Here is a 115343-nt window from a genome sequence, read left to right as displayed (position 1 = left end):
CGCCCGCCATGCCTTCGTGCCCGCTGGCCCGCGCGAGGACGGAGACGAGCTCGCTGCGCACGAACGGATCGGAACTGACGTCGCTCTGCGTCAGGATGTCGAAAGCCAGCGCGTGCAGCGCGTCGCCCGCCAGCACCGCGGTTGCCTCGTCGAAGGCGCGATGGACGGTCGGCTTGCCGTGCCGCAATTCGTCATCGTCCATGCAGGGCAGATCGTCATGGATCAACGAATAGGAATGGATCGCCTCGACCGCGCAGCCCGCCGCGACCGCCGCCGAGCGATCGACGCGGTAGAGGTCGGCCACGGCGACCACCAGCAGCGGACGCACGCGCTTGCCGCCGCCGATCGTCGCGTGGCGCATCGCCTCGACCAGGCGGGCGCGGCTGTCGGACGGCACGGGAAGATAGGCGTCGAATGCGCGATCCACCTCGTCCTGCACCCGCGCCAGCGCGGATTTGAGCAGGTCGTCGCTGTCCGAAACGGCCATCGTCGTCATGATGCGGCGTCGAACGGAGCGGTGCCGGTCGCACGGCCCTGCCCGTCGGTCACGATCTTCTCGATCCGCGCCTGCGCCGCGTCGAGCCGCGCCTGACAATGGGTGCGCAGCGCCTCGCCCCGTTCATAGAGGTCGATGCTGCGATCGAGCGTGACCTCCCCGCTTTCCAGCTTGCGCACGATCTCTTCGAGCGCACGCAGCGCGTCCTCGAAACTCATATCCGAAATGGCGCGCGTCGCATCGCCCCGAGCATCCTGATCCATGGCGCCGAGCATTGACCGCACGTCGCGCCACGGTCAAGTAATGCGGCGGGGATTAGCAACGGGGCAGCGGGACATGGTGCACGGATGGAAGCTTGAAGCCGATCGGGACGCTCCATGTTCATAGGCCATTTCGCGCCCGCCTTCGCCGCCGGGGCGATCTCGCCGGAAAGCCCGCGGCTCGGCACGCTGTTCGTGGCCGCGCAACTGGTCGATTGGGCGTTCTTCCTGTTCGTCCTGGTGGGCATAGAGGAGATGCGGATCGTGCCGGGAATCACGGCGATGAACCCGCTCGACCTCCATTACATGCCTTACACCCACAGCCTTGCCGGGACGGCCGTGTTCGCACTGGTCTTCGGCGTGATCGTCTGGAGGATGTCCCGCAACGCGGTCGCGGGCGTTTGGGCGGGCTTGGTCACCCTCAGCCACTGGCTGACCGATCTCCTCGTCCACCGGCCCGATCTCACGCTGGCGGGCGGGCCGGACAGGTTCGGCCTGGGATTGTGGGACCGACCGCTGATCGCGATCCCGCTGGAACTGGCGATGACGCTGCTGGCCTTCGTCTGGTATATCCGCGCGACCAAGGGTCCGGTCGGCCCGCCTCTCGTCCTGATCGGCGCCATGCTGCTGTTGCAGACGATCTCTTGGTTCGCGCCCGAACCCACGGTGATGAGCGTGTGGCTCCCCATCACCGCGCTGGTCGCCTTCGCGATTCTCACCATGCTCGCCACCTGGGTAGGGCGGACACGGTGGCATAAGCGGCAAACCGGGCTGGCAGTGGCGAGCGCGCGCGGCTAAGGCGCGGCGCATGAGCGCAATCACTCCCGATGTCGTCGCCCAGCACGGGCTGTCCGAAGACGAATACCAGCGTGTGCTGAACGCCCTGGGGCGCGAGCCGAATCTGGTCGAGTTGGGCATTTTCTCAGTCATGTGGAGCGAGCATTGCTCCTATAAATCGAGCCGCCTGCACCTGAAGAAGCTGCCCACCGAAGCGCCCTGGGTGATCTGCGGACCGGGCGAGAATGCGGGCGTCATCGATATCGGCGATGGCCAAGCTGCCATCTTCAAGATGGAGTCGCACAACCACCCGAGCTATATCGAACCCTATCAGGGCGCGGCGACCGGCGTGGGCGGTATCCTGCGCGATGTCTTCACCATGGGTGCGCGCCCCGTCGCCAATGCGAACGCGTTACGCTTCGGGCGGCCGGAGCATCCCAAGATGCAGCATCTGGTCAAGGGCGTGGTCGCGGGCATCGGCGGATACGGCAATTGCGTCGGCGTGCCGACCGTGGCGGGCGAGACCAATTTCCACCCCGCCTATGACGGTAACATCCTCGTCAACGCGATGACCGTGGGCGTCGCCGATGCGGACAAGATCTTCTACAGCGCCGCCACCGGCGTCGGCAATCCGATCGTCTATGTCGGCTCCAAGACCGGGCGCGACGGCATTCACGGCGCGACCATGGCGAGCGCCGATTTCGAGGAAGACGCCGAGGCCAAGCGGCCCACCGTCCAGGTCGGCGATCCCTTTACCGAAAAGCTGCTGATCGAAGCCTGCCTCGAACTGATGGCGACCGACGCCATCGTCGCCATTCAGGACATGGGCGCGGCGGGGCTCACCAGCTCCAGCGTCGAAATGGCGACCAATGGCAAGGCGGGCATCCGGCTCGACATGAACAAGGTGCCCTGCCGCGAAGAGGGGATGACGCCTTATGAAATGATGCTGAGCGAGAGCCAGGAGCGGATGCTCATGGTGCTGAAGCCTGGCAAGGAAGAGATGGCGCAGGCCATCTTCGAGAAGTGGGAACTCGATTTCGCCGTCATCGGCGAAGTCACCGATACGCGCCACATGGTGCTGGAATTCGATGGCGAGGTCGTATGCGACATCCCGCTCGGCCCGCTTGCCGCGGACGCCCCCGAATACGATCGCCCCTATCTCAGCCGCGAGGATTATGCCGCCTGGGCCAAAATCGCGCCGATGAGCGAGCGGCCCGACACGCAGGATGTGGGCGAGGATCTGCTGAAGCTGCTCGCCAGCCCCAATCTCGCGTCGAAGGGCTGGATTTCGCAGCAATATGACAGCCAGGTGGGCGCCGACACATTGCAGACCGGCGGCGATGCCGGTGTGGTCCGCGTGCATGGCACCAAGAAGGCGCTTGCCATCAGCACGGATTGTACGCCGCGCTATGTTCATGCCGACCCCTATGAAGGCGGCAAGCAGGCCGTGGCCGAAGCCTATCGCAATCTGTGTGCGGTCGGCGCGCGGCCGCTCGCCATCACCAATTGCCTCAATTTCGCCAATCCGCAGCGGCCCGAGATCATGGCGCAGCTGGTCCATGCGCTCGACGGGATGGGCGCGGCCTGTCGCCTGCTCGACTTCCCGATCGTGAGCGGCAATGTCTCGCTCTACAACGAATCGAAGGCGACCGGCGGCGGCTCCGCGATCCTGCCCACCCCCGCGATCGGCGGCGTGGGCCTGATCGATGATTACGATCGGATGATGACCATGCCGTTCAAACAGGACGGCGAGGCGATCTACCTGATCCGCGCGGAAAGCTGGGCCACGCCCGATCCCGAACGCTCGCATCTCGGCAAGTCGTTGTGGCTCGACGTGGTGCATGGCCGCGACGAAGGCCGCACCCCGCCGACCGATCTGACGGTCGAAAAGAATGCGGGCCAGATCGTGCTGCAACTGATCGCGGACGGGCTGGTCAGCGCTGTGCATGACGTGTCGGACGGCGGCCTCGCCGTGGCGCTCGCTGAAATGGCGATGGCGGGCGGGATCGGCGCCGAGGTCGAATGGCACCGCGACTACACCCAGGCGCAGTGGTGGTTCGGCGAGGATCAGGGCCGCTATATCGTCACCGTGCCCGATACCGAAGCGCTCAACAAAGCGCTCGCCAAGGGGACCGAGAACGCGGAAACCGCCTCGATCGGCTTCCGCCGCATCGGGCGCACGGGCGGCGACACGCTGTTCGGCAAGACGATCGCGGAATTGCGCGCTGCGCACACGCGGTTCTTCCGCGAATGGATGGAAAGCTGAGCGGCACGACGCCCTTCCCGGCAGGGCCAGACCTGTCGGACGAGGAGCGGATCGCCCGCGCGCAGGCCGCTTACGAGCGGCTCTCCACCCGCCGCTCCTGCCGTGCCTTCGCCGACACGCCGGTGCCGCGCGCGGTGATCGAATACGCCATCCGCGCCGCCGGCACCGCGCCCAGCGGCGCCAACCATCAGCCCTGGCATTTCGCGGCGATCGGCTCGCCCGACAAGAAGCGCGCCATCCGCGAGGCGGCGGAAGCGGAGGAGCGGCGCTTCTATGGAGCGGAGGGCGATTCGCCCAAGGCAAGCGAGGAATGGCTCGCCGCGCTCGATCCGCTCGGCACCGATGCGTCGAAGCCGTTTCTCGAAACCGCGCCCTGGCTGATCGTCTGCTTCGCGCAGCGCAAGGGCGGGATCGAAGAGGACGGCGCGGCGCAGAATTATTACGTCACCGAAAGCGTCGGGCTCGCCTGCGGGATGCTGATTGCGAGTTTGCACGAGGCGGGCCTGGCGACGCTGACGCACACGCCCTCGCCCATGGGATTCCTGCGCGACATTTGCGGGCGACCCGAATGGGAAAAGCCGCTGATGATCGTGGTGGCGGGGCATCCGGCTCAGGATGCGAGCGTGCCCGATCACGCGCTGCGCAAGAAGCCGCTCGATACGATTTCCAGCTGGCTTTGAGCCCACCCCGCTGCGACTAGCGAGCAAGCTCGCAAGTCTCTTAACCCCTCCCGCTTGCGAGAGGGGGCGGTGCAGTTTGGTGAGCCGCAGGCGAACCTAGCGAACCGGGGTGGGTGCCCTCCCCTACGCAGCCTTGGCGAGCCCCGAATCTTTCCCCAGCAGATCGTAGGGGTCCAGCCCCTCTTCGCGCCAGATACGATGGCATTCGCGATACCAGTGCGGTTCGGGAATGTGCAGCAATTCGCGCGCGTCGCTCAATTGAGTCGCCAGCAATTCCTGGATCGGCAGATCGACCAGCGGCGGGCAGGCATTCCCCGTGCGATGCGCCTGACGCACCGCGCGCAGAACCGGCGCCTTGCTGCCCTTCGTCATGCTGCGGATGTTCAGCGCCCCGGCGTAGCCGATCAGGAGATGCCCGTGGCTCGGCTGTTGGCCGTAGGTGAACAGCAGCACGCATTGTTCGCCCAGCGCATCGCGGCCGTATCCGGTCAGGATATGCATGAGGTCGTGCACGTCGCGCGAGCGGAACGCATACCAGTCGGTGAGATCGCCGTATTTCGGACGGCCCAATTTATCCGCTTCGGCAACCAATCCCGCAGCGGAAAGCCCCTCGCTCTCCATGAAATCGCAATAGGCCTGGGCGACAGAGCCCTGCGGCATCTGGCGCAGGGTTTCGTGATCGTCGAGGATGGGCGGCAGGAAAGGTTCCGCCTTGCGCAGCCGTTCCCCCTCCGCGCTCAGCGTCAGACGGCGGACCCGCTCGGGAAAGTGCTTCGACGGCAGCGAATCGAAAATCTTGAAGACGTGGCTGGTCTCTTCCTTGTCCTCCAGCAGGTCGCGGAAATGGCCATAGGCCTTGGGCAGCGAATAACGCGGCTGGGGCCGGCGCGGATCGCGCAGCAACGTCCCGTCGCTGGCGGCTTCGAGGTCGGACTGGATCGGCGCTTGCTGGGTCATGGGAAGGGAAACCTCGCTGGGATACAAAGCTTACTTACACAAGTGTAAGCACGAGGTAAACGCGCTTCAAGTCACCCCTCGACCCATTCGTTTTGCGGGATGTTGAGCAGCTTGAGGATCGCGGTCAGGTTCCGGCTTTCGATCCGCCCGTTGGCCGCAGCGCGCGCCTTGGGTTTGGCGCGATAGGCGAAACCGTAATCGGCCGCTTCCAGCATCGGAATGTCGTTCGCCCCATCCCCGCTGGCGAGCACGCGCGCGCCTTCGCCCAGACGCTCCAGCTCTTCTTCCAGCACGCGGCGCTTCGTCGCCGAATCGCTGATGGCTCCGTCGAGCGCGCCGGTCAGCCTGCCGCCGGCGACGGCCAGGCGGTTGCCGACGACGCGCTCGAAACCGAGCATCTGAGCCACCGGATCGGCGAAATGGTGGAATCCGCCCGTGACCAGCACGGGGTGGCATCCCTTGGCCTTCAAGGTCGAAACGAGGACGCGCGCGCCCTCGACCGGCTCGATCCGTTCATCGAGACAGCGCTCGATCGCGCTTTCCTCCAGCCCTTCGAGCAGCGCGACCCGCTCGGCCAGCGCGCTGGGGAAATCCAGTTCCCCGCGCATGGCGCGTTCGGTGATGGCGGAGACCTGTTCCTTCAACCCCGCGAAATCGGCCAGCTCGTCGATGCATTCCTGACCGATCATGGTCGAATCCATGTCGGACACGAACAGGCGCGGGATCTCGATCTCGTGATCCGCCACCAGCAGGTCGCAGGCGCCGAAATGCTGTTCGAGGACATCGGCGACCGCAACCGGTTCGCCCTCCGCGAGCGATATCTGAAGGACGTCGCCGCAGAAATCGAGCATTCCGGCAAATGCGACCGGCGTTCCAGCCTGTGCGAGCGCGTTGCGAGCCCGTTCCAACCGCGTTTCGAGCGCGTTACCGATACTTGCCTGATCTGCTATCAGCCGGGCGATGATCACGCACGAATTCCTTGAAAACGCCGTTTCCGGCAAACCCGTCGCGCTCATCGCAGGGCCGACCGCCAGCGGCAAGAGCGATCTGGCGGTGCGGCTGGCGCGCAAACTCGAAAGCACGGGCCGCCGCGCGGTCGTCATCAACGCCGACAGCGCGCAGGTCTACAGCGATCTGCGCATCCTCAGCGCCCGGCCGAGCGAAGACGAAATGGGCGGTATCGAGCACCGCCTGTTCGGCAGCTGGGACGGCGCGATGGCCTGCTCTGCCCCGGATTGGGCAGAGGCGGCGAAGCGCGAGATCGACGATCTTCACGCCGAAAATGCCGTGCCGATCCTGTGCGGGGGTACGGGCCTCTATATGCGTGTGCTCCTCGAAGGGATCGCGGCGATCCCGCCGATCGATCCCGCGATCCGCGAAAGCGTGCGCGCCATGCCGACCGATATGGCGTTTGCCTTTCTCCAGGACGAAGACCCGCAACGCGCCGCACAGCTCGCGCCTGCCGACAGCCAGAGGATCGCCCGCGCGCTCGAGGTCGTTCGCTCGACCGGGCGCAGTATGCTGGACTGGCAGGCTGACACGCAGGGCGGGATCGCGCATCGCATCGATCTCCACCCGCTCATTCTCCTGCCCGATCGCGAATGGGTGTTCGACCGCTGCGATCGCCGCTTCGCCATGATGCTCGCGGAAGGCGGGGTCGAGGAGGTGCGCACCTTGCTCGACCGCGATCTCGATCCGGCGCTTCCGGTCATGCGGGCGATCGGCGTGCCCGAAGTGGCGGCCATGCTGCGCGGGGAGCTCACCCGTGAGGAAGCGATCGAGCGCGGGAGGCTGTCGACGAGACAATATGCGAAGCGGCAATTCACCTGGTTTCGCAATCAATCGCCAAGCCAATGGCCGCGTTCGCGCAATGAAACAATCTCTTTACGCGATATTTTTGTATCTTTGTTTCAAAAAAGCGTTGACATCCGGGCTTGAAGAAGAGATATGTCTCCCAGATCGGCCCGGCGCGCTAACCCCCGCCCCGGGCCGATTTCCATGATGGGCATGGAGCGAATCCCACCGACGAAGGAGAATAAAGTGTCGGAGCAGCGCAGTGGCGCGCGAGTCCTGATCGATACGCTGGTGCAGCAGGGCGTCGAATTCGTGTTCGGCTATCCCGGCGGCGCGGTGCTGCCGATCTATGACGAGCTGTTCGGCGAAGATCAGCGCGAAGGCGGCCTGCGTCACATCCTCGTTCGCCACGAAGCGGGCGCGGCCCATGCGGCGGAAGGCTATGCCCGCTCCACCGGCAAGCCCGGCGTCGTCCTCGTCACCAGCGGCCCCGGCGCGACCAATGCCGTGACGGGAATCGCCGATGCGTGGATGGATTCGATCCCGATGGTCGTCATCACCGGACAGGTGCCCACGGGCCTGATCGGGACCGACGCGTTTCAGGAAGCCGATACGGTCGGCATCACCCGCCATTGCACCAAGCACAATTATCTCGTGAACGACCCGAGCAAGCTCGCCGCCACGATCGAGGAGGCGTTTCGCATCGCCACCACCGGTCGCCCCGGCCCGGTCCTGGTCGACATCCCGAAAGACATCCAGATCGCGCTGGTGGACGAGGAAGAGACCGCCCCCCTCGCCTCGCACCGCTACCGGCCTCGCACCTCCGCCGCGGCTGACGAGATCGCCAGCGCCGTCGACATGCTCGCGGCGGCGGAACGGCCCGTCTTCTATACCGGCGGCGGCGTCATCAACGCAGGTCCCCGCGCCAGCGAATTGCTGCGCGAATTGCAGCGCCTGACCGGCGCGCCCGTTACCAGCACGCTGATGGGCCTCGGCGCGTTTCCCGCCGACCACCCGGACTGGCTCGGGATGCTGGGGATGCACGGGACCTACGAAGCGAACATGGCGATGAACCGGTCCGACCTGATCGTCGCGATCGGATCGCGGTTCGACGATCGGGTGACCGGACGGCTCGACGCCTTCGCCCCGCAGGCCAAGAAGATCCACATCGATATCGACCGGGCGAGCATCAACAAGGTGGTCCCCGTCGATCTCGGCATCGTGGGCGATTGCGCCGAAGTGCTCGAACAGCTGGTCTCGGCATGGGATAAGCGCGAGGCGCGCGACCTTACCGAGTGGCAGGCCCGCATCGCCGGGTGGCGCGCGCGGCACTGCCTCGCCTATCCGCAGAGCAGCGATGCGATCATGCCGCAAAAGAGCATCGAGCGGCTGTTCGCGCTGACGCGGGATCGCGATCCGATCATCACCACCGAAGTCGGTCAGCACCAGATGTGGGCGGCACAATATTTCGGCTTCATGGGGCCGAACAAATGGCTCACCAGCGGAGGCCTCGGCACGATGGGCTATGGCCTGCCCGCCGCCATCGGCGCTCAGCTCGGCAATCCCGACGCGCTCGTCATAGACATCGCGGGCGAGGCGAGCATTCAGATGAACATCCAGGAACTCGGAACGGCGAGCCAGTATCGCCTGCCGGTCAAGGTCTTCATCCTCAACAACGAATATATGGGCATGGTCCGCCAGTGGCAGGAACTGATCTATGAGAGCCGCTATTCCAACAGCTACTCCGACAGCCTGCCCGATTTCGTGGCGCTGGCCGAGGCCTATGGCTGGAAGGGAATCAGGATCGAGGACGAGAGCCAGCTCGATGCCGGGATCGAAGCGATGATCGCGCATGACGGGCCGGTCATCGTCGATTGCCACGTGTCGAAGAATGCGAACTGCCTGCCGATGATCCCCAGCGGCGCGGCGCATACCGAAATGCTGATGTATGGCGACAGCGTGGCGGGATCGATCGACGACAAGGCAAAGGCGCTGGTGTGATGATGGGACCGGACGACGAACGCCACGTCCTCAACGTGGTGGTGGACAATGAAGCGGGCATCCTCGCCAAGATCGCCGGGCTCTTCACCGCGCGTGGCTACAATATCGACAGCCTGACGGTGGCCGATATCAGCGAGGATCACGCCGTCAGCCGGATAACCATTGTCACCGGCGGTCCCCCGCAGGTGATCGACCAGATCCGCGCGCAGCTGGAACGGCTGATCCCGGTCCACAAGGTGATCGACCTCACCGAGGAAGGCCCGCATGTCGAGCGCGAGCTGGCGCTGGTGAAGGTCGCCGGCAAGGGCGAAATACGCGTCGAGGCGCTCCGCATCGCCGAACTGTTCCGCGCGAATGTCGTCGATACGACCACGTCGAGCTTCGTCTTCGAATTGACCGGATCGCCGGACAAGGTCGCTAGCTTCATCAGCCTCATGCGCGAACTCGGCCTGGTCGAGGTCGGGCGGTCGGGCATCGTCGGCATGATGCGCGGCGCGGACAAAATCTGAGAAAAGGGATACCATGCACATCTATTACGATTCCGATTGCGACCAGCAGCTGATCAAGGACCGCAAAGTCGCGATCGTCGGCTATGGCAGCCAGGGCCACGCCCATGCCCAGAACCTGCGCGACAGCGGGGTCGGCGAAGTCGTGATCGCGCTTCGCGAAGGATCGGCGTCGGCGAAGAAGGCCGAAGGTGCGGGCTTCACGGTCAAGACCGTGTCGGAAGCCGCAAAATGGGCGGATGTGCTGATGATCCTGGCGCCCGACGAGCATCAGGCCGCGATCTACGCGAGCGAGGTCGCGGGCAGGATGCGTCCCGGCACCGCGCTCGCTTTCGCGCACGGGCTCAACATCCATTTCGGCCTGATCGATCCGCCCGCCGATGTCGACGTCATCATGATCGCGCCCAAAGGCCCCGGCCACACTGTGCGCGGGGAATATCTCAAGGGCGGCGGCGTGCCGTGCCTGATCGCCGTCCACCAGGAAAGCAGCGCTTCCGATGGCGGCAACGGCTTCGCCAAACAGCTGGCGCTCTCCTATGCCAGCGCGGTCGGCGGCGGGCGTTCCGGCATCATCGAGACCGATTTCAAGGAAGAGTGCGAAACCGACCTGTTCGGGGAACAGGCGGTGCTGTGCGGCGGGGTCACGCATCTGATCCAGGCTGGATTCGAAACGCTGGTCGAGGCCGGATACGCGCCCGAAATGGCCTATTTCGAATGCCTCCACGAAACCAAGCTGATCGTCGACCTGCTCTATGAAGGCGGCATCGCGAACATGCGCTATTCGATCTCGAACACCGCCGAATACGGCGACATCAAGACCGGTCCGCGCATCATCACCGACGAGACGAAGGCCGAGATGAAGCGCGTGCTGAAGGACATCCAGTCGGGCCGATTCGTGAAGGACTTCGTGCTCGACAACCAGGCGGGCCAGCCCGAGCTTAAGGCAAGCCGCAAGGCCGCCGCCGCCCACCCGATCGAAAAGACCGGCGCTCAACTGCGCGCCATGATGCCCTGGATCGGCGCCAACAAGCTGGTGGACAAGGACAGGAACTGACCGGACGATTTGAGGACGGGATCGGTTCGCGCTAGGTCCCGTCAGCACCGGACCGTCCGACTTCAGGAGACTGTTATGAAGCCCATCGCCCTCGCCCTATCCGCTCTCGTCCTTGGCGTAGGTGGCGTCGCCGCGCTGGAGGCGCAGTCCGCTCCGCCGAGCAAGCCCGGCCTCGTCGACGTATCGCGCGTCACCGCCGGAACCTATACGACCGATGGGAGCCACAGCCTCGTCGCGTGGAGCGTCGATCATTTCGGCTTCAACGATTATTTCGGCCTGTTCGGCGATGTCGACGGGACGTTGACGATCGATCCCGCCGACCCGAGCGCTGCTACGGTCGATGTGACGATCCCGATCACCAGTCTTGCGGTCGTCAGCGAGGGCTTGCGCGATCATATGCTGCGCCCCGGCAAGGATGGCGAGGAACCCGATTTCTTCGGCCCCGAACCCGAGCCTGCCCGGTTCGTTTCGCGCGCGGTCCGTATCGGCGCGAGCGGCGTCACGGCCGAGGTCGACGGCGATCTGACGCTCAACGGAGTGACGCGCCCAGTCGAACTCTATGTCAGCTTCACCGGCGCCGGGACCAATCCGATGAACAAGCGCGAGACGATCGGCTTCGAAGGGCGCACGACCATCCAGCGGTCCGACTTCGGGATCGACTACGCGCTGCCGATGGTGGGTGACGCGGTAGAACTGGAGATCACCGCGGCCTTCGAAAAGGAATGAAGGCGCGTCCGAAAGGGTAATTTTCGAACGACAGGCTTGCATCGCACGATCGGATCGGCGATGCAGGGCCTATGAACGCGCTCGATCTGTCCGGCCTACGACTTATCCGCCCTTGGGCGTGACCCGGCGTGCCCGTCTGGCGCGCTGAGCGCCCAAGGGTTTCCGAACGTCGCAACCTTTAGACAGACCGAGTACTCCCGATGCCAATGCTCCGCGATCCCAGCGCGAAATACGCCCCTTTTCCGCAGATCGACCTGCCCGACCGGCAATGGCCGACGCGCACGATTACCGCTCCGCCCCGCTGGCTTTCCACCGACCTTCGCGATGGCAACCAGGCCATCGTCGATCCGATGGATGCGCATAAGAAGACCCGCTTCTTCGACCTGCTCGTCGAAATCGGCGTCAAGGAGATCGAGGTCGGCTTCCCCAGCGCGGGCGCGACCGAGTTCGACTTCATCAGCGGGCTGGTGCGGAGCGGCCGCATCCCCGACGACGTGATCGTTCAGGTGCTGACCCAGAGCCGCGAGGACCTGATCCGCACCAGCTTCGCCAGCCTCGACGGCGCGCGCGCGGCGATCGTCCATCTCTACAACGCGGTCAGCCCGGCCTGGCGCGAGATCGTGTTCGGCATGAGCCGCGACCAGGTGCGCGAGATCGCTGTGGCGGGCGCGAAGGTCATGCGCGACGAAGCGGGCGCGCGACCCGATACGGACTGGCATTTCCAGTACAGCCCGGAAACATTCTCGACCGCCGAACTCGATTTCAGCCTGGAAGTCTGCGAGGCCGTGATGGACGTGCTCGCGCCGACGCCCGACCATCCGATCATCCTGAACCTGCCCGCCACGGTCGAGGCGGCCACACCCAATATCTACGCCGATCAGGTCGAATATTTCATCCGTAACCTGCCCAATCGCGACAGCGCGGTTATCAGCTTGCACACGCATAACGATCGCGGAACCGGCGTGGCGGCGGCGGAATTGGCGCTGATGGCGGGCGCGGACCGGGTCGAAGGGTGCCTGTTCGGCAATGGCGAGCGGACGGGCAATTGCTGCCTCGTGACCATGGCGCTCAACATGTACACGCAAGGTGTCGATCCCGCGCTCGACTTCTCGGATATCGACCGGGTGATCCGCACGGTCGAATATTGCAACGAATTGCCCGTCCCCGCCCGCCATCCCTATGGTGGCGAGCTGGTCTATACCGCCTTTTCCGGCAGCCATCAGGATGCGATCAAGAAAGGCTTCGGCGCCCGTTCGACGCAGAATGACGAGCGCTGGCGCGTGCCCTACCTCCCGATCGATCCCGCCGATCTGGGCCGCAGCTACGAAGCGGTGATCCGCGTCAATTCGCAGTCCGGCAAGGGCGGATTTGCCTGGGTGCTGGAGCAGGACCAGGGCCTCAAGCTGCCCAAGAAGATGCAGGCCGATTTCAGCCCCCATGTCCAGCGCATGGCCGACGAATTGGGTCGCGAACTGAATGCCGCCGATATCTGGGAGGCCTTCCGCCAAACCTATCACGTCCAGACAAGGGACAAGCATTTCCAGTTGATCGATTACGAAGAGCGGCGTGCTTCGGATGGCAGCCGCCTGTTCAGCGGGAGGATCGAGGTCGATGGCGAGCGCCAGAGCGTGAGCGGGCGCGGCAACGGCCTGATTTCGAGTGTTCTAAGCACGCTGGAGGAGGCGTTCGGCTTGCAGCTGGAAATCGTCGATTACGTCGAACATGCTCTCACCACGGGGCGTGACAGCAGGGCGGCCGCTTATCTCGAATGTCGCACACCGTCCGGCCAGACGATCTGGGCTTGCGGTATCGACGAGGATGTCGCGACGGCAGGCGTGCGCGCAGTGCTGAGCGCCGCGAACAGCGCCATCGCCCGGACCTAGCGCCCGGTCAGCCCGCGTCGCCCATGACATGGCGGGGCACCACCCGCATCGGTGAGCCCCAGCTGCCCTCGCACTGAGCCACTCTTATGGCATTGCGACCGGCAGCCTTGGCGGCATAGAGAGGCGCGTCCGCGCAGTTCATCGCCACCGACGCGCTGCATGTTTCGACGATGCGCGCGATGCCGATACTGGCTGTGATGTTGAAGGTGCGACCGTCCTGGTCGGCCATGCGCTTGCCGGCGATCGCCTCGCGCAGATGCTCGCAGATCGCCAGCGCATCGTCGACTGCATCGCGTGTCACGATCATTCCGAACTCTTCGCCACCAAGACGGGCAAAAATACATTTGCGCGTCGTGTGTTCGCGCATGAGGCCGGCGATCCTTTTCAGGACCATGTCCCCGGTATCATGGCCGTAGGTGTCGTTGACGCGCTTGAAATGGTCGAGATCGATCAGCGCGAGAGCGAAGGGCGCTTCCTTTGCATCAACGAGTTGTTCCTCCAGCATGTCGAGGAAGGCGCGGCGGTTCGGCAGGCCTGTCAGCGCATCGGTGCGCGCCTCGCGCGTGGCTTGCAATTCATCGAGCTTGCGCGCGGTGACGTCACGGATCGTGACGACGAAAGAGCGCACCGCCCCCGCGGCGTAGACCGCGCGGATCTTCGCCTCCAGCCAAAGAGTCGCATGGCCGCGTGTCACTGAACGTTCGATGATCCGCGTGGCCCCCGGAGATGCGCGCGCCCCTGACAGGGCTTCCTCGATGATCTGATGGTCGAACGCCCCGAAAAAGGTGCTGAGCGGCTTGCCATCGAGATTCTCGAGGCCGCTCAGCGCCCGTGATGCCGGAGACGCGAACTGGATCAATCCCTCACGGTCGAGATGCAGCAGCGCGTCGTCCGAATGATCGGAGATCAAGCGCTGAAGCGCCTCGCGCTGGATGATGTCGGCGACCAGTCGCTCGCGCTGATTGAGCGCGATCGCAAGCGGCAGGGCAATCAGCAATTGCACCGCCAGATAGAATTGCAGGAACAGGGCTTTGCCGGCCATGGACAGATCGAGAGCGGCGAAATGTCCCGTATCCTGCGCGAGCGACGCCGCCGCGACCACTGTGACGACCAGGACACCCACCGTGGCGCCCAATCGTCCGAACCGATAACTTGCCAGCACCACGGGCACCATCGGAAGGAACAGCAGAGGAAATCCGGTCTGGAAAATCGTCGCAGTCGAAATGCCAGCGATCAGCGCCAGGACGAAGATGAATTCCACCGTCCTTCGCGGAGAAAGCCGCAGCGACATATCCGGCGCTCCGTCGCTCCTCGCATAGCCTGAGATAAGCAGGACAAGCGGCATCACCAGCATCGCGCCGAGCCCGTGGCCGACGATCCAGGCCATCGTATGCAGCCACCATTCACCGCCCACCGCCCGCCAGGCGATGAAGCTTCCGAAGAGCGACAGAGTGATGGGAACCGCGAAACCCGCTATCCCGATCAGGGCGAGGATGCCCGGCCCACTGGTGACGTAATCGCCTTGGGGCCGGAACTTTCGCAAAAGATGGGCGGTCAACAGTGCTTCGCTGACATTCACGAAGGCGAGCGGAAGCGCAGGCCCCGGACCGAAACCGAAGAAAGCGGTGGCGATAGTGCTGAGAACGAGCAGAATGCCAGCAGGCACCGCCCATTTGCGATAGGGCAAGGTCAGGAACAGCGCCGCCGCGATCGCCGTGCCCGGCCAGAACAGGGCCAGGCCGCCGCTATACCGGGTCCAGAAGATCGTAGCTGTCGTCGCCGCGAAGAACGCAGCGGCATAGCCGACGATGCTCTGAACTTCCCGTCTCATGACTTAACCCTTGCCCCTACCCATGCCCCTAACGCAGAACATTAAAAGAAGCCACCTTCGGCGCATTACGTAGAGCCACGCATCAAATGCTAGCCAGAGAGCGTTCCGAAATGGTTACGGGGAGATGAAATTATGGCCGAAACTATACTCGAACCCGATCTTCCGATCGTCGATCCCCATCACCACCTTTGGGATCTGCGCCCCCTGCTGCCCGCTTTCCCGACCCCGCGCCATCCCTTTCTCGAGGCAATCGCGGGTGCGGCCTATTACGATTTCGACGCGTTGCGAGAGGATGTGAGCGGATCGGGTCAGACACCCTCCCACCGCATTCTCGCGACGGTCTTCATGGAATGCGGGGCCTATTATGCGGCCGATCGCGAAGATGCGATGAAGCCGGTCGGCGAAGTCGAATACGCGAACGGCGTGGCGGCGCAGGGTGCAAGCGGCCTTTACGGCGATTATCGCCCATGTGCGGGAATCGTGGGACATGCGGACCTTACGCTCGGCGATGCGATCGCTCCGGTGATCGAGGCGCTGATCGCTGCCGGGAATGGCCGCTTCAAGGGTATCCGTCATGCAGGCGCGTGGGATGCTGATCCCGAGGTGCTCGGTCCTCCCTTCCACGCGCCGGAAGGTCTTTATCGCTCGGACGCCTTTCGCGCCGGCTTTGCCGCCTATTCGCGTTTCGCGCTGAACTTCGATGCCTGGGTGCTCGAACCGCAGCTTGGCGACGTGCTCGATCTCGCCCGCGCCTTTCCCGATCAGGCGATCGTGCTCGACCATTGCGGCACCCCGCTTGGGATGGGGTCGTATGCGGGCACATTGCCGGAGAATTTCGATCGCTGGCGATCCAGCATCCGCGCGATCGCCGAATGCCTGAACGTGTCGGTCAAGCTCGGCGGGCTCGCAATGTCGTTCTGCGGTATGCCCGACGAAGGTCCCGCCAAGGGATGCGGTTCGGAAGAGCTCGCGACGATGTGGCGGCCCTATATCGAAACCTGCATCGAGGCGTTCGGAACCGGGCGTGCGATGTTCGAAAGCAATTACCCGGTCGATCGCTGGGGCGCGAGCTACCCGGTGTTGTGGAACGCGTTCAAGCGGCTCGCCTCCGGCGCGTCGGCGCAGGAAAAGCGCGACCTGTTCTGCATGAACGCCGCGCGCACCTACGATATCGCGCACGTCCTGCCTAGCCTGCAGGACCTTCCGTAACGGCAATCTCGACAAGCGGGGCGGACCGCCATAACCCGGTTGGCATAACCAGCGAGAGGACACCCGACCATGCCCCTGCCCGCCCCCTTCGACCGCCTTCGCCTCCCGGTGATCGGATCGCCGCTCTTCATCGTATCCGGGCCCGAGCTGGTGATCGCGCAGTGCAAGGCGGGGATCGTCGGCAGCTTCCCGGCCCTGAATGCCCGGCCCCAGTCGCAGCTCGACGAATGGCTCCACCAGATTACCGAAGAATTGTCCGCGCATAATCGCGACAATCCCGACCGCCCCGCCGCACCGTTCGCGGTCAACCAAATCGTCCATCGCTCCAACGACCGGATCGAGGCCGACATGGCGACCTGCGGCAAATGGCAGGTCCCGCTCGTCATCACGTCTCTGGGCGCGCGCGAAGAAATCTTCGATGCTGTGCGCGGCTGGGGCGGGATCACCATGCATGACGTCATCACCGACCGCTTCGCGCGCAAGGCGATCGAAAAGGGTGCGGACGGGCTGATCCCCGTCGCCGCCGGGGCTGGCGGCCATGCGGGTACGTTGAGCCCCTTCGCGCTGATGCAGGAAATCCGCGCATGGTTCGATGGGCTCGTCGCGCTCTCCGGCTCGATCGCACATGGCCGCTCGATCCTCGCCGCGCAGGCATTGGGCGCGGATTTCGCCTATATCGGATCGCCCTGGATCGCGACGGACGAGGCCAATGCGGATGCGCGCTACAAACAAGGCATCGTCGAGGGCGATGCGGCGGGCATCGTCTACACCAACCTCTTTACCGGCGTGCACGGCAATTACCTGCGCTCCAGCATCGAGGCGGCGGGCATGGACCCCGACGATCTGCCGGTCAGCGATCCGAGCAAGATGAATTTCGGCAGCGGCGGCAACACGAAAGCCAAGGCGTGGAAGGATATCTGGGGTTCGGGTCAGGGCATCGGCACGGTCAAATCGGTCGGCCCGGTTTCGCAGATGGTCGAACGGCTGGCGCGCGAATACGAAGATGCGAAGGCCGCGCTGGGAAAAGCTACCGGGTAGAAACCCGGCGGGTCAGAAAATGCCCGCCTGAAGCCCCTCAACAAGACCCGCGCCGATTTCGCGGCAATGGTCGAGCGTGTCGTCCGGCACGCTTTTGTCAGCCAGAATCCGATCGGGCGTCTGCGCCGCGAAATTGACGATCAGAGGTTCGGCGACCCGCTTCAACCGCCAGCCCTTCGCGATCCGGTCGATCTGGCGCTGGGCGCCCTCCCCGTCCGATCCCGCCGCGATGATGGTGGCGTAGACGCGGCCCTCTATCCGGCCGAGGACGGGGTAATAGCAGCGATCGAACATGTCCTTCATCATCCCGCTCATCGTGGCGAGGTTTTCGGGACAACAAAACAGATAGCCGCGCGCAGCGAGAAAATGCTCGGGCTCGACGTCTTCGGCGGGCAGGCATAGAGCCACATCCCCTGCCCCCTCGAATGCCGCTTCGGCCATGGCGTGGCTGGCACCGGTGCGGCTGTGCCAGGCGATCAGGAGGGGGGCTTGCGACATCGCCTTCCACCATCGCAAGCCACTGTCGATTGTCAATCCGCGCTCCCTTGCGGTTCAGGAACAGGCGCCTAAAACCGGGACCATGCCCACAGATACCGCCCCTTCCGTGCTCGGGATCGAGCGATCGCTGTCTGGCAGGACATGGCGCTGGCGCGGTGGCAACATGGATTTGTCGCGTGGCGGCGCGGCGACTGTCAGTCACGACATCGTAACCCAACTCCTGCTCGCGCGCGGCGTGGCCGAGGACGATCTCGCTCGCAATCGCGCGCCGACCCTGCGCGATTTCCTCCCCGATCCGTCCGAGTTCAACGATATGGACAGCGCCGCCGATCGTCTCGCTCAGGCGGTGCTGAGTGGGGAGCGGATCACCGTCTACGGCGATTACGACGTCGATGGGGCGACCAGCGCAGCGCTATTGATCCGCCTGCTGCGCGATCTCGGAATCGACGCGGACTATTACATTCCCGACCGCCTGCTCGAAGGCTACGGCCCCTCGGGCAAGGCGCTGGTGAAGCTTGGCGAGCAGGGCAGTAGCCTCGTCGTCACCGTCGATTGCGGCGCGATGGCGTTCGATGCGCTGCAACAGGCGCATGACGCTGGCGTGGACGTGATCGTGGTGGATCACCACAAATGCGCCGCCGAACTCCCGCGCGCCCTCGCCCTCGTCAATCCGAACCGGCTCGACGAAAACGACCTCGCGGCGGGGCACGGCCATCTCGCTGCCGTGGGGGTCGCCTTTCTGCTCGCGATAGCTCTGGTGCGAACCTTGCGCGAACGTGGTTATTTCGAATCGCGTCGCGAGCCCGATTTGATGGGATTGCTCGATCTGGTCGCGCTCGGCACCGTGGCGGATGTCGCGGCGCTTCACGGGTTGAACCGCGCCTTCGTGGCGCAAGGCCTCAAGATCATGGCGCGCCGCGCGAATATCGGCATGGCGGCGCTGATCGATGCGAGCCGGTTGAAGCGCGCGCCCGCCTGTAGCGATCTCGGCTTCGCGCTCGGCCCGCGCATCAATGCCGGCGGACGTGTCGGCGAATCGACTCTGGGCGTGCGCCTGCTGACGACGCAGGACCCGGAAGAGGCGGCAGCCATCGCCGCCCAGCTTTCCCAGCTCAACGACGAGCGCCGCGCGATCGAGGCCGCGGTCCAAGAGGCGGCGGAAGAACAGCTGGCGGGCCAGCACAATCGCGCTGTCACGCTCGTCGCGGCGCGGGGCTGGCATCCGGGCGTGATCGGCATCGTCGCCGGTCGGATCAAGGAAAAGACCGGCAAGCCCGCGCTTGTCATCGCGATCGACGAGGAGACCGGTCAGGGCAAGGGATCGGGCCGCTCCATCGCGGGCGTCGATCTGGGCGCCGCGATCATCGCTGCCCGCGAGAGCGGGTTGCTAGTGGCAGGCGGCGGCCACGCGATGGCAGCGGGGCTGACGATCGACGCCGACCGGCTTGATGCCTTTGCCGACTGGCTGGACGAGCGTCTGGCGAAGGACGTTGCGCGGGCGAGCGCGGGGCAATCGACCGTGCTCGATCTCGCCGTCTCGCCCGGAGGGCTGGTGCCCGATCTGGTCGAGACGCTGGAAGGGGCTGGCCCGTTCGGCATGGGCTGGCCCGGCCCCCGCCTCGCTGTCGGCCCGGTGCGGCTCGTAAAATGCGACGTGGTGGGCACCGGCCATGTCCGCATCGTCGCATCGGGCGACGACGGACGTAGCTTCAAGGCGATCGGTTTCCGCATGGCGGAAAGCGAGCTTGGCCAGACTTTGCTGCATGGCGCGCGCGGGCGCAGGCTCTGGCTGGCGGGGCGCGCGAAGATCGACGATTGGGGCCAGCGGCCTGCTGCGGAGCTGCATTTGGAAGACGCGGCCTGGGCAGATTGAGCGTTTGGTGGACGGATTGAAAATTTGCCGCAATCCGAGGCTTGACGATATCCGAACAGCCCATTAGACGCCCGGCCACGCCACCGACCCGGCAACGGGACTGGCCCCTTCGTCTAGCGGTTAGGACGCGGCCCTTTCACGGCTGAAACACGGGTTCGATTCCCGTAGGGGTCACCATCGGTGGCGTTTTTGCGTTCAGAGCCCGCGCCATGCGCCGGAGCCGAACGGACCGTCTCCCAGTTGTCCGAGCTAACGCGCTATTACATGGCTGAAACGCCTGTTCACTTCGCGTGGGCGTCGGCAGACAGGTTTGAGCGTTAGATTGCCGAAATCCTCAGTCCGCCGACATCGAGCGCATATCAGCGCCATCCATCCCACCCTGGTGCATTCGCTCGCCAAGGTCGGCCATGACATACCAGGTGCCGCCCGCCATGATCGCAAGCAGGCAGACGGAGAAAAGCACCAGCAGCAGGTCCTCACGCGATTGCTCGCCCGAAAAGCTGAGATGCAGGAAATTGCGCAGGTGGACGACGATCTGAACGAGGGCGGCCGCGCAGATCAACGCGATCTTCCACGGCGCCGACAGTCCCGATAGGTGCGCGGCAAAGGCACCGCTCGTCAGCAGCAGGCTCGCGACGAAACCGATCGCATAGCTGCGGATTTCCGCGCGCGCAGTGTCCTTCGGATCCAGCTCTCCAGTGTTCGGTCTGCTCATGCGAGGGGCACCAGAAATACGAAGGAAAAGATGCCGACCCAGACGAGGTCGAGGAAATGCCAGAATACGCCCAGCATCGAGAGGCGCACCTTCACCGTATCGTCCATCCCGCGCTTGAGGATCTGCGCGGCCATGGCGAGGATCCAGATGATGCCGGACAGGACGTGGATACCGTGGAGGCCGACCAGCGCCCAGTAGGAACTGAGCCAACCGCTCGCCTGCGGCACGCCGCCCTCGCCTGCCTGCGTAATGAAATCCCTGACCTCGAAGACCAGGAAGCCAGCGCCAAGCGCGGCGGAGATCAAGAGCCACAGGATGACCTTCGCTCGCCCGGTTTCGTATTTGACCGCCAGCGACACGCCGCCATAGGCCACGCCGCCGACCAGCAGGAAGGCAGTCTGAATGGCAACGCTCCTGACGTCGAACAGGTCGCGCGGCCCCGGCCCACCGGCAAGCCCGATGGGATCAAGGTAAGAAGCATAGGATGCGAACAGGATTCCGAAAATGATGAGATCGCTCATCAGGAACACCCAGAACCCGAACACGGTGTTCTCGGCCTGATCGTGCGCATCGCCGTGCCCGCCACCAAGATTCAGGCCGGGATAGAGATTGGTGTCGCTCATCCGGCAAACTCCGAAACATCGGGCACGCCGCGATTGCGCTCCGTTTCCTCGTCCGCTCGCGTGACCGGCGCAAGATTCGCCACCTGCTGCCGGAAGCGCCGATCGGCATCCTCCACTTCCGCCGCGCGGATGATTCTGGGCTCGATCACAACCATTCCGCGCAGGATGAGCAGACCGGGTATCGCGAGCAAGCTGAGGATGGCCAGCCACCAGATATGCCAGACCATCGCGAAGGCGAGGCCGAAGGCGGCGCCCGCGATCAGGAGGCCGTGCGCGGTGTTCGCAGGCATTTCGATGTCGTCATAGCGCTCGGGCGCCTTCCAGGGGTCTTCCCCACGCTTCGCCTCTCCCCAATCGTCGCGCGCGACGACATGCGGGATGCGCGGGAACGTCCATTCGGGCACCGGGGCGGGCGTGGACCATTCCAGCGTCGCCCCGTTCCACGGGTCGCCACCCGGCACGGCCAGGGCAAGGCGATTGCGATAGCTGGTCCAGAACGTCCAGCACAGCGCGGCCAGCGCGCACAGCATCAGCACCGCACCGAATGCGGCGATATACATCCATGGGAGGAAATCGGGGTTCTGAAAGGTTGGCGAGCGGCGTGGCATTCCCATCAGACCCAGCACGTAGAGCGGCAGGAAGGTAAAGATGAAGCCGCCGACGAACAGAAAGGCCGTGCGCCGTCCCCATGTCTCGTCGAGGCGATAGCCGAAGGCCTTGGGGAACCAGTAATGGATACCCGCCAGCATTCCGTACAGCACGCCGGGGATGATCACATTGTGGAAATGCGCCACCAGAAAGGTGGAATTGTGCACCTGATAATCGATCGACGGGTTGGCGAGGATGATGCCGGACAGCCCGCCGATGACGAAGAGCAGAAAGAACCCGGTCAGATAGACGATCGGCGTCGTGATCCGCACGCGGCCGCGCCACATGGTCGCCATCCAGTCGTAGATCTTCACCCCCGTCGGCACACCGATGATCATCGTCGCGATGCCGAAGGCGATGTTGACCCCAGCGCTCTGCCCCATGGTGAAGAAATGATGCAGCCAGACGGTGAAGCTGATCACGGCGATGCTCATGCTGGCGATCACCAGCGAGGTGTAGCCATAGAGCCGCTTGCCCGAGAAGGTGGAACTGATTTCTGAAAAGACGCCGAAAGCCGGCAGGATCAGGATGTAGACTTCCGGGTGGCCGAACATCCAGAAGATGTTGGCATAATTCATCATGTTGCCACCGGCATCATTGGTGAAGAAATGGAAATCGAGATATCTGTCCAGCACCAGCATCCCGCTCGATACGGTCAGGGCCGGCATGGCATAGATCAGCATGATGGCGACGCACAGGCTGGTCCAGCAGAACAGCGGCATCCGCATGAAATGCATCCCCGGCGCGCGTTCCTTGAAGATCGTGACGGCGAAATTCATGCCCGTCAGAGTTGAGCCGACGCCGGAAATCAGGATCGCCCAGAGCCAGTAATCGACCCCCTCGCCCGGACTGAAGTCGATGCCCGTATAGGGTGGGTACATGGTCCACCCGCCGGTCCCGAACTTGCCGATCAGGAGCGAGACCATCACCAGCGCCGCGCCGACTGCCGTCAGCCCAAGGCTGACCTGGTTGAGCACCGGAAACGCCATGTCGCGCGCGCCCAATTGCTGGGGCAGAACGAAATTTATCAGCCCGATCAATAACGGCATCGCGACGAAGAAGATCATGATCGTCCCGTGCGTGCTGAACAGCTGGGCGAAATGATCCGGCGCCACGAGGCCGCTTTCCTGCTGCGCCAGGGTGCCCAGCGCAGTAGCCTGGTGCGCGCGCATGACGAAGCCTTCGATGATCCCTCGCGCCAGCATCACCAGCGCCAGCGCGATATACATGATCCCGATTTTCTTCGCGTCCGCCGAGGTCAGCCATTCGCGGTAGAGCGGCCCCCACCAGCGCTTCCAGGTGAGCAGCGCCACCCCCGCGATCGCGCCCAGAACCAGCACGCTCGCCGCTCCGGCCCCGACGATGGTGCTGCTGTTCACCTCGCGCAGCAGGTCGGTATAGGGCGTGACCGTCCAGTCGAGCCTGCCGAAGATCGGACTGGTCTCCCCGCTCACGCGCCGCCCTCCTTCGCCGTATCGGAAGGCAGACCGGTTCCGCCGAGGACGCTATCGCGATCGCCGGTTCCGCGGTGGTGATATTTGGCAATGATTTTGTCGAACAGATCGTCCACGCCAAGCCCCATGACGATCGGCTCGGCGCCCTTCTCCAACCCGAGCTCGCTGCGCGCTTCGGCCAGGACCGACTGGCGGCGCAGAATGGCATAGGTCGGTTCGTCGAGAACCAGTTCTTGGGACGCCGCGCTCGCCCAGTTCGCATAATCCGCCGGATCGAGCGCGCGCACGATGAATTTCTGACGCCCGAACCCCGTGCCATTGAATTGCGTGTTCTCGCCTTCGGCCTCCCCCGTTCGCGAGGCGGCGAAATTCAGCTTCGTCGTCATGCCCGGCATCGCATAGATCTGGCCGGTGAGGGACGAGATCAGAAGGCTCTGCATCACCGTGTCGGTGGTCAATGTCAGTTCCACCGGCCTGCCCACCGGCACGGCCAGTTCATTGACTGTCGCAATGCCTTCGTCGGGATAGATGAAGACCCATTTCCAATCGAGACCGATCGCCTGAACCTGCAAGGGTTCGGGCCCCAGAGGATCGTATGGGTCGAGCTTGGCCGTCGAATGCCACAGCCAGCCCGCCAGCACGAGGACCACCACGACCGGCACGCCCCAAAGCGCCCATTCGAGCCGTTTGGAAAATTCCCACTCCGGCCGATATTCGCCGCGTGGCCTGGCATAGCGATAGCGCCAGAGGATGTAGGGCACGCCGATCAGCACCGGCAGGATCACGATCATCGTGATGCCGATCACTCGCAGCAGGTGCGTGAACTGTTCTTCGGCGACGGGCCCCATCGGTTGAAGGAAGCTCTGGTCGAGGCCCGAGGATGCGTGCGCCACGCACGGCGCGAGCATCGTCAGCAAGGCCCCAGCCGTCAGGAAGACGAACCTCATGCTGCCCAACCGATGTCAGCCGATATCACCGGAACCGGCTACCCCCCTGGCTCACCGGCATCAGCTCGCCGTGGTAGCCGCGTCGGACCCGGACAGCGTGGCCTGGATGGATGCCGCCGCTTCCTGCAAGGCTTCGCTGTCTTCCGATTCCATCGCCATGCGCGCGGATTGAATATCTTCCGTCAGCGAAGGGCGCATGTCCTCGGGGAAATCGACGGGATTGTCGTTCACCAGACGGTCTAGGTCTTCCAGCGCAACCGACAATTCACCTTGCTCCAGATCGCCCGAAGCGATCCGCTCCGCCAGCGCCGCCGCTTCCGACCGCGCTTCGCCCGCAGTGACGGCCCCGCCGTCCACGCCCGGTTCGTCGGTCATCGCCGTTTCGGCTTGCCCCACTTGTTCCGCCTCCTGCGTGCCGCAGCCCGCAAGCGCCAGAGACATGATCAGAGGAAGAGCCAGAGCACGGCCGAAACCCGCGAAGGTAGTGGTAGGCATAAAAGGGAATCTCCTTATCGCGACAGAGGCCGCATATCCGTCTAACAGGGTATCGCGGCGCGCCGTCATCGCAAGAAATTATTGCGCAACAGGTCGACGACTTCCTTCGTGCGGCCATCGAGCACGGCCTTCACGCCGAACAATGCGGTCCCCGCGACCTGCGAGGCTTCGATCTTGGGCGGCATGACCAGCTCCATCTGGTTCACCTTCACATCGAGCAGCGCCGGCCCGTCATGGCGCAACCAGGCATCCATCGCAGGCTCCAGCGCATCGGCATTCTCGACGTGCCAGCCCGCGATACCGCAGGCTTCGGCCAGCTTGGCGAAGTCGGGATTGTGCAGGCCGGTATAATGGTCGACAAGGCCTTCGACGCGCTGCTCCATCTCGACGAAGCCGAACGTGTCGTTGTGGAAGACCACGAGCTTGAGTGGGATCTTTTCCTGCACCAATGTCAGCAATTCGCCCATCAGCATGGTCAGGCTGCCATCACCGCACATGGCGATGACCTGCCTCTCGGGATAAGCCAGCTTGATTCCCATCGCCTGCGGCATCCCGCTCGCCATGGTGCCGTGAAGCAGCGTGTTGAGGAAGCGGCGCCCTCCGGTGGCCTTGATATGGCGCAGCATCCACACCATCGACGTTCCCGCATCAGACACGAAGATCGCATCCTGCGCCGCCTTGCCGTCCAGCATATTGGCAACGAATTGCGAATGGATCAGCGCAGGATCGCTTTCCTCGCCCTGCTTGTCGTAGCCCGCAAGGTCGTCCTGCCATTGCCGTTGCTGGCGCTCCAGATGGCTCGCATCGGATTTTGCCGCGACGAGCGGTAGCAGGGCGGCCATCGTCGCCTTCGCATCGCCAACCAGGCCGAGATGGATCGCCGATCGCCTGCCGAGATGCGTGGGATCGATGTCGATCTGCACGATCTTCTTCGCTTCGGGATAATATTGGGTGTAGGCGAAATCGCAGCCCAGGCTGATGACCAGATCGGCATCCTCCAGCGCCTCGACCCCCGCCCTGTTGCCGAGGATACCGTTGACCCCGACATTATAGGGGTTGTCCGGTTCCAGAAATTCCTTCGCCCGCGTGGTGTGCACCATCGGGGCCTTCACTCGGTCGCAAAAAGCGATGATTTCCGGCCGAGCGTCACGCGCGCCGATCCCGGCATAGACGGACACCTTGCCCGCAGCATCGACAAGGGCGGTAAGCTCCGCGAGCTCGGCATCGTTCGGGCGGCAGACCGGTTCGGGGCGATAGACCTGCCAATCGATCGCGTCCGCATCCGTCTCGGTGAACATGTCCCCATTCACGATGACGACCGCGACGCCCTTTTTGGTCAGCGCCGCCTGCGCGGCCTTGGTCACGATGCGCCGCGCCTGCGAAGGGTGCGAGATATATTCGCAGAAATGGGAATGCTGCTCGTAGATCTTCTTCTGTTCGACCTCCTGCGGGAAATCGAACCCCTTTTCCGTGCGGGCGACATCTGATGCGATCAGAAGCACGGGCGCGCCGTTGCGATGGCTTTCATAGATGCCGTTGACGAAATGGAGCGACCCCGGCCCGCAGGTTCCAGCGCAGACCGACAATTCGCCGGTCATGTAGGATTCGCCCCCGGCGGCGAAGGCCCCGGCTTCCTCGTGCCGCACACCCACCCAGCGCAGGTCGCTCTTGGCGATTGCATCGGTGAGGTGATTGATGGTGTCACCAGGAATACCGTAAACCCGCTTCGCACCGGCCTTTTCGAGGGCATCCACCACGATCTCTGCAACTGTCTTCGGCATACGGTCTCTCTTGATTGGATGAACGCCCCATACCATCCGGGCAGCGGCCGATACATCCCCCTTCCCGACGCGCCACGAATTGTCCGTGTTTCGATGGCGATGCCGGGCGGCGCGTCGGGGAAACGTCGTGGTGCTCGGCTGGGGCTGGTCAGGTGGAGACCGGCTCGCTAGAGGCGCGCCTGTATGGGCGATCGCAGCAATTTCCCCTGGCCGGCAGCCGCTCTCGCCCTCGCAGCCGGCATCGTCATGTTGGTCAGCGGCGCCGGGATCGCGCTGGCCTTCGCCGTCACCCTTCTGTGGATCGCGACGCTCTGGATGGTCGGCGGACCGAAACCACCGCCGAGCGCCGACGTCGAACGCCAGTCGATGTCTGCGGAGCGGATGGGCGAATTGTTCGAATTCTCCGATACGCCCATCATCGTAACGCGGCGCAATCGCGTCGCCGTGGCGAACCGCGCGGCACGCAAGCTGCTCGGCCCGCATATCGTCGAACAGGATGTGCGGATGGCCCTCCGCCAGCCCGAAGCGGTCGCTTTGATCGATCGCGATACCGACGGATTCGCCGTGATCCGAGGACTAGCGCGGCGGCAGGATATCTGGCGGATCAATCGTAAGACCCTCGACGATGGGATGGCGGTCATCGAATTCGTCAATCGCACCGCCGAAGCGGACACCGCGCGCGCCCATACCGATTTCGTCGCCAATGCCAGCCACGAACTGCGCACGCCGCTCGCCTCGATCCTGGGCTATGTCGAAACGCTCCAGGACGATGCCGACAATCTCGATTCCGCCATGGCGAAGCGCTTTCTCGGCACGATCGAGCGCGAGGGGCGCCGCTTGCAGGACCTCGTCAGCGACCTCATGTCCCTGTCGCGGATCGAGGCGGAGAAGGATGATCTTCCGTCCAACACGATCAGCCTCGCCCCGCTGGTGCGACGCGCGGCGAGCGATGCCGCGGGGCAGGATCGCGCGACGCGGCTCGATATCGAGGCGGACGGGGAATTCCTCGTCAGCGGCGACACCCAGCAGCTCGAACAGCTCGTCCGCAACCTCGTCGACAATGCGCTGAAATACGGTGGCGAGGAGAGTTCGGTTTCGGTCAGCCTCCAGCCCCAGGGGACCAAGCGCGTCCGCCTGACGGTGGCCGATCGCGGCGAAGGGATCGCGCCGGAACATATTCCGCACCTCACGCGCCGGTTCTATCGCACCGATCCGGGCCGCAGCCGCGCCTCGGGAGGGACCGGGCTGGGGCTGGCGATCGTCAAGCATATTGTGGAACGCCACCGCGGCAGGCTCGACATCGAAAGTACGCTCGGCGAAGGAACCCGCGTCGCCGTGCTCCTGCCGATTCAGGACGATTCTAGGGACGATGCCGGGGAAGCCGATTGACGCGTGCTTCCGAATTAACGGCGCCAACAAACGCCGCAATCGGGGCAAGCTGTTCAAAACCGGGCGATGGGGGTCACGCAGTTGTCGCAATGCTGTAACACAAACTCGCTTTTGGACCGGCACCATACTCCCGAAGGAAAGCGAATCATGATCAAGCGCAGCCATATGGCCTTTGCCGCCCTCTCCCTCCTCGCCCTGTCCGCGTGCGGCGACACCGCAGGCGGCGGCGGTTCGCGCGAATCGATCCGCGCGGTCGGCTCGTCCACCGTCTTCCCCTTCGCCAAGCTGGTTTCGGAAAGCTTCGTGCGCTCCAACCCGGAATTCCCCTCGCCCATCATCGAAGCGACCGGCTCTGGCGGCGGCATCCAGCTGTTCTGCAGCGGCGTCGGCGCGGACAAGCCTGACATGGCCAACGCCTCGCGCCGTATGAAGGCGAGCGAGTTCGAGACCTGCCAGCAGAACGGCGTGACCGAGATCACCGAATTGCAGGTCGGCCTCGACGGGATCGCCTTCGCCTCGGCCAAGGGCGGGATCACGATGAACCTGACGCCCAAGATCGTCTACGAAGCGCTGGCGGCAAACCCCTATGGCGGCGAACAGACGAACCGCACCTGGTCGGACGTCGACCCCTCGCTCCCCAACGAGCCGATCCTGGTCTACGGCCCGCCCTCGACTTCCGGCACGCGCGATGCGCTCGCCGAATTGGTGCTTGAAGCGGGTTGCGATACCAATCCCGAGATGGAAGCGCTCAAGGAGAGCGACAAGGACCGCCATTCGCGCATCTGCACCGAGGTCCGTTCCGATGGCGCCTATGTCGACCAGGGCGAGCAGGACAATCTGATCGTCCAGAAGATCGAGAACAATCCGCGCGCCGTGGGCGTATTCGGCTACAGCTATCTCGAAGAGAACGCCGACAAGGTACAGGGTCTGTCGATGAACGGCGTCGAACCGACCTACGACAACATTTCCAGCTTCGCCTATCCGGGTGCGCGTCCGCTGTTCATCTACGTCAAGAATGCCCATCTCGACGCCATTCCGGGCCTGCGTGCCTATCTGGCGGAATGGGGCAAGATGTGGTCGCGCGGCGGACCGCTCGCCGATATCGGCCTGGTCGCTTCGCCCGACGATGTGATGGCGCGCAACACCCAGGCGCTGACGCAGTTCCCCACCCTCACCGCCGCCGACTTCCAGTAAGCGACAGCTAAAGCGAAACGCTCGTGTCTCCTGCCATCCTGCTTCTCCTCGCCCTGGCTCTGGGGCTTGCCGGCTGGCTGGCGGCACGGGCGCGCGCCTGGACCTTCAAGCGCGCCCAGCCCGGCGTAAGGCTCGCCGCCCTGCCCAGCTATCATGGCTGGTACGTGGCGCTCTGGATCGTCATTCCGGCGGTCCTGTTCGCCATGGTATGGGCGGCGCTGTCGCCCAATCTCGTGCTGCAATCGGTGCTTGCTAGCCCCGCCGCCGCCGATCTTCCCAGCTTCGGCCTGCAACGCCAGACCATGCTGGCTGAGGCCCGCAATGTGGCGCTCGGCAATTCGCCGGCGGTCTTCAATCCCGCCGCCGCGGGCCTCGTCGAACCGTTCCGCACCGCCATTTCGTTCTACAACTGGATCGGCCTCGCCGCGACGCTGGTGATCGCGTTTCTCGGCGGCGCATGGTCGTTCCTACGGCTGAGGCCCGATTTCACCGCTCGCACGCGGGTGGAAAAGATGGTGATGACCATCCTGCTGCTCGCCTCGCTCGTGGCGATCCTGACGACCATCGGCATCGTCGCCAGCCTTGTGTTCGAGACTATCCGTTTCTTCGGCATGGTCTCGCCGATCGATTTCCTGTTCGGGACCCAATGGAACCCCGATCCGATGAGCAATCCCCTGAACCCGCAGGGCGATCGCTACGGCGCGATCCCGCTGTTCTGGGGGACGATCTTCATCGGCGCGATCATCGCCATGATCGTGGCGATTCCCCTGGGGCTGATGAGCGCGATCTATCTGACGCAATATGCCGATCCGCGCGTGCGCGCCTGGGTCAAGCCCGCGCTCGAAATCCTCGCGGGCGTTCCCACCGTGGTCTATGGCTATTTCGCCGCGCTGACCATCGCGCCGGGCATTCGTGACATCGCGGTCTCGCTGGGGATCAGCAACGCATCGAGCGAGAGCGCGCTTGCCGCCGGCCTCGTCATGGGCGTGATGATCATCCCCTTCGTGTCCTCGATGGCGGATGACAGCATCGCCGCCGTCCCCGGCGCGATGCGCGACGGCAGCCTCGCCATGGGTGCCACCAGCAGCGAGACGATCCGCAAGGTCATGATCCCCGCCGCCCTGCCCGGCATCGTCGCGGGCGTGATGCTCGCAGTCAGCCGCGCGATCGGCGAGACGATGATCGTGGTCATGGCCGCCTCAACCGCCGCCAATCTCAGCGCCAATCCGCTCGAGTCCATGACCACGGTCACGGTACAGATCGTCGCCATGCTGACGGGTGAAGGCAGTTTCGACCATCCCGCGACCGTGAGCGCATTCGCCCTGGGCTTCGTCCTCTTCCTCGTGACGCTGGGGCTGAATTTCATCGCCCTGCGCGTCGTCAAGCGGTTCCGCGAAGCGTATGAGTGATACGGTGATCTCCGACACCCCCGCCCAGAGCGCTGCCTTGCGCGCGCCGACCCGCACGCCTGCCTTCGAAAAGCGGCTGAAGAAGCGCTACGCCGCCGAACAGCGCTTCAAGCTGCTCGGTCTGTCGGCGATCGTGTTCTCGGTCGTGGTGCTGATCTTCCTGCTCGCGACGATGACCATCAACGGGATCGGCGGTTTCCAGCGTGCGGAAATGCCGGTGACGATCGACTTCACCGAAGCCGGGATCGCGGGCGATGCGAACACGCTGGCGGGCCACGAAGGCATTCGCACATTGGAGGCGCAGGGGCTTCCGGCCACCGTCCAGTATTTCGCCGCCGAAACGCTCGGCGACGAAGGCGCGGCTCAGATCGGGACCTTCGCCTGGCGCGATGTGGCCGAGGCGATCCAGGCCGATCCCTCGATCCTGCGCACTACCGCGACCTTCGATCTCGCCGCCAGCCCCGATCTTGCCGCCGGCTTCGAAGGCGAAGGGTCGCCCGAAATGCAGGCGCTGGCGCGCTCGCTGGCCGAACGCGGCCTGCTGGAAAAGAATTTCGATGTCGGCTTCTTCAGCCGGTCGGACGCGACCAATCCGCAGGAAGTCGGCATCTGGGGCGCGCTCAAGGGCTCGCTCCTGACGATGGCGGTGACCTTGGTACTGGCCTTCCCGATCGGCGTGCTGGCCGCGCTCTATCTCGAGGAATATGCGCCCAAGAACCGCTGGACCGACGTGATCGAGGTCTCGATCAACAATCTCGCGGCGGTCCCCTCGATCATCTTCGGCCTGTTGGGCTTGGCGGTGTTCCTGTGGATCTTCCCGAATTTCCGCTCCGCTCCTTTGATCGGCGGCATGACGCTGGCGCTCATGACCATGCCAGTGATCGTCATCGCCGGGCGCAACGCAATCAAATCCGTGCCGCCCTCGATCCGCGACGGCGCGCTGGCGGTCGGTGCCTCGCCCGTGCAGGTCGTGTTCCACCACGTCCTCCCCCTCGCTCTGCCCGGTATCCTGACCGGCACCATCATCGGCATGGCCCGTGCGCTGGGTGAAACCGCGCCGCTGCTGATGATCGGGATGCGCGCCTTCGTCGCCACGCCGCCCGACGGGCTGACCTCGCCCGCCACCGTCCTGCCGGTCCAGATTTTCCTCTGGTCGGACGAAATCGATCGCGGTTTCGTGGAACGGACCAGCGCGGCGATCATCGTTCTATTGCTGTTCCTCCTGGTGATGAACGGCCTCGCCATTTATCTGCGCAACAAGTTCGAGAAACGCTGGTGACCGTAGTTCACGACAACCTTGAAGACACCGAAGCCAAGATGCGCGCGCATGACGTGAACGTGTTCTATGGGTCGAAGCAGGCGATCGATTCCGTTTCGATCGACATCCCGCAGAAATACGTGACGGCCTTCATCGGCCCGTCGGGTTGCGGCAAATCGACCTTCCTGCGCTGCCTCAACCGGATGAACGACACCATCCCCGCCGCGCGCGTGGAAGGCGAGATCACGCTGGATGGCGAGAACATCTACGACCCCAAGCTCGACGTGGTGCAATTGCGCGCGCGGGTCGGGATGGTGTTCCAGAAGCCCAACCCCTTCCCCAAATCGATCTACGAGAACATCGCCTACGGTCCGAAGATCCACGGCTTTGCCGAAGGCAAGGACGAGCTCGACGCGATCGTCGAGAAATCCCTGCGGCGCGCGGGCCTCTGGGAAGAGGTCAAGGATCGCCTCACCGATAGCGGAACCGCGCTGTCGGGCGGCCAGCAGCAGCGCCTGTGCATCGCGCGCGCCATCGCGGTCGATCCCGAAGTCATCCTGATGGACGAACCCTGTTCGGCACTCGACCCGATCGCCACCGCCAAGATCGAGGAGCTGATCGCGGACCTCTCGGGCCGCTATGCGATCGTGATCGTCACCCACTCCATGCAGCAGGCCGCCCGCGTCAGCCAGCGCACCGCCTTCTTCCATTTGGGAAAGATGGTGGAGTATGGTCGTACATCTGACATATTCACCAATCCGCTCGAACAGCGGACCCAGGATTACATAACCGGCCGCTACGGCTGAGGACAGGACGATGCAGGAACATACCGTCAAGGCCTTCGACGAGGACATCACGCGGTTGCGTGGGCTCATCGCGGAAATGGGCGGCCTCGCCGAGGTCGCGATCCAGCGCTCGCTCGAAGCTCTGGTCAAGGGTGACGATGCGCTCGCGAAGCAGGTTATCAAGGGCGACAAGCGGATCGACGCGCTCGAGAGCGAGATCGACAAGCTGGCGATCCGCGTGATCGCGCTGCGTGCGCCCATGGCGGACGATCTGCGCGAAGTGATCGCGGCGCTCAAGATCGCGGGCGTGGTCGAGCGGATCGGCGATTATTCCAAAAACATCGCCAAGGCGAGCCGCCAGATCGAGGCGGAAAACCGCAAGAAGTTCGAACCGCTGACGTTGCTTCCCGCCATGGCGGAAGTCGCCGCTGAAATGGTTCACGACGTCCTCACCGCCTATGCCGCGCGCGATGCGGAACTGGCGAAGGAAGTGATCGAGACCGATGCGAAGGTCGATGCCTTCTACAATTCGATCTTCCGCAATCTCGTCAGCCACATGGTCGAAAATCCGGCCACGATCAGCAACGCTGCGCAATTGCTGTTCGTGGCGCGCAATCTGGAACGGATCGGCGACCATGCGACCAATGTCGCGGAAATGGTGCATTTCGCGGCGACCGGGTCCTATTACCACGATGACGACGCGTCGGATGACGACAATCGCGGCACCGATAATGTGGATGGCGGCGACCGTTGACACATTCCTGTAGTGTGAGCGTCATATCAGGATGACGAACACAGGAACTACGGGACGATCCAGCGCCATGAACAGGGCGAAACTGCTGCTTGTAGAAGACGATCCGGCGCTGCTGGAACTGCTCGAATATCGGTTCAGCAACGAAGGCTACAATGTCCGCGCGACCGCCGATGGTGACGAGGCGCTGATCCTCGCGGCGGAAGACACGCCTGATCTCGTCATCCTCGACTGGATGATCGAAGGAACCAGCGGGATCGAGGTCTGCCGCCGCCTGCGCCGCGACAAATCGACCGCGCATGTTCCGATCATCATGCTGACCGCGCGCGAGGCCGAGGACGATCGCATTCGCGGGCTCGATACCGGGGCGGACGATTATCTCACAAAACCGTTCAGCCCGCGCGAACTGCTCGCCCGCGTCGGTGCGGTGATGCGGCGCATACGCCCCGCGCTGGCGGGCGAGAGTATCGAGGTCGGCGATATCGTGCTCGACCCCGTGGCCCACAAGGTCGTGCGGCGCGGCGAGACCCTGAAGCTTGGTCCGACCGAATACCGGCTTCTCAAATTCTTCATGGAAAGCCCCGGTCGCGTCTTCAATCGCGGCCAATTGCTTGACGGCGTCTGGGGCACTGGGAGCGACATCGAATTGCGGACGGTCGACGTCCACATCCGCCGCCTGCGCAAGGCGATCGAGATGCCGGGCGCCAAGGACCCGATCCGCACCGTGCGCTCGGCGGGCTATTCGCTCGAGGGATAAGGCGGCTCGCGCGTTGGCACCATGCATCGGGGGCGATAGTGTTTGCGGATGATGCGGCGCCCCTCCCTTCGCACCATCGTCACTCTGATCGCGCTCGTCATCGCGTTTGGCGCGGGCATGATGGTAACATCGCTCGGGGAGCCGGGCGAAAGCGTATCGTCGCAATCGGATAACTACGCTGGCGCTTCCACCACCGCAGACCGGCGCGAAGTCTATTCACCGGCGGTGCGGTCCGACCCCCATTTCCTCGCCCGACAGCGCCGCAATGTCGAATTGCTCGAGCGGCATTGCGAGACCAGCGGCGAGATGTGCGCCGAAGCCCGCGCCGCGCGGGCGGTGTTCGAAGAACTGCGCGAGGGTGACTAGCGACACACGCCCGACCAGCGCGGGCTCATGTCGAGATGGAAATGGTCGGCATGGGCCGCGTTGTAGTCCGGGCTCAAGGTCGTCGCGAAAGCGTCGCAGGCCCCGTCACGCGCGCGGCTCAGGAAGCGGGCCTTGTCGTCTTCGCCCTCCCAATCGCCAAGCACGCTGATGCGCGTCCCGTCTTCCAGGACGAAACCGGCGATGTCGATCGCATTGCCGGTCGCATGTTCGCTCCACGCCCCACTATCGCGACCGTAGAGACGGCGGCAGGAATAAGCGCCAAGATGCTCTATTCGTGCGATATCGCCGCCGAATATCTCCTGCGCGGCAGGTTCCAGGCTATCGGTCCGCCAGAGTTCCAGCGCGATCCCGACCGGGCAGGTCGTGGGCGGGCTCGAAGGTGATAGCGGATAGGTATCGAGCCGGGTCCGGTCGGGCCGCGCGCACGCCCCCTCCCCCTGCGGATCGAGCGCCGTGAACGCCACTTCCGAGCGCTCGAGCACCGCACGACATTGCGGCACATCGTCACGCAGGGCATGCAGTTTCGTCATTGTCGCCCAGCCCGGCGGATCGCGCAGATCGAGCGGCGCCCAGGGATCGTGCTCGGGATGCTCCGCCAGCCAGGTGCGCCCGGCAACGAGGAGCGCCGCCAGCACGAGCAGTGCGATGACACGACGATCCCCGACGAAACGCCCGATACGAGTGGAGATGCGTTGAGGGTTGTCGGCCATCGTCAATGAAAGTCGCGAGATTTGGGAATGATCCTGACATCGCGCGGATGCCCGCCCGACTGTGGCCCGTGGAACCCGCATTCACGATTACCCGCAGGCGGTTCCTCCCAGGGTTCGACGGGCTTGTAGGGATCGTCCGCCCCTTCGCGAAGGTCGTCGCGCGGATTGAATTTTGCCGAAAACGAGGACGGCAGGGGATTGCTGACATGGTCGGCGCGGGCGACCGGCGCGTTGAGCATATCGTCCGACAATTTGTGCAATTCCTCGGTCGCATCGGTCATGTGATGGGCGATGACGTGGATCACCTCGTCGTCATATTCCACGCGGCCGCGCACCTCCATCAGCCGCGCGCCCATGACCACGCGGCGCTGCTTCTCCTTGAGGTCGGGCCATACGACGAGGTTGATGACCCCCGTCTCATCCTCCAGCGTGATGAAGCACACCCCCTTGGCCGATCCCGGCCGCTGGCGGATCAAGACCACGCCCGCGACATGGACCATGGAACGGAACTTGCGCGCGCGCAGATCGCAGGCGCGCACGAAGCCGCGCTCGGCGAGGCTGGCGCGCAGGAAGGCCATCGGATGCGCCTTCAGGCTCAGCCGCGTCGTCTGGTAATCAGCCACGACCTCCTCGCTCAGCGGCATATGTGGCAAGGCGGTGCGGCCCTTTTCCGCCCCTTCGTCGCGCGCGGCGGCATGGGCGAATAGCGGCAGGTCGGGCGCACCGATCAGGCTGCGCGCATCCCACAGCGCCTGACGCCGCGACAGGCCCATCGATCCGAAACAGTCTGCGGATGCGAGCCGCTCGATATGCGCGGGCCCGATCTTCGCCCGGTCGCGCAATTCGGCGACGTCGCGATACGGCCCGTTCTCGACCCGCTCCGCCACGATCCGCGCCGCGACCGCTTCGGGCAGGCCGTCGATCTGCCTGAGGCCCAGGCGCAGCGCGATATGCCGGTCGAGCCGGCCTTGGTCCGCAAGAGGATCACGCGGAGACGCGGACGCGCGGAGAGAAGAAGAAGGATTTTCGCTCACAGAGGCACGGGGGCACGGAGAAGAAAGATCTGCGGCGGAGCCGCAATCGGTTTCATCACGGACGGATGAGGCCGCTTCGCGGTAAGACCCCTCTGTGCCTCCGTGCCTCTGTGAGCGCCCCAAACCTCTCCGCGTCTCCGCGTCTCGGTGTAAATCCAACTCCTCCTCCGAACTCTCCAGCGTGCAATCCCAGTCCGACAGGTTCACATCCGCCGCCAAGACCCGCACCCCGTGCTCCGACGCATCGCGCACGATCTGTGCCGGGGCATAGAAGCCCATCGGCTGGGAATTGAGCAGCGCGCAGCCGAACGCCGCCGGGAAATGGCATTTCAGCCAGCTCGACACATAGACGAGATGCGCGAAGCTGGCCGCATGGCTTTCGGGAAATCCGTATTCGCCGAAGCCTCGGATCTGGTTGAAGCAGCGCTGGGCGAAATCGCGATCGTAGCCGCGCCCGACCATGCGTTCGACCATCATGTCCTGCAATTCGTCGACCATCCCACGGCTGCGAAAAGTTGCCATCGCCTTCCTCAACCGATTGGCCTCGCGGCTGGAGAATTTCGCCGCGTCGAGCGCGATCTTCATCGCCTGTTCCTGGAAGATCGGAACGCCCAGCGTTCGTTCGAGAATGCTGGACAGCTCGTCGGGCGGGCCATGTTCGGGGCCGGGTGCGGGGATGACCACCTGTTCCGCCCCGCGGCGCCGTTTCAGATAGGGATGCACCATGTCGCCCTGGATCGGGCCGGGCCGTACGATCGCGACCTGGATCACGAGATCGTAGAATTCGCGCGGGCGCAGGCGGGGCAGCATGTTCATCTGCGCCCGGCTCTCGACCTGGAACACGCCGAGCGAATCCCCCTTGCGCAGCATGGCGTAGGTTTCCGGGTCCTCGCGCGGGACATTCGCCAAGGACAGGCTCTTTTCGTGATGGTTTTCAAGAAGATCGAGGCATTTCCTGATGCAGGTCAGCATCCCCAGTGCGAGCACGTCCACCTTCAATATGCCCAGCGCCTCGATATCGTCCTTGTCCCATTCGATGAAGCTGCGGTCAGGCATGGCGCCATTGCTGATCGGCACCGTCTCGATCAGCGCGCCTTCGGTCAGGATAAATCCGCCGACATGCTGTGATAAATGCCTTGGCATCCCAATCATTTGTTCGGTCAGCTTGAGAACGCGCTTCAGGTGCGGATCGGTCACGTCCATGCCGGTTTCCTGGGCGTGGCGTTCGCTGATCTCCTTGCCCCATCCGCCCCAGACGGTCTTGGCGAGCGCGGCGGTGACATCCTCGGTCAGACCCATCGCTTTGCCGACCTCGCGGATCGCCATGCGCGGGCGATAATGGATGACCGTGGCGCACAGCCCGGCGCGGTGGCGGCCGTATTTCCTGTAGAGGTACTGGATCACCTCCTCGCGCCGTTCGTGCTCGAAATCGACGTCGATATCGGGCGGCTCTTTGCGCTCTTCGGAAATGAAGCGGTCGAACAGCAGCTGGTGTTTGGCGGGATCGACATTGGTGATGCCGAGGCAATAGCAGACCGCCGAATTGGCCGCGCTGCCCCGCCCCTGGCACAGGATCGGCGGATCGACGCCGTAGCGGGCGAAATCGACGATATCCTTGATGGTGAGGAAATAGCGCGCGAGGTCGAGCTTCGCGATCAGCGCCAATTCGCGCTCCAGCGTGTCGACGATATGGTCGGGCACACCCGATGGGTAGCGATCCTCCGCACCCCACCAGGTCTCGCTTTCGAGGAATTCCTGTGGCGTCATGCCGTCAGGATAGATTTCTTCAGGATATTCGTAGCTTAGATCGTCCAGCGAGAAATCGCATGAATCCGCCACCCCGCGCGCCGCCGCGATCGCATGGGGCCAGCGCTCGAACAGACGGACCATGGTTTCGGGCGATTTGAGATAGCGTTCGGCATTGCCGTGCAGCAGATGGCCTGCGGCGGAGACGGTGGTCTTGTGCCGGATCGCCGTCATCACGTCCTGCAACGGGCGCCGGTCGGGCGTGGCGTAATGGACGTCGTTGGTGGCGAGAATCGAGAGCCCGTTGGCCTTTGCCAGCGCGTCGAGCCGCTCGATCCGCACCACATCGTCACCGATATGAAGATAGCTGGCGGCGATGTGGCTCAATGTCGGGAGCCGGTCTGCGATATGGGGTATAAGCTGTTTGAATGGCTTAATTATCGTGCGCAGAGGCGCATCGACCGGCGGCTCTCGCGAGGTGAGGGAAACGACATTGCTGGGCACCGCGATAGCGTATCGCTCCTCCAGATCGCGCGGTGGCACGAGGATGAGCTGCACATCCTCGCTGTGAGCGGCCAGCATGGCGAGGGCGATGTCGCAGGCGCCCTTCGCCTGCCATTCGCCGTCCAGTGTCGCCATCCGGCCCGCACTGATCAGTCTGCATAGCCGCCCATAGGCCGCGCGATTGCGGGGATAGGCGAGGAAGGCCAGACCCTCGACCGTTTCTATCCTGCACCCGATAAGCGGTTTCAGCTTAAGCGTTTTCGCTTCGGTGTGAATGCGCACGACACCCGCCATCGTATTGGCATCGGCGATCCCGATCGCATCGTAGCCGAGCCGCCGGGCGGCGAGCACCAGATCGACGGCATCGGATGCACCGCGCAGGAAGCTGAAGCAGCTGACAAGACCCAGCTCGACGAACGGCGCACGCGGCGGCGCATCGACGGAATCGGGATCGAGCTCGATCCGGCGCTTGGGAATCTGGAGGTCGTTTTCGGGCACGCGGGTGCTCGGCCGTCATTCCCGCGCGGACGGGATTCCAGCTGCAAGCTCGGCGGCCCTGCTCTGGCCCCCCGCCTTCATGGGGATGATGAAGACAGTCATATCGATCACCCGACCAGCTCCTCCAACCGCTCCTTCACCGCGGCGAGGTCGGCGTCGAACAGGCGCGCCTGTTCCTCGCGCGCCGGGCCATCGAGACGAAGCAGATAGGAGGGGTGCGCGGTGATCCACAGCTCGCTGCCATCCTCGAGCGCGATCGGGCTTCCGCGCGCCTTGGAGATGCTGACCGTCTTGCCCAGCATACCGCGCGCCGCGCTGGCGCCCATGGCGAGCACGAGTTTCGGCTGCACGATCGCGCGCTCGCTCTCGATCCACCAGCGGCAGGTATCGATCTCCTTCGCACCCGGAGACTGATGAAGCCGCCGCTTGCCGCGCTGGACGTATTTGAAATGCTTGACGGTATTGGTGACGTAAGCTGCCTGGCGATCGATCCCCGCCTTTTCGAGATGGACGTCGAGCAATTGCCCCGCCGGTCCCACGAAGGGTCGCCCCGACTGATCTTCCTGATCGCCCGGCTGTTCGCCCACGATCATGAGAGCGGCGTCCTGCGGGCCCTCACCCATGACCGCCTGATTATCGAGTTCGCCGATCGGGCATTTGCGACAGGCATGGATCGCCTTGTCGATGGCCGCCAGCGTCTCCGGCCGTTCCTCGAATTCGAGCGTTCCCGCTTCGACCATGGTGCTCTCCCGCTTCTGCGCGCCCGCCACCAGCTCGGGGATGAGCGCGGCTTCGGGCATGTTTTTCCAATATTTGCGGGGCATTTCCTTGAGCATGGCCCCGATCTTCAAACGCGCGGGGTTGAAGATGGATGCGTAATAGGTGCGCCAGAGATCCTCCATCGGATCCCCGCCGGGCGCATCGGCGCGTTCGGCGGGCGGGCCTTCGCGCATGGTCTCCGTGTCCCAGTGCAGACTGCCCTGCGGCGTCAGGATCGACCAGCGCATATTGGCGAAACGGCGCATGAAGAAGCCCGCATTGGCGCGCAGGATGTGATGCTCGGGCTCGAACCAGGCGACGTAGTGCTCGCCATCGGTTTCCTCGTCCTCCACCAGACGGAAGCGGACGAAGGCGTGCATCTTGTGGCTGTCCCGCCGGACATTCTTGTCGAGCTCCTCGATCCGGCGCACATCGGGATCGGCCTTGTCCTCCATCATGCGCGGGTTCGCCTGGAGGCGCCACAACAGGCGATAGAGCAGCGCAAAGCGTTCGGGGTCGGAATGAAGCGCGGCGTTCTTCGCCAAGCTTACGAAGCGTTTGTTCGCCCGAACCGGCTTGGCATCCGGCTCCGGCATGGGACTACGCCGTTCTCCATGCGCGAACAGGTCACCGCTGCCGCCCGGTTCCACCCAGGCGATCCGGTCGGGCGGCACCTCGCACTGCACCAGCGCCCGCGCCCGTTCGCGCCAGAACTCGAAATCGTCAGGCTCGGGCAGTTCGACCACGTAACGGGCCGCGAGTTTGGCTTGCTGGAGCGCGGTCATGCAGCGCGCCGGAGTAGTGATTCACGCGGAGGTGCGGAGGCGCGGAAGCTTTTTAGGCGCTCACAGAGGCACGGAGGCACAGGGGGGCTTTGCCGCGTAGCGGCAGCCTTGAAACAAAACATAACGATAGAGTGCGGCTGCGCCGCAGACACTTCGCCTCCGTGCCTCCGTGCCTCTGTGAGCGCAAAACCTGTTCTCCGCGCCTCCGCGCCTCCGCGTGAAAAATCGCTGTTCATGCCGCGAACAGCTCAAGCTGCTCGGTCTTGGGCGCAAGCATGGTCCTGAGGTCCGCGCGATCGGTCAGCATCACGGGGCGCCAATCCACCGTGCAGATGAACGGGCGCACCTTGGTGATCGACAGCGTCAGCCGTGCCACATCGTCCAAGCGCAGCGTGCGATGGCGACGGCTGGCGAGGATCTTGTGCACCGCCTTCACGCCCAGCCCAGGTACGCGCAGCAGCTGTTCCTTGCTGGCGCGATTGACGTCGACCGGGAAGCTGTCGCGAAATTTCAGCGCCCACGCGAGCTTGGGATCGATATCGAGCGGCAAATTCCCGTCCGCCTCGGTCGCCTGCATCACCTCGGCGGGTTTGTAGCCATAGAAGCGCATCAGCCAGTCGGACTGGTAGAGCCGGTGCTCGCGGATCAGCGGCGGGCGCTTCAGGGGCAGCACCGCGCTCGCGTCGGGGATCGGGCTGAACGCGCTGTAATAGACCCGGCGGAGGCGGAAATTGTCGTAGAGCCTGCTCGCCTTGCCGACGATGTCCGCATCGGTCGCGGCATCGGCGCCGACGATCATCTGCGTCGACTGTCCCGCCGGGGCGAAGCGCGGGGCGTGACGAAACCGCTTCCTCGCATCCTTCGCCTCGACGAGATCGGCCTTCACCTTGCCCATCGCGCCTTCGATCTGGCGTGCGTCCTTGTCGGGCGCCAGGCGCGTGAGGCCGCTATCGGTCGGCAGTTCGACATTGATCGACACGCGATCGGCATAGAGACCCGCCTGATGGACGATCTCGGCATCCGCCTCGGGGATGGTCTTCAAATGGATGTAGCCGCGAAAGTCGTGTTCTTCCCGCAGGATGCGCGCGACTTCTACGATCTGTTCCATCGTGTGATTGGAATTCTTGACGATGCCGGAGGAAAGGAACAGCCCCTCGATATAATTGCGGCGATAGAAAGCCAGCGTCAGGTCCACGACCTCCTGCGGCGTGAAGCGCGCTCGCGCCACGTTCGAGCTCTTGCGATTGACGCAATAATGGCAGTCGAACACGCAGTGATTGGTCAGCAGGATCTTGAGCAGCGAGATGCAGCGACCATCCGGCGCATAGGCGTGGCAGATGCCCATCCCCTCGGTCGATCCGATCCCCTTGGCCGAGCCCAGCGAGTTCTTCTTCGCCGTGCCGGACGACGCGCAGGACGCATCGTATTTCGCCGCATCGGCGAGAATCGCAAGCTTTTCGAGGACGGTCTGCGAAGCCATTCGTTCTTTATATGTTCTGCATCACGCTCTGCCTAGTCCCCACAGGAAAAATTGGTAATTCCGTCCCTTATGGAACGCGCAGCCTCTCAGGACGGTTGGTTGGACATACCCCCAGTCAAGGAGACGACGAATGCCCAACCTCACAACCCGCGACGGAACGCGCCTGCGTTACAAAGAACTCGGCGAAGGCCGCCCGGTGGTCCTGATCCATGGCTGGCCGCTTTCGGCCGATAGCTGGGATCCGATCATGATGAAGCTGGCCGAGAACGGCTATCGCGCGATCGCCTATGACCGGCGCGGTTTCGGCCATTCGGATCATGCGCCCAAGGGCTACGATTACGACACTTTCTCCGACGATCTTGCCGACGTCATGAAGGAGACCGGCGCGAATGACGATGTCGCTCTGGTCGGCTTCTCGATGGGTGGCGGCGAGATCGCGCGCTATATGTCGCGCCATCAGGGCAAGGGCGTGAGTGCGGCGGTGCTGGTCAGTTCGGTCGTCCCCTATATGCTCAAGACCGATGACAATCCCGATGGCGTGCCGCAATCCACTCTCGACGAGATGACCAAGGGGATGAAGACGGACTTCCGCCATTTCTTCACCGGTTTCTTCAAGGATTTCTACGGTGACGGCGTGCTGTCCACCAAGGTCAGCGACGAGGAGAAGCACTGGGCCTGGATGACCACGATGATGGCAAGCCAGTATGCGACGCTGCAATCGGCGGGCGCGTTCGCCAACACCGATTTCCGGCCCGACCTTGCCAGCTTCGACGTGCCCACGCTGGTTATCCACGGCACCAAGGACCAGACCGTGCCGATCGATGCCACCGGGCGCCAGGTCGCGGAGAAAGTGCCGAGCGCGACGCTGATCGAATATGACGGTGAACCGCACGCCGTGTTCGCGACCCAGACCGAGCGATTGGGCGACGATCTGCTCGAATTTCTCGGCGGAGCGGGCAGCAGGAAGGCCATGGCCGAAGGCGGAACGATCGCGTCCGCCTGATTGCGACAAAGATCGTGATAGAGAACGAGGCGCGTCCTGCGGGGCGCGCTTTTTCTTTTTAGATCAGTACCTTTTGATGACGTCATGAATGTATGGCGGCGTGACGTCACCCGCACAGACCTTGCAAATACCAATCCGGCATCCCCCCGCGCCCATCCCCGATCAGACCCTGGCGGTAGATCCAGTAGCGGCATCCGGCCCCGTCCTCGATCCGGTAGTAATCGCGCAGGCGCGCGCTGCCGCGTTCGCGCCACCATTCGGGTGCGATCCGTTCCGGCCCCTCCACCCGCGCCACCTCGCGCACCGCGCCGCGCCAGCGAAAGCGCTTGGGATAGCCATCCGGGGTGGCGTAGAGCACGGCGATCTTCTCGGCCTTGTCCAGCAATTTCAGAGGCCTGTGATGGAATTCCAAGAGACCTTGCGAACTCGGTTCGGGCTCCAGTGGCGGATGCCAGCGCTGGGCGCGTTCGGGAATATGACTGGCGAAGGGCACCGGGCGCGCAACCGCCTCCGCCCCCAGCCTGACGGTCAGCCGGTCGATACAGGCCGATAGCGAGGTGCCGTGCGCTTCGGCGGCGGCCTCGATATCGCCCTGCGCCAGAGCCAGCGGCTCGGCCCAGCTGGCGCGCAGGCGCAGCATCTCGATCCCGAACCCCGCATCCACATCGTCGAGCCGGGCGGCGAACAGGCGGCAGATATGCGCGGGATCGCGCGTCGCCGCAGCCATTTCGAGGCGGCGGACGATGACCTCGCCATCGACGCGCCAGAGGCCCAGTTCGAGCCGCCTTGCGCCCAGCGCCTTGCCCTCCAGCTCGCGTGCCATATCGAGCGCCAGATCGTCGAGCACGGTGTCGAGCAGAGTGCGGTGGCGGATCGGCTCCATCAGCCTGCGCTGCACCAGCGGGGCCTGCTGGGGGACGACCGGCAGCAACGGTTCGGGTATCCGGCCGAGCAATTGGTCGAGCCGGATCAGCGGATTGGCGGCGGGCGATCTGCGGTTGCGGAATCGCCGCTGGATCGCATCGCGCCCGGCCCCCTCCTCCTCGATCGCGTCGAGTTGCCCGATGCGCTTGATGCCGAGGCGGCGCAGCACGGTGAGCACATCCTCGTCGAGCCGCAAGGCGGCGACGGGAAGGTCGGACAGAGCGCGCCTGATCGCGTCATCGCTCCGGGAGCCGTCCACGATCGTCCGCGCCCGTCCGTAATGCGCGCAGGCCCAGGCGGAGCCGGCGGTCGGCGCGATGGCGCTGCGCAGGGCGAGCTTGCGGCGGGCGAAACCGGCATGGACGTCGTCCAGCAGCCCGCCCTCCCCCCCGAACAGATGCGGCACGGCGGTGACGTCGACCAGCAACCCGTCGGGCGGATCCATCGCCGACCACGGCCCCCAGCGCATCGCCCAGACCGCGAGCTGTTCGAGGAAGGCGAGATTGCCCGCGGGATCGGCGGGAGCGGTCAGCAGTGCGGGGCACAAGGTCCGCGCATCGGCCAGCATCATGCCCCTGCGCGCGCCCGCCATGGCGCCAGCGCGGTTCGCCGCCTCGATCCGGGGGCCATGCGCGGTGTCCGAAATCAGGACCCGCGGCTGGGTATCGTCTTCGCCCCCAAGTTCATCGACATGCGCGAGGCGCCAGCGATCCATCGCCAGCGCCGGAAGCCAGAGGGACAGGATACGGCGCGTCATTCGCATCCATCATGCCGAGACGACCGAAGATTGTTCGGACTCTTGCGCAGCTGACGGCAGGGATTTGGCCAGCAGCTGCCGCCCGCCATCGCCCAATATCCATTCGCCCGGACGGTGCCCGCGCGCGCGGAACAGTTCGGCGTGCCAGGCGGGCGTGCCGGGAGCCTGGGGGTTCCAGCGCGCTTCGGGAGACGGGGCGGAGGCGACATTCCAGCGCATCCTCGCCGAGGACAGGTCGGGCCGCGCATCGAGCCGAACGAGGTAGAGCGGCACTCCGTGACGCTCCGCCGCCAGCGTCAGGCGGCGCGATGCGGTGAAGTCGAGCGCGCGCGGATTGCCCAGCATCTCGCCGATGACGAAGGCGATTTCCCGGCAGCGCACCCCTTCCTCGAGCGCGAACAGCGCGTCTTCGGGGGTGTCGGCGAGGACGTGGATCACGCGGCGGCGCACATCTTCGGGCAGGCCGGGGCGGTAGGGTCGGCCCACGAGCCCCGCCGCCTCGCGCATCTGCACCCACAGGACCGCGCGGCGATCTTCCGCCTCGCACCCTTCGGGCCGGGACGTGTGGCGCCAGTCGTCGAGCGCGAGCGCCAGCGCGGCGGCCGCTCCGCTCCCGTCACCCGAGGGCGCGAAAATCTCGCTGTGGCAGGGGGCCGCCTGCCCTTCCCCCGCCAATCCGGGGCGCCAGCGCGACGACCGCTCGCGCCCTAGGGCCCCCGCGCCCACCATGCAGCCGATATCCGCGACATCGAGCGGTGCGGTCTGACGGGTTGCGGTATCGGAAGAGGGTTCGGTCGGCATACGGCACCAGAGAGGCAGGAGGGATGAGAGAACGACTCGTTCGTTCTCTTTATGTTCCATGCCGCACGGATTCGCAATCCGCCCCCGATACCTCTCCACAACCAACCGGGCACCATCCCGCGGCTCGACCGTTCCCCAGACAATCGCCCGCCTTCGCGAAGGCGCGGCCATACCTCTCACGCGACAAGGAGCGCATCGATATGAAGCACGCAGAAGGCAATCCCGACGAGCTCAAGACCAAATTCTGGAAGGCCCTGGCCGATTCCTCCTTCCTGTTCCTGCAGAACCGCGACGACAGCAGCAGCGCGGTCCCGATGAGCCCCCAGCTCGACAAGGATGCCAACAGCTCGATCTGGTTCTTCACGCACGACAAGAGCAGTTTCAAGGATGGCGGCCCGGCTGTGGCGACCTTCCAAAGCAAGGGCCACGACATGTTCGCCCGCTTCGACGGGCATCTGGTGCGTGAGACCAGCCAGGAACGCTTCGACCAGTTCTGGAACAATTTCGTCGAAGCCTGGTACGAAGGCGGCAAGGACGATCCCCACATCGTGTTCCTGCGCATGGATCTCGGCAGGGCGGAAATCTGGGACGGCGACATGAGCCTGCTCAATGTCGCGAAGATGGCGCTGGGCATGTATGTCCATGACGAGGCCGAGGAAAAGCACGTCAAGCAGACGTCGCTCTAAACGTCTTTCATTCGATCGATACGATAAGGGCCGCCCCATCGGGCGGCCCTTTTTCGTTGGCGGTATTCGTAGGCGATGGAATCGCCTGCCGATCACCCGGTCGGCGGATCGATCGGCACCATTTTCTCCTCGCCTCCGATCTCGTCCACCACTTCGACCACGCCGCGGCCCAGCTGGCTGCGGCTGCGGCTGTAGCCGAAATAGACCACCAGCCCGATCGCGCCCCATACGGGCAGGACGAGGATCGCGATCAGCGGGAGGTTGAGATAGAGGAACAGGCAACCCGCAACCGTCAGCGGCGCCACCACCCATACCATCGGCATACGGAAGCTGCGATGGCGATGCGGGTCCTTCACGCGCAGCACCATCGCGGCGACGGCCACCATGAAGAAGGCATAAAGCGTGCCCGCATTGGCGTAATCCGCAAGCAGCCCCACCGGCATGAACGCCGCGCCCAGCGCCACTATCAACCCAGTGATCATGGTGACCACATGGGGCGTCTTCCATTTCGGATGCACCCTGCTCAACCGCTCGGGAAGCAGCCCGTCGCGGCTCATCACGAAGAAGATGCGGGTCTGCGCGAAGATCAGCACCAGGATCACCGACGGCAGCGCGAGGAAGGCCGCGATCCCCAGCATGTTGCCGATGCCCGAGAAACCGATCTGGCGCAGGACATGGGCCAAGGCCTCGTCCGAACACACCAGCGCACCCGAATAGGCCGGCAGGGCGCATTGCCGCGCCAGTTCTTCGGACCCCGCCGGGAAGGGAATGCCACCCGGTCCCATGATCGGCTGCCCACCGATCGTGCCGATCGCGCCCGCCGCGACGAGGATATAGAACACGGTGCAGAACAGCAGCGATCCAATCAGGCCGATCGGTACGTTGCGCTGCGGATTCTTGGTTTCTTCCGCCGCGGTCGAGACCGCATCGAAGCCCACGTAAGCGAAGAAGATCGTAGCCGCCGCGCCCACCGCGCCGAGCCCCGAACCGAAGCCGCCAAATACGCCTGCGGGCAGGAAGGGGTTGAACCGCGCCATGTCGAAATCCGCGCTGGTCAGTGTCAGCACGATGAAGGCGGTCAGCGCCGTCACCTTGATGAGGACGAGCACGGCATTGACCTTGGCGCTTTCGCTGGTGCCGATCATCAGCAGCCAGGTGACCAGCATGGCGATCACGAGAGCCGGCAGGTTGATGAAGCCGCCCGGCGCGCCGCCCAGTGCCAGCGGACCCGCCGCGAGCCATGGCGGCAGGGTTATGCCGAGAAATTCATTGAGGATCGTGCCCGAGAAATAGCCCGACCAGCCGACCGAAACCGCGCTGGCCGCGACGGCGTATTCAAGGATCAGCGCCCAGCCCACCGTCCAGGCGAGAAATTCGCCGACCGAGGCGTAGCTATAAGTGTAGGCCGATCCCGCCACCGGGATCATCGAGGCAACCTCGGCATAGCACAGCGCCGCCACGATGCAGACCGCGCCCGCAATGGCGAAGGCGAGCATCAGCCCCGGCCCCGCCTTCTGCGCGCCCGCCGCAGTCAGGACGAAGATACCCGTCCCGATGATGCAGCCGATGCCGAACAGCATCAATTGGAAGCCGCCCAGTGTCCGGTGCAGCGCCTTTTTCTCCGCCGTCGCCAGAATGGCGTCGAGCGGTTTCACTCTGTCGAAAATCATACGGACCGCAAAGCCCCCCAGGCCCGCAGCGGGACAGCCCCGCTCAGCCAGCCGGAAGCATCGCGTTTATTACCGAATTTCGGCGCGCAAAAGCGAAATCGTGCGCGGGGCCGATCAGACCCCCAGTATGCTGGGGAAAAGTCCGGTCACGAGAATCGCCGCGACCGCGATCGGGCACAGCCAGGCGATCAGCACGCGCCACAGCGCGAACATCGGCGGGCTCACCCCGGTGGTCGCGCGGACCAGATTGCGGTCCGCGATCCAGCCGACGAAGATCGATGTCAGCAAGGCGCCGATCGGCAGCATGACCTTGCCGGTAAACCCGTCCACCGTGTCGAGGATGTCGGTATCCGCGAACAGCGGCCAGAAGCCCAGCGGGCGCACATCCGACAGGACGTTGTAGCCGAGCAGGCAGAAGATCCCGATCACGAAGGCACCGACGCCGAAGATCAGCGCGGATTTCGCGCGGCTCCAGCCCATTTCTCCGATGCCCCATGCGGTCGGCACCTCCAGCAGCGAAATCGAGCTGGTGACCGCCGCGACGAGGATCAGGGTGAAGAACAGAAATCCGATCAGAGCCCCGCCCGGCATGGTCTGGAAAGCGAAGGGCAGCGTCTGGAAGACGAGCGTCGGCCCCGCCGCCGGATCGAGGCCGACCGCGAACACGATCGGGAAGATCATCAGACCCGCCAGCAACGCCACTCCGGTATCGGCAAGCGCGATCATCGCCGACGTACCGCCGAGCCCGCTGCCTTCCTTGATATAGGAGCCGTAGGTGATCAGACCCGCCACACCCAGAGAGAGCGAGAACAGCGCCTGGCCGAGCGCCGAATTGATCACTGCCGGGGTCAGCTTTGACCAGTCGGGCGTGAACAGAAACGCGAAAGCTTCGCCGATATCGCCTTCGATCGCGCCATAGATCACGAGGCCGACGAGCAGGACGAAGAAGATCGGCATCAGGTAGGTCGCGGCCTTCTCGATCCCCGAATGGACGCCGCGCGCGATGATGAAGACGGTCAGGCCCATGAAGGCGAGATGCATGACGAGGAGCAGCGGCACGCTCGCGAACATGTCGCTCAACCGGCCCTGGATCATCGCCTGGCTTTCGCCCTGCAAAGCGCCGCGGAACGGATCGCCTTGGCCGATCGCCTGGAGGAAATCGGCGCCGAGCACGCCTGCGTAATACAGCACCCAGCCGGCGACGACCGAATAAAAGGACAGGATCAGGAAGGCCGCGATCGCGCCGATCGCGCCGAAGATCGCCCAGCCCGGACCGGCTTTCGATTGCGCCGCCACCTTGCGGATCGATCCGACCGCATCGGTCTGCCCGGCGCGCCCGATGAAGATTTCCGCGAGAACCAGAGGCAGGCCGAGCAAAAATACGCAGGCGATATAGACGATGACGAAGGCCCCGCCCCCGCTTTCGCCCGCGAGCGTCGGGAAGCGCCAGATATTCCCCAATCCGACCGCGGCGCCCACCGCCGCCAGAATAAAGGCCGTACGCGAGGACCAACCCTCACCCGTCGTCGTGCTGGCGACCATGCAATCTTTCTCCCGACCGTAATTTGCCCAAATGTAATTTCATTGCGCTTTGGCATCAAATGGCGGGAATGTCCAAATCGGGGAGCCCGGAGCGTTCCGTCACATACGCGCCTTTGCCATCCTGCCGCGCCGCAGCTAGGGAGACGGCCATGTCCACCACGTTCCAGATCGACACCTCGACCAGCCGCGCCAATCCCACGCCCGCGCCGATGAAGCGGCTGACCGTGCCGAAGATCCGCGCGCGCAAGACCGATGGCGAGACGGGCGAGCCGCTGGTGATGCTGACCGCCTATACCGCACGGCAGGCGCAACTGCTCGACAGCCATTGCGACCTGTTGCTCGTCGGGGATTCGCTCGGCCAGGTTATCTACGGCCTGCCTTCTACCGTCCCCGTCACGCTCGACATGATGGCGAACCACGCCGCCGCCGTGGTGCGGGGAAGCTATCATGCGGTCGTCGTCGTCGACATGCCGTTCGGGTCCTACGAAGCCTCCAAGGAACAGGCCTTCGAAAGCGCGGCGCGGCTGATGAAGGAAAGCGGCGCGGCGGCGGTGAAGCTGGAAGGGGGCGAACAGATGGCCGAAACGGTCGCCTTCCTGACCCAGCGCGGCATTCCCGTGATGGGCCATGTCGGGCTGACGCCGCAGGCGGTCAACGTCCTTGGCGGCTATGCCGCGCGCGGGCGCAGCGATGCCGAAGCCGACAAGATCGTCGGCGATGCCGAGGCGCTGGACCGCGCGGGCGCTTTCGCCATCGTCATCGAAGGCGTGGTCGAACCGATCGCCATCGCCGCGACCGAGGCGGTATCTTGCCCCACGATTGGGATCGGCGCATCGGCCCGTTGCGACGGGCAGGTGCTGGTCGCCGAAGACATGCTCGGCATGTTCGAACGTGTGCCGCGCTTCGTGAAGAAATACGAAGACCTCGCCGGCATTATAGAGAAGACGGCCGCGAAGTACGCCGAGGAAGTGCGCGCACGGCGCTTTCCCGGCGAAGACCAGACCTATCAGCCCAAGGCCTGAACCGCCTTTCCCCTTCAGGAAACAAGCCCCGATGCAAACGCTTCTGCAACATTACCGCGGATCGCTGATCTTCACCGCCATCTGCCTGGGCCTCGGCGTCTGGCTCGGTTTCGAGCAGGGTCAGGGTTGGGTCGGGATGCTGGAGCTGATGTGGATCGTCGTGGTCCTCTCGATCCTCGAAATCTCGCTCTCGTTCGACAATGCCGTGGTCAACGCAACCGTGCTGCGCGACATGAGCGAGAAGTGGCAATGGCGCTTCCTCACCTGGGGGATTGCCATCGCGGTGTTCGGGATGCGGATCGTCTTCCCGCTGGCCATCGTGGCGATCGCCGCCAATCTCGGACCGATCGACGCGCTGAACCTCTCGCTGAACGATCCCGAACGCTACGAGGCGATCGTCAGCAGCGCACATATCGGAATCGCAGGCTTTGGCGGCGCCTTCCTGACCATGGTCGGCCTCAACTACTTCTTCGATGCCGATAAGGAAGTCCACTGGATCGCGGTGGTGGAGCGGTTCCTCGTCAAGGTCTCTGTCGTCAAGGCGGCGGAGATCGGCCTGCTTCTGCTGGCGCTCTATTTCATCTCGCTCATGCTGAACGATGCGGACGCGCTGACCTTCCTCGTTGCGGGCATTCTCGGGCTGGTCACTTATCTGGTGGTCGATGCGATCGGGACCCTGCTCGACCTCGCCGACAAGAAGAAGATGGCCGAAGGCGCGGTGCGTTCGGGCCTCGGCGGGTTTCTCTACCTCGAAGTACTCGATGCGAGCTTTTCCTTCGATGGCGTCATCGGTGCCTTCGCGCTGACCAACAATATGCTCGTCATCGCCCTCGGCCTCTCGATCGGAGCGATGTTCGTCCGTTCGATGACGATCCATCTGGTCCGCGCGGGCACGCTGGCGCAGTATCGCTATCTCGAAAACGGAGCGTTCTGGGCGATCATCGTCCTCGGCGCGATCATGCTGTTGTCCGCCGTGTTCCACATTCCCGAGACGATCACCGGATTGCTGGGCGCGACTCTGATCGGGATCTCGCTGTACTGGTCGATCCGGCACAATCGCAAATATGGCGACAGCGAGAACGAGCCGGTCACTTCGCCCCCATCCGCCTGAGCCGATCCGCAACGGGCGCCGCCACCACCAGCTGGAACAGGTGGTAGAGCAGCAGCGGCACGACGATGAAGCCTGCCACGTCGGGCGCGAACAGGATCGTGGCGAGCGGCACGCCGACCGCCGCGCTCTTCTGCGCGCCCGCGAACAGGAACGAGACCCGGTCCTTGTGCGGCAGGTGCAGCGCCCCACCGAGGAACCACGCACCGAGATTGGCGACGAGCAGAAACGCGGCGACAAGTCCTGCAAGGACGAGCCAGCCCAGCGGATGCACCCGGCTCCAGATGTTCTGTTCGACCGCGCCCGAAAAGGCGACATAGACCGCCAGCGCGATCACGAACCGGTCGATCCAGACGATCTTGGGCTGGTGGCGCGCGATGAAGGGCTTGGTCCAGCCCTGGATCACCTGGCCGATCGCGAACGGTAACAGGAGGATCAGCGCGATACGTTCCGCTGTTTCCCACCCGATCGCCCCTTCGCCCGAACCGCCCATGAGGAGGAATACCGGCACGGTCAGGAACACGCCGAGGATATTCAGCAGGGCCGCCGAAATCACCGACATACCGACATTGCCCTGCGCTATCGAGGTATAGGACGTCGCCGATTGCACCGTCGACGGCAGCGCGCCGAGATAAAGGAACCCGACTGCGATCATCGGCGGCAACAGCCCCGCACCGACTTTTTCGAGCGCCCAACCGGCAAGCGCCATGGCGCCGAATACCCACAGGATCAACGGAACGAGGAAGCGCCAATTGCGCAAGCCCCGCGCGATTTCGCCACGCGCGATCCGCATCCCGTTGAGCAGGAACAGCACGAAGACCGCCGCATTGGCGACGCCGTCGGCGATCGGACGCCCGGCATCACCCACGGGGAGAAAGGCGGCGAGCGCCACGGCCCCGGCCAGCATCTTGAGCATCGGGTCGGAAATAACGGAGCGCAAAGCCATGGCGGCGGCCCTGCCCGGCACCGCCTCGCTTGTCGAGCCGTCGCGTTATCGCAGGCGCGCGAGCTTCGCCTGAAGGCGCTGGCGCACGGCATCGTCTTGCGTGGTCGCGATCACCGCGCGGATTGCGGGCGCATACATCGGCTGGAGGCTGTAGGCGCGCCAGGCAAATTCGCTCGCCGCCTCGTCATCGCCAGCGCGCGCCGCGATCTCGCTACGCAGGGTCAGCACCGACGGATCGCGGCCCGATCCGTGCGCCAGCGCACTGTCGAGCATTGCCACTGCCTGTTGAAATTCGCCATCGCGCGCCAGCCATTCGCCATAAAGCGCCGCCGCCATCGGCTCGCGCGCGCCGCCTTCGAGATAGGCCCGCAGGCTGGCCCGCGCCGCCTTCTGGGCTCCGCCCCGCTGATAGGCGGCGATCAGACGCTTCATCAGCGGCCAGTCCGTGCGCACCAGCGCAGCTTCGCGATAGGCGGCGATGGCCGACCCGGTCTCGCCATGCGCCAGCAGCGCATCGCCAAGCAGGTTCTGCGCATCGCTCGATCCGGGAAACCGTCTGGCGAAGAGTCTCGCCTGGCCTGCGCCCTCCGCGAGCCTGCCGGTGGCGACCATCGCGCGCAGATAATCGCGCAGCGCCAGCCCGCTGCTCAGGTCGCCATATCGCGCCGCCTCGACAGGGCGATTGCTCGCGAGCGGCGCGATAGCCAGCCTACCGGGCCGCGCGGCGGCGTCGAGATAGGTCGCGGCTTCCGCGCGCCGATCGAGCGTTTCGAGCGCGCGGGCGATCAATGTCCCGGTATAGGGCGAAGATCGCCCATCGCGCGCTGCGAAGCGGGCGATCAATTCGCGCTCGCCCCCGCTCAACGACAGGGCCTTGGCGAAAAGGCGCGCGACCTGGCGGTTATCGGGCTGGGCCGCGGCAAGGCGCGCAAAGGTCTGTGCCGCGCTCGCATGGTGCCCGAGTTCGAGATCGAGGATGCCGCCGAGCATCTGACCCGCAGGCGTCTCGCGATCCTGGACCGGCGCACGAAGATAGAGATCGCGCGCGAGCGGCAAATTACCGCCCCGCGCCGCGATCACCGCCTGGAGGTAGAGCAGGCGCGGCGCCTTGGGCGCTTGGTCCGCCACTTCGCGCAAGACGGCCAGCGCATCGCTCGCCCGGCCTACCTCGCCCAGATTGGCCGCGTAATCGGTCTTGAGGTCCAGATCGTCGGGCGCGACCTCCAGTGCACGTTCAAGCCACGGAAGCGCGGCGAGCGGACCATAGGCATCACGAACCAGCTGGGCGCGAAACTGGAGGGCCGCCGCGCTGTCGGGATCAATTGCGAGCGCGCGATCCGCCGCCGCGATGGCCTGAACCTGTTCGCCGCCGCGATACCGCAGATGGCCGATATCGATCCACAAATCCGCCCGATCCGCATCGATCGAAAGCGCCTGATCGAAAGCGGCACCGGCGACCGATAGGTTTCCCTCGCGCATTTCGAGCCTGCCGAGCATACGATAGCCATGCCACGCCGTCGCAGCCGAGAAATTGTCCGGTTGCAGCCAGTGTCGCGCGGTGACGAGATCGTCCTGAAGCAGGGCCGCCTCGCCCAGATAGGCCGCCACATCCTTGGGCGCGCCCGCTTCGCGCAGGCTGGCCCGCAACTGTTCCTCGGCTGCGATGCCGTCTCCACGGGCAAGCGCCTGCCGCGCCTTGTCGAGCGCGGATTGCGGCGGAGCGGCTTCCTCGCACGCGCCCAGCGCAGCGAGAATGCCGACCGCGCACATTCCGGCCAGAACCCGGCGGAGGATATCAGGGCTGGAGATCATACTGCTTCAGCAGGTCGTAGAGTGTCGGTCGGCTGATCCCCAGAAGCTTGGCGCTGTTCGAGATATTGCCTTCGCTGCGGGCCAGCGCGCGCCGGATGACCTTGCGATCGGCCCGCTCGCGCGCTGCTTTCAGATTGAGGGGCAGATCGGTTTCGCTGTCCTGACCTGCGTTGAGGTCGAGATCCTCCGCGCCGACCAGTTTGCCATCCGCCATGATCACCGCCCGCTTCACGCGGTTTTCCAGCTCGCGGACATTGCCCGGCCAGGCCCAATCGTCGATCGCGCTCAACGCATCGGACGCGAAACCCTTCACGGCCGGATTCATCTCGGCGGCGAAGCGGCTCAGGAACGCCTTGGCCAGCAGGACCGCGTCTCCGGTCCGCTCTGCCAAGGAGGGAATTTTGACCACGATTTCCGCCAACCGATAATACAGGTCCTCGCGAAATCTTCCTTCCGCGATCATGGCTTCGAGATCCTGATGCGTGGCGCATACGATCCGCGTATCGACCGCGATCGGTTTGCGCCCCCCGATCCGCTCGATCGTGCGTTCCTGGAGAAAGCGCAGCAATTTGACCTGTAGCGCCAGCGGAATGTCGCCCACCTCGTCGAGGAACAGAGTGCCGCCATCGGCCTGTTCGACCTTGCCTTCGACCGTGCGGATCGCGCCGGTGAACGCGCCCTTTTCGTGGCCGAACAATTCGCTTTCGAGCAGGTTCTCAGGGATGGCCGCGCAATTGATGGCGATGAAGGGCGCGGCGGCGCGGGTGCTGCGCTGGTGCAGGCCCTTGGCCAGCAATTCCTTGCCCGTTCCGCTCGCTCCCAACAGCATGACCGACGCGCTGGTGGTTGCCACGCGCTCGATCATGCGGGCGACTTTCAGCATCTCGGGCGCTGCCGTGATCAAGCTGCCGAGGACGGTGCGATCCGCGCCGATCCCTGCGGCGAGACGGCGGTTCTCCGCCTCGATGCGATGCAGCTCGAAGGCGCGACGCACGATCAGTCCAAGCTCGTCGATGTCGACCGGCTTGGCGTAGAAATCATACGCCCCGCGCTCGATCGCGTGCAGGGCACTTTCGCGTGCATCGTGGCCGCTGGCGACGATGACCTTGGCGTCGGGCTTCAGCGCCATGATCGCGTCGAGCACCGCGAAACCCTCGCTGGTCCCGTCGGGATCAGGCGGAAGGCCTAGGTCGAGCGTGACCACCGCCGGTGCTTCCGCCCGCAGGGCCGCCAGCGCCGCCTCGCGGTCGGTCGCCTGGATCACCTCGAATGCCTCATAGGCCCATTTCAATTGGGCCTGGAGACCGGCATCATCCTCGACGATGAGCAGTTTCGGTTTCGCAGGCTCTGTCACGCCGCATCCTCACGCAGGCGTTCGGATTTGGTCAGCAGGGTATCGAGACCCGCGATCGGGAAATCCATCGTGAAGCGCGTTCCGAGACCCTCTCGGCTCTCGACCTCCAGCCGCCCTCCCATCGCCCGGACGGCGGCCTTGGCCTCGTGCGCGCCGATCCCGAAACCGCCAGCCTTGGTCGAGACGAACGGGCGAAACAGGTCATTGCGGACGAAATGGGCGCTCATGCCTTCGCCCGCATCGGCAATCGAAACCGTGCAGCGCACGCCGTCATTGCGCGCTTCGATCCTGACCGGCGCGCCCGGCCCGCTGGCATCCACGGCGTTCTGCGCCAAATGGGCGATCGCCTGATCGAGCGCATCGGCATCACCGATCACCGGACAGGGCCCGTTATCGGCGAAATGGATGTCGTGCTGCGGGCGGAGGCGCTGCGCGACAGCGTGCGCGATCTTCGCCAGGTCGACCCGCTCGCTTCCGCTGGCGCCGACAGCCCCATATCGCCCCAGGCGCGCCACGAGGGCGCCGAGCTTGTCCGTGCTATTGCGCAGGGTCGTCAGCATGTCCTTGCGGAATTCCGGGTTGTCGGCATGGCGCTCGGCATTGCGGACGAGCAGGGCCATCTGGCTCGACAGATTCTTCACGTCATGCATCACGAAGGCGATCCGGCGATTGAATTCGTCGAAGCGCCCGGCTTCTTCCAGGGCCTCCTGCCCGGCCTGCTCCGCGAGATAGCTCGCGACCTGACGGGCAGCGATGCCGAGGAGATCGAAGTCCTCCCAATCGAGCCGCCGGTCGAGCGCCGGGCGCGCCAATACCACAAGCCCCACCAGTCGACCGCGCAAGACCAACGGGATTCCCGCCCATGCGCGCAGGTCGGCCATCAGCCAGTCCGGCACGTGCTCGGCCTCCCCGCCATGAGAGATGCCACGCCGCGCCTCGTCGAAATCGAGAATGAAGCCGGTCTTCTCCATGATCCGCGAAAGCGCACGCGGCGCGGCGGCATTCGTGACCGCGATGTCCGGCCAATTCCACTCCGCCTCCAGCCCGAGCGTCCCGTCTTCGTCGGGCGTGAGCAGGAGACCTGCGGGACTGTCCGTAATATCCGCGAGCGCCTGGATGGCGCGCTGTTTCAAGGCCAGTCCAGCGCCCTGTTCGCGCCCGATGGTCTCGGTGAAACGAATCCATTCGCCCCGATAATCGTAGCGGTGCCGGAAAAGATGCTTGAGTACGAGGACACGAGCGCGTCGCCGTAAGCTGTGCGATGGAAGCCACCACATCGCCCCTACGGTGGCCGCGATGAGAAGGACCATTTGCGCCAAGCTGACGAGGTCGTCGGGCACCGCAAGCAAACGGCGCGACACGAAGAGAGCCACGAAAAGGCAGGCTCCCGACGCGGCGAGAGCGACGGTTTTCATCATCACGGTGCGCGATGGCCTCAGCCGCAGATTCGCGGCATTCCTGGCGAACCCAATCGCGACCGCCAGCGCCAGAGCGAGAATGGCGAGCGGTCGCATCGCTGCGAGCGCGCCGGCCGCGTTTGCAGCCAGCAGAAGCGCGACGTGATAATTGAGCGCCAGGCCCCACCAGATGACCAGCCCCCCGGCGCTCCAGGCGATAGTCCGGCGGGTCATGGGCTCCGCCTTCGCCACGAGATCGTGAACGAGGAACAGAGCGCCCGTCGCCAGCAGCACGCGCAGCAAAGCCGCCGTCCTTGCCGCCGACCCTTCGACCAGATCGTCGAACCGCAGGACGAGCAGCGGGAACTGGAGCAACTCGACGAAGGCCAGCGCGAATATCACGATGCGCACCGAAGCCGAGGCGCGGTCCCGCCCGTCGATCGCGAACAGGCGGTAGAGGGCAGCGATCCAGGCCAGATTGCGGAGAGATTCCAGGCCCTGGGACGCGCTATGGTGCGTCCCCAGCTCGGCGGCGCTCCCGCACCAGAGTGCCGTCAGGGCCAGCGCGATGACGCTTGCCGTGCGATCGGGGCGGCGATGCGATCCCGTCCGGCTGATGGCAATGGCGGCGAGGCCGCAGACCACGCCAGCAAACGCATAAAGCGAAAAGGCAAGCGCCCCGCCCATCATTCCTGCCCCATCGCTTAGCGGGCCCCGTCAGGCCACAGCACGACGCGCGCGGTCTGAAGCAGGATCAACAGGTCGAGGAAGGGAGAGTAATTCTTGGCGTAATACAGATCGTATTCGAGCTTCTGCCGCGCATCCTCGGTCGAGGCGCCATAGGGGTAGTTGATCTGCGCCCAGCCGGTGATGCCGGGCTTCACCATGTGCCGTTCGGCATAATAGGGCAGCATCTCTTCCAGTTGGGCGACGAATTGCGGGCGCTCGGGCCGTGGACCGACAAAGCTCATCTCGCCCTTCAGCACGCTCCATGCCTGCGGAATCTCGTCGATCCGCACGGTACGGATGATACGCCCGATCCGCGTCACGCGCGGATCGTTCTCGGCCGCCCATTTCGGCCCGTCCTTCTCCGCATCCTGCCGCATCGAGCGCAGCTTCACGACCTCGAAATTCTGGCCGTAGAGCCCGACCCGCGTCTGGCGATAGAAAATCGGACCGGGGCTTTCGAGCTTGATGAGGATCGCGAACAGCACCAGCACGGGAAAGGTCAGCCCGAGCAGCAACAGGCTCACGACGATATCGAAGACGCGCTTGGAGATGGACGAGGCGAGCCGGGTCGACGAGAACCCGTCCGAAAAGATCAGCCAGCTGGGATTGAGCGTGTCGAGATCGACCCGCCCGGTCTCGCGTTCGATGAAGCCGCTGAAATCGATGACGTGAAGCCCGCGGGTCTTGATCCGCAGGAGGTCCTTCACCGGCAGCGAATTGCGCCTTTCCTCCAGCGCGAGAACGACCTCGCTCGCTCCGATATCCTCGACGAAGCGGCCGAAATCGGGGATGGTCTGGCGGTCGCGCGCGTCAGGGACGACCCGTTCCGCGTCGCTCATCGCGATGAAGGCCGCGACGCGGAAGCTGCCTCCCTTGCGGCGAGCCAGCTTCCTGATCCGGTCCGCACGCGACCCGGCGCCGAGGACGAGGACGCAGCGCTGGAACGTCGACGTGCCCAGCAGGGGCCCCAAAATCAGCCGGTTCAGAGCGAGGAACAGGATCGCCAGCGCCATCGCGTAAAGCAGGACCGAGCGCCAGAAGGTCTCGGTCTGGACGATGAAGTCCAGCAGCGACATTCCGATCACGCCGAGGCTGACTGCCACCAGCAACCGCGCAATGGCGTAGCGCATCGAACGCAGTGCCTCTGCACCGTAGCTGCCGACACCGATCATCGCGGTCATCACGATCAGCGCGAAGGTCAGGATCGCGCCGAACCTCTCGCCGAACGGCTCGCCTCCCGCACCGATCTGGTAGATGCGCAGGTCCCAGGCCAGTTCACCCGCAAGCAGCAGCAGTGCGAGATCGACGAAACCCAGCACGATCACGGCGTGGGATACGTAGTGTTTGAAAACTCTGATCATCGCTGGATCGCCAAACTCGCTGCGGCTCCGGTTCCGTGCCGTGAGCGCCGTCTATATCGCCAGGCGATGAACTGTCGGTAAATTTTACACCCGATTGTCTTACCCGACCTCGCGCCGCAAAACCCGCGCCACAACGCAAAACGGGGCCGCCGACCCGGTCGACGGCCCCGCGAGCCTGCGAAAGAACTGCAGGTGATTACTGGCCGTTGACGGCATCCTGGGCCGCGTCGCCCACCTGATTGGCAGCCTCGCCGACCGAGTTGGCGGCATCGGCCACGGCATTGTCCTTCGCTATTTCCGCGCCGCTCTGCTGCGTGAAGAACCACACGCCGACTGCGACCAACAGGACGAGGACGAGAAGGATGGCGATCTTCCCACCGCCTCCGCCGCCGCTGCGCGTATCGTGGGTCACGGTGGTATGGGTGTTGCCCTGCGGATCGGTGGTACGGGTTTCGGTAATGCGATCGTCGGCCATGTCTCACTCCCTTTAAAAGATCGGCGCCTGATTATTCAGCCCCAAACGCCGTTTTCTTAACCGGGTTCCCCGCTGCGCGCGAATTGGAACGGCGTCGCGCCGTGTTGGAGCGGGTCGAAAGACAGCGCGCGGCCACGCGGGGGGAAGGAGCGCTGATGACAATCGGGCACGAAGCAATTGCGACAGCCCGGTCCGATCCAGTCCGCCTCCTCTTCACGCAGCGAGTGGCCGCGTGCCTGGGCCAGATCGCTCGCCAGCGCGGCATCGAGGCCGAGAACCACGGAGAAACGCGCCGCATCCTGCATTCCGTTCGCGGCCACGATGCGTGCCAGCGTGAACCAGTGCGAGGCCCCCGTCCCGCCCGAGCCACCGGGTTGCAGGCGGACCGTCTGGCAGAGCAGGTCGGCAGGCCGCTCGAAGCTCTTCGTCGCGATCCAGAGCGGGCAGGAATGCTCGCCCTCCATGAACGCCGCGCCGCTCGCTCCGGCGAACCGCTTCGATATCTGGCCCGCCCGATCGATCCGCACCATGAAGAAGGGAAGCCCCCTCTGGCCGACGCGCTGCAAGGTGGTGAGCCGGTGGGCAAGCTGTTCGAAGCTCACCCCGAAACGGCGCTGCAGGACCGGCAGGTCGTAACCGGTGGCGTCGCAGGCGCGCAGGAACCGACCATAGGGCATGATCAGCGCGGCCGCGACATAGGCTTCGAGATGGCGCGAGAAAAAGCGACGTGCCGTCTCGTCCTCGAAGGATGCGCCCTTGGCGACCGCGTCGATCTGCGCGCGCGTCTCGAGGCGCGCGAGTTGCAGTGCGAGCTGGAACACGCGCGATTCCGGGCCGAGCATCTCCGACAGCTGGATCTGGCGCGCGTGAAGGTCGAGCCTGCGCCGCGCATCGGGCAGAACATCGCGCGGAAGGATGCGGACCGAGAGCTGGTGGCGTTCGCGCAGGCGCTCGGTCAAGGCGGTGCCGATATCGCCGCGGCTGAGACGCATTTCGTCCGCCAGACGTTCGGCGTCGCTGTCGAGATCGGCGAAATGGTTGCGCCAGCGCTCGATCTCGCGGCGCGAGGCGACGAGCGGGTCGTCCGCCTGCGCCTGCACTCCCGGCGCCCGATCATAGAGCCGCGCCAGCGCCGCCGCGGCGTGGGGCGCGGCGGAGAGCAGTTCGTCCACTTCCTCGCGATCGATCCCCAGATCCGAGAACCGCTCGTCGGCGAGCCGGCGCATCAGCCCGTCGACACCGCCGATACTGTCGTCCTCTCGCAGCGAGCGTGGGTCGAAGGCGAATACCTCGACCAAACGCACCATCACCCGCGCGCTGACGGGCCGCCGATTGCGCTCGAGCAGATTGAGGTAGCTGGGCGAGATGCCGAGGCGGGTCGCCATGGTCCCCTGTGTCAGCCCCTCCCGCTTGCGCAAACGCCGGAGGGCAGGTCCGGCAAAGAGGGATTGCTCAGCCATTTGTAAATATCCTTACATCTTTACAGGCCTTTCTGGCCTGCTCCTATGCATATCACAAGATAGTTTGTAATTTTTTCTCGTCTCCGCTGCGCCGTCATGTCACATCCATCCTCACAGACACCGGAGCATACCAATGACCTACCAGACCTCGATCCAGTCCATCGGCAAGACCATCCAGCAGAACGGCGCCCCCTGGAACGCCATCGACGGCGAGAGCGTCGCGCGGATGCGGCAGCAGAACCGTTTCCCCACCGGCCTCGATATCGCGCGCTACACCGCCAAGATCATGCGGCAAGACATGGAAGCCTACGACGCCGATCCTGCCGCCTACACCCAATCGCTGGGCTGCTGGCACGGCTTCATCGCGCAGCAGAAGATGATTTCGATCAAGAAGCATTTCGGCAGCACGAAACAGCGCTACCTCTATCTGTCGGGCTGGATGGTCGCGGCCCTGCGCAGCGAATTCGGGCCACTGCCCGACCAGTCGATGCATGAGAAGACTAGCGTGCCTGCGCTGATCGAGGAACTCTACACCTTCCTCAAGCAGGCCGACGCGCGCGAACTCGGCGGCATGTTCCGCGATCTCGACAAGGCCCGCGAAAAGGGTGACGAGGTCGAGGCGCAGCGCATCCAGCACGCGATCGACAATTACGAAACCCATGTCGTGCCGATCATTGCCGATATCGATGCCGGCTTCGGCAATGCCGAGGCGACCTATCTCCTCGCCAAGAAGATGATCGAGGCGGGCGCTTGCGCCCTGCAGATCGAGAACCAGGTTTCGGACGAAAAGCAGTGTGGCCACCAGGACGGCAAGGTCACCGTGCCGCATGAGGACTTCCTGCAGAAGATCCGCGCGATCCGCTACGCCTTTATGGAAATGGGCGTCGAGGACGGGATCATCGTGGCGCGCACCGACTCGCTCGGCGCGGGGCTGACGAAGCAGATCGCCTACAGCACCGAACCGGGCGATCTGGGCGACCAGTACAACGCCTTCCTCGATTGCGACGAAGTCGATGCGGCCAATGTCACGAACGGCCAGGTCTTCATTAGCCGCGACGGCAAGCTGATGGCGCCCAAGCGCCTGCCCAGCAATCTCTACCAGTTCCGCGCCGGAACGGGCGAGGACCGCTGCGTGCTCGACTGCATCACCGCGCTTCAGAACGGGGCCGACCTGTTGTGGATCGAGACCGAGAAGCCGCATATCGGCCAGATCGGCGGCATGGTGAACCGTATCCGCGAAGTGATCCCGAACGCCAAGCTGGTCTACAACAACTCGCCCAGCTTCAACTGGACGCTGAACTTCCGCCAGCAGGTGTACGATGCCTGGAAGGAAGCCGGAAAGGATCTGGGCGCCTATGATCGCGACCGGTTGATGAGCGTGGATTACGATGGCACCGATCTCGCCATCGAGGCCGACGAGCGCATCCGTACCTTCCAGAAGGACGCGGCGCGCGAGGCGGGGATCTTCCACCACCTCATCACGCTGCCGACCTATCACACGGCGGCGCTGAGCACGGACAATCTCGCCAAGCGCTATTTCGGCGAGGAAGGGATGCTCGGCTACGTCAAGCAGGTCCAGCGCGAGGAAATCCGCCAGGGTATCGCCTGCGTGAAGCACCAGAACATGGCCGGCTCCGACATCGGGGACGACCACAAGGAATACTTTGCCGGTGAAGCGGCCCTCAAGGCCGGCGGCAAGGACAACACGATGAACCAGTTCGAGGCTGCCTGATCGGCAGCCTCGGCGGAACCAATTCGAATCTGCCTAAGCCGGGAGAAAAAGGATGACCACGATGACTCAAGAAGCACCGAAGACGGAACCGGGCCGCGCCCGCGCCCTGTTCTCGACCGCAGATTTCCGCCTGTTGCGGGCCGCGCTGACCAGCCATGCGCGCCAGACGGAAGATCGCGAGGAACTGGCGAAGATCAACGCCCTGCATCATCGCCTGGGCACCTACGTTCCCAACGCGGAATAACCCGCACGCGCCAGCAGCGCAGCGGTAACGCAGAAAGCAAAGTTCTCCTGGGGAGGAGAAACGGCCGTCGGAACGCCCCGAGCGCTCCGGCGGCCGTCATTTTATCTCTTCCCCTTGTTGAGGGGACTTAGCTCTTCGGCATCAGGTCCATCGCCGCACCGGCCATGGCTTCCGCGCCGGTCGCGATCACCGCTTCGGCATCGGGCGCCCAGAACGGCGAATGAAGCGAAGGCAGCGGCGTGCCGTTCTCCTGCAAGGCCTGGAGCATGGGCGCGGGCGTGCCGCTGATCCAGAAGATCATCGATTCCACATCGTCGGGCGCAGCGCGGCGGAACTGGCTGAAATCCTCGCCCCCCATCACGGCGGGCCATTCCATCACCCGTGCCTCGCCGAACCGGTCGCGGAAGGCAGCGGCGCGGGCTTGCGTGAAGTCGGGATCGTTGAAGGTCGACGGGGTGTAGGGATCCTCCACCGTCACCACCGGCATCAGCTCTTCCGGCAGGCCCGCCGTCATCGCCGCCCCGCGCGCGACGCGCCTGATCCCGTCGAGCAGCAGCTTGCGACTCTCGTCCGAATAGCTGCGCACCGTCAGCTGCAATTTCGCCTCGTCGGAGATGATGTTGTGCTTGGCGCCCGAATGGAAGCTGCCGACCGTGATGACCGCGGGATCGAGCGGCGAGCTGTTGCGGCTGACGATGGTCTGGAACTGCATGACCATGTTCGACGCCAGCACGATCGGATCGACCGTCGTATGCGGATAGGCACCGTGCCCGCCCACGCCCTTCACCGTGATGTCGACGCTTTCCACATTGGCGAGCGCATAGCCCGGCGTGAAACCGATCGTCCCGGCCGGTGCGGGAGCGGCAGCGTCATGGAAAGCGAGTGCGTAATCGGGCTTGGGAAAGCGGGTGTAGAGCCCGTCTTCCAGCATGGCGAGCGCGCCCAGCCCCAACTCCTCGGCGGGTTGCAGCACCATGACGAGCGTACCCTGCCACTGGTCCTTGTGATCCACCAATTGCTGCGCGGCCCCGATGAAACCGGCCATATGCGTGTCGTGCCCGCAGGCGTGCATCACGCCGGTGGTGACGCCGCTGGCGGGCGTCGCCACGACCTTTGACGCGAAGGGAAGACCGGTCTGCTCGACCACCGGCAGCCCGTCCATATCGGCGCGCAGCAGCACGGTCGGCCCGTCGCCGTTCCTCATCACCGACACGACTCCGGTCCGGCCGACGCCTTCCGTCACCTCGAAACCGAGATCGCGCATCCGCTTGGCGAGCTTGGCGGCGGTCTTGTGCTCTTCGAAGCTGAGTTCGGGATTGGCATGAAGATCGCGATAGAGCTCCATCAATCCGGGCATGTCCTCGGCCACGCCCGCGCGAAGGTCCTGCGCGGAAACGGCTGCGGGCGCAGCCATGGCCAGCGCCGCGATCCCGGCGAAGAATGTCGTCTTCAGCTTCATACCCCTGTTCCTCTTCCTTCGAAGGCCCGCATCCGCCGGTCCTTTTACAATCCGTAGACCACCTGCAAGCCGACCGACAGCGCCGTCACCATGATAAGCACCAGCGGCACGCCCGTCTTGACGTAATCGCCGAAAGCGTAACCGCCCTCCGCCATGATCAGCATATTGGTCTGATACGCGATCGGCGTGGCGTAGCACAAATTGCAGCCGAACAGCACGGCCAGCACCAGCGGTTCGGCAGGCAGGCCCAGCTGGCTTGCGATTGCGAAAGCGATCGGCGTGCCGACCGTCGCCGCCGTGGCATTGCTCGCGAAATTGGTCAGCACCGTCACGAACAGCATGATCGCGGCGAGCGTCATGGCCGGCGAGAGATATTGCAGGCCGTGGGCCAGCACCTGCCCAAGCCACAGCGCCGCCCCGCTATCGTCGATCAGGCGGCCCAGCGCGATGCTCGCGGCAATGAGGACGATGACCTGCGCCGAGAGGGCCCGCCCCACCCGGTCGAACTTGACGCATCCGGTGAGGAACATGGCGATCGCCCCGGCAAGCGCGGAAATCGCGATCGGCAGCAATCCGATCGAGGCGGCACCCACCGACACCCCCATGATCCCCGCCGCCAGGATGGATTTGGACCGGCGCGGCAGCTCGCGCTTGCCTTCCAGCGTCAACAGGCTGTCCCCGCCAGCAAAGGCCTGCAATTCCTCGGCCATGCCCATCACCAGCAGGACATCGCCTTCCACGATGCGCAGATCGCCCGCATCGGTGAAGCGATCCTTTTCGCCCAGCAGGCGATCGGGCCGGTGAATGCCGATCACCGCAACGCCGTAGAGATCGGCGATCCCGGAACTCGGCAAGGTACGATTGATGAGGCGCGAATCCGCCGTGACGGTCATTTCTACGACCGAAATGTCCTCGCGCGTCTCGCTCGCCTTGCGGCGGATGCGGTCGATCACCCAGCTGGGCGCCGCGTCGCCGCGAAGGACACGCATGGCCTCCTCGATGGCGGCGTGGGTTCCCGTCATGCGCAGGCGCGATTGCGGGCGGAGCAGGCCGCGCGGCACGTCGTGGAACTCGATATCGGCGGGCAGGCGCGACGCGATTTCGGCGAGCGGGCGCCCGTTAAGCGGCGACCCCTCGGATACGCGAAGCCGCGTCTCGAACCGCCGCAGGGAAGCGGCCTCAATCACGCGGTTATCGCCCAGCATCCGGGGCATGACCAGCCAGACGTAAGGAAGCGCAACCAGCGATGCGGCGACGACGATGGGCGTGAAATGGAAGACACCCATCTGCGGCATACCCAGATCGACGGCGATCGACACGACGAGGATGTTGGTCGATGTGCCGATCGTGGTCGCCAGCCCGCCCATCAGCGATGCGGCGTTGAGCGGGATCAGCGTCTTGGAGGCCGGCAAGGCCCCGCGCTGCGCCAGCGCAACGAAGATCGGGAGCAGCAGGACCAGGACGGGCGTGTTGTTGACGCCCATCGACAGGACGAAGGTGACCACCAGCGAGAACAGCAGGCCGAGCTGGAGATTGATCTTGAACAGGCGTTCTAGGAACCGCGCCGCCGGTTCCAGCGCGCCGGTGACGACAAGGCCCCGTCCCATGATCATCAGCGCACAGATCGTGATCAGCGCGTAATGGCCGAACCCTCCGAAGGCGAGCGCCAACCCGTCCGTCGGGCTGGTCCCTTCGAGCGGGAAGAAATACAGCCCCACGGCGATCGCCGCGATGGTCAGCAACGAGACGATCTCCACCGAGAGGCGCCCGCGCGCGAAGCCGACGAACATCGCGATGGTGACCGCCATGGCGGCTATTGCGTGGAAGGAAGGGATACCCGGCATCTCTCGGGATGACCGATCACAGGCACGCGCTAGGAAAGCAAGAAATTAAGAGCGCGAGGCGCGAGGTCCTGCATTCGCGAACCCCAGCGTGCAGCGCAAAAACTCTGGTACCCCCGGCCGGACTCGAACCGGCACTTCGTTAGAAACTCGATTTTGAGTCGAGCGCGTCTACCAATTCCGCCACGGAGGCACGGAAGCGGCGCGGATAGCGGAGCGGATCGCCAAAGACAATCCTCCCCTTGCCGCGCCGAATGTTACTTCTTCAAAGCGCCGACCAGCAGCTTGTGAAGCTTGGAATGCAGCGCGTCGTTCGCGGCCAGGACCTGGTTGGAATGGATCGGCATCGAACGGCCCCGGAAATCGCTGACGAACCCCCCCGCTTCGCGCACGATCAGGCAGCCTGCCGCCGTATCCCAATCGTTGAGCCCGCTTTCCCAGAACCCGTCATACCGCCCGGCGGCGAGCCAGGCGAGATCGAGCGAGGCGGCGCCGAAGCGGCGAATGCCCGCGACCTGCGGCCCGATCGCCGAGAAGATCTTCGTCCATTCCGAAAAATCGCCATGGCCCTGAAAGGGCACGCCGGTGGCGATGAGCGCTTCGCTCAGATTGCGGCGGCCCGAGACGCGCAGGCGCCCATCATGCAACCAGGCGCCCCGGCTCTTTTCCGCCCAGAATGTCTCGTCGGTGATCGGCTGGTAGACGACCCCCGCGGTCACCTCGTTCCAGCCCCCGCCGCCCAATTTGGGCTCCTGCACCGCGATCGAGATCGCGAAATGGGGGATGCCGTGAAGGAAGTTGCTGGTCCCGTCGAGCGGATCGACGATCCAGCGCGGCTTGTCCGGGTCCCCTTCGATGATTCCGGCTTCTTCCATCACGAAGCCCCAATCGGGCCGCGCGGCGAGCAGTTCGTCATAGATCGCCCGCTCGGCCCGCATATCGGCCTTGCTGACGAAATCAGCCGGACCCTTGCGGCTGACCTGCAAGTGCTCGACCTCGCCGAAATCGCGGCGCATCCGCGCGCCCGCCTTGCGCGCGGCCTTTTCCATCACGCGGATGAGACCGGAAATAGCTGCCATGATCGATCAGCCAGCCTTGCCGACGTAGCTCTGTTCGTAGACGTCGACCACGATCCGCGTGCCGCTTTCGATGTGCGGCGGGACCATGATGCGCACGCCATTGTCGAGCACGGCGGGCTTGTAGCTGGACGAAGCGGTCTGGCCCTTCACCACCGCATCGGCTTCGACGATGGTGGCTTCGACCTGGGCGGGTAGCTCCACGCTGATGGGCTTTTCTTCCCACAATTCCAGCTTGGCCTGCATCCCGTCCTGAAGGAACGGGCGCGCATCGCCGAGGAGATCGCTGGGCAGGTTGATCTGCTCGTAGGTTTCCTGATCCATGAAGACGAGCATATCGCCGTCTTCATAGAGGAACTGATAGTCCTTGGTGTCGAGCCGCACCTTTTCGACCGTGTCGGCGCTGCGGAAGCGGACATTCGTCTTGCGGCCGTCCTGCAGGTTCTTCATCTCGACCTGCATATAGGCCCCGCCCTTGCCCGGCTGGGTATGCTGGATTTTGGCGACCTTCCAGATGCCGCCTTCATATTCGAGGATGTTGCCGGGACGGATGTCCACGCCGCTGATCTTCATAGGGGATGTGCCTTCGTCTGTGCCGGGCCTGTCGGACGCCCGCGCAAGTGTGCCGGGCGCTTAGCCGAGCGCGCGCCGAACGACAAGGCTGGCGAAGGAGCGGCTGGCGTTTGGGCACCGCGCGGCTGGCGGGCGGGTGGCGGGACGCGTGGCGATGCTCTATATCGCGGGCATGACGGTTCGAGCCTTCGCCTCCATTCTGGCCCTTTGCGCGAGTTTCCTCCCCTCCGCCAGCCCGGTCGCGGCCCACGATATCGGGGTGGTGCCGCAGGGTCGCTATCAATGCGCGCTCCCCGGCGATGCCGAAGGGCGCGCCTATGTCGCGATGCCCGACCTCTCGTTCCGCATCTCCAGCGCCTCGCGCTACAGCCATGTGTCCGGCAAGGGCATCTACCTGTTCGAAGGCGATACGCTGGTCTTCACGCGCGGTCCGCTCAAGGATATGCGGCTGCGCCGGATCCCCGGCGGACTGTTCCAGCAGGTAAAATCGGACGGAACGTTGGGCCGCGTGCGCTGCAACCGCATCGCACGCTGAAGCTCAGCGCTCGGCCTGCGATCCCGAACCCGACAGCAGGGGATACGGGTTCACCGCATTCGCGGGCTCCCACCATTCGGCGTCGGGCGTGGTCTGGAGGATCGCGAAATGGAGATGCGGCGCATCGGGCGATGCGTTGCCCGTGCTCCCAACTGTGCCCAATCGCTGCCCCCGCCGCACCCTTTGCCCCTCGCGCAGACCCTCGGCATATTCGTCCATATGGGCGTAATAATGGATGGTCTCGCCGTCTGCCGAGCGGACATAGATCGTGTTGCCGCCCGCATCCGAGCGGAAGAGGCGCTCGATTTCACCGGGCGCCGCGGCGACCACGCTGGTCCCGCGTGGCGCCATGATGTCGATCGCTTCGTGCAGGCGGCTGCCACCCCCACGCGAATCGGTGAAAGTATCGCTGAGATCGGCAGGCCGCACGTTCAGCACCGGGATCAGCAGGTCGGCGATCTGGCCCGCGTCAGGCGTGCGCACGACGCGGGTGTTGAGCGCCGCCGCGTTGCGCGCCTGATCGCTGATCGGCGTCTCCAATCCGGCCTGGGACGGTGACGCGGACACCGTCGGGCTCGGCGCGGCAGCGGCGGGGCTGGTCTTTCCGATCTGGCTGTCGCTGCCCGCATTCTCGATCAGGCTGCCGCCCGCCACGATCCACACCATGCTGGTGACGGTGGCCGTGACGATGATGGTGAGGATGCGATCGGCGAATTTCATGGGGTGACGATAGCCTGCGGTCGCGAAGGCGTCACGCTTCGAATATCACGCGCGTCGATTGCGATACCATCCCGGCAAGCCGCGCGGCGTCCCAGTTGGTGAGGCGCACGCAGCCGCTGGACTGGGCCCGGCCGATCGTTTCGGGATCGGGCGTCCCGTGGATGCCGTAATGCTCCTTGCTGAGATCGATCCACACCACGCCGACCGGGCTGTTAGGCCCTGCGGGCAGACTGTAGGTCTCGCCATCTCCCTGGCCCAGCACTTCGGGATCGTAGCTGTAAGTCGGATTATAGGCCTCGCCCTCGATGTCCCACTCGCCCAGCGGCAAGGGAAACTGGCTCGAGCCGGAGCTGACGGTGAACAGCGCGACCAGTTTGTCGCCCTGATAGGCCTTCAGCGTCTTGCCCGCCTTGCTGACGACGATGCGATCGACCTCCAGCTGGTCCGATCCGACACCCAGCGATGCGAGCGTGCGCTGCCAGTTGCGATCGCCGATCGCACCCGGTTCGATCCGGTCGCCGCCAATATTCGGAACGCGGATGCGCTGCCCCGGACGGAAGACGCTCTGCGCCGTGGCCGTGCCCGTCGCGGTCGCAGTCGCAGTCGCAGTCGGGGTGGGAGAAGGCGCCGCAGAGGATGTCGACGCAGGCGACGCCGTTCCCTGCCCGCTCATTCCCGCAGGCTGGCCATTGGGGTTGAGCTGTTTCAGGACATCGATCGTCGTATGGAAACGCTCCGCCAATCGCTCGTCGAGCGAAGTGTAACCGAGCCGCTCCATCTTCGCCTTGGCGGCGGTATCTTCCGGGATCGCCTCGTAATCGGCCTCGCCCCAATTGTCCGGGATGGTTACGATACGAGTCGCGGGAATGCGATCCCATTCGGCGAGTGCCTGCTTGGTCGCCTCGTCGAGTTCGCCCGACGTTTCGAGGTCGTTGGCTTCCTGAAAGCCTCGGAGCGCGTTTTCGGTGCTCATGCCCATCTTCCCGTCGATCACGCCGGGGCCGAAGCCGATGCGGTCGAGCACGACCTGCGCCTGCATGATCGGGCGCTCCTCGCTGTCGGGGATCGCGTCTCCGGCGCTCTCTTGCCCCATATTGCTGGCATTTCTGCCCGCCTGCGCGCTGTCGCGCATGGCCGCACTGTCGTCGGAGGCCATCGTGTCGGCGAGATTATTCTCACCGTAGGTGTCGTAGCCGTAGTCGGAACCGGTATCTGCGGTTGCTGTGGTTTCCTCTCCGGTATCGTTATCCTGCCCGCTCATGCTGCACGCGGCGAGTGCGAGCGAGGAAACGGCGGCAAAAACGAGGTGGCGCATGTAATTCTCCCGAACGGATAAGCGAGTTTCGACCTCGCTTCGGGAGGATGAACTCACGGAAGCGAAATTTGCTCCGCGAAGGCTTTCACGGCCGCGGCCTCGTCCCCGTTCCAGACCGCGCCCGACACGGCGAGGAAATCCGCGCCTGCCTCGATCAGCGGGCGGCAATTGTCCGGCGTGATGCCACCGATGGCGACGCAGGGGATCTCGAACAGGCCGGACCACCATTCGACCAGGTCCGGTTCGGGCCGGTGCTCGCTCTGTTTGGTGGTGCTGGGGTAAAACGCTCCGAAGGCGACGTAATCCGCCCCCGCTTCCCCCGCTTCCATCGCGAGATGGCGGCTGGCGTGACAGGTGACGCCGACCTGCGCATCGCGCCCCAATTGCTCGCGCGCATCTTCCACCGTCCCGTCCTTCTGGCCGAGATGAACCCCGTCGGCACCCAGACGCTTGGCGAGCGGGATCGAATCGTTGACGATGAAAGCGACATCCCGCGCCGCGCAGATTGCCTGAAGCGGTTCGGCGAGCCGCGCGGCTTCGTGCTGGTCGATATCCTTCACGCGGAACTGGAACGCGGTCACCACACCCGGCGCCACATCGAGCGCGCGTTCGAGCCGGTGCGGGAAATTGCCCGTCACATTGAGCGGGGAGATGAGATAGAGCTGGGTCTGGACAGGATCGGTCATCGACACGCCCCTAGCCTCGGTAAAGCGTCGCGTCGATATTCAGCCTCGCGAAAGCGACAGGGGCGCCAGACAGGCGAATGACCCGCACCCTCGCTCTCTCCGCGCTCCTCGTCTCAATCGCCGCATCGGGCTGTGCCATCGTGCCGGACACGCCGATGGTTCGCGGGGAAGCCAAGGCGCAGGGGCGCGCCGTGGCTCTAGGCGAATCGGTGTGGCAGGGCGACACGATCCTGACGCCGCTGAGCGTGATCGAGGACAGCCGTTGTCCGCAGAACGTCCAATGCGTCCGGGCCGGAGAGCTGGTCGTCTCGACACGGATCACGGCGACGCACTGGCAGCAGACCGTGCCTTTGACTCTGGGGGAACCCTATACGGTGATGAACCGCAGCTATGTGCTGAGCGGCGCCACGCCGGGACAGGTCGCCGGGCAGGCCATCCAGCCCGGCGCCTATCGCTTCACCTACGCCGCGCCATAGGGCGGCGCTGCAACTCTTACGCTACCTCGCCCGTGCTGGCGCAGGCGATTTCGTCGATCGCATTGCCGAGCGCCTGGTCGAATTGCTGGTCGTCCATCTTGGCCTGCAAGACTTCGAGCAGAGCGCGGCTGAAGCTCGCGATCATGCCATCGTTCTTGCCGAGTTCGCGGCAGGCATCCTCGCGGCTGTAACCGCCCGAAAGCGCCACCACGCGCAGCACCTTGGGATGATCGATCAGCGGCTTGTAGAGGTTCGGTTCGCTCGGAATGGTGAGCTTCCACATCACCTGCTTTCCTTCGGGCACGCGTTCCATCTGTTCGAGCGCGTTGGACAGCACCAGCGCTTCGGCCTGGGCGCGGCTTTCGCTCTTCAGGCTGACTTCGGGTTCCAGGATCGGAACGAGGCCCTGATCGAGGATTTCGAGGCCGTAATCCATCTGCTGGCGGATATTGTCGGCCACGCCCTTCTGATCGGCTTCGTGGATGACCGAGCGCATCTTGGTGCCGAAGACGCCCAGTTCCTTCGCCCGCGCGCAATCCTTTGCCAGGGTCGGAATTTCCTTCATCAGCTGCACGCCGTTTTCCGTGTCGTGCATCCCCTTGTCGACCTTGAGGAAGGGCACGATGCCGCGTCGCGACAGCAGGGCCGGAATGGGCGAGCCGTCCTTGGAGCAACCCTCCATCGTCTTTTCGAACAGGATGGCCCCGATCACCTTCCCGTTCGAGAAGCTGGGCGAATCGACGATGCGGCAGCGCATTTCGTGGATCTTGGCGAACATTTCCTCATCGCCGTCCCACTCGCTATCCTCGACCCCGTAGGATTGGAGCGCCTTGGGGGTCGAGCCGCCCGACTGGTCCAGCGCCGCGATGAAGCCCTGCCCGTCGCGCACCCGCGCGGTCATCTCGTCGAAATTCATAAATCCGTCCTTACGATCCGTGGTGCACCCGTAATGCATTCGTATGCACGGGGTCCTTAGCCATGTGTCCGGGCAGCGGCAAGCGCGGCGAAGTTCGCCTCCGGGATCGCGCTGTTGGTCAGCGTGGCGATCGTCCTGCTTCGGCGTCGCCTGCGCACAAGCGATGCGTCCCAGGCGCGCGTTTCAGGTGCGGAGGGCGGCCACACCCGGAAGGCCTTTACCCTCCATCCACTCGAGAAACGCGCCCCCGGCCGTCGAAACGAAGGTGAAATCGTCCTTCGCGCCCGCATGGGCCAGTGCCGCGACCGTGTCGCCACCGCCCGCGACCGAGATCAGCGAGCCGCTTTCGGTCAGCGCCGCCGCGGTCCGGGCGAGCGCCACGGTCGCCGCATCGAAGGGTTCGGTCTCGAACGCGCCCAGCGGTCCGTTCCAGACGAGGGTGCGGCAGGTCTTCAGCACATCGCCAAGTGCCTCGACCGCCTGCGGGCCGACATCGAGGATCATCTCGTCCTCGGCGACCTCGTGGACGTTGCAGGTGCGCAAACTCTCGGGATTGGCGGCGAATTCCTTCGCCACCACGACATCATAGGGCAGATGGATCGTGCAGCCCGCATGATCCGCCTCGTCCATGATGCGGTTGGCGGTGTCGGTGAGATCGTGTTCGCACAGCGATTTGCCGACATCGACGCCCTTGGCGGCGAGAAAGGTGTTGGCCATCCCCCCGCCAATGATGAGATGCTGCACCTTGCCGACGAGGTTGGTCAGCACGTCGAGCTTGGAGGAGACCTTCGCCCCGCCCACGACCGCCGCGACCGGCTGTTCGGGCGCGCCGAGCGCCGCGTCGAGCGCCTTCAGCTCCTCTTCCATGGCACGCCCCGCATAGGCGGGAAGCAGGCGGGCAAGGCCTTCGGTGCTGGCATGGGCACGGTGGGCGGCGCTGAACGCGTCGTTGACGTAGAAATCGCCATGCGCGGCGATCCCCTTCGCGAAGTCGGGATCGTTCGCCTCCTCGCCCGGCCAGAAGCGGACATTGTCGAGCAGGCCGATATCGCCCGCGCGCAGGATGCCGATCGACTGTTCGACCACCGGGCCCATCACCTCGGGGATGAACATGATCTCCTTGCCGATGACCTTTTCGACATCACCCTGCACGAAGCTGGTGCTCATGGTCGAATGCCGCTGGCCCTTGGGCCGCCCGAAATGGGCGAGCAGGAGCACCTTGGCGCCCTTCTCCGTCAATTCGAGAATGGTCGGCTTCGCCGCCTCCACCCGCGTCACATCGGTGGCGGACCCGTCCTTCATCGGCAGATTGAGGTCGACGCGCACCAGCGCCACCTTGCCGGTGAGGTCGGCGGGGAGATCGTCCAGTGTCTTGAAATCAGCCATATCGAATTCCGATCATCCCCGCTTCCGGGTCAAGGTCTTAGAGGAACTTCGCCATCGCGCCCGCAGTGTCGAGCATACGGTTGGAGAAGCCCCATTCATTGTCGTACCAGCTGACCACACGGGCGAGCTTGCCTTCCATCACGCTGGTTTCCAGGCTGTCCACGGTGGAGCTGGCGGGCTGGTGGTTGAAGTCGCTCGAGACCAGCGGCTGGTCGGTGTAATCGAGCACGCCCTTCAACGCGCCTTCCGACGCCGCCTTCAGCGCCCCGTTCAGTTCTTCGACACTGGTGTCGCGATTGGGCGTGAACACCAGATCGACCAGGCTGACATTGGCGGTCGGCACGCGGACCGAGCTGCCGTCGAGCTTGCCGTTCAGTTCCGGCAGGACCAGGCCGACCGCGCGCGCAGCGCCGGTGGTGGTCGGGATCATGTTCTGCGCCCCGCCGCGCGCCCGGCGCATGTCGGAATGCATCTGGTCGAGCATACGCTGGTCGTTGGTGTAGCTGTGGATCGTGGTCATGAAGCCACGCTCGATCCCCACCGTGTCATGCAGGACCTTCGCGATCGGGGCGAGGCAGTTGGTGGTGCAGCTGGCGTTGGAGACGATCACGTCGTCCTTCGTCAGCGTCTCGTGGTTGACGCCATAGACAATCGTCGCGCTGACATTCTTCGCCGGGGCGGAGATCAGCACGCGCTTGGCGCCCGCCTTCAGATGCGGTTCGGCCTGTTCGTGGCTCTGGAAGAAGCCGGTGCATTCGAGCACGATGTCGATGCCCTGCTCGCCATGCGGGAGGTTGCCGGGATCGCGTTCCGAGGTGACCTGGATGGTCTTGCCGTTGACCGTGATGGTGTTCTCGCCCGTCTCGACCGTGCCGGGGAAGCGGCCATGCGTGCTGTCATACTGGAACAGCAGAGCGTTCGACTTGGTGTCGGCCAGATCGTTGATGCTGACGAGTTCGAGATCGTGATCGTCCCGCTCCAGGATGGCGCGCGCGACCAGGCGTCCGATGCGTCCGAAACCGTTGATTGCAACTTTGGTAGCCATGATAAAAGCTCCTGCTTAAGCGTTCAATTTGTTCATCATTTGCGGGACGATGGCGTCCACGGTGAGTCCGAATTTGGCGAACAGATCCTCTGCCGGGGCACTCGCGCCGAACCGGTCGATTCCGATCCTGAGACCGTTCGTCATCGTATAGCGATCCCAGCCGAAGGTCGTCCCCGCCTCGATGCTCACGCGCAGCACTTCGCTGGGCGATACATCGGGAAGGAGGTCGGCCTTGTAGGCGTCGTCCTGTTCGTCGAACAATTGGGTGCACACCATCGAGACGACATCCGCGCCCACGCCCTGCTTCTCCAGCTCGGCGGCGCATTCCAGCGCGAGATGGACCTCGGAGCCGGTCGCGATCAGGATGACCTTGCGCGCGTTTTCCGCCGATTTGAGGCGATAGGCGCCCTTCGCGCTCTGCCCGGTGACGCTCGCATCGGTGCGGACCTGCGGCAGGTTCTGGCGGGTAAGCGCGAGCACGGTCGGGCGGGTCTTCTCGCGCAGCGCAATTTCCCAGCACTCGGCCGTCTCGACCGTGTCGGCGGGGCGCATCACGAGCAGGTTGGGGATCATGCGCAGCGATTGGACATGCTCGATCGGCTGGTGGGTCGGCCCGTCTTCGCCCAGCCCGATACTGTCATGCGTCATCACGTAGATCGCCCGCGTCTGCTGCAAGGCCGACAGGCGGATCGCGGCGCGGCAATAATCGGTAAAGACCAGGAAGGTGCCGCCATAGGGAATGACGCCGCCATGCAGCGCCATGCCGTTCATCGCCGCCGCCATGCCGAATTCGCGAATGCCGTAATAGATGTAGCGCCCGCTGCGATCGTCGGCGGTAAACGGGCCGATCCCGCCCGCCTTGGTGTTGTTGGACCCGGTCAGATCCGCGCTGCCGCCGATCGTTTCGGGCAACATCTCGTTGATATGGCCGAGCGCCATCTCGCTCGCCTTGCGGGTGGCGACCTTTTGCGGTTCGGCCATCAGCGACGCGATATACGAGTCCAGGCTGAAATCGTCCGGCAGATCGCCCGCCATCCGGCGCTCGAACTCAGGCCGGTCGCCGTGGTTTTCGATCCGCCCGTTCCATTCCGAACGTGCCGACGCGCCGCGCTGGGCGGTGCTGCGCCAGTCATCGAGGACCTCGCTGGGGATTTCGAAGGGCGCCGCGTCCCAGCCCAGCTCCGCGCGCGCCGCCGCGATCTCGTCCGCGCCCAGGGGCGCGCCGTGCGTGGCGCTGGTGCCCTGCTTGTTAGGGGAGCCCTTCCCGATGACGGTCTTGCAGGCGACGAGCGAGGGGCGCTCGGATGAAAGGGCCTCGTCCAGCGCGCGGCGGATATCGCCGAAATCGTGGCCGTCGCATTCGACGACATGCCATCCGGTCGCTTCGTAGCGGGCCTTGATGTTCTCGCTGGTCGACAGATCGGTCGAACCGTCGATGGTGATGTTATTGTCGTCCCACAGCACGATCATCCGGCCAAGCTTCAAATGCCCGGCAAGGCCGATCGCTTCGTGGTTGATACCCTCCATCAGGCATCCGTCGCCCGCGATCACCCAGGTGCGGTGATCGACCAGATCGTTCCCGAAGGTCGCGTTGAGGCTACGCTCCGCGATCGCCATGCCCACCGCCATGGCCAGCCCCTGTCCCAGCGGGCCGGTCGTGCATTCGACTCCGTCGAGAAGGAAATTCTCCGGGTGGCCGGCACACGGGCTGCCGAGTTGGCGGAAATTGCGGATGTCCTCCATCGTCGGCGCGGCATAGCCGGCCAGATGCAGCAGGCTGTAGATCAGCATCGAGCCGTGGCCCGCGCTCAGGACGAAGCGATCGCGGTCGGCCCAGTCGGGCGCCTTGGGATCGTGCTTGAGATATTCACCCCACAGCACGGTCGCGACATCGGCCATGCCCATCGGCATCCCCGGATGGCCCGAATTCGCCGCCTGCACCGCATCCATCGAAAGCGCCCTGACGGCGTTGGCCATCCGGACCATGCTTGCGGTGTCGAGACTCATGCGGAAAAAACTCCTGAAATCGAGAAGATCGGCACGGCTGAAAAAAGGGCCGATTCGGCGCGCGCGAAGCCTTTGCGGACTGCCCTGCCAAGGTCAAGCGGAGCGGTCGGGAGAGTGCCTCGCAGCGCCGTTTGAGGGCAGTTATCAACAGGCGCGCTTAACGCTTTGCCGAAACTGCATATTGCGCTAAAAATCGCCCCCATGGCGGATCAACGCATGACCCTCGCTCTGGCGCGCATCGAAAAGGCTCTCGACCGGATCGACACCGCTTCCTCACAAGGGAAGGCAAGCGACAAGCCTGCCATGGCCGCTCTCGTTGCGCGGCACGAAGCTCTGCGTGAAAGCGTTTCGGGAAGCCTTGCCGATCTCGATGCGCTGATCGGGAAGCTCGAACGATGAACGACGTCAAGCTGTCGCTCGGCAAACGCACCTACACATTAGCCTGCGCCGAAGGGGAAGAGGATCACCTGCGCCATCTCGCGGGCATGGTCGACGCACGACTGGCTGCAATCGGCGCGGATCTGATGGGGCAGACCGAAGCCAAAAACCTGCTGATCGCCGCGCTGATCCTCGCGGACGAAGTGCATGAGGCGAAGAAAGCGACGCCCACGAGCAGCGATCGGGACGACAGCTTGGCCGATCTGCTCGAAACGCTCGCCGAACGGCTCGAAAAATCGGCGGCCAAGCTTGAGCGTACGTCTCAGGGTGCCTAGATAGGGGTTGGCGGGGCTGCCCGGTACGACCGATCGAACATCCCTGAGGCTATAAGCAATCCAAGGGAGCTGTCCCTTCCCTGGGGACCGGGTTCGTCCCGGAAACCGGGGTAAACGGCGCCCACCTGACGTGAAGGCGTCAGAGGATTTCAAGGCACCGACCCATGGTGGTCCCGCTTCCAACTTTTTGCGCCTCAGGCGCCGGCGCTCGCATCCGCTCGCTCGGCTATCCTCGCTCACGCGACCTGCGGTCGCATCGCTGCGGGCGGGCAGTCGCCCTTGCGGCCCTGCGGGCCGACAGAGGATTGCTCTTCCGTATGACGAAGGCTGAAATCAGAAAAATTTTGCGGGCCAAGCGGCGCGATCATGTCGCGGCGCTGCCGGACACTATGCGTGCGCTGATGTTTCATCGCCCGCCTGCCCCCCTGCTCGATCTAATTCCCCAGCAGGGAGCCATCGGCCTTTACCGTGCTGGCGAGTTCGAGGCCCCGACCGCATCCTATTCTCACTTTTTCTTCGAACAGGGCCGCACGATCGCCCTGCCCCGGTTCTGGGCTAAGGACCGGGCGATGGATTTCGCGGTTCATGCCGACCCGTTCGAGGAAAGCGATTGCGAACCAGGTCCGTTCGGCATTCCGCAACCGATGAAAGAGGCCGATGCGGCGGAGCCCTCTGTCCTCTTCGTCCCCCTGCTCGGTTTCACGGCCGAGGGTGCGCGGATCGGCCAGGGCGGAGGACATTACGACCGCTGGCTGGCCGATCATCCCGAAACGGTCGCGATCGGCATGGCGTGGGACGCGCAATTGTGCGACGAATTGCCGATGGAAGCGCACGACAAGTCTCTTTCCGCCGTAGTCACTCCCACCCGCCTCTACGGGCCGTTCTGATGCGCGAGGAACCGACTCTGCGCATCCCGCTCGGCATTCTCGGGCTCCTGGTCGGCCTCACCGTCTATGGCGTTCTGGTGGTGACCCTCGTTCCGCCTTTAATCGAAAGCTGGCCGACGATCCTTCAGACGGTCGTCTATCTGATATTCGGCGTGATCTGGCTGCTGCCGCTGAAACGCTTCCTGATCTGGATGGAAACCGGACGCTGGAGCGCGCCGGACGAATAAGGCCGCGCGGAGCCGCGCTCGCGCCGTTTCGCCATCATGCCGCAATAACCCGAAACCGAGGCGCAGCGCCTCATGTAGGAGCGCGACTGCCTCAACCGCACGATCGCTGCGGTAAAGCTTGGCGAGGATACGACCCGTATCGAACTGCCCGGCGACAATGCGCGCCAGCTACTGCTCGGTCGCCAATTGACTGAGACCAGGCGGCATGACCGGATTGTCGATCCGGTTCGATGAGCCTGACGATCCTTCCGATCACACCAAGCTCCTCACCTCTTCCGAATGCGATCGCCGCCTTGCGCATCTCCGCCCGCCGCTGCGGGGGCGCGATCACGAGCGAAAAGGCCGGCGGACGAACCGCCTGCTTCTCTAGCTCACATCAAAGATAAGGTAATGTCCCAAGTGGCGCGAGTGACGGGACTTGAACCCGCGACCCTCGGCGTGACAGGCCGATACTCTAACCAACTGAGCTACACCCGCGCATTAAAACGCTGCAGCGCCTCTTGGGAGCCGCGCAACTAGGGCAGGGTCGAAACGCTGTCAATGCGATTTCCTGCGAAATTTTATTCTAATGCCACCGCGGCATGGTGAAGGGCCGTTAACCCTATTTTGACGGCGACCGGGTTAGGCCCAAGTCAGGGGGAATCGGGGGATATCCAATGCGCATCGTAACGCTCGCCATCAGCGCGCTCGCCCTTGCAAGTGCTGCCAGCGCGGCCGGATCGGCGCTGTCGATCACCCGCTCGGTCTTCGTTGAAACGCGATCGAATGGGGGACTCGCGCTGGAGCCCGCTACCACGCTGGAAAGCGGCGACAAGGTCGTGCTCGTCATGCAGTGGGACCGACCCGGCGCCCGCCAGCCCTTCACGCTCGCCAGCCGCGTACCGGAGGAGCTGGCCTTCCAGCGCAGCGGCGATGCAAGCGTCGAGGTCTCGATCGACGGCGGACGACACTGGGGTCGCCTCGGCGACCTGCGCAGGGGCAAACGCCTCGCCTCGCCCGAAGACGTCACGCATCTGCGCTGGCGCATTGCCGCAGGCGATGACCGGCGGCTGAGAAGCTACAGCGCGATCGTGCGCTAACTCACCAGGATCAGCGCCGGTGCTTCGAGCAGTTTCTTGAGCGCCTGGACGAAGCTGGCCGCATCCCACCCGTCGACCACGCGATGGTCGCAGCTGATCGAGATGTTCATCAGCTTGCGCTTCTCGATTCGTTCGCCGCCATTGCCGTCAGAAACGTACATCGGGCGTTCGATGATGCGGTTCGGTCCGATGATCGCCACCTCGGGCCGGTTGATGACCGGGGTCGTCGCCACGCCGCCGAGCGGACCGAGCGAGGTCACGGTCAAGGTGCCGCCCTGCATCTCCTCGCTCCTCGCCGTGCCGTTGCGCGCGGCTTCCGCCAGGCGCGTGATCTCGTTGGCGAGCTGCCAGAGATTCTTGGCCTGCGCGTTCTTGATCACCGGTACCATCAGCCCGGCATCGGTCTGCGCCGCCATGCCGAGATTGACCGCACCATGGCGCGTCACCACGCCCGCTTCGTCGTCATAGCGCGCGTTGATCATCGGGAAATCGGGCAGCGTCTTGCAGATCGCCGTGATCAGCAGCGGCAGGATCGTGAGCTTCGGCCGAGAACCAGCCCCCTCGCCCTTGTTGGCGTTGAGCTGAGCGCGCAACGCCTCCAGTTCGGTGACATCGCATTCCTCGACATAAGAGAAGTGCGGGATGTTGCGCTTGGACGCGGCCATGTTCTCGGCGATGCGACGACGCATCCCGATGACCTTCTTCGCCTCGTCCGCGCGAGTCGGGGCAGCCGCACCGAAACCGTCGCTGTAGGACAGGAACTGGTCGAGATCGCCGTGGCGCACGCGGCCTTCTTCCGAAGGCTTCACCTGCCCCAGATCGACGCCCAATTCCTTCGCGCGCTTGCGCACCGCCGGACTGGCGAGAACCTTTACCGAAGATGCGGCCGGTGCGGGGGTCGGGGTGGGTGCCGGAGCGGGCGGCGGCGAGGGATCGGCCGCCATCGCATCGTCGGCGTCGCTGGGATCGGGGTTCTCGACTTCGATCCGTTTTTCGACGTCGCGGTCCTTCGGCGCCGGAGCGGGTGCAGGCGCTGCATCCGCCGCCGCCTCGTTTTCCTCGGCGACATCGTCGGGCACTTCGCCCTCGACCTCGATCACGACCAGCATCGAGCCGATCGAGACCATGTCGCCTTCGCCGCCCGCGATCTCGACGATCTTGCCGGTGACCGGGCTTTCCATCGGCACGGTCGCCTTGTCGGTCATCATGTCGACGAATTCCTCGTCTTCGCTGACCGTGTCGCCGACCTGCTTGTGCCATTGCACGATCTCGGCCTCGGCGATGCCTTCGCCGATATCGGGCATGTTGAAGGTGAATTTGGCCATGTCGTCTACTCTTTCATCGTCATCGCGAGGCCCGCAGGGCCGCGGCGATCCAGGACCGTCGCTCGCTGGAATGCCGCGTCCCCTGCGGCTCCTCGCAATGACGGAAAGGTGGGGTTTCGGCTCATTCCGCCAAAATCTTGTCGAGCGCTTCGCCGATGCGGATGGGGCCGGGGAAATAGGCCCATTCGAGGCTGTGCGGATAGGGCGTGTCGAAGCCGGTCACGCGTTCGACCGGGGCTTCGAGATGGTAGAAGCAGCGTTCGGTGACGAGCGCTGACAGTTCCGCGCCGAAGCCCGCCGTGCGCGTCGCCTCGTGGACGATCAGGCAGCGTCCGGTCTTCTTCACCGAGGCTTCGATCGCCTCGATATCGAGCGGGACGATCGTGCGCAGGTCGAGCACATCGGCTTCGATGCCCTTCTCCTTGCAGACCGCCTCGACCACATGGACCATGGTGCCATAGGCGAGGATCGTGACCTGCTCGCCCTCGGTCGCAAGCCGCGCCTTGCCGAGCGGGATCTTGTAATAGCCTTCCGGCACCACGCTCTGGTCGAACTTCTTCCAGGGCTGCACCGGCTTGTCGTAATAGCCGGAAAACGGGCCGTTATAGATGCGCTTCGGCTCGAAGAAGATCACCGGATCGTTATCCTCAATCGCGCTGATCAACAGGCCCTTCGCGTCATAGGGTGTCGCCGGAATCACGGTTTTCAGGCCGGAGACATGAGCAAAGATCGCTTCCGGGCTCTGGCTGTGGGTCTGGCCGCCGAAGATGCCGCCGCCGAACGGGCTGCGCACCGTCATGGGCGCAATATATTCCGCCGCCGAGCGGTAGCGCAGGCGCGCCGCCTCGCTGATGAGCTGGTCGAGGCCGGGATAGATATAATCCGCGAACTGGATTTCCGGGACGGGGCGCAAGCCGTAAGCGCCCATCCCCACCGCGACCGCGATGATGCCGCATTCGCTGATCGGCGTATCGAATACGCGGTTCTTGCCGTGCTTTTCCTGAAGGCCCGCCGTGCAGCGGAACACGCCCCCGAAATAGCCGACATCCTCGCCCATCACGACCACGTTCTCGTCGCGCTGCATCGAAATATTGAGCGCGTCGTTGATCGCCTCGATCATGTTGAGGCGGCGTTCGGGCTTCGCTTCGGCCTGGTCCGGCGTTTGGTCCGGCGCGCTCATGGTCTCGGTCTCGCTCATGCGCCCTTCCCTTCGTTCGGCAGCCCACCGGGAAACTTGGTCTCGCGTTCGTGGATCGCCTGTTCGGCCTGTTCCTTGAGGTGCCAGGGCAGCTCTTCGAACACGTCCTCGAACATGGTGCGGAACGGATGGTGCAGGCCATGGCCGAGAATGCCGTTCGCTTCGGCTTCCTTGGTCACTTTCTTCACGTGTTCGGCGGCTTCGAGATCCATCTTCTCCTGCCGTTCCTCGTCCCATTCGCCGATTTCGATGAGGTGCTTCTTCAGGCGCATCACCGGATCGCCCAGGGGCCATTCCTCGCGCTCGGTCGCGCTGCGATAGCCGCTGGGATCGTCGGAGGTGGAATGCCCCTCCGCGCGATAGGTGAAGAATTCGATCAGCGTCGGCCCCGCATTGGCGCGGGCGCGGTTCGCCGCCCATTGCTCGGCGGCGTAGCAGGCAAGCGGGTCGTTCCCGTCCACGCGCAGTCCGGCCAGTCCGTAGCCGAGGGCGCGCGCTGCGAAGGTCGTCCGCTCGGCGCCTGCAAAGCCGCTGAAACTGGAGATCGCCCACTGGTTGTTGATAACATTGAGGATAACCGGTGCATTATAGACGGTTGCGAACAGACAGGCCGAATGGAAGTCGCCCTCCGCCGTGCTGCCCTCGCCCACCCAGGTCGCGGCAATCCGCGTATCGCCCTTGATTGCGCTCGCCATCGCCCAGCCCACGGCCTGCGGGGTCTGGGTGGCGAGATTGCCGCTGATCGAGAAGAAGCTGTGCTCGCGGCTCGAATACATGATCGGCAGCTGGCGGCCCTTCAGCTTGTCGCCGCGGTTCGAATAGATCTGGTTGATCATCTCGATCAGGGGATAGCCACGCTGGATCAGAATGCCCTGTTGGCGATAACTCGGGAAGACCATGTCGTCGCTCGCCAGCGCCATGGAGGCGGCGACGCTGGTCGCTTCCTCGCCGGTGCACTTCATATAGAAGCTGGTCTTGCCCTGCCGCTGCCCGCGGAACATCCGTTCGTCGAAAGCGCGGGTCATGGCCATGTGGCCGAGCATCGTGCGCAGCGTTTCGGGATCGAGCTTGGGGTCCCACGGTCCGTGCGCGCGATTGTCGTCACCCAGCACGCGGACCAGGCCATAGGCGAGGTCATGCATGGTGTCGGGCGCGCAGGTCTCGTCCGGGCGCGGCTGTTTGCCGGGCTCGCCCACATCGACATGGCTGAAGTCCACCGCGTCACCGGGGCGGAATTTGGGTTCGGGAACATGCAGGCTCAGACCGGGCGCGTTATGCCCGGCTTGCGCCTGTGGATCGGGCCTGTCGGCCATTATGCGCTCTCCCCTCGATAACGAGACGCTTGTAAGCAATCTTGCTTGATTGCGTTATTTTATTTCAGCGCGAGCACCGGGTCAAGCCGAGTGGCCGAACGGTTCCGATCACACCGCAACCGGAGCCTTGATCGCCCCGTGCGGCGTGTAGTTCCTGACCTCGAAATCCTCAATGCGGTAATCGAAGATGGTGGCCGGACGCCGCATGATCTCAAGCCGCGGGTGCCCTTGCGGTTCCCTCGCCAGCTGTTCCTCGATCAGATGGGCGTGGTTGAGATAGAGATGGGTGTCACCTCCCATCCAAACGAACTCCCCGGGTTCAAGATCGGCCTGCTGCGCCAGCATCCTCTGAAGCAGCGCGGCGGACCACAGATTGAACGGCAGGCCGAGCGCAACGTCGCAGCTGCGTTGATAGAGCAGCCCGTTCAACTTCCCGTCCGCGACGTGGAACTGATAGGTCTTGTGGCAGGGCGGCAGCGCCATGCGATCCAGCTCTGCCACGTTCCACCCTTCCAGGATATGGCGACGGCTGCCGGGATTGGTGCGCAGGCTTTCGACAAGGTCCGCCACCTGATTGATGCCAGGCCCCTGCTCATACGTCCCGTCCTTGCGATAAAGATAGGTCGGCCAGTCGACCCATTGCTTGCCATAGACCGGGCCGAGATCGCCCCAGTTCTGAGCGAACACCTCATCCTCGGCGATCCGCTCCACGAAGGCGTCGAGCGACAGATCCTCGCCCGTCTCGCGGACATAGCGGGCGTGCGGCCATTCGTTCCAGATCTTCACGCCCTGAAGGACGAGCGGGCGGATATTGGTCTCCCCCGTCAGGAACCACAGCAGCTCGCGCGTCGCCGTCTTCCAGTAAACGCGCTTGGTGGTGATGAGCGGCATCGCCCCGTCGGCCAGATCGAATCGCAAGGTCGCTCCGAAGACGGAGCGTGTGCCGATTCCCGTGCGATCGACGCGCTCGTTCCCCTCGGCCCAGATCCGGCGCATGAGGTCGAGATAGGCGGTTTCGTAATGGGACGTTGCGCGGTGGTGTTCTGGCACGATGCGGGCTCTCCAATCGGAATCGTGCGATAGGACAGTTTTCGCCGAATTGCCCGCTTGCGCGTCTCGTCATCCCCACCTATAGGGCGCGCCTTGCCTCGACCCGCGGAGCTTTTTTCGCGGGGCCGATCCGGTCGGGGAGTAGCTCAGCCTGGTAGAGCACTGTCTTCGGGAGGCAGGGGCCGGAGGTTCGAATCCTCTCTCCCCGACCAACTTTCGTCGTTTTCGACAACAAGCCGCAGAATTCCGCCGTTTTCCTTTAACCGACGAAATCGGTCGGAAATCCTGCGCGCCGATTGTGCCCGACTTGTGCCCTGCCCGGCTTCTCGCAGCCAGGTATCTCAGCTCGTTCGCTAGTGTTTCGTACTCCAGCTGCCGTTCATCCAGAAGCTCATTCGGCCAATCCCCGAAACGCGAACAGGGCTGGCTTGATCGGACGATGTCGGAATGCGTGATCGTGCCGAAAATCTCTTCGAGATTTTTGTAATTTACGAGCCATCTGAGGCGAAAACCATGATTTTCGTTACCAGTTGATAACCTTGTCGCCGGTATCGGGCGGGAATGCGCAGCGGTCGTCGAACATCGCGGGTTCCGATTTTTGGCCAGCTCGCGGTCACATTGGGCGCGTTCGGAATGATGGCTTTCTGGCCTTCTCAAAGCGGAAAGGTTCTCGTCGTGCCTCTACCCGGCGCTGGCGACATGGATCTGCTCGCCGCCATGGCACAGGGCGGTATTCGCCTGGTCGGTTCCGGACCTTTCGACGGCTCATTTGTGGTCGAAGGTGATCGCGCTGTGATGTCGCGAAGGCTTGAAGGGATTCCCACGTTACTTTTGGCCGCCCCGCCATCGGGCTGTTCCGGGTTTGGAGATGTGACATGACCGAACTTGATCGGCTGCGCGCACGCGGCATCCTGATCCTTGTGTTCTCGGCATGGCTCGGGGCGGTGTGGCTTGTCGGGATGTCGCTCTATCTCCAGACTGGCAAAACCGCGCTCACGCTAGGACTCGTTTTGGCCGCGAATGTCGCGCCTACCTGGATGGCCGTCAGAGGCCGCTACGACCAGACTGCCCGCCTCACCTGCGCGACGCTTGCCGCAGTCTTTCCGGCCATCGGCGTCTATCTTCTGGCCGGTCATGGCTGGCAGATTGACGGCCACATGTATTTCTTCGTCGCACTGGCAGCATTGACGGTCCTGTGCGACTGGCGACCGATCGCCTTGGCGTCCGCCCTCATCGCCGTGCACCATCTCGCGCTCGATTTCATCGCGCCCACCTGGGTCTTTTCCGGTTCGGGCACATTCTCGCGTGTCATGGTCCACGCCGTGGCGGTGGGTCTCCAATTTTCCGTCCTGGCCTATATTACCGAGCGGTTGCGCCGCCTTACCGAGAGGCAGGAAAAGGAACGGCGGCTCGCCGACGCTCTGGCGAGCGAAGCGCAGGACGATCGCGCTAAACTCGCGCGTGCCCTTCAGGACCTTCGCGAAGCACAGACCCGCGAGAATGCCGAACGCGATCGGCGCCTCGCGAATGAAGCCGCGGCGGAGGAGCGACGCCGCGCCGACATGAATCTCATCGCCGATCAGTTCGAACAGAGCGTGATCGCCATCGTCGATCTGGTGGGGCGCGCTACCAGCGATCTGTCCGAAACAGCGGGCGAACTTCGCACGACAGCCAATCGAACGAGCGTGATCACCCGCGAGACCGCCCTATACGCCAACAGCTCGTCCGATACCGCCCGCAACCTGGCGGAACACGCAGACGAGCTGTCCTGTTCTATTTCGACGATCGCGGAGGCCGTCTCGCAGCAGGTCCTCTTGAGCGAAAACGCCAACGAGACCGCTGGCACCGCGCATGACTCGTTGAAGGAAATCCGCGATCGCGCGGCCGGTATCGTTGGCTTCTCGGACACGATCCACGATCTGGCGACACAGATCAACATGCTGGCTCTGAACGCGACGATCGAAGCTGCCCTTGCCGGGGATGCGGGAAGGGGTTTCGCGGTCGTCGCCAGCGAGGTGAAGTCGCTCGCCAGACAATCCGAAACCGCGACGCGATCCATTCGCGATATCGTCGAAGCGGCTGGTGCCGGCGTTGGTGTAGCAGACGATGGCTTCGAACAGATATTGCAAGCCGTCTCCGAAGTCTCGCAGGCGGCGATGGCCATTCGCGCCGCAGTGGACGCACAACAGCAGGCCGGGACCGCGATCGCCACCTCCGCACGCGATACGGCGTCCGCCGCAACTCATGTGCTGGCTGACTTGTCGGATATTCGGGATGCTGCGGAAGACACCGAGAATTTGAGCAGGAAGGTCGCCGAAGCCTCCACCTCGCTAAGGGGGATCTCCACGGATCTGCAATCCGCGACGCGGGAGTTCGTGAACAAGTTGAAAGCAGCATGACTCCAAGCGTCAGGCGGGCGGTCTCTTGCGTTGCATCACGATGCGTGCGCGACTTTATTAATCCTCCAAGCGCCCCGGTCAGCTTGCAAGATCGATAGCCTGATCCAGGTCCTGGCGGCTTACCGGCTCACGACCTAGCCGAGGTTCCTTGCGGCCTAGTGGTCTTCGAAGTTTTCACAGTCGGAAAAATGCACTCGCATCACAAATGCATCACCATACCGCGCCTCGAGAAGGTCCTCGTCCTGCCAATTATCGGATCGCGGCATCGCGCCGGAAATCCTCATTTCCTGGCCCTGCGACGCCTCTTTTAAAGGCAGTTCAAGCCGAACGGCGATCTTTACGATCGCGGCTGGTCGTCTTTCTCTTCTTCCGGTTCATCCTCACCATGCGGCAGCGTTGCTTGCTCCAGCTCCGCGTCCAACGCCTTGGCCTTTGCCTCGATCGTCTCCTGCGCGGTGTCGTAGCGTTCGTCGAAACTCGGTTCGCTCTCACACGCGCCGAGCGCGAGCGCCGCCATGATCACCGCGCCGCGCATCAGTAATTCCTGCGATAGCGGACATTGACGTTCGTCGCGCCCGATCCGCCCGCTTGGCTCAGGATCGAGAGGAAGGGCGTAAGGCTGACTTCCAGCTGCGTGGCGGTGAAGCCGCGGGCATCGGTGATGAATTCGATATATACATCGTCCGAAATATACTGGCCCGCAGCCAGCGCCGTTCCGCGTCCGCTGGTCTCGTCCGCGCCGAGAATGCGCAGGCGGTCGATGCCCGTGGCCGAGCGCAGCTTGCCGAGCGGATTGAGCCCTCCGCCACTACCCCTGAGCGAATTAAGCGACGCGGCGAGCTGAACCGCCTGGATTGCAGACAGATTGCCGACCGAACTGCCGAACAGGATGCGCGAGACGATCTCGTCCTGCGGCAGGCCAGGCGTGCTGGAGAAGGCGATCTGCGGATTATAGGCCCGGCCGGTGACATTCACATTCACCGTCACCCCCTCAATATCGTCGGTCGCGGCCAGTCGGATGACGGGATCGATCGTGGTGCCGCCGGTGAAGTCCACGCGTCCGTTCGTCAGTTCGAACGATCGTCCCGCAAAGCCGAGCGTACCGCGAACGAGCTCGACATCGCCCGAGATTCGCGGCGCCGTGCTCGTACCGCCAAGGCGGAGATCCGCGCTCCATTCGGATTCGAGACCCATCCCCGAAACATAGAGACGCTCCGGGGCCCTTAACGCGATGTCGAGCCGCAACTGGTCGAACAGGCCCGGCTGCGGCTGCGATGGCTCGTCCCCGGTAATGCGCTGCGGCCCGCGGGGCGGCTTGAAGCGCACGCCGGTCAGCTCGGGCACCTCGGCGGCGCCCTGACGGATGATCTCGTACCGGGTTTCGGGCAGAAGGATTTCGCCGCTGACCACTGCGGTCTGACGCGCCGCCTTGGTGAGGCGGATATTGCCGGTGGCGGTCGTCGAAAGAGCGTCGCTGCGCGCCAGGCGGGCATCGTCCATCGTGATCTCGACATTCATCGGATAACCGCTGTCCGAGGCGAGACTGACGAAGCCGTTGGCGCTGACCGTTCCGTCGCCCGCCTTTGCGGTCAGGCGCTCGATCTCGAACCGGTCACCAGAGAAGCGTCCGGCGATGGCCATGTTGGAAAGGCGCGTGCCGTAGGTCTGATTTTCATAGGTCAGGCTGTTGGCGCGGATGATCCCGGACAGCTCGGGGCTCTGCACCCGGCCACCGAAATCAGCCGCCACGCCGATCGGGCCGGACAGGCGCTGGTCCGGCTGTCCGGCGAAGGAGAACAGCGTGTCAGCCGGGCCGTTATAGCGAATCCCTCCGCCCAGCGGCGCGGCCAGGAGCCGCGTCGTCCAGGTGCCCGCACCGGGCGGCAGGGGATTGAGCGAGGCCACCATCCGCCCGATGACGCTTCCCCGCCGCCGCATAACCGCGCGCGCTTCGCCTCCATCGGCGAGCAGCTTGCCGACGAAATTGATATCGATCGGCTGGCTGACAGAGACTGCGGTGGTGCGGCTGAAATTCGCGATTTGGAGGCGAGCATCGGCGCGCGGGAAGGCCGTGCTTGTCGCCTGGGCGAAATCGAGACTGCCGGTGGCGCGGCCGTTGATACCCAAGCCGGGGACGAACGCTTCCACGATCGACAGGTCGAGCGAGTCGAGACGGCTTTGTATCGCGATCCCTTCGCCGTACTTCCCGGCCAGACGGATATTGCCCCGCCCGAAATCGATGCGCGTCGGCAATAGCTCGTATTCGTTCGCGCCGGGGACGATCCGCGCTGGGCTGGTGGTGGCGAAATCGATGCCACGCACCCGGCCCTTCACCTGCGCGCGCCAGAGTTCGGGTGTCAGGTCGGCATTGGCGGCAACGCGGAACGGAACCCCGCTGACGCCTTCGGCCAGCACGCGCGCATTGCCCCGCCCGTCGCGGTAATCGATCTTGGCACGCGCCGCATTCAGATTGAGGCTGCCGATCGACGTCTGCGCCAATTGCGCGTCCGCAACGACGTAAGGCTGGTCGTAAAGCACCACCCGCGCATCGACGATTGCCGATCCGATCGAGAGGTTGGCTGGCCCCGGCAAGACCGTGTCTTGCGCCCGCAGATTGATCAGCGCCTGCTGATACTGTCCCTCGGCATCGAGGCGCACCACGCCCGCAAGGCCCTGCCCCTTTGCATCGAGCCGCCCGGCGAAGGGCCCTGCACGCGTCTGCCGCAGCGAGCCTGCGAAATCGATCCCCGCCAGATTGGCGCTGTTGATATCGAGCGTCAGCACGTCGCCCGTGCCGAGCACGACGTCCGCAGTGAGCGCCCCGTAATCCGTGTCCGCGGTCGCATCGAGACGATAGCCGTTTCTGGCTCCGGTGATATTGGCCCGCAGATTGGCGAGGCCGATGCCGAGATCGGGCCGCTCCGCCGTGACGATCGCCTGCGGATCGGTGAGCGTGCCCGCCACGCGCACGCCGACGCGGCCATAGGCGTCGGTCACGCCGTCCGCCTGCAAGGCCAGGCGTCCGTCGGGCGCGTAGAAACCGCTGCCGCCGGTGATCCGCGCCGCCGGGGCGCGCAGGGTCAGGTTGCGGAACCGGGTTATCCCGTCCGAGCCATAGCGAATGTCGGCCCCCGCGACGGCATTGCCGCCGAGGAAATCCCGCACGCCTTCGTTGAAGAGGCTCGTCGAACGGACGCGCACCCGGCCCGCCAGCGCGAATCCATCGCCTTCGGTCTGCAAGTCGACATCGGTTTCGATGTTGAAGATGCCGACGCTCTCGATCCGGTAATTGTCGATCCGCCCGTCGATCGCGCCGGTGTAGAGACCGGTCGAGGTATCGGCGAGCAGGATCAGTCCGGCATCGATGCGGTCCGAGCGGATGCGCATATTGTCGGAGAGGATGCGCGGGCCTTCGATGGCGAGATCGCCGGCCAAACGCACATTGCGAAGCTGCCCGCCGGCCACCGTATCGAGACCGGTGATGCGTGCAACGCGGGCTTCGATGGGGATCATGATGCGGTCCGCATCCACCGTCGCCGCGCCGCTGGCGGAAAGGTTCTCTAGCCCCATATCGTTCATGGCGAGGCGATTGGCGTTGACCTGATACTGAACGCGCGGCGTCGCAAATGCACCGTCCAGGGTCAGCAGCGCGCGCAGGCCGCTGCCGCTCAGATTCTCGGCCAGCGCGGACGGCTTCAGCAGCACGAAAGCGAGCTTCAGATCCTCGAAGCTGTTGTCTGACAGATCGACCAGGCCGTTGGTGTTAAGGCGGAACGCGTCGCTGTTCACATTGCCCGCCAGCGTCGCGCGGCGCTCTTCCAGCGCGGCGGTCATGTCGATATTGAGGATCGGTCCGAGCAGAGTGGCGGTCGGCCCTTCGAACAGGCGCGCCACCCGCGTCGGTCCGCTGACTTTGAACGTCCCGTCATTGCCGGAGACTTTAAGACGCGCGAATTCGCTGCCCGCGAGGTTCGCATCGACCCGTCCGGCCCAGCGGTCCCACGTGCCCTGCCCCGCGACCTGGACTGTCAGCGGTTCGGTAAGGCCCGCCAGCGCCGCGATCACGCCGTCGCCCGGCGCGTTTAGATCGAGCGAGACGTCGAAGCGATTGTCGTCGGGCACCGCATCCAGTTCGAGCGCGATCCGATCGCCGCCCGCGCGGTTTTCCCCCGCCAGCGTCGCGGCATAAAGCGTCACTTGCGCACGACCATCGGCGATATGCGCCTCGCCCGCGATCGAGGCGATCCGCCTCTCGCCGCTGACGGGCGCTTCGGCGACGAAATTCGCGATGCGGAACGTGCCTATATCGATATCGTAATTCGGCAGCAGCGGATCGTCGCTCGGCGGGGTTTCGGCAAATTCGGGCGTGCGCGCCAGCGTGACGCGCTCGGCGGTCAGAGCGCGGATATCGATGTGGCTGCGCAGGAATTTGAACGGGCGCCAGTCGACGCGCATTTCAGGCGAAGTCAGGAACACGCCCTTCGGGTCGGACACGGCGACATCGTGCAGGACCATCTCGCCATAGAGCGAGCCTTCGATGCGTCCGACATCGATCTCCATCCCGTTTTGGAATTCGAGCCCGGCGATCTGATCGGCGACGAAACGCTTGCCTGGCCCGGTATCGAGCCCGAGGATCAAGGCTCCCACCAGCAGGACGATGCCGCCCAGAACAATGGCGGTCCATTTGGCGATCGTGCGCCCGAGATGGTGCTCGCGGCGACCGGTCTCGCTCGACTCAACCGTCTCCTGCGTTTCGACGAATTCGGGTGCACCCTGGTCTTCGATGGGAGTATCGTCAGCCATCAGAACGCCTGCCCGATCGAGACATAGACCGCGAAGCTGCTCTCACCCTCGCGCCGGTCCAGCGGCATGGCGACGTCGAGGCGGAGCGGCCCGAAATTGGTGTAATAGCGCCCGCCGATACCCACGCCGTACCGAAGATTGCTGAAATCGGGCACGGTATCTTCGTAGACCTGACCGGCATCGAGGAACCCAACGACGCCGAAATTGCCGAAGCGATAGCGCACTTCCGCCGCCACTTCGTTCAGGCTGCGTCCGCCGAGCGGGCGGTAGATTGTATCGGCAACCTCGTCGGGTTTTTCCGGATCGAATTCGAAATTGGGATCGGGATAGACTGCGCGCGGGCCCAATTGCTGGAACCCGAATCCGCGCACCGACCCGCCGCCTCCGGCATAGAAGCGGCGCGAGGGAGCGAGATCGAAGCGCTCGATCCCCTGGATCGTCCCGACCCGGATACGACCCGCCAGCGTGATCGCATCGGTGGGGGAGAAATAGGCCGACCCGTCGAACCGGGCGCGGACATAGGGGCTGAACCCGTCCTGCAACGATCCCTCGGGTTCGATCAGCGCCGTTGCCCGGAACCCTTGGGTCGCGTTCAGCAGGCTGTCGGTCCGGTCGATCCCGACCTGGCCCGTCAGCCCGCCGATGAAGAAAGTCCGGCGCACCAGTTCGCGCGTCGTGAGATCGAAATCCTGTTCGTTCGTGGCGATGATCTGCGCGCCATAGGCGTAGGTGAACGGCTTTTGCCAGATGCTGGTCGAATCGTAGCTGACCAGCGCGGAGAGACGCCCCGTGAAGGCTTCGTAAGCCTCGTAATTGGCGCGCAGGGCCTCGACGCTCGCCTGGAAGGTGCGGTCGCGCCGTCCGGCATTGGACCGGCGGAAAATGCCGCTCGCCCCCTGTTCACGCGTGCCCAGCACCGCACTGGCGACCAACGCGCCTTCGGGCGGAAACAGGTTGCGATGGGTCCAGCTACCCTCGACGCGAAAGCCCTGACCGGTCCCGTAGCCCGCGCTCGCCGCCAGAGTGCGTGGCGGGCCCGCATCCTGTTCGACGAGGATGGTGGCGTATTCCGTGCCGTCACCCACCGCTTCGCCGCTTTGTTCGGGCACGACCGAAACGGTGTTGAACAGTCCCGTGGCGACCAGCGCCTGGCGCAGATCGTCGACCATCCGGCTGTCGTAAAGCTCGCCCCGCTCGAACCTCGCAAGGGTCTCGACATGATCGGCATCGAAGGCGAGATCGCCGGTCGTGCGGATCCCGCCGAAGCGCGAGCGCGGCCCGGTGGTGATCGGAAGCGTGTAGACCCCATCCTGCGTTTCCGGGTCGAGCAGGATGTCGCGCTGCCCGATCTGGGAGAAGGGATATCCGTTCTGAAGCAGTTCGACGGCGACGCGTGCCTCCGCGCCCTGCACGCGTGCCGCCACGATCGGCTCGCCCACCTCCAGCGCCAGATTTTCACGAATGAGGTTGGGCGGCTCCACCGGATCCGCGTCGATCACGATGTCGGCGAAAGTGTAGCGCGCGCCGGGCACGACATCGATCACGGCGGATAGCGGTTGCCCCGCCTCGCCCCGATCGATCCGCGTGGTCGCCTGCGCCGCGTACCAGCCTTCCGATGCGAGAATGCGCTGCATCAGCGCGCTGTCCTCGGTCAGCCGCGCCGCGACCTGGGCGACGTTCGCCGCCTCGCCATCGCCGTCTTCGAGCGCGGACAGACTGTCGAACATGCCGCGCAGGTCGACCTCCGCGGTCTCGTCGGCTTCCTCGAGCCCGTTTACGATCACGTTATAGGCCACTTCGACGACGTCCTCGTCGGACTCCGCCTCCGCATATTCGACCGGCGCGACCTCGAACTGGTCGAGCGGGGGGAGCGGCGCCGTCAGTTCCGCATCGCGAATGGGCGCGTCGCCGATCGCTTCGACCGGATCGCCATCCGCCAGCGCGGGATCGCCCAGCGGCGGTTCCTGCCCCTCGAGCGGATCGGCATCCGCCTGTTCGGCCGCGATCCGCCGTTCGAAATCGGCAATCGATTCGAGCGGCCCCTCCAGTTCGGTATCGTCGTCGAGTGCCGGAACCGCGCTTTCGAACTCCTCGTCGCCGATGACCGGCTCGATCTCGGGCAGATCTGCATCCGCTGGCGGAGCGGGCACAGACAGATCCGCATCGGGATTGGCGGGACTGCCATTCTGCTGCGCGGCCACCGGACCGGCCGCGAAGGCCGCCGCCAGTGCCAGAATGGAGGCCGCGCTTCCGATCATCGAGCTTCGCGCCCGGCCCCGCCCCGATTTCCGGCGGGCGGTGCGGTTGCCAACCCGCCCGGTTTCAAGGAAAAAGGAAGCTGAAGCGACCATAGAAAGCGACCCACGTGGACAATGAAGGACTTGCCGCACCTGCACCCCACGAAGGGATGACGCCTGATGGTGAGGAAATTCCCGCCCGAGAACCGGGGTCTTCCCCCAAAGACGCCCCCGGTGCAACCGCAAATAGCCCTTGGGCCATGCCATGGGCCGCGTGGAAAGAAATCCTGAAGCGGGTCTACACCATGTGGGGATTCCACAATCTTTCCCTGCTCGGCGCGGGCGTCGCCTTCTTTACCTTCCTCGCCCTCACCCCCCTGATTGCTGCGACCGTCATGGTCTATGGGCTGATCGGGAATGTCGACACGGTGCACCAGCAGATGCGATCGATCATCCAGGTCGTGCCCGCCGAAGCGGCTGCGGTGATCGAGGACCAGCTGCTCGGCGTCGTAACCGCCAATTCGGGCGTGACCGGCTTCGCGCTGATGGTCGCCCTGTTCTTCGCGATCTATGGCGGAATGCGTGCGGCGAACGGCCTGATCGGGGCGCTCAACATCATCAACGAGGAGCATGAGACGCGCGGCATCGTCGCGCTGACGCTCAGAGTGGCGGCGCTGACGCTGGCGGCGATCTTCGTGGCCCTGACCGGCATCCTCAGCGCAGGCCTGTTCGCCTGGTTGCAGACCCAGGCCGATGGCCTGATCGGGCCTGGGGCGGAGTGGGCGATCAAGATCCTGACCTGGACGGCCTCGATCGCGCTGGGAAGCGCAGGGTTCGCGCTCATCATGCGCTACGGTCCCGATCGCGCACCTGCTCGATGGAAATGGCTCGCCCCCGGCGCGCTTCTTGCGACCGTGCTTTGGATCGCGATCTCGTTCGGCTTCTCGCTCTATGTCGCTTACGTCAGCGACTACAACGCGACCTATGGCTCGCTCTCAGCGATCGTCGTCTTCCTCATGTGGCTCTTCCTGTCAGCTTACGGCGTTCTGGCAGGGGCATTGCTGAACGCCGAGATCGAGCGCCAGACCGATACCGACACGACGACGGGGCCGGAGCAGCCGATGGGCCTGCGCGGCGCCGTGCTCGCCGATGTCTCCGAAGGAGGAATGAGCTTGAGCCAGTGGATGGAGAAGGCGGAACGCCGCGCGGTGAAGCGGCATATGCGCAATGCGAAGGTCAAATCGCTGATCCGGCGGGAAAAGGCCGGTTCTTAAACTTAGACGCTATCCACCGCGCAAGGTGCGCACGCCGAAATCGCGTTCGAAGAGATAGAGGAGGATGCGCGCCGCCTCGCCTCGGCGACCCTCAAGTCCCCCGTCCCTTTCCATCAACAATCGCGCATCGTCATGCGCGGCGGGAAGCAGCCGCGTGATCTGCTCCAAATCGGCGATGCGGAACGCGGCATCGCCCGATTGGCGCGTGCCCAGCAATTCGCCGCCACCGCGCAGGCGCAGATCCTCTTCGGCGAGCTGGAACCCGTCCTGCGTATCGCGCATCAGCGCCAACCGCTCGCGCGCCGTCTCTGACAGAGTATCGCCGCGCAACAGGATGCAGATCGATTTCGCGCTGCCCCGCCCCACCCGTCCGCGTAGCTGGTGCAATTGCGCCAGGCCGAACCGCTCCGCCTGCTCGATCACCATCAGCGTGGCGTTGGGCACGTCGACACCGACTTCGATGACTGTCGTCGCGACCAGCAGCTTGGCATCGCCGCTGGCAAACCGCTCCATCGCCGCGTCCTTCAGTTCGGGCGCGAGCTGGCCGTGGACCATCACCACGTCCTCCCCGAACCGTTCGCGCAGCGCGGCATAGCGCGCTTCGGCGGCGGCGATCTCTTCCGGCCCGTCGCTTTCGCGCACCATCGGGCAGACCCAATAGGCCTGCCTGCCTTCCGCGATCTGCGCGGCAAGACGATCGACCAGCAGGCCGATCTTGTCCTGCCCCATGACGACCGTATCGATCGCCTGGCGACCGGGCGGCAGCTCGTCCAATTTGCTGACGTCCAACTCGCCATATTGCGCCAGGGTCAGCGTGCGCGGGATCGGCGTGGCCGTCATGGCGAGGACATGGGGCGCGCGCTTGCCCTTTCCCGCCAGCATCAGGCGCTGACCGACACCGAAACGATGCTGCTCGTCGATCACGACCATCGCCAGATTGCGGTAAGCGACCGTGTCCTGAAAAATCGCATGGGTGCCGACCACGATATCGATCGAGCCATCGAGCAGACCCATCAGGATACTCTCGCGCGCCCTTCCCTTGTCGCGCCCGGTGAACAGGACGACCTCCGCCCCCGTCGGCGCGGCCATGCGCCTCAGAGTCTCGTAATGCTGGCGCGCGAGCAGTTCGGTGGGGGCGAGCAGCGCGGCCTGCGCCCCGGCCTCGACAGCGATCAGCATGGCTTCGAGCGCCACCACCGTCTTGCCCGCGCCGACATCGCCCTGGAGCAGGCGCAGCATCGGGGCTTCCTGCGCCAGATCGCCTTCGATTTCCGCGATGGACCGCTTCTGCGCGCCCGTCAGCGGAAACGGCAGCGCGAGCTTGCCGCGATAGCTCCCATCGCCGATCAGTGGCTGACCCTTGCGGCGGCGATTGTCGGCGCGCACCAGCATGAGCGCGAGGCTGTTGGCGAGTAATTCGTCATAGGCGAGCCGGTCGCGCGCCTTCGCATCCTCGCCCTTATGGGCCGCCTTCAGCGCCTCGCGCCATTTCGGCCAATCTTCCCGCTCGACCTGGTTCGCGTCGTTCCATTCGGGCAATTCGGGCGCCCGCGCGAGCGCCTGTTCCACCAGCCCGGCGATTCTCGGCTGGGTCAGGCCCTCCGCCAAAGCATAAACCGGCTCGCACAGCCGTTGCAGCGTATCGCCGCCTTCCTCGAGAACATGGTCGGGATGGACGATCTGGAGCATGTCGCCATAGCGCTCCAGCTTCCCCGCCACCCACCGCACCTCGCCCACCGGCAATTGCTTCTTCGCGGTATAGGATGCCCGCCCGAAATAGGTCAGCGCGATCACATTGCCGATCGAATCCTGCGCCAGCACGCGATAGGGCGCGCGCGGATTGCGTCCGCCGCGATGTTCGGTGACGGTCAGCTTGAGGACGATCTGCTCGCCCTCGCCCGCCTCGTCGACTGTCTGGACCGCGCGCCGGGTCACGAAACGTTCGGGGAGGTGATAGGCGACATCGCGCACCCGCGTCAGGCCGAGGCGGTCGAGCGGCTTCTTCATCTTCGGGCCCACCCCGTCGAGCGTTTCGACTTCGGCGAACAGGGGGTTGAGGATGTCGGGGCGCATTGGGGATGCCTATAGCCGCTTGCGCGCCCAATGCGAGTGCCCTACCCGCGCTTCATGCCCGACCCGCTCACCTTCGAAGGCCGCCTCCAGCGCGCCCGTTTCCGCGCCTGGCATCGCGGCACGCGCGAGGCGGATTACATGTTCGGCGGCTTTTTCGATCGCTATCACCCGGAATGGGACGAGGCTGCGCTCGCCTGGTTCGAAGCCTTGCTCGAAGAAGACGATGTCGATGTCATGGCCTGGGCGCTCAAGACGCAGCCGGTTCCGCCAGCCTTCCTGGGCGAGCGGATGGAGGCCATGCAGCGTCTCGATTACGTCGCGATCTGATCCGGTCAAACTTCGCAAGACATCGCATCGTGAATAGAAAAGTGATCCTTCGCCTGTTGGCCGTGATGTTGGCGATCGCTGCGGCGATTACCTGCTATTACGCGCTGATCCCCGGAAACATGGGCGGAAGGGGCGGCGGAATCTGGCACGCGCTGGCCTTCGTCACGCTTGGCTTTCTGTCCCGCCTCGCCTTTTCGCGTAGGTCGGCGATCGTGCTTCTGATCGCTCTCGGCCTGTTCGGTGCCCTGATCGAGGTCGCCCAAGGCATGTTGGACCTGCAACGCGCCATGGAGTTCGAGGATTTGATCGTCGACATCGTCGCATCCGTGGTCGGGATCGCGATCGGGGCGATCGTTCTGGCCCTTTACCGCCGGTTGCGCGATCGCAACGGAACCGAAGATAGCGTCTAGCGCTCCACCTCTGACCATGCCCGACATCGCCCGCATCCTCAAAGCCGACACCCCGCTCACCCTGGCGCGCGTGGCGCGCGGGGCGCAGCCGCTCGTCCTCGCCGATCTCGCCCGCGCCTTAAAGGGCCGCGCGGTCTTCATCGTCCCCGACGATACCGCGATGAACGCCGTATCCGAAGCGGCACGCTATTTCGCACCCGAGCTGGAAGCGATCGAATTTCCGGCGTGGGATTCGCTTCCTTACGACCGGGCGAGCCCGGCGCTCTCGATCAGCGCGCGTCGCCTCGCCGCGCTGCATCGCCTTCAGGCGGGCAGACCGGGCGCGCAATTGCTGGTGACGACCGCCAACGCGGTTTTGCAGCGCGTCCTTACTCCCTTCCGCATCCGCGAGAGCGTGCGCGAATTCGCGCCGGGGATGGAGATCGGGCGCGACAGCCTGGCCGCCCTGCTTCAGCGCCAGGGCTATTCGCGCACCGACACGGTCATCGACAAGGGCGAATACGCCATTCGCGGCTCGATCGTGGATGTCTTCCCCAGCGGGATGGATGAGGCGTTAAGGCTCGATTTCTTCGGTGACGAGCTGGAAAGCCTGCGCAGTTTCGATCCCAATACCCAGCTGACGACAGGGCGGCTCGACCGGCATCTGCTCCTGCCCGCCAGCGAGGCGCTGCTGGACGAGGACAGCATCAAGCGCTTCCGCACCCGCTATCGCGAGCTGTTCGGCGCCAACGCCACGCAGGACCCGCTTTACGAAGCGGTCAGCGAAGGGCGGCGGCTTGCGGGGATGGAACACTGGCTGCCTCTGTTCGAGGATCGGCTGACGACTCTGTTCGATCATCTCGGCAAGGACGATTTGCTCGTAATCGACCAGGCCGCGCTCGCCGCGGCGGAAGAGCGGGCCAAGGATGTCGCCGACTATTACGAGCAGCGCAAGGCGGCGAGCGGGCAGGCGAAGGGCAGCTATCGTCCCCTGAAGCCCGACGCGCTCTATCTGACACAGGACGAGTTCGACACAGCGCTGGCGGATGCGCCCGCCCACCGCGCCACCGCCTTCGACGAGCCCGAAAGCGACACAGTTATCGATTTCGGCTTCCGTTCGGGCCGCGATTTTGCCCCGGAACGCGCGCGGGGCGACAATGTCTATCCCGTGCTGGCCGATCACCTCAAAGCCATCGCCAAGGCGGGCAAGCGACCGCTGATCGCCGCCTATTCCAAGGGCAGCCGGTCGCGCATCGTGTCGATCCTCGACGAGGCGGGGATCGCGGTGCAGACCGCGGAGAGCTGGCAGGAGGCGCTGGGGCAATCGTCGAAAGGCAAGCCTGCGGCGATGATCGTGCCGCTGGAAGCCAGCTTCGCCAATGACGAGATGGAGCTGCTGACCGAGCAGGACATACTCGGCGACAGGCTGGTGCGCCGCAAGAAGAAGCGCCGCGATGCCGACGCCTTCCTGGCGGAATTGCAGGCTCTGAGCGTGGGCGACCTCATTGTCCACACCGAACACGGGATCGGCAAATATCTCGGCCTCGAACCGATCGCGGTCGGCAAATCGAAGCATGACTGCGTCCAGCTCGAATATCGCGGCGGGGACAAGCTGTTCATCCCGGTCGAGAATATCGACGTCCTCAGCCGCTACGGATCGAGCGAGGAAGCGGTCCAGCTCGACAGGCTGGGCGGCGAAGCTTGGCAGAAGCGGCGCGCCCGCCTTAAGGAGCGCATCCAGGCCATCGCGGGCGAGCTGATGCAGGTCGCCGCCGCCCGCGCGCTCAGGAAAGCGCCGGTGCTGGAGGTCGAGGAAGGGTCGTACAACCAGTTCCTCGACCGCTTCCAGTACGAAGAAACCGACGATCAGGACCGCGCCATTGCCGATGTCCTGTCCGACCTCGAAAGCGGCAAGCCGATGGATCGCCTCGTCTGCGGCGATGTCGGCTTCGGCAAGACCGAGGTCGCGCTGCGCGCGGCCTTCGTCGCGGCGATGAACGGCCAGCAGGTCGCGGTGGTCGCACCCACCACCCTCCTCGCCCGCCAGCATTACGAGAATTTTTCCGCTCGCTTCGATGGTTTCCCCCTGAAGGTCGGGCGCCTCTCGCGTCTCGTCTCGGCGAAGGAGACCAAGGAAACGCGCGAGGGGCTGAAGAAGGGCGATATCGACATCGTCGTCGGCACGCACGCGATCCTGTCGAAGCAGACCGAATTCAAGGATCTTGGCCTCGTCATCGTGGACGAGGAACAGCGCTTTGGCGTCACGCATAAGGAGAAGCTGAAGCAGCTGCGCGCCGACGTGCATATGCTGACGCTGACCGCGACGCCGATCCCCCGCACCTTGCAGATGGCGATGACGGGCTTGCGCGAATTGTCGACCATCCAGACTCCGCCGGTCGATCGCCTGGCGGTGCGCACCTACGTGATGGAATGGGACGATATGGTGATGCGCGAGGCGCTGCTGCGCGAGCATCATCGCGGCGGGCAGAGCTTCATCGTGGTGCCGCGCATCTCAGACATGGAAGCGATTTCGGACTGGCTGCACGAGAACGTGCCCGAGGTGAAATACGTCGCCGCGCACGGACAGATGGGCGCGGGCGAGATCGAGGAGCGGATGAGCGCGTTCTACGAGCGTAAATACGACGTGCTCCTCGCCACCACCATCGTCGAAAGCGGGCTCGACCTGCCGAGCGCGAACACGATCATCATCCACCGCGCGGATATCTTCGGCTTGGCCCAGCTCTATCAGCTGCGTGGCCGTGTTGGGCGATCGAAGCTGCGTGCCTACGCTTATCTCACCTACGCCAAGGACACGCAATTGTCCGAAGTTGCGGAGAAGCGGCTTAAAGTGCTTGGCGATCTCGATTCGCTGGGCGCCGGATTCCAGCTCGCCAGCCACGATCTCGACATTCGCGGCGCGGGCAATCTCCTCGGCGACGAACAATCGGGCCATATCCGCGAAGTCGGCTTCGAACTCTACCAGTCCATGCTCGAGGACGCGATCCTGGCCGCCAAGGCGGGCGAAATGGGGCTGGAGGCGAAACCCGAAAAGGTCAGCCCGCAGATCACGGTCGATGCGCCGATCATGATCCCGGAGGATTACGTCCCCGACCTCGCCGTCCGCATGGCGCTCTATCGCCGCCTCAACGATGCCGAGAACAAGGGCGAGATCGAGGCGCTCGCCGCCGAGATGATCGACCGCTTCGGCGATCTGCCCAGCGCGACCGCCAATCTCGTCAAGCTGATCGAGATCAAGCATCAGGCCATCACCGCCAATATCGCCAAGATCGATGTCGGCGCGGCGGGCACGCTCGTCACCTTCCACAATGACGATTTCCCGGACGGTCCGGGCCTCATCGCCTATGTCGACCGCTTGAAGGGCACCGCCAAATTGCGTCCCGACATGAAGCTGGTCATCAGCCGCGCCTGGAACGATCCGCAGAGCCGCTTGAACGGGCTCTATCAGCTGACCAAGGGCCTGTCGGGCATCGCGAAGAAGGCGAAGAAGGCGGGCTGATCGCTGGCGGCGCCTGACGACCGAGCGACCGTCAGCCGCGCGCCAGCCTGACGAAGTCTTCCGCGCCCATCGGCTCCGCGCGCAGGAAGCCCTGGTAGGTTTCGACGCCTTCGCGCGCGATCAGGGCGAGTTGCTCGTCCTTCTCCACCCCTTCGGCCACCACGCGCAGATCGAGCGCTTTGGCCATGGCGACGATCGCGCGCAGGACTGCGAGGTCGCGCTTGTCGTCCAGCACGCCATCGATCATCGCGCGATCGAGCTTGAGGCAGTCCAGCGGCAGGACCTTGAGATAGCGGAAGTTGCAATAGCCCGCGCCGAAATCGTCGAGCGAGAGATTGATGCCGACCGCCTTCAGCTCGTCGAGAATCTCCCGCGTCCGGTCGAGATCGGCAAGGAGCACCTGTTCGGTTATCTCAAGCGTGACGTGATCGGGCTCCAGCGCGCTTGCTTCGACCAGAGCGATGAAATCGCGCGCGAAGCTGCCCGCAGCAAGATCGGCGGAGGTCACGTTGATCGACAGGCAAAGACCCTCGGGCCAATCGCGTGCCCCATCCAGCGCGCGGCGCGCGATGTGGCGGGACAATTGCGCGACGTGATCGGCGCGTTCGGCGATCGTGAAGAGCAGCCCTGCACCGATGCGCCCCAGGGTCGGATGCTGCCAGCGTGCCAGCGCCTCGGCCCCGACCAGGCGATTGTCGCCGACACGATATTGCGGCTGAAACAGCACCTCGATCTCGTCGCGATCGATCGCGGCCAGAAGATCGGCTTCCAATTGCTGGTTCGACAGGCCCTGCTGGTCGAGATCCTCGCTCGCCCAGGCGATCCGTTCGCCATTGCTGCTGCGCATCCGCACGGCCGTTTCCGCCAGCGTATCGAGTATCGAATCGGCGTCGTCGCCCGCGCGCGCCCTCATCAGCGCGAAGCGCGGCCAGAGTCGCAGGCTGTGGCTGGTGCAGGAATCGACGATCGGCATGGCGATCGCATCGGCGAGCGCTTCGGCCAGCCATTGCCAACGTTCGCGCGAGCAATCCTCCCGCGCCGCGAGGAGGAAGCTGTCGCCAGAAATGCGCGCTGCCAGCCAGACGCCGCTCTCCAGCTCGTCTTCGGCGAAATGACGGATGCGCTGGGCGATCTCTATCAGGACGCCGTCGCCCGTCGTCTCTCCATAGGCGACGTTCACCCGGTCGATACGGCCAATGGCGATCAGCATCGCGCGCATGGGAAAGGGCGGCCCCCCATCGGGCCAGTCCCGCTGCCAGCGCTGCATCGTCTGCCGCGCCTGGGCAAGGTCCGACAATCCGGTCAGGGAATCCTGACCGTTGGGAACGGTTCCGTCGCGACTGGAAGTGTCTGCCAAGCTTGCCATCGACGCTCCCTAATCTCTCCCCGGCTTCGATGTGGCACAAAAAGCGGTGCGTTGCCAAACGGGACAGGCCCCCATAGGTGTTGAACAAGGCCTTTCGCCGGGAAGAGGATAAAGATGGCCGAGTTCGAAAAGCTGGCCCTGATGGTATCCGACAGCGCGAAGGCGCAGGAGGTGGCGCAGGAATTTCAGTCGCTCACCGATTGGGTATCGCCGGAAGACGCGGACACCGTCGTCGTCGTGGGTGGCGATGGGTTCATGCTGCAAACCCTTCACGCCATGCTCGATCACGGCAATGTGAAGCCGGTTTACGGGGTCAATCTCGGCACGGTCGGTTTCCTTATGAACAGATATCGCGGCGCCGACAAAGTGCTGCAACGCCTGGAGAAAGCGCGCGGCCTCGCCGTGGCGCCGCTGTGCATGGAGGCGACCACGCAGGAAGGTCAGGTCCACACCTTCTGCGCCATCAACGAGGTCTCGCTGCTGCGCGAGACCCGCCAGACCGCGAAGATCGAGGTCACGGTCGACACCAAGGTCAGGATCAAGGAACTGGTGTGCGATGGCGTGCTCGTGTCGACGCCTGCGGGCTCGACCGCCTACAACCTCTCCGCCGACGGGCCAATCCTGCCGCTCGATTCGCAATTGCTGGCCCTGACGCCGATCAGCGCCTTCCGACCGCGCAGATGGCGCGGCGCCATCCTGCCCGACCGCAGCCAGATTCGTTTTCGCGTCCTCGAATCGGACAAGCGCCCGGTTTCTGTGGTGGCCGACCAGAAGGAGGTGCGCGATATCGCCGAAGTCTCGCTCGCCATTGCGCGCGAACGGGAACTGAAATTGCTGTTCGACCCCGGCCACACGCTCGACGAACGGATCGTTGCCGAACAATTCGTGGTCTGACTGCGTTTCAGAGGCGAAATTTCCCCAAACACCCGCTTGCCAAACCTTTCGAGCACCCATATAGGCGCACCCCTGCCGGATGGCTGCTCCCCGATAGCTCAGCGGTAGAGTAGGTGACTGTTAATCACTTGGTCGTTGGTTCGAATCCAACTCGGGGAGCCACTTTTCGCCAGCTGTCGTTTTAGTCAGACAGCGCTGGCGCCGCCGCATTGCGGATGCGGATTTTCTCTCAGATGTGATCGAGAACCAGTCGAACCCCGACGAAGAGGGTCAGTCCGGCCGTCATCCAGCGAATCCAGCGTTGCGGCAGGAATTTCACCACCAGATAGCTGCCGATCTGCCCCCCTATCGCGACCGCGACCAATAGCGGCAGGCCGAATCCGATCGCCGCTTCGAACCGTCCCTCCCCGCCCTTCAGTATCTGGCCGACCAGTCCGAAGAGCGAATTGACGAGGATGAACAGCGCCGCCGTCGCCGCGATGCTCTTCGCCTCGGCCCAGCGCACGAGGTGGAGCAGGGGCGCGAGGAAGATCCCTCCGCCAATGCCGACCAGCCCGGCCAGATAACCCAAGGGCGGCGCGGCGAATGGCGCGAACCTCGCGGCACTTGTCGCCCGCGCCTCACTCGATCGAGCGACTGGAATCAGCAGGGTCACGCCTGTCAGCACGAGGCTGGCGCCCAGCAGAAGCAGGAAATTGCGCTCGCCGATCGGGGTCAATCCGCCGATCAGTGCAGCAGGCGCGGCAAGCGCGGTCAGGAGCAAGGCGCGCCGCCACGGCAGGATACCCGCCCGCGAGAAGCGCACGGTGCTGCCTGCCACGACGACGATGTTGCAGGCGAGGCTCACGAGAGGAAGAACTCGGTAATCGAGCCCGCCCAGAGCCAGCAGCGCGCTATATGTCGATCCCCCGCCGAACCCGACCGAGGCGTAGAGAAGCGCGGTCGCGAAGAAGGCGAGGACGAGCCAGACCATCTAGGTGAGGGCCGCCACAGAACCGCCTGCGATCACGCGCGGGCGCCGATCGCGCCGTGGCAATGCTTGTATTTATTGCCCGACCCGCACGGGCACGGGGCGTTGCGGCTGATCTCCTTGCCCGCATAGGGGTTGTCCGAGACGCCACCCGGTCCGGCGGCGGCCTGCGGGCTGCCCGCAAGCGATCCGAACAGTGCCGCGCGGCGTTCCGATCCGTCGCCATCGTCGGAATTGTCGATGCCCGACAGCGGCTCGATATGGCCGGTGAGGAAATCGGGCAGTTCGGGCAGGCTCGCGGCCGGCATCGGTTCGGGCTCGCGCACGTCGAGCTTGATGAGCTTGGACGTGGTGTCCTCCCGCAGCGTGTCGAGCATATGTTCGAACAGGCTGAAGGCTTCCTGCTTGTATTCGTTGATCGGCTGTTTCTGCGCGTGCGCGCGCAGCCACACCACCTGACGCAGCGCGTCGAGCGTGGAGAGGTGTTCCTTCCAGTGATGGTCGAGCGATTGCAGAAGCAAGCTCTTTTCGACATTGCGCCACATCGTCGGATCGACACGCGCAATCTTGGCTTCCATCTTCCCGTCGGCAGCCTGTTGCAGCCGTTCCTCGATGATCTCGGGCTCGACCGCATCCTCTTCCAGCCAGGCGTCGATCGGGGGCGTCAGGCCGAGCACTTCCTCGACCCGCTCCTTCAGGCGCGCGACGTCCCACTGCTCGGGATAGGATCCCGGCGGGCAGGCTTCGCCGACGATATTGTTGATCGTGTCATGCCGCATGTCGATCACGACATCGTCCACCGCCTCGCTGTCCATGATCTCGGCGCGCTGCTCGTAGATGACCTTGCGCTGGTCGTTCATCACGTCGTCGTATTGGACGACCTGCTTGCGCATCTCGTAATTGCGCGCCTCGACCTTTTTCTGGGCGGTTTCGATGGCCTTCGAAAGCCATTTCGACCCGATCGCCTCGCCATCCTCCAGATTGCTGTTCATCATGCGCGAGAACAGCGTGTCGGGTCCGAAAATGCGCAACAGGTCGTCTTCGAGGCAGAGGTAGAAGCGCGACAGACCGGGATCGCCCTGGCGACCCGAACGACCGCGCAACTGGTTGTCGATCCGGCGGGATTCGTGGCGTTCGGTGCCGAGCACGAACAGACCGCCAGCATCCTTCACGCGCTGCTTCTCCTCCGCGATCTCCTGCTTGATGCGGGCGATGGCAGCGTCGCGCTCGGGGCCTTCGGGCATGTCGGCCAGCTCGTCCTCGGTGCGGAATTCGAGATTGCCGCCCAGCTGGATGTCGGTGCCGCGACCGGCCATGTTGGTCGCGATGGTGACTGCGCCGATGCGGCCCGCCTGCGCCACGATATGCGCCTCGCGCTCGTGCTGGCGTGCGTTGAGGACCTCGTGCTTGACGCCTTCCTTTTCGAGGAACTGGCTCAGGAGCTCCGACTTCTCGATCGAGACCGTGCCGACCAGGACCGGCTGGCCCAGCTCGTTCTTCTCCTTGATCGCCTTCGCGATGGCCGCGAACTTGTCCATCGTGTTCTTGTAGAACTGGTCGTCCTCGTCGATCCGCGCGACCTCGCGGTGGGTCGGGATTTCGGCGACGTTCAATTTGTAGATGTCCCAGAACTCGCTCGCCTCGGTGGCGGCGGTGCCGGTCATGCCGGACAGCTTGGGATACATGCGGAAATAGTTCTGGAAGGTGATCGAGGCGAGCGTCTGGTTCTCCGGCTCGATCTTGACGCCTTCCTTGGCCTCGACCGCCTGGTGCAGCCCGTTCGACCAGCGGCGCCCGTCCATCATGCGGCCGGTGAACTCGTCGATGATCACGATCTTGTCGTCCTTGACGATGTAGTCGGTATCCTTCTTGAACATGATGTTCGCGCGCAGGGCCTGGTCGAGGTGGTGGACGACCTGCGTGTTCTCGACATCGTAGAGGTTCTCGGTTTCGAGCAGGCCCGCTTCGGCCAGCTTCGCCTCGATCGCGTCGGTCCCTTCCTCGGTCCAGCTGATGTTCTTGGTCTTCTCGTCCGCCTCGTACCATTCGGGATCGAGATCCTTCACGATCGCGTCCACCGAGATATAGAGTTCGCTCTTGTCCTCGGTCGGGCCGGAGATGATCAGCGGGGTGCGCGCTTCGTCGATCAGGATCGAATCGACCTCGTCGACGATCGCGTAATTGAAGGGACGATGCACCATCTGGTTGCGATCGTGCTTCATGTTGTCGCGCAGGTAATCGAAGCCGAACTCGTTGTTCGTGCCGTAGGTGATGTCCGAATTATACGCATCGCGGCGCTCGAACTCGTTCAAGTTCGGCACGATCACGCCGACCGTCAGCCCGAGGAAGCGGTGCAGCTGGCCCATCCATTCCGCGTCACGCCGAGCCAGATAGTCGTTCACGGTGACGACGTGGACGCCCTTGCCCTCGATCGCGTTGAGATAGGTCGCGAGCGTGGCGACCAGCGTCTTGCCCTCGCCCGTACGCATTTCGGCGATCTCGCCGCGATGAAGCACGATCCCGCCGACCATCTGCACGTCGAAATGCCGCATCCCGAGCACACGGACGGATGCTTCGCGCACGGTGGCGAACGCTTCGGGCAGGATGTCGTCGAGCGTCTTGCCGTTTTCCAGCTGCTCGCGGAACTTGTCGGTCTGGGCTTGCAGCTCTTCATCGGAAAGAGCCTGAATTTGCTCCTCCAACGCGTTGATCTGATTGACGATCTTGTCCATCGACTTGACGTAACGATCGTTGGACGAGCCGAAGAGCGACTTGGTAAGGGCTTTGAGCATGGTGGGTCTCGGGGTATCGGAATAAAGGAGATGCCCGCGCGCCCTTTCGGGCCGCGAGCCTTACTGCGGAACGGAAACTGGCGCAGGCGCGCTATTCGTGCGCGCGGTCGGGACCGAGCTGGATCGTCGGCACGTAGACGGTAACCGTCTCCGGTGCGCGGCAGGGCGTGATCCGCTCCCCACGCAGGCGCTGCTTGCGCTGCTTTTCGACGCAGGCGCTTTCGGCACTGCGCGCCGGATCGTCGGCCTTGCGCTGATCCTCGAACTGCGCTTCGAGCGCGCTGATGATCGTCGCATGCGCAGGCGCATTCGCGGCGGCAAGGCCGGTCAGAATGGCGAAACAGGCGAGCAGGCGACGAAGCATGGAGCCTCCCAAATAGAAACTGCCGCGGCCCTCGTCCACCCCCGAAGCGCGTTTACCTCGCGGCGCAAACTTCCTATCGCCCCCTGATGGACCTCGAACGATCGCCTTTGGCCGAACCCTTTCCCGAAATGCCTCCGATCGCAGGCGTTACCGTGCGCGTGGCGCGGGCGCGGTACAAGGATTGGGACCGGACTGACCTGACCTTTGTCGAACTGGATGACGGCACCGCGATCGCCGGTGTATTCACAAAGAATGTCTGCTGTTCGAGCGAGGTCGAAATCGGGCGCGAGAATGTGAGACAGGGCCGCGCGCGGGCGATCGTGGTGAATGCAGGCAATTCCAACGCCTTTACCGGCTATCGCGGGCGCGAGGCGGTGGAACAGGTCTCGGAACAGGTCGCGGCGCAACTCGCTTGCCCGAAAAGCGAGGTTTTCGTGTCCTCGACCGGTGTGATCGGAGTTCCCCTCCCCAAGGACCGCGCGCGGGCGGGCGTCGAAGCTGCCTTGAACGCCAGCCCCTGTGGTTGGCGCGAGGCGACCGATACGATCGGCACCACCGACACCTTCGCCAAGGCGGCGCACGCGGCGGCCATGCTGGGCGAAACGCGCGTCGAAATCTGCGGGATCATCAAGGGCAGCGGCATGATCGCGCCCGACATGGCGACCATGCTCGGCTATATCTTCACTGACGCCAGGATCGCGCCCTCCCTGCTCCAGGAGATGCTCGACAGGGCGAACGCGCAGACCTTTTCCTGTATCACGGTGGATGGCGACACCTCGACCAGCGACACGGTCCTCCTCGCCGCGACTGGCAGGGCCGAGAATCCCATGATCGAGACCTGGGACGATGCGGGTGCGGACGCCCTCTATGCGGCAATCGCGGATGTCTGCCGCCGCCTCGCCCATCTCGTCGTGCGCGATGGCGAAGGAGCGCAGAAATTCATCGAGATCGCGGTCGCCGGCGCAACGAGCGACGAGAGCGCCCGCCGCATCGGCCTTGCAATTGCGAACTCGCCGCTCGTCAAGACGGCGATCGCGGGCGAGGACGCGAATTGGGGTCGCGTGGTCATGGCGGTGGGCAAGGCAGGCGAACCCGCCGATCGCGACCGGTTGTCGATCGGCTTCGGCGGGGTCTGGGCCGCGCGCCAGGGGCAACCCGTGGCGGACTATGACGAGGGTCCCGTGGCCGAACATCTCAAGGGCCGGGACATCCGCGTGGATGTCGAGCTGGGCATGGGCGATGGTCGCGCGACGGTCTGGACCTGCGACCTCACGCATGGATATATCGCCATCAACGCGGATTACCGGTCGTGAGCGTGATCGACCGCGAGATCCTGGCGCTCATGCGTGAGGTGACGGACAAGGCGATCCTGCCGCATTTCCGGTCGCTTTCCGCTTCCGAAATCGAGAACAAGGCGAAGGACGATGTCGTCACCGTCGCGGACCGCGAAGCCGAGGAGCTGTTGGCGACGGGGCTGGCGAAACTCAATCCCGGCATCGGCATCGTCGGCGAAGAGAACGCCCATGCGAACGCCGCCGTGCTCGATTTGCTGGCGGGCCCGTGCTGGATCATCGACCCGATCGACGGGACCAATAATTACGCGGGTGGAACGGGTCCGTTCGGCATTCTGATCGCGCTCGCCGACGAAGGTGTCGCACAGAGCGGGTGGATCTACGATTGCCTGTCCGGGCGGTTCTGCGCCGCGCATCGCGGCAAGGGCGCATTCCTCGGCGGGGAGAGCGTGGTGGCGAAATCGTCTGGCGAAACGCCTCCGGTCGCCGCCATCTCGACCGTTTTCATGGATCAGTCGCGGCGCGGGGCCGTCATGGAGCATATCGCGCCGCATTATCGACTGGTGGACATCCCGCGCTGCGCGGCCGAGCAATATCCGCGCCTCGCATTAGGTGAAAACGACGTCTCGATTTTCGAGCGCACCATCGCCTGGGATCATGCGGCCGGGGCGCTGTGGCTGAACGAGGCGGGCGGAAAATGCGCCCGGCCCGACGGGTCACCCTATCGCGTGGACGAGAAGGATCGCACCGGCCTCATCGGCGCGGCCAGCCCCGCTTTGTGGGACGATCTGGCCGCGCGCTATGCCATGTTCGACGCTTAGAGTTCGCCTTCGAGCCACTGTTTGAGCTGGCCCTTGGGCGCCGCCCCGCGCATATTCGCGGCAGGCTCGCCATTCTTGAACAGCACGAGATAGGGGATCGACTGCACGCCCATCTTGCCCGGAACATCGGGGTTTTCCATGATGTCCATCTTGGCGATGATGACCTTGTCGCCAAGCTCGTCGCTCAGTTCTTCCAAGGCCGGAGCGATCATCTTGCAGGGTCCGCACCAATCGGCCCAGAAATCGACGAGGACGGGCTTGTCCGAATCGAGGACGTCGGACTGGAAACTGCTATCGGTGACGGCGACGGTGGCCATGATAATTCTCCTGTATCGGTTGCGCCCCATTTAGGAGCGCGTGTCATCTACTCAACGGGTGGCAGCGCAAAGCTTTCCTGCGGTTCGGCAAATCGTGTTTTGTATCGGGCGATTGCAGCGCCCGGCAGGTCGATCAGCTGCGGTGTCTGCGTATAGAGCAAGGCAGCGCGGACGGCCCGCCCCGGATAGATGGTTTCGAGAGCGGCGACATAGGCCGCCATCTGCCGCATCGTGTGCTCGGGAACATCCGCCAGCGAGGTCGGCGGGCGCCGCGCGGTCTTGAAATCCACCACCGTTACCGTCTCCGCGGTCACGAGCAGACGATCGGCGATCCCGGCGACGACGCGCCCATGGACCAGCGCCGCGAGCGGCACTTCAGCGAGGGCATCCGGGCCGAACACAGGCGCGAAAGCGGGGGTTTCGATCACGGACATGGCCCGGTCGAGCATCTCGGCGCGGTCCGCAGGATCGAGATCGCCGGCCTGCCGCGCCAGCCACGCCGCCGCGCGCTCGCGCCGCTCTTCCGGCGTTACTCCGGGCAGGCGTTCGAGCAGCGCATGGATCAAGGTCCCGCGCCGTGCCGCGCCCGCCGCGTGGTCGGGCGGCAGCGGCGGGTCGCTCCCCTCCTGATCGCCCAACCCGGATGGCGCGAGCGGCCGGGGCGGGCGTGACTCCTCGGGTGCGGGACGCTGCGCCCAGTCTGGCAGTTCGGCTTCATCAGCCTCGCGAATGTCGCTGCCCGTCACGCGCGGCGCAGCCTCGCCCCGCTCCCACCGTGCGCCCCAGATATCGTCCTCGATCGCCTCGTCGGGAAAGACCGGTTTCAGCCGCGCATACCAGCTGTCTTCGTGCGGCCCGTTCCTCGCATCGCGCGGCCCCAGCGATCCGCCGATGAACAGCGCCTCCTCCGCCCGCGTCATGGCGACATAGAGTAGGCGCCAATGTTCTTCCCTGTCGACCAGCGCCGCCTCCGCTTCGGCCTGCGCGACGGGGCCGACACGCTGGTCCTTGCTGAGGCCGGGCAGCGGGACCGATTTCGCGGCACCGCCTCCGATGGGTTCGTCCAGCAGATCCAGATCGCCCGGTGCATCCGGTCCGATCGCGGCATCCGCAAGGATCACGATCGGCGCCTGGAGGCCCTTCGACCCGTGCACGGTCATCACCCGCACCTGATCGCCGCCCTCGCCCGCCTCGCGCTTCAACTCGCCCTCACCCGCGTCGAACCAGCGGATGAAGCCCTGGAGGCTGGCGGTGTGCACCGAGGCATAGGCGTTGGCGGCGTTGAGCAATTCGTCGATCGGATCGTTCGCCTCGCGCCCCAGCCGCGCGACCAGCCTGCGCCGCCCGTCCATCGGGCCGATCAGCATCCAGTGCAGCAATTGCTGCGGACTGTCGTAATCCGCGCGGCGCAGAACTTCGCGTAAAGCGTCGACCGTCGCCTTGACGAAGGTATCCTCGCTCGCCCGCAGATGATCCCACAGACGGCGATCGCGCGCCCGATAGCCATGCTTCAGCAGCGCATCCTGGCTCCAGCCGATAAGCGGCGAGACCAGCACGTTCGCCAGCATCAGATCGTCCAGCGGTTGCGCCGCGAAGCGCAGCGCCGCCATCAAATCCTTCACCGCCAGCGGATTGCCCAACCGCAGCCGGTCGACCCCCGCCACCGGAACGCCATGGCGATAGAGGCGCGAGACGATCAGCGAGGCAAGCTCGCGCCGTTTCCTCACCAGCACCATGACATCGCCGGGCCGCGCATTGCGTGCCTTCCCCTTGGCGAGCGGATAGCCCTCGTCCATCCAGCGCCGCACCTGCCGGGCGATATTGTCGGCCATCAGCCGGTCGTGCCGCGCCAACCAGCCAGCCTGCTCCTCGCCCTCTTCGTCCTGCGTCCCGGCCGTGACGGTGTTCCACAAGACCACCTGCCCCGGCCCGTCGCTGCCGATATGGTGTCCGTCGGAACTCTCGAGTCCGAGCCCGGTATGCCCGATCTCAGCCAGCGCATCGTCCACGAATGACAGGACCGGCGCGCTGGTGCGGTAGGATCGTTCGAGATCGTATCCCTTCAACCGCCGCATATCGGGCGCCCCGCGCAGATCCCGCGCGGCATCGGCGGCGGCATCCATCTTGCGCGCAAAGAAATCGCGCGCCTGCCGGAAATTGCGCGGGCTCGTTCCCTGAAAGCCGAAGATCGCCTGCTTGTAATCGCCAACGGTGAAGATGGTGCGCACCGCATCCCCGCGCGCGCCGAGCCCGTCGAAGAAATCGTCGGTCAGCGCCTTGACGATGCTCCATTGGGCTTCGTTCGTGTCCTGCGCCTCGTCCACGAGGATATGGTCGAAGCTGCGATCGAGCTTGTAGCGAATCCAGTCGGCCATGGCGCTGTTCGAGAGAAGCTGCGCGGCGCGGGAGATCAGATCGTCGAAATCCACCAGACCTTCGCGCGTCTTGGCCGCTTCCCAACGCAGGGCGAAGGCGCGCCCCGCCTCGAGTTGCGGGGCGAGAAAACCGGCGAGATCGAGCAGGGTGAGCCGGTCACCGATCTTCGCGACGGCTTCGGAAAGAATTTCCTGATTGGCCGCAAAAGACGGGTCGATCTTCTCGGCGCCCGCCATCTTGCGCGGCGCGCCGTCCTTCTTGAGGAAGGTGTCGCGGAAGCCGTCCAGCCGTTCGAGCCGCGCCGTCGCATCCCCGCGCGCCCATCCTTCCGCGAAATCGGCGGCTTTCTGTCCGGTGGCGGCCTTCCATTCGCGCGCGACCATCGCGCAGGCCCGCAAGGCCCCAACCGGGAAGGCGTCGTCAGAACAGGCCTCCGCCACCCAAGCCGCATCCGCATCGGCGGGAATGCCGAGCAGGCGATGGACGCGCGGTTTCATGGGTGGTTGCCATCCGTCCGGCCCGGTCCACAAGTCCTGATGGCGTGCGCAGCGCATCAGCCATCCGCGAACGGCATCGGGACCCTTGCGGCGGCTCATCTCAGCGATTGCGGCATCGATCCTTGGATCGCCTTCGGACAGCATCGCGGCGAGTACGTCGCGGCTTAGCAGATCGCGCTCGCGATCCTCCATCGGGCGCGATCCGGGCAGGATTTCCGCCTCGGCGGGAAAGGCGGCGAGGAGATACTGGGCGAAGGCGTGGATCGTGTCGATCCGCAGCCCTCCACCCGGACAATCGAGCACCCGTGCAAACAGGGATCGTGCGCGCGAGCGGGTTTCGGGGTCGGTCGCCGCGCCGAGATTGGCGAGGTCCTCGGCCAGAAGCCCGTCATCCAGCCTGACCCAGCGCGCCAGCACCTCGTTCACGCGCACGGCCATTTCGGCGGCCCCTGCCTTGGTGAAGGTGAGGCAGAGGATCTGCGACGGGTCCGCGCCGGGTTCGAGAAGGAGGCGCAAAACTCGTGCGGAGAGGACCTGTGTCTTGCCGGTGCCTGCGCTCGCGGACAGCCAGACGCTTTCGCGCGGGTCGACCGCGTCGCGCTGCGCGCCTTGGAGGGGATAGACCCTGCCGCTCATCGCGGATCGCCCTCCCCATCATCATCGTCCATGCGCGGGAGCCATTCCTCGAGACGCATCAACTGATCGTAGGTGTCATAGGCCGGATAGTCCGGGTTCTCGCGCGCGACGAAGGGCGCGTCGCCGGTGATGTATTTGGCGATACCTTCGCGCAAAAAGCGGCTCGTGACGGGCAGGAATTCTTCCGGCTCCAGCCCAGACGACTTTCTGCCGACCTTCAGCGGCGTCTCGACATAGCCGAAGCCGGTGGGATGCGTGTCATCCTTCGCCTTGCCAAGCGACCAATATTCGTAGGCGCCCGGCTCTCCTTTGGCGTGATCAAACCCGTCGCGCTCCGCGATCAGGCCGAGAATGCCCAGCTGGAGCGCGAACCCGTCCGCCACCATCGCCGCGCTCGGCGGCTTGCCGGTCTTGTAATCGACGATGGCGAGCGTCCCGTCGCCCAGACGGTCGATCCGGTCGGCGCGGCCGTGGATGCGGATTCCTTCCACTTCCATCGCGCCCTTCTCCTCGACGCAGAGCACCTCGCGATCCGAAGTCAAGCGCACCTCGTCCGCGATCCATTCGAGGGCGGCGAGGAGGCGCGGCTGCCACAATCCGCGCGTGAGCGGGTCGGCATTTTCCTCGTCGAGCACCCTTCCCATGATCGTCGCGATATCAGGATCGGCGCCAGTCTCGCGCTGCTCATGCCAGCGCTGGAGAATCGTGTGCGCGACCGTGCCATGCCATGACGGGGTCGGATCGGCATCGAGCGCGTCGAGGTCTCTCAACCCCATGATCTGCCCGGCATAGAACTGGTATGGATCGCCCATCAGGCGATCGAGCGCCGTGGCGGAAATCGAGACCTTGCGCTGATCGGCATTTGGTCTCGGCCGGGGGCGCGGATAGATCGGAGCGCGCGGCGCACGGGCGATCGTGCGGGCCAGATCGACGGCGCGCGTCTCGACATGGCGGGGTAAGAGGTCGCCCAGCAAGGCCTGGACTCGCAGCAGGAAACGCGAGGGGATGGCCGGGCCGCCCTCGTCTCGATCCGCGCGGCTGAGCACGACTTCGGGCGCGCCGAGCGCCCCAGCGAGATCGTGCGCGGAAAGGCCGATCCGGTAATCCGATCCCGGCACGCCGAGCGTCCGCAGAACCGGTGGGGCGAGCAGCGCATCGGTGGCGCCGCGCGCGGGCCATACGCCCTCGTTC

95 protein-coding genes, 5 tRNA genes and 1 other RNA gene (2 of these 101 running past the window's edge) are annotated in these 115343 nt (G+C 64.6%); 46 read left to right on the top strand and 55 right to left on the bottom strand.

Features of this window, described 5'->3' with window-relative positions; genetic code table 11:
* Together GRI47_RS04395 and GRI47_RS04390 are read right to left on the bottom strand one after the other, a co-directional pair.
* Positions 1-487, bottom strand: the 5' portion of a protein-coding gene (locus tag GRI47_RS04395) for a polyprenyl synthetase family protein (protein ID WP_160661298.1). 419 nt of this gene lie to the left of the window's left edge; the window shows 487 of its 906 coding nt (coding positions 1-487); its start codon is at positions 485-487; its stop codon lies beyond the left edge, outside the window.
* 5 nt (positions 488-492) lie between these two features.
* Positions 493-759 carry an exodeoxyribonuclease VII small subunit gene (locus GRI47_RS04390; RefSeq protein WP_160660129.1) on the bottom strand — a complete coding sequence of 89 codons (267 nt, stop codon included), beginning with the start codon at positions 757-759 and terminating at the stop codon, positions 493-495.
* Between the two features lie 114 nt (positions 760-873).
* Here GRI47_RS04390 and GRI47_RS04385 point away from each other — a divergent pair, with 114 nt between their 5' ends.
* The 3 genes from GRI47_RS04385 to GRI47_RS04375 are packed head-to-tail and all read left to right on the top strand — an operon-like array spanning position 874 to position 4479.
* Positions 874-1554 (top strand): hypothetical protein, encoded by a 681-nt coding sequence (locus tag GRI47_RS04385; protein ID WP_160660128.1) that lies wholly within the window; start codon positions 874-876, stop codon positions 1552-1554.
* Between the two features lie 10 nt (positions 1555-1564).
* Positions 1565-3799 (top strand): phosphoribosylformylglycinamidine synthase subunit PurL, encoded by a 2235-nt coding sequence (gene purL, locus GRI47_RS04380; RefSeq protein ID WP_160660127.1) that lies wholly within the window; start codon positions 1565-1567, stop codon positions 3797-3799.
* Positions 3784-4479 (top strand): nitroreductase family protein, encoded by a 696-nt coding sequence (locus tag GRI47_RS04375; protein ID WP_160660126.1) that lies wholly within the window; start codon positions 3784-3786, stop codon positions 4477-4479. Before purL ends, GRI47_RS04375 begins: the two co-directional genes overlap by 16 nt.
* 123 nt (positions 4480-4602) lie before the next feature.
* On the opposite strand, the gene GRI47_RS04370 is transcribed toward GRI47_RS04375, so the two are convergent.
* Together GRI47_RS04370 and serB are read right to left on the bottom strand one after the other, a co-directional pair.
* Complete coding sequence (locus GRI47_RS04370) at positions 4603-5436, bottom strand: Coq4 family protein (protein WP_160660125.1); 834 nt, start codon at positions 5434-5436, stop codon at positions 4603-4605.
* A gap of 71 nt (positions 5437-5507) precedes the next feature.
* Positions 5508-6404: a phosphoserine phosphatase SerB gene (serB, locus tag GRI47_RS04365; protein ID WP_160660124.1), complete on the bottom strand. Its 897-nt coding sequence runs from the start codon at positions 6402-6404 to the stop codon at positions 5508-5510.
* On the opposite strand from serB, the gene miaA reads away from it, so the two are divergent.
* From miaA to leuA, 6 genes are all read left to right on the top strand, one after another.
* Positions 6397-7374 (top strand): tRNA (adenosine(37)-N6)-dimethylallyltransferase MiaA, encoded by a 978-nt coding sequence (miaA, locus tag GRI47_RS04360; RefSeq protein WP_160660123.1) that lies wholly within the window; start codon positions 6397-6399, stop codon positions 7372-7374. The two genes, serB and miaA, sit on opposite strands and share 8 nt — an antisense overlap.
* Before the next feature lie 102 nt (positions 7375-7476).
* Positions 7477-9231 carry a biosynthetic-type acetolactate synthase large subunit gene (ilvB, locus tag GRI47_RS04355; RefSeq protein WP_160660122.1) on the top strand — a complete coding sequence of 585 codons (1755 nt, stop codon included), beginning with the start codon at positions 7477-7479 and terminating at the stop codon, positions 9229-9231.
* Positions 9231-9740 carry an acetolactate synthase small subunit gene (gene ilvN / locus GRI47_RS04350; RefSeq protein WP_160660121.1) on the top strand — a complete coding sequence of 170 codons (510 nt, stop codon included), beginning with the start codon at positions 9231-9233 and terminating at the stop codon, positions 9738-9740. The genes ilvB and ilvN overlap by 1 nt, the downstream gene beginning before the upstream one ends.
* A 13-nt stretch (positions 9741-9753) precedes the next feature.
* Entirely contained in the window at positions 9754-10791 is a 1038-nt protein-coding gene (ilvC, locus tag GRI47_RS04345) for a ketol-acid reductoisomerase (RefSeq protein ID WP_160660120.1), read from the top strand.
* Between the two features lie 75 nt (positions 10792-10866).
* Positions 10867-11517, top strand: a complete 651-nt coding sequence (locus tag GRI47_RS04340) for a YceI family protein (RefSeq protein WP_160660119.1) — start codon at positions 10867-10869, stop codon at positions 11515-11517.
* A 200-nt stretch (positions 11518-11717) separates the two neighbouring features.
* Positions 11718-13400, top strand: coding sequence for a 2-isopropylmalate synthase (gene leuA / locus GRI47_RS04335; protein WP_160660118.1), 1683 nt, complete (start codon positions 11718-11720; stop codon positions 13398-13400).
* A 7-nt stretch (positions 13401-13407) separates the two neighbouring features.
* Here the strand turns inward: leuA and GRI47_RS04330 are convergent, their stop codons facing one another.
* On the bottom strand, positions 13408-15231 hold the full coding sequence (locus GRI47_RS04330) for a sensor domain-containing diguanylate cyclase (protein WP_160660117.1): 1824 nt from the start codon (positions 15229-15231) through the stop codon (positions 13408-13410).
* A 132-nt stretch (positions 15232-15363) separates the two neighbouring features.
* Here GRI47_RS04330 and GRI47_RS04325 point away from each other — a divergent pair, with 132 nt between their 5' ends.
* The gene (locus GRI47_RS04325; RefSeq protein ID WP_160660116.1) at positions 15364-16440 is read left to right on the top strand and encodes an amidohydrolase family protein; all 1077 of its coding nucleotides are present in this window, start codon (positions 15364-15366) and stop codon (positions 16438-16440) included.
* Between the two features lie 69 nt (positions 16441-16509).
* On the top strand, positions 16510-17478 hold the full coding sequence (locus tag GRI47_RS04320) for an NAD(P)H-dependent flavin oxidoreductase (protein WP_160660115.1): 969 nt from the start codon (positions 16510-16512) through the stop codon (positions 17476-17478).
* A 12-nt stretch (positions 17479-17490) separates the two neighbouring features.
* Here the strand turns inward: GRI47_RS04320 and GRI47_RS04315 are convergent, their stop codons facing one another.
* Positions 17491-17976 carry a flavodoxin family protein gene (locus tag GRI47_RS04315; RefSeq protein ID WP_160660114.1) on the bottom strand — a complete coding sequence of 162 codons (486 nt, stop codon included), beginning with the start codon at positions 17974-17976 and terminating at the stop codon, positions 17491-17493.
* A gap of 82 nt (positions 17977-18058) precedes the next feature.
* Here GRI47_RS04315 and recJ point away from each other — a divergent pair, with 82 nt between their 5' ends.
* Both recJ and GRI47_RS04305 read left to right on the top strand, forming a co-directional pair.
* Positions 18059-19849 (top strand): single-stranded-DNA-specific exonuclease RecJ, encoded by a 1791-nt coding sequence (recJ, locus tag GRI47_RS04310; RefSeq protein ID WP_160660113.1) that lies wholly within the window; start codon positions 18059-18061, stop codon positions 19847-19849.
* 102 nt (positions 19850-19951) lie between these two features.
* Positions 19952-20026, top strand: a tRNA-Glu gene (locus GRI47_RS04305).
* A gap of 157 nt (positions 20027-20183) precedes the next feature.
* On the opposite strand, the gene GRI47_RS04300 is transcribed toward GRI47_RS04305, so the two are convergent.
* The 6 genes from GRI47_RS04300 to GRI47_RS04275 all read right to left on the bottom strand — a co-directional run bounded on the left by GRI47_RS04300 (position 20184) and on the right by GRI47_RS04275 (position 26512).
* The gene (locus GRI47_RS04300) at positions 20184-20564 is read right to left on the bottom strand and encodes a cytochrome o ubiquinol oxidase subunit IV (protein ID WP_160660112.1); all 381 of its coding nucleotides are present in this window, start codon (positions 20562-20564) and stop codon (positions 20184-20186) included.
* Positions 20561-21187, bottom strand: a complete 627-nt coding sequence (locus tag GRI47_RS04295) for a cytochrome c oxidase subunit 3 (protein ID WP_160660111.1) — start codon at positions 21185-21187, stop codon at positions 20561-20563. Before GRI47_RS04295 ends, GRI47_RS04300 begins: the two co-directional genes overlap by 4 nt.
* A complete protein-coding gene (locus GRI47_RS04290; RefSeq protein ID WP_160660110.1) occupies positions 21184-23289 on the bottom strand; it encodes a cbb3-type cytochrome c oxidase subunit I in 2106 nt (701 codons plus the stop codon). The genes GRI47_RS04295 and GRI47_RS04290 overlap by 4 nt, the downstream gene beginning before the upstream one ends.
* Complete coding sequence (locus GRI47_RS04285; protein WP_160660109.1) at positions 23286-24236, bottom strand: cytochrome c oxidase subunit II; 951 nt, start codon at positions 24234-24236, stop codon at positions 23286-23288. Before GRI47_RS04285 ends, GRI47_RS04290 begins: the two co-directional genes overlap by 4 nt.
* Before the next feature lie 60 nt (positions 24237-24296).
* Complete coding sequence (locus tag GRI47_RS04280; RefSeq protein ID WP_160660108.1) at positions 24297-24731, bottom strand: hypothetical protein; 435 nt, start codon at positions 24729-24731, stop codon at positions 24297-24299.
* Between the two features lie 65 nt (positions 24732-24796).
* On the bottom strand, positions 24797-26512 hold the full coding sequence (locus GRI47_RS04275; RefSeq protein WP_160660107.1) for a thiamine pyrophosphate-dependent enzyme: 1716 nt from the start codon (positions 26510-26512) through the stop codon (positions 24797-24799).
* Between the two features lie 183 nt (positions 26513-26695).
* Between GRI47_RS04275 and GRI47_RS04270 the strand changes: the two genes are divergently transcribed.
* The 8 genes from GRI47_RS04270 (at position 26696) to GRI47_RS04235 (ending at position 34421) form a co-directional block, all read left to right on the top strand.
* On the top strand, positions 26696-27901 hold the full coding sequence (locus tag GRI47_RS04270; RefSeq protein ID WP_160660106.1) for an ATP-binding protein: 1206 nt from the start codon (positions 26696-26698) through the stop codon (positions 27899-27901).
* A gap of 147 nt (positions 27902-28048) precedes the next feature.
* On the top strand, positions 28049-29095 hold the full coding sequence (locus tag GRI47_RS04265; protein WP_160660105.1) for a substrate-binding domain-containing protein: 1047 nt from the start codon (positions 28049-28051) through the stop codon (positions 29093-29095).
* A gap of 23 nt (positions 29096-29118) precedes the next feature.
* Entirely contained in the window at positions 29119-30504 is a 1386-nt protein-coding gene (pstC, locus tag GRI47_RS04260; RefSeq protein ID WP_160660104.1) for a phosphate ABC transporter permease subunit PstC, read from the top strand.
* Positions 30497-31783, top strand: a complete 1287-nt coding sequence (pstA, locus tag GRI47_RS04255) for a phosphate ABC transporter permease PstA (protein WP_160660103.1) — start codon at positions 30497-30499, stop codon at positions 31781-31783. Before pstC ends, pstA begins: the two co-directional genes overlap by 8 nt.
* Before the next feature lie 38 nt (positions 31784-31821).
* Positions 31822-32568, top strand: a complete 747-nt coding sequence (gene pstB, locus GRI47_RS04250) for a phosphate ABC transporter ATP-binding protein PstB (protein ID WP_237452719.1) — start codon at positions 31822-31824, stop codon at positions 32566-32568.
* A gap of 10 nt (positions 32569-32578) precedes the next feature.
* On the top strand, positions 32579-33301 hold the full coding sequence (gene phoU / locus GRI47_RS04245; RefSeq protein WP_160660101.1) for a phosphate signaling complex protein PhoU: 723 nt from the start codon (positions 32579-32581) through the stop codon (positions 33299-33301).
* A gap of 67 nt (positions 33302-33368) precedes the next feature.
* Complete coding sequence (gene phoB / locus GRI47_RS04240) at positions 33369-34055, top strand: phosphate regulon transcriptional regulator PhoB (protein ID WP_160660100.1); 687 nt, start codon at positions 33369-33371, stop codon at positions 34053-34055.
* Positions 34056-34103: 48 nt separating this feature from the next.
* Positions 34104-34421, top strand: a complete 318-nt coding sequence (locus GRI47_RS04235) for a hypothetical protein (RefSeq protein WP_160660099.1) — start codon at positions 34104-34106, stop codon at positions 34419-34421.
* Here GRI47_RS04235 and GRI47_RS04230 read toward each other — a convergent pair.
* The 4 genes from GRI47_RS04230 to GRI47_RS04215 form a co-directional block, all read right to left on the bottom strand.
* The gene (locus GRI47_RS04230; protein WP_160660098.1) at positions 34418-35152 is read right to left on the bottom strand and encodes an extensin-like domain-containing protein; all 735 of its coding nucleotides are present in this window, start codon (positions 35150-35152) and stop codon (positions 34418-34420) included. The genes GRI47_RS04235 and GRI47_RS04230 overlap by 4 nt on opposite strands.
* A 2-nt stretch (positions 35153-35154) precedes the next feature.
* On the bottom strand, positions 35155-38934 hold the full coding sequence (locus GRI47_RS04225; RefSeq protein ID WP_160660097.1) for an error-prone DNA polymerase: 3780 nt from the start codon (positions 38932-38934) through the stop codon (positions 35155-35157).
* 107 nt (positions 38935-39041) lie between these two features.
* Positions 39042-40478 (bottom strand): UdgX family uracil-DNA binding protein, encoded by a 1437-nt coding sequence (locus tag GRI47_RS04220; RefSeq protein WP_160660096.1) that lies wholly within the window; start codon positions 40476-40478, stop codon positions 39042-39044.
* A gap of 232 nt (positions 40479-40710) precedes the next feature.
* Positions 40711-41958: a putative DNA modification/repair radical SAM protein gene (locus GRI47_RS04215; protein ID WP_160660095.1), complete on the bottom strand. Its 1248-nt coding sequence runs from the start codon at positions 41956-41958 to the stop codon at positions 40711-40713.
* A 130-nt stretch (positions 41959-42088) separates the two neighbouring features.
* Here GRI47_RS04215 and GRI47_RS04210 point away from each other — a divergent pair, with 130 nt between their 5' ends.
* Positions 42089-42961, top strand: coding sequence for an alpha/beta fold hydrolase (locus GRI47_RS04210; protein ID WP_160660094.1), 873 nt, complete (start codon positions 42089-42091; stop codon positions 42959-42961).
* A gap of 106 nt (positions 42962-43067) precedes the next feature.
* Here the strand turns inward: GRI47_RS04210 and GRI47_RS04205 are convergent, their stop codons facing one another.
* Complete coding sequence (locus tag GRI47_RS04205; protein ID WP_237452615.1) at positions 43068-44642, bottom strand: Y-family DNA polymerase; 1575 nt, start codon at positions 44640-44642, stop codon at positions 43068-43070.
* 9 nt (positions 44643-44651) lie between these two features.
* Entirely contained in the window at positions 44652-45503 is an 852-nt protein-coding gene (locus tag GRI47_RS14775) for a hypothetical protein (RefSeq protein ID WP_202387173.1), read from the bottom strand.
* 140 nt (positions 45504-45643) lie between these two features.
* On the opposite strand from GRI47_RS14775, the gene GRI47_RS04195 reads away from it, so the two are divergent.
* Positions 45644-46129 carry a pyridoxamine 5'-phosphate oxidase family protein gene (locus GRI47_RS04195; protein WP_160660092.1) on the top strand — a complete coding sequence of 162 codons (486 nt, stop codon included), beginning with the start codon at positions 45644-45646 and terminating at the stop codon, positions 46127-46129.
* Between the two features lie 92 nt (positions 46130-46221).
* Here GRI47_RS04195 and GRI47_RS04190 read toward each other — a convergent pair whose 3' ends face one another.
* Together GRI47_RS04190 and GRI47_RS04185 are read right to left on the bottom strand one after the other, a co-directional pair.
* Positions 46222-47799 carry an amino acid permease gene (locus tag GRI47_RS04190; RefSeq protein WP_160660091.1) on the bottom strand — a complete coding sequence of 526 codons (1578 nt, stop codon included), beginning with the start codon at positions 47797-47799 and terminating at the stop codon, positions 46222-46224.
* Between the two features lie 114 nt (positions 47800-47913).
* On the bottom strand, positions 47914-49341 hold the full coding sequence (locus GRI47_RS04185; protein WP_160660090.1) for a sodium-dependent transporter: 1428 nt from the start codon (positions 49339-49341) through the stop codon (positions 47914-47916).
* A gap of 149 nt (positions 49342-49490) precedes the next feature.
* Between GRI47_RS04185 and panB the strand changes: the two genes are divergently transcribed.
* Positions 49491-50363 carry a 3-methyl-2-oxobutanoate hydroxymethyltransferase gene (gene panB, locus GRI47_RS04180; protein ID WP_160660089.1) on the top strand — a complete coding sequence of 291 codons (873 nt, stop codon included), beginning with the start codon at positions 49491-49493 and terminating at the stop codon, positions 50361-50363.
* Positions 50364-50394: 31 nt separating this feature from the next.
* Positions 50395-51474, top strand: coding sequence for a DUF475 domain-containing protein (locus tag GRI47_RS04175; protein WP_160660088.1), 1080 nt, complete (start codon positions 50395-50397; stop codon positions 51472-51474).
* Here GRI47_RS04175 and GRI47_RS04170 read toward each other — a convergent pair.
* From GRI47_RS04170 to GRI47_RS04140, 7 genes are all read right to left on the bottom strand, one after another.
* The gene (locus GRI47_RS04170) at positions 51452-52417 is read right to left on the bottom strand and encodes a bile acid:sodium symporter family protein (RefSeq protein ID WP_160660087.1); all 966 of its coding nucleotides are present in this window, start codon (positions 52415-52417) and stop codon (positions 51452-51454) included. The genes GRI47_RS04175 and GRI47_RS04170 overlap by 23 nt on opposite strands.
* A gap of 45 nt (positions 52418-52462) precedes the next feature.
* Positions 52463-54229, bottom strand: a complete 1767-nt coding sequence (locus tag GRI47_RS04165) for a tetratricopeptide repeat protein (protein WP_160660086.1) — start codon at positions 54227-54229, stop codon at positions 52463-52465.
* On the bottom strand, positions 54213-55583 hold the full coding sequence (gene prsR, locus GRI47_RS04160; protein WP_160660085.1) for a PEP-CTERM-box response regulator transcription factor: 1371 nt from the start codon (positions 55581-55583) through the stop codon (positions 54213-54215). Before prsR ends, GRI47_RS04165 begins: the two co-directional genes overlap by 17 nt.
* Positions 55580-57670 (bottom strand): XrtA/PEP-CTERM system histidine kinase PrsK, encoded by a 2091-nt coding sequence (gene prsK, locus GRI47_RS04155; protein ID WP_160660084.1) that lies wholly within the window; start codon positions 57668-57670, stop codon positions 55580-55582. The genes prsR and prsK overlap by 4 nt, the downstream gene beginning before the upstream one ends.
* Before the next feature lie 14 nt (positions 57671-57684).
* Complete coding sequence (locus GRI47_RS04150) at positions 57685-59070, bottom strand: TIGR03013 family XrtA/PEP-CTERM system glycosyltransferase (protein ID WP_160660083.1); 1386 nt, start codon at positions 59068-59070, stop codon at positions 57685-57687.
* A gap of 196 nt (positions 59071-59266) precedes the next feature.
* Positions 59267-59545, bottom strand: a complete 279-nt coding sequence (locus tag GRI47_RS04145; protein ID WP_160660082.1) for a hypothetical protein — start codon at positions 59543-59545, stop codon at positions 59267-59269.
* Between the two features lie 56 nt (positions 59546-59601).
* Entirely contained in the window at positions 59602-61005 is a 1404-nt protein-coding gene (locus GRI47_RS04140) for a helix-turn-helix domain-containing protein (protein ID WP_160660081.1), read from the bottom strand.
* Positions 61006-61138: 133 nt separating this feature from the next.
* Between GRI47_RS04140 and GRI47_RS04135 the strand changes: the two genes are divergently transcribed.
* Both GRI47_RS04135 and GRI47_RS04130 read left to right on the top strand, forming a co-directional pair.
* Positions 61139-62737 carry an isocitrate lyase gene (locus GRI47_RS04135; protein WP_160660080.1) on the top strand — a complete coding sequence of 533 codons (1599 nt, stop codon included), beginning with the start codon at positions 61139-61141 and terminating at the stop codon, positions 62735-62737.
* A gap of 61 nt (positions 62738-62798) precedes the next feature.
* A complete protein-coding gene (locus tag GRI47_RS04130) occupies positions 62799-62981 on the top strand; it encodes a hypothetical protein (RefSeq protein WP_160660079.1) in 183 nt (60 codons plus the stop codon).
* Between the two features lie 127 nt (positions 62982-63108).
* Here the strand turns inward: GRI47_RS04130 and GRI47_RS04125 are convergent, their stop codons facing one another.
* The 5 genes from GRI47_RS04125 to efp all read right to left on the bottom strand — a co-directional run bounded on the left by GRI47_RS04125 (position 63109) and on the right by efp (position 67930).
* Positions 63109-64440, bottom strand: coding sequence for an amidohydrolase (locus GRI47_RS04125; protein WP_160660078.1), 1332 nt, complete (start codon positions 64438-64440; stop codon positions 63109-63111).
* A 44-nt stretch (positions 64441-64484) separates the two neighbouring features.
* A complete protein-coding gene (locus GRI47_RS04120; protein WP_160660077.1) occupies positions 64485-66284 on the bottom strand; it encodes an SLC13 family permease in 1800 nt (599 codons plus the stop codon).
* Positions 66285-66389: 105 nt separating this feature from the next.
* Positions 66390-66474, bottom strand: a tRNA-Leu gene (locus GRI47_RS04115).
* Between the two features lie 64 nt (positions 66475-66538).
* The gene (locus GRI47_RS04110; RefSeq protein ID WP_160660076.1) at positions 66539-67360 is read right to left on the bottom strand and encodes an inositol monophosphatase family protein; all 822 of its coding nucleotides are present in this window, start codon (positions 67358-67360) and stop codon (positions 66539-66541) included.
* 6 nt (positions 67361-67366) lie between these two features.
* Positions 67367-67930, bottom strand: coding sequence for an elongation factor P (efp, locus tag GRI47_RS04105; protein WP_160660075.1), 564 nt, complete (start codon positions 67928-67930; stop codon positions 67367-67369).
* Between the two features lie 154 nt (positions 67931-68084).
* Here efp and GRI47_RS04100 point away from each other — a divergent pair, with 154 nt between their 5' ends.
* Positions 68085-68465, top strand: coding sequence for an elongation factor P (locus GRI47_RS04100; RefSeq protein WP_419956994.1), 381 nt, complete (start codon positions 68085-68087; stop codon positions 68463-68465).
* A 3-nt stretch (positions 68466-68468) separates the two neighbouring features.
* On the opposite strand, the gene GRI47_RS04095 is transcribed toward GRI47_RS04100, so the two are convergent.
* The 3 genes from GRI47_RS04095 to thiE are packed head-to-tail and all read right to left on the bottom strand — an operon-like array spanning position 68469 to position 71186.
* Positions 68469-69185: a M23 family metallopeptidase gene (locus tag GRI47_RS04095; RefSeq protein WP_160660073.1), complete on the bottom strand. Its 717-nt coding sequence runs from the start codon at positions 69183-69185 to the stop codon at positions 68469-68471.
* A 31-nt stretch (positions 69186-69216) separates the two neighbouring features.
* Complete coding sequence (locus GRI47_RS04090; protein WP_237452614.1) at positions 69217-70500, bottom strand: L,D-transpeptidase family protein; 1284 nt, start codon at positions 70498-70500, stop codon at positions 69217-69219.
* 53 nt (positions 70501-70553) lie between these two features.
* A complete protein-coding gene (gene thiE, locus GRI47_RS04085; RefSeq protein WP_160660072.1) occupies positions 70554-71186 on the bottom strand; it encodes a thiamine phosphate synthase in 633 nt (210 codons plus the stop codon).
* 77 nt (positions 71187-71263) lie between these two features.
* On the opposite strand from thiE, the gene GRI47_RS04080 reads away from it, so the two are divergent.
* Positions 71264-71662, top strand: coding sequence for a hypothetical protein (locus GRI47_RS04080; RefSeq protein ID WP_160660071.1), 399 nt, complete (start codon positions 71264-71266; stop codon positions 71660-71662).
* 16 nt (positions 71663-71678) lie between these two features.
* Here the strand turns inward: GRI47_RS04080 and GRI47_RS04075 are convergent, their stop codons facing one another.
* From GRI47_RS04075 to tkt, 4 genes are all read right to left on the bottom strand, one after another.
* The gene (locus GRI47_RS04075; protein WP_160660070.1) at positions 71679-72578 is read right to left on the bottom strand and encodes a fructose bisphosphate aldolase; all 900 of its coding nucleotides are present in this window, start codon (positions 72576-72578) and stop codon (positions 71679-71681) included.
* A gap of 183 nt (positions 72579-72761) precedes the next feature.
* Positions 72762-73964 carry a phosphoglycerate kinase gene (locus GRI47_RS04070; protein ID WP_160660069.1) on the bottom strand — a complete coding sequence of 401 codons (1203 nt, stop codon included), beginning with the start codon at positions 73962-73964 and terminating at the stop codon, positions 72762-72764.
* A 37-nt stretch (positions 73965-74001) separates the two neighbouring features.
* Positions 74002-75009, bottom strand: a complete 1008-nt coding sequence (gap, locus tag GRI47_RS04065) for a type I glyceraldehyde-3-phosphate dehydrogenase (RefSeq protein ID WP_160660068.1) — start codon at positions 75007-75009, stop codon at positions 74002-74004.
* A gap of 15 nt (positions 75010-75024) precedes the next feature.
* The gene (tkt, locus tag GRI47_RS04060) at positions 75025-77016 is read right to left on the bottom strand and encodes a transketolase (RefSeq protein ID WP_160660067.1); all 1992 of its coding nucleotides are present in this window, start codon (positions 77014-77016) and stop codon (positions 75025-75027) included.
* 201 nt (positions 77017-77217) lie between these two features.
* On the opposite strand from tkt, the gene GRI47_RS04055 reads away from it, so the two are divergent.
* The 5 genes from GRI47_RS04055 (at position 77218) to GRI47_RS04035 (ending at position 78843) form a co-directional block, all read left to right on the top strand.
* Positions 77218-77415, top strand: coding sequence for a hypothetical protein (locus GRI47_RS04055; protein WP_160660066.1), 198 nt, complete (start codon positions 77218-77220; stop codon positions 77413-77415).
* Positions 77412-77729 (top strand): cell division protein ZapA, encoded by a 318-nt coding sequence (locus GRI47_RS04050; protein ID WP_160660065.1) that lies wholly within the window; start codon positions 77412-77414, stop codon positions 77727-77729. Before GRI47_RS04055 ends, GRI47_RS04050 begins: the two co-directional genes overlap by 4 nt.
* Positions 77730-77739: 10 nt before the next feature.
* Positions 77740-77907, top strand: a non-coding RNA gene (gene ssrS / locus GRI47_RS04045) — 6S RNA.
* 139 nt (positions 77908-78046) lie between these two features.
* Positions 78047-78616, top strand: coding sequence for a 5-formyltetrahydrofolate cyclo-ligase (locus GRI47_RS04040; protein ID WP_160660064.1), 570 nt, complete (start codon positions 78047-78049; stop codon positions 78614-78616).
* Positions 78616-78843 carry a DUF2842 domain-containing protein gene (locus GRI47_RS04035; RefSeq protein ID WP_160660063.1) on the top strand — a complete coding sequence of 76 codons (228 nt, stop codon included), beginning with the start codon at positions 78616-78618 and terminating at the stop codon, positions 78841-78843. The genes GRI47_RS04040 and GRI47_RS04035 overlap by 1 nt, the downstream gene beginning before the upstream one ends.
* A 400-nt stretch (positions 78844-79243) precedes the next feature.
* On the opposite strand, the gene GRI47_RS04030 is transcribed toward GRI47_RS04035, so the two are convergent.
* A tRNA-Asp gene (locus tag GRI47_RS04030) sits at positions 79244-79320 on the bottom strand.
* A 179-nt stretch (positions 79321-79499) separates the two neighbouring features.
* Here GRI47_RS04030 and GRI47_RS04025 point away from each other — a divergent pair.
* Positions 79500-79922 (top strand): hypothetical protein, encoded by a 423-nt coding sequence (locus GRI47_RS04025; RefSeq protein ID WP_160660062.1) that lies wholly within the window; start codon positions 79500-79502, stop codon positions 79920-79922.
* On the opposite strand, the gene GRI47_RS04020 is transcribed toward GRI47_RS04025, so the two are convergent.
* From GRI47_RS04020 to thyA, 4 genes are all read right to left on the bottom strand, one after another.
* Positions 79919-81247 (bottom strand): dihydrolipoamide acetyltransferase family protein, encoded by a 1329-nt coding sequence (locus GRI47_RS04020; protein WP_160660061.1) that lies wholly within the window; start codon positions 81245-81247, stop codon positions 79919-79921. The two genes, GRI47_RS04025 and GRI47_RS04020, sit on opposite strands and share 4 nt — an antisense overlap.
* A 121-nt stretch (positions 81248-81368) precedes the next feature.
* A complete protein-coding gene (locus GRI47_RS04015; protein ID WP_160660060.1) occupies positions 81369-82445 on the bottom strand; it encodes an alpha-ketoacid dehydrogenase subunit beta in 1077 nt (358 codons plus the stop codon).
* The gene (locus tag GRI47_RS04010) at positions 82442-83758 is read right to left on the bottom strand and encodes a 3-methyl-2-oxobutanoate dehydrogenase (2-methylpropanoyl-transferring) subunit alpha (RefSeq protein ID WP_160660059.1); all 1317 of its coding nucleotides are present in this window, start codon (positions 83756-83758) and stop codon (positions 82442-82444) included. The genes GRI47_RS04015 and GRI47_RS04010 overlap by 4 nt, the downstream gene beginning before the upstream one ends.
* Before the next feature lie 108 nt (positions 83759-83866).
* A complete protein-coding gene (thyA, locus tag GRI47_RS04005) occupies positions 83867-84808 on the bottom strand; it encodes a thymidylate synthase (RefSeq protein WP_337190635.1) in 942 nt (313 codons plus the stop codon).
* A gap of 135 nt (positions 84809-84943) precedes the next feature.
* Between thyA and GRI47_RS04000 the strand changes: the two genes are divergently transcribed.
* The 3 genes from GRI47_RS04000 to GRI47_RS03990 all read left to right on the top strand — a co-directional run bounded on the left by GRI47_RS04000 (position 84944) and on the right by GRI47_RS03990 (position 87207).
* Positions 84944-85020, top strand: a tRNA-Pro gene (locus tag GRI47_RS04000).
* Positions 85021-85507: 487 nt separating this feature from the next.
* The gene (locus GRI47_RS03995) at positions 85508-85687 is read left to right on the top strand and encodes a hypothetical protein (RefSeq protein WP_160660058.1); all 180 of its coding nucleotides are present in this window, start codon (positions 85508-85510) and stop codon (positions 85685-85687) included.
* Positions 85684-87207 (top strand): methyl-accepting chemotaxis protein, encoded by a 1524-nt coding sequence (locus GRI47_RS03990; protein ID WP_160660057.1) that lies wholly within the window; start codon positions 85684-85686, stop codon positions 87205-87207. The genes GRI47_RS03995 and GRI47_RS03990 overlap by 4 nt, the downstream gene beginning before the upstream one ends.
* A 337-nt stretch (positions 87208-87544) precedes the next feature.
* On the opposite strand, the gene GRI47_RS14770 is transcribed toward GRI47_RS03990, so the two are convergent.
* Genes GRI47_RS14770 through GRI47_RS03980 form a run of 3 tightly spaced genes read right to left on the bottom strand, consistent with a single transcriptional unit; the run spans position 87545 to position 94268 of the window.
* Positions 87545-87742 (bottom strand): hypothetical protein, encoded by a 198-nt coding sequence (locus GRI47_RS14770; protein ID WP_202387172.1) that lies wholly within the window; start codon positions 87740-87742, stop codon positions 87545-87547.
* Positions 87742-92010, bottom strand: a complete 4269-nt coding sequence (locus tag GRI47_RS03985) for a translocation/assembly module TamB domain-containing protein (protein ID WP_160660056.1) — start codon at positions 92008-92010, stop codon at positions 87742-87744. The genes GRI47_RS14770 and GRI47_RS03985 overlap by 1 nt, the downstream gene beginning before the upstream one ends.
* Complete coding sequence (locus tag GRI47_RS03980) at positions 92010-94268, bottom strand: autotransporter assembly complex protein TamA (protein WP_160660055.1); 2259 nt, start codon at positions 94266-94268, stop codon at positions 92010-92012. The genes GRI47_RS03985 and GRI47_RS03980 overlap by 1 nt, the downstream gene beginning before the upstream one ends.
* Positions 94269-94507: 239 nt before the next feature.
* On the opposite strand from GRI47_RS03980, the gene GRI47_RS03975 reads away from it, so the two are divergent.
* Positions 94508-95521, top strand: coding sequence for a YihY/virulence factor BrkB family protein (locus tag GRI47_RS03975; protein ID WP_237452613.1), 1014 nt, complete (start codon positions 94508-94510; stop codon positions 95519-95521).
* A 9-nt stretch (positions 95522-95530) separates the two neighbouring features.
* Here GRI47_RS03975 and recG read toward each other — a convergent pair whose 3' ends face one another.
* A complete protein-coding gene (gene recG / locus GRI47_RS03970) occupies positions 95531-97594 on the bottom strand; it encodes an ATP-dependent DNA helicase RecG (protein ID WP_160660054.1) in 2064 nt (687 codons plus the stop codon).
* 54 nt (positions 97595-97648) lie between these two features.
* On the opposite strand from recG, the gene GRI47_RS03965 reads away from it, so the two are divergent.
* The 3 genes from GRI47_RS03965 to mfd are packed head-to-tail and all read left to right on the top strand — an operon-like array spanning position 97649 to position 101827.
* Entirely contained in the window at positions 97649-97921 is a 273-nt protein-coding gene (locus GRI47_RS03965) for an FAD assembly factor SdhE (protein ID WP_160660053.1), read from the top strand.
* Between the two features lie 29 nt (positions 97922-97950).
* On the top strand, positions 97951-98331 hold the full coding sequence (locus GRI47_RS03960; protein ID WP_160660052.1) for a VanZ family protein: 381 nt from the start codon (positions 97951-97953) through the stop codon (positions 98329-98331).
* 16 nt (positions 98332-98347) lie between these two features.
* Positions 98348-101827, top strand: a complete 3480-nt coding sequence (gene mfd, locus GRI47_RS03955; RefSeq protein ID WP_160660051.1) for a transcription-repair coupling factor — start codon at positions 98348-98350, stop codon at positions 101825-101827.
* A 31-nt stretch (positions 101828-101858) separates the two neighbouring features.
* Here the strand turns inward: mfd and GRI47_RS03950 are convergent, their stop codons facing one another.
* Positions 101859-103193 carry a bifunctional diguanylate cyclase/phosphodiesterase gene (locus tag GRI47_RS03950; RefSeq protein WP_160660050.1) on the bottom strand — a complete coding sequence of 445 codons (1335 nt, stop codon included), beginning with the start codon at positions 103191-103193 and terminating at the stop codon, positions 101859-101861.
* Between the two features lie 114 nt (positions 103194-103307).
* Between GRI47_RS03950 and GRI47_RS03945 the strand changes: the two genes are divergently transcribed.
* Both GRI47_RS03945 and GRI47_RS03940 read left to right on the top strand, forming a co-directional pair.
* Positions 103308-104087, top strand: coding sequence for an NAD kinase (locus tag GRI47_RS03945; protein WP_160660049.1), 780 nt, complete (start codon positions 103308-103310; stop codon positions 104085-104087).
* An 87-nt stretch (positions 104088-104174) separates the two neighbouring features.
* Positions 104175-104249: transfer RNA gene (locus GRI47_RS03940), tRNA-Asn, on the top strand.
* Between the two features lie 67 nt (positions 104250-104316).
* Here GRI47_RS03940 and GRI47_RS03935 read toward each other — a convergent pair.
* The 3 genes from GRI47_RS03935 to GRI47_RS03925 form a co-directional block, all read right to left on the bottom strand.
* The gene (locus tag GRI47_RS03935; protein WP_160660048.1) at positions 104317-105060 is read right to left on the bottom strand and encodes a sulfite exporter TauE/SafE family protein; all 744 of its coding nucleotides are present in this window, start codon (positions 105058-105060) and stop codon (positions 104317-104319) included.
* 32 nt (positions 105061-105092) lie between these two features.
* Positions 105093-107849, bottom strand: coding sequence for a preprotein translocase subunit SecA (secA, locus tag GRI47_RS03930; protein ID WP_160660047.1), 2757 nt, complete (start codon positions 107847-107849; stop codon positions 105093-105095).
* A 91-nt stretch (positions 107850-107940) separates the two neighbouring features.
* The gene (locus GRI47_RS03925) at positions 107941-108213 is read right to left on the bottom strand and encodes a hypothetical protein (protein ID WP_160660046.1); all 273 of its coding nucleotides are present in this window, start codon (positions 108211-108213) and stop codon (positions 107941-107943) included.
* Positions 108214-108299: 86 nt separating this feature from the next.
* On the opposite strand from GRI47_RS03925, the gene argJ reads away from it, so the two are divergent.
* Entirely contained in the window at positions 108300-109526 is a 1227-nt protein-coding gene (gene argJ, locus GRI47_RS03920) for a bifunctional glutamate N-acetyltransferase/amino-acid acetyltransferase ArgJ (protein WP_160660045.1), read from the top strand.
* Positions 109523-110326, top strand: coding sequence for an inositol monophosphatase family protein (locus tag GRI47_RS03915; protein ID WP_337190634.1), 804 nt, complete (start codon positions 109523-109525; stop codon positions 110324-110326). Before argJ ends, GRI47_RS03915 begins: the two co-directional genes overlap by 4 nt.
* Here GRI47_RS03915 and trxA read toward each other — a convergent pair.
* The 3 genes in view from trxA to addB are tightly spaced (at most 47 nt apart) and all read right to left on the bottom strand, a layout consistent with a single transcriptional unit that may run on beyond the window.
* On the bottom strand, positions 110323-110643 hold the full coding sequence (trxA, locus tag GRI47_RS03910; RefSeq protein ID WP_160660044.1) for a thioredoxin: 321 nt from the start codon (positions 110641-110643) through the stop codon (positions 110323-110325). The two genes, GRI47_RS03915 and trxA, sit on opposite strands and share 4 nt — an antisense overlap.
* 47 nt (positions 110644-110690) lie before the next feature.
* Positions 110691-114152, bottom strand: a complete 3462-nt coding sequence (gene addA, locus GRI47_RS03905; RefSeq protein WP_160660043.1) for a double-strand break repair helicase AddA — start codon at positions 114150-114152, stop codon at positions 110691-110693.
* A protein-coding gene (gene addB, locus GRI47_RS03900; RefSeq protein WP_160660042.1) for a double-strand break repair protein AddB crosses the window boundary here: on the bottom strand, positions 114149-115343 show its 3' portion. Its footprint extends 1847 nt past the window's final position; only the last 1195 of its 3042 coding nucleotides appear in the window; its start codon lies off the right edge, out of view — the gene reads right to left on this strand; it ends in the stop codon at positions 114149-114151. The genes addA and addB overlap by 4 nt, the downstream gene beginning before the upstream one ends.

It is taken from the genome of Qipengyuania pelagi, assembly GCF_009827295.1.
GTDB lineage: Bacteria > Pseudomonadota > Alphaproteobacteria > Sphingomonadales > Sphingomonadaceae > Qipengyuania > Qipengyuania pelagi.
This window is presented reverse-complemented; position numbering and strand designations above follow the sequence as displayed.

Excerpts from the sequence above, each read along its gene's own strand:
- GRI47_RS04390 (WP_160660129.1), bottom strand. The coding sequence starts at position 759 with ATGGATCAGGATGCTCGGGGCGATGCGACGCGCGCCATTTCGGATATG.
- GRI47_RS04385 (WP_160660128.1), top strand. The coding sequence starts at position 874 with ATGTTCATAGGCCATTTCGCGCCCGCCTTCGCCGCCGGGGCGATCTCG.
- purL (WP_160660127.1), top strand. The coding sequence starts at position 1,565 with ATGAGCGCAATCACTCCCGATGTCGTCGCCCAGCACGGGCTGTCCGAA.
- GRI47_RS04375 (WP_160660126.1), top strand. The coding sequence starts at position 3,784 with ATGGATGGAAAGCTGAGCGGCACGACGCCCTTCCCGGCAGGGCCAGAC.
- GRI47_RS04370 (WP_160660125.1), bottom strand. The coding sequence starts at position 5,436 with ATGACCCAGCAAGCGCCGATCCAGTCCGACCTCGAAGCCGCCAGCGAC.
- miaA (WP_160660123.1), top strand. The coding sequence starts at position 6,397 with ATGATCACGCACGAATTCCTTGAAAACGCCGTTTCCGGCAAACCCGTC.
- ilvN (WP_160660121.1), top strand. The coding sequence starts at position 9,231 with ATGATGGGACCGGACGACGAACGCCACGTCCTCAACGTGGTGGTGGAC.
- ilvC (WP_160660120.1), top strand. The coding sequence starts at position 9,754 with ATGCACATCTATTACGATTCCGATTGCGACCAGCAGCTGATCAAGGAC.
- GRI47_RS04340 (WP_160660119.1), top strand. The coding sequence starts at position 10,867 with ATGAAGCCCATCGCCCTCGCCCTATCCGCTCTCGTCCTTGGCGTAGGT.
- leuA (WP_160660118.1), top strand. The coding sequence starts at position 11,718 with ATGCCAATGCTCCGCGATCCCAGCGCGAAATACGCCCCTTTTCCGCAG.
- GRI47_RS04330 (WP_160660117.1), bottom strand. The coding sequence starts at position 15,231 with ATGAGACGGGAAGTTCAGAGCATCGTCGGCTATGCCGCTGCGTTCTTC.
- GRI47_RS04325 (WP_160660116.1), top strand. The coding sequence starts at position 15,364 with ATGGCCGAAACTATACTCGAACCCGATCTTCCGATCGTCGATCCCCAT.
- GRI47_RS04320 (WP_160660115.1), top strand. The coding sequence starts at position 16,510 with ATGCCCCTGCCCGCCCCCTTCGACCGCCTTCGCCTCCCGGTGATCGGA.
- GRI47_RS04315 (WP_160660114.1), bottom strand. The coding sequence starts at position 17,976 with ATGTCGCAAGCCCCCCTCCTGATCGCCTGGCACAGCCGCACCGGTGCC.
- recJ (WP_160660113.1), top strand. The coding sequence starts at position 18,059 with ATGCCCACAGATACCGCCCCTTCCGTGCTCGGGATCGAGCGATCGCTG.
- GRI47_RS04300 (WP_160660112.1), bottom strand. The coding sequence starts at position 20,564 with ATGAGCAGACCGAACACTGGAGAGCTGGATCCGAAGGACACTGCGCGC.
- GRI47_RS04295 (WP_160660111.1), bottom strand. The coding sequence starts at position 21,187 with ATGAGCGACACCAATCTCTATCCCGGCCTGAATCTTGGTGGCGGGCAC.
- GRI47_RS04285 (WP_160660109.1), bottom strand. The coding sequence starts at position 24,236 with ATGAGGTTCGTCTTCCTGACGGCTGGGGCCTTGCTGACGATGCTCGCG.
- GRI47_RS04280 (WP_160660108.1), bottom strand. The coding sequence starts at position 24,731 with ATGCCTACCACTACCTTCGCGGGTTTCGGCCGTGCTCTGGCTCTTCCT.
- GRI47_RS04275 (WP_160660107.1), bottom strand. The coding sequence starts at position 26,512 with ATGCCGAAGACAGTTGCAGAGATCGTGGTGGATGCCCTCGAAAAGGCC.
- GRI47_RS04270 (WP_160660106.1), top strand. The coding sequence starts at position 26,696 with ATGGGCGATCGCAGCAATTTCCCCTGGCCGGCAGCCGCTCTCGCCCTC.
- GRI47_RS04265 (WP_160660105.1), top strand. The coding sequence starts at position 28,049 with ATGATCAAGCGCAGCCATATGGCCTTTGCCGCCCTCTCCCTCCTCGCC.
- pstA (WP_160660103.1), top strand. The coding sequence starts at position 30,497 with ATGAGTGATACGGTGATCTCCGACACCCCCGCCCAGAGCGCTGCCTTG.
- pstB (WP_237452719.1), top strand. The coding sequence starts at position 31,822 with ATGCGCGCGCATGACGTGAACGTGTTCTATGGGTCGAAGCAGGCGATC.
- phoU (WP_160660101.1), top strand. The coding sequence starts at position 32,579 with ATGCAGGAACATACCGTCAAGGCCTTCGACGAGGACATCACGCGGTTG.
- phoB (WP_160660100.1), top strand. The coding sequence starts at position 33,369 with ATGAACAGGGCGAAACTGCTGCTTGTAGAAGACGATCCGGCGCTGCTG.
- GRI47_RS04235 (WP_160660099.1), top strand. The coding sequence starts at position 34,104 with ATGATGCGGCGCCCCTCCCTTCGCACCATCGTCACTCTGATCGCGCTC.
- GRI47_RS04230 (WP_160660098.1), bottom strand. The coding sequence starts at position 35,152 with ATGGCCGACAACCCTCAACGCATCTCCACTCGTATCGGGCGTTTCGTC.
- GRI47_RS04220 (WP_160660096.1), bottom strand. The coding sequence starts at position 40,478 with ATGACCGCGCTCCAGCAAGCCAAACTCGCGGCCCGTTACGTGGTCGAA.
- GRI47_RS04215 (WP_160660095.1), bottom strand. The coding sequence starts at position 41,958 with ATGGCTTCGCAGACCGTCCTCGAAAAGCTTGCGATTCTCGCCGATGCG.
- GRI47_RS04210 (WP_160660094.1), top strand. The coding sequence starts at position 42,089 with ATGCCCAACCTCACAACCCGCGACGGAACGCGCCTGCGTTACAAAGAA.
- GRI47_RS04205 (WP_237452615.1), bottom strand. The coding sequence starts at position 44,642 with ATGACGCGCCGTATCCTGTCCCTCTGGCTTCCGGCGCTGGCGATGGAT.
- GRI47_RS14775 (WP_202387173.1), bottom strand. The coding sequence starts at position 45,503 with ATGGAACATAAAGAGAACGAACGAGTCGTTCTCTCATCCCTCCTGCCT.
- GRI47_RS04195 (WP_160660092.1), top strand. The coding sequence starts at position 45,644 with ATGAAGCACGCAGAAGGCAATCCCGACGAGCTCAAGACCAAATTCTGG.
- GRI47_RS04190 (WP_160660091.1), bottom strand. The coding sequence starts at position 47,799 with ATGATTTTCGACAGAGTGAAACCGCTCGACGCCATTCTGGCGACGGCG.
- GRI47_RS04185 (WP_160660090.1), bottom strand. The coding sequence starts at position 49,341 with ATGGTCGCCAGCACGACGACGGGTGAGGGTTGGTCCTCGCGTACGGCC.
- panB (WP_160660089.1), top strand. The coding sequence starts at position 49,491 with ATGTCCACCACGTTCCAGATCGACACCTCGACCAGCCGCGCCAATCCC.
- GRI47_RS04175 (WP_160660088.1), top strand. The coding sequence starts at position 50,395 with ATGCAAACGCTTCTGCAACATTACCGCGGATCGCTGATCTTCACCGCC.
- GRI47_RS04170 (WP_160660087.1), bottom strand. The coding sequence starts at position 52,417 with ATGGCTTTGCGCTCCGTTATTTCCGACCCGATGCTCAAGATGCTGGCC.
- GRI47_RS04165 (WP_160660086.1), bottom strand. The coding sequence starts at position 54,229 with ATGATCTCCAGCCCTGATATCCTCCGCCGGGTTCTGGCCGGAATGTGC.
- prsK (WP_160660084.1), bottom strand. The coding sequence starts at position 57,670 with ATGATGGGCGGGGCGCTTGCCTTTTCGCTTTATGCGTTTGCTGGCGTG.
- GRI47_RS04150 (WP_160660083.1), bottom strand. The coding sequence starts at position 59,070 with ATGATCAGAGTTTTCAAACACTACGTATCCCACGCCGTGATCGTGCTG.
- GRI47_RS04145 (WP_160660082.1), bottom strand. The coding sequence starts at position 59,545 with ATGGCCGACGATCGCATTACCGAAACCCGTACCACCGATCCGCAGGGC.
- GRI47_RS04140 (WP_160660081.1), bottom strand. The coding sequence starts at position 61,005 with ATGGCTGAGCAATCCCTCTTTGCCGGACCTGCCCTCCGGCGTTTGCGC.
- GRI47_RS04135 (WP_160660080.1), top strand. The coding sequence starts at position 61,139 with ATGACCTACCAGACCTCGATCCAGTCCATCGGCAAGACCATCCAGCAG.
- GRI47_RS04130 (WP_160660079.1), top strand. The coding sequence starts at position 62,799 with ATGACTCAAGAAGCACCGAAGACGGAACCGGGCCGCGCCCGCGCCCTG.
- GRI47_RS04125 (WP_160660078.1), bottom strand. The coding sequence starts at position 64,440 with ATGAAGCTGAAGACGACATTCTTCGCCGGGATCGCGGCGCTGGCCATG.
- GRI47_RS04120 (WP_160660077.1), bottom strand. The coding sequence starts at position 66,284 with ATGCCGGGTATCCCTTCCTTCCACGCAATAGCCGCCATGGCGGTCACC.
- GRI47_RS04110 (WP_160660076.1), bottom strand. The coding sequence starts at position 67,360 with ATGGCAGCTATTTCCGGTCTCATCCGCGTGATGGAAAAGGCCGCGCGC.
- efp (WP_160660075.1), bottom strand. The coding sequence starts at position 67,930 with ATGAAGATCAGCGGCGTGGACATCCGTCCCGGCAACATCCTCGAATAT.
- GRI47_RS04100 (WP_419956994.1), top strand. The coding sequence starts at position 68,085 with ATGCTCTATATCGCGGGCATGACGGTTCGAGCCTTCGCCTCCATTCTG.
- GRI47_RS04095 (WP_160660073.1), bottom strand. The coding sequence starts at position 69,185 with ATGAAATTCGCCGATCGCATCCTCACCATCATCGTCACGGCCACCGTC.
- GRI47_RS04090 (WP_237452614.1), bottom strand. The coding sequence starts at position 70,500 with ATGCGCCACCTCGTTTTTGCCGCCGTTTCCTCGCTCGCACTCGCCGCG.
- thiE (WP_160660072.1), bottom strand. The coding sequence starts at position 71,186 with ATGACCGATCCTGTCCAGACCCAGCTCTATCTCATCTCCCCGCTCAAT.
- GRI47_RS04080 (WP_160660071.1), top strand. The coding sequence starts at position 71,264 with ATGACCCGCACCCTCGCTCTCTCCGCGCTCCTCGTCTCAATCGCCGCA.
- GRI47_RS04075 (WP_160660070.1), bottom strand. The coding sequence starts at position 72,578 with ATGAATTTCGACGAGATGACCGCGCGGGTGCGCGACGGGCAGGGCTTC.
- GRI47_RS04070 (WP_160660069.1), bottom strand. The coding sequence starts at position 73,964 with ATGGCTGATTTCAAGACACTGGACGATCTCCCCGCCGACCTCACCGGC.
- gap (WP_160660068.1), bottom strand. The coding sequence starts at position 75,009 with ATGGCTACCAAAGTTGCAATCAACGGTTTCGGACGCATCGGACGCCTG.
- tkt (WP_160660067.1), bottom strand. The coding sequence starts at position 77,016 with ATGAGTCTCGACACCGCAAGCATGGTCCGGATGGCCAACGCCGTCAGG.
- GRI47_RS04055 (WP_160660066.1), top strand. The coding sequence starts at position 77,218 with ATGGCGGATCAACGCATGACCCTCGCTCTGGCGCGCATCGAAAAGGCT.
- GRI47_RS04050 (WP_160660065.1), top strand. The coding sequence starts at position 77,412 with ATGAACGACGTCAAGCTGTCGCTCGGCAAACGCACCTACACATTAGCC.
- GRI47_RS04040 (WP_160660064.1), top strand. The coding sequence starts at position 78,047 with ATGACGAAGGCTGAAATCAGAAAAATTTTGCGGGCCAAGCGGCGCGAT.
- GRI47_RS04035 (WP_160660063.1), top strand. The coding sequence starts at position 78,616 with ATGCGCGAGGAACCGACTCTGCGCATCCCGCTCGGCATTCTCGGGCTC.
- GRI47_RS04025 (WP_160660062.1), top strand. The coding sequence starts at position 79,500 with ATGCGCATCGTAACGCTCGCCATCAGCGCGCTCGCCCTTGCAAGTGCT.
- GRI47_RS04020 (WP_160660061.1), bottom strand. The coding sequence starts at position 81,247 with ATGGCCAAATTCACCTTCAACATGCCCGATATCGGCGAAGGCATCGCC.
- GRI47_RS04015 (WP_160660060.1), bottom strand. The coding sequence starts at position 82,445 with ATGAGCGAGACCGAGACCATGAGCGCGCCGGACCAAACGCCGGACCAG.
- GRI47_RS04010 (WP_160660059.1), bottom strand. The coding sequence starts at position 83,758 with ATGGCCGACAGGCCCGATCCACAGGCGCAAGCCGGGCATAACGCGCCC.
- GRI47_RS03995 (WP_160660058.1), top strand. The coding sequence starts at position 85,508 with ATGGATCTGCTCGCCGCCATGGCACAGGGCGGTATTCGCCTGGTCGGT.
- GRI47_RS03990 (WP_160660057.1), top strand. The coding sequence starts at position 85,684 with ATGACCGAACTTGATCGGCTGCGCGCACGCGGCATCCTGATCCTTGTG.
- GRI47_RS14770 (WP_202387172.1), bottom strand. The coding sequence starts at position 87,742 with ATGCGCGGCGCGGTGATCATGGCGGCGCTCGCGCTCGGCGCGTGTGAG.
- GRI47_RS03985 (WP_160660056.1), bottom strand. The coding sequence starts at position 92,010 with ATGGCTGACGATACTCCCATCGAAGACCAGGGTGCACCCGAATTCGTC.
- GRI47_RS03980 (WP_160660055.1), bottom strand. The coding sequence starts at position 94,268 with ATGATCGGAAGCGCGGCCTCCATTCTGGCACTGGCGGCGGCCTTCGCG.
- GRI47_RS03975 (WP_237452613.1), top strand. The coding sequence starts at position 94,508 with ATGCCATGGGCCGCGTGGAAAGAAATCCTGAAGCGGGTCTACACCATG.
- recG (WP_160660054.1), bottom strand. The coding sequence starts at position 97,594 with ATGCGCCCCGACATCCTCAACCCCCTGTTCGCCGAAGTCGAAACGCTC.
- GRI47_RS03965 (WP_160660053.1), top strand. The coding sequence starts at position 97,649 with ATGCCCGACCCGCTCACCTTCGAAGGCCGCCTCCAGCGCGCCCGTTTC.
- mfd (WP_160660051.1), top strand. The coding sequence starts at position 98,348 with ATGCCCGACATCGCCCGCATCCTCAAAGCCGACACCCCGCTCACCCTG.
- GRI47_RS03950 (WP_160660050.1), bottom strand. The coding sequence starts at position 103,193 with ATGGCAAGCTTGGCAGACACTTCCAGTCGCGACGGAACCGTTCCCAAC.
- GRI47_RS03945 (WP_160660049.1), top strand. The coding sequence starts at position 103,308 with ATGGCCGAGTTCGAAAAGCTGGCCCTGATGGTATCCGACAGCGCGAAG.
- GRI47_RS03935 (WP_160660048.1), bottom strand. The coding sequence starts at position 105,060 with ATGGTCTGGCTCGTCCTCGCCTTCTTCGCGACCGCGCTTCTCTACGCC.
- secA (WP_160660047.1), bottom strand. The coding sequence starts at position 107,849 with ATGCTCAAAGCCCTTACCAAGTCGCTCTTCGGCTCGTCCAACGATCGT.
- GRI47_RS03925 (WP_160660046.1), bottom strand. The coding sequence starts at position 108,213 with ATGCTTCGTCGCCTGCTCGCCTGTTTCGCCATTCTGACCGGCCTTGCC.
- argJ (WP_160660045.1), top strand. The coding sequence starts at position 108,300 with ATGGACCTCGAACGATCGCCTTTGGCCGAACCCTTTCCCGAAATGCCT.
- trxA (WP_160660044.1), bottom strand. The coding sequence starts at position 110,643 with ATGGCCACCGTCGCCGTCACCGATAGCAGTTTCCAGTCCGACGTCCTC.
- addA (WP_160660043.1), bottom strand. The coding sequence starts at position 114,152 with ATGAGCGGCAGGGTCTATCCCCTCCAAGGCGCGCAGCGCGACGCGGTC.